This window comes from Streptomyces sp. 1222.5, from assembly GCF_900105245.1.
GTDB lineage: Bacteria > Actinomycetota > Actinomycetes > Streptomycetales > Streptomycetaceae > Streptomyces > Streptomyces albidocamelliae.
On sequence record NZ_FNSZ01000001.1, the window covers coordinates 2392432 to 2506329 of the forward strand.

Annotated in this window: 100 protein-coding genes, 4 pseudogenes and 1 riboswitch (1 of these 105 only partly in view); of the genes and pseudogenes, 43 read left to right on the forward strand and 61 right to left on the reverse strand. The window is 71.5% G+C overall.

Annotated features, from left to right (window positions below; genetic code table 11):
- The 9 genes from BLW57_RS10665 to BLW57_RS10705 all read right to left on the reverse strand — a co-directional run.
- A protein-coding gene (locus BLW57_RS10665; protein ID WP_093473978.1) for a 3' terminal RNA ribose 2'-O-methyltransferase Hen1 crosses the window boundary here: on the reverse strand, positions 1–1021 show its 5' portion. The gene continues 461 nt to the left of window position 1, outside the view; the window shows 1021 of its 1482 coding nt (coding positions 1–1021); the start codon lies at positions 1019–1021; the stop codon falls past the left edge of the window.
- A gap of 85 nt (positions 1022–1106) precedes the next feature.
- Complete coding sequence (locus tag BLW57_RS42245; protein WP_256339459.1) at positions 1107–2216, reverse strand: DUF4232 domain-containing protein; 1110 nt, start codon at positions 2214–2216, stop codon at positions 1107–1109.
- On the reverse strand, positions 2213–3142 hold the full coding sequence (locus BLW57_RS10675; RefSeq protein ID WP_256339460.1) for a hypothetical protein: 930 nt from the start codon (positions 3140–3142) through the stop codon (positions 2213–2215). The genes BLW57_RS42245 and BLW57_RS10675 overlap by 4 nt, the downstream gene beginning before the upstream one ends.
- A gap of 164 nt (positions 3143–3306) precedes the next feature.
- Positions 3307–4248 carry a CbrC family protein gene (locus BLW57_RS40880; RefSeq protein WP_093473980.1) on the reverse strand — a complete coding sequence of 314 codons (942 nt, stop codon included), beginning with the start codon at positions 4246–4248 and terminating at the stop codon, positions 3307–3309.
- A gap of 123 nt (positions 4249–4371) precedes the next feature.
- The gene (locus tag BLW57_RS10685; protein ID WP_093473981.1) at positions 4372–5295 is read right to left on the reverse strand and encodes an LLM class F420-dependent oxidoreductase; all 924 of its coding nucleotides are present in this window, start codon (positions 5293–5295) and stop codon (positions 4372–4374) included.
- A 403-nt stretch (positions 5296–5698) separates the two neighbouring features.
- Entirely contained in the window at positions 5699–6190 is a 492-nt protein-coding gene (locus BLW57_RS10690) for a DUF6099 family protein (protein ID WP_176985922.1), read from the reverse strand.
- Between the two features lie 208 nt (positions 6191–6398).
- Positions 6399–6788, reverse strand: coding sequence for a nucleotide pyrophosphohydrolase (locus BLW57_RS10695; protein WP_093473983.1), 390 nt, complete (start codon positions 6786–6788; stop codon positions 6399–6401).
- Positions 6789–6991: 203 nt separating this feature from the next.
- A complete protein-coding gene (locus tag BLW57_RS10700) occupies positions 6992–8188 on the reverse strand; it encodes an AAA family ATPase (RefSeq protein ID WP_093480644.1) in 1197 nt (398 codons plus the stop codon).
- Positions 8189–8664: 476 nt separating this feature from the next.
- Entirely contained in the window at positions 8665–9054 is a 390-nt protein-coding gene (locus BLW57_RS10705) for a cell division protein SepF (protein ID WP_093473984.1), read from the reverse strand.
- Between the two features lie 279 nt (positions 9055–9333).
- On the opposite strand from BLW57_RS10705, the gene BLW57_RS10710 reads away from it, so the two are divergent.
- Positions 9334–11043 (forward strand): hypothetical protein, encoded by a 1710-nt coding sequence (locus BLW57_RS10710; protein ID WP_093473986.1) that lies wholly within the window; start codon positions 9334–9336, stop codon positions 11041–11043.
- Positions 11044–11170: 127 nt separating this feature from the next.
- On the opposite strand, the pseudogene BLW57_RS10715 reads toward BLW57_RS10710, so the two are convergent.
- Positions 11171–11608, reverse strand: a pseudogene (locus tag BLW57_RS10715) (YceI family protein); the annotation flags it as partial.
- A gap of 67 nt (positions 11609–11675) precedes the next feature.
- On the opposite strand from BLW57_RS10715, the gene BLW57_RS10720 reads away from it, so the two are divergent.
- The 4 genes from BLW57_RS10720 to meaB all read left to right on the forward strand — a co-directional run bounded on the left by BLW57_RS10720 (position 11676) and on the right by meaB (position 17035).
- Entirely contained in the window at positions 11676–11939 is a 264-nt protein-coding gene (locus BLW57_RS10720) for a hypothetical protein (protein WP_306822954.1), read from the forward strand.
- Positions 11940–12032: 93 nt separating this feature from the next.
- Entirely contained in the window at positions 12033–13850 is a 1818-nt protein-coding gene (locus BLW57_RS10725) for a methylmalonyl-CoA mutase family protein (protein WP_093473989.1), read from the forward strand.
- Positions 13850–16024: a methylmalonyl-CoA mutase gene (scpA, locus tag BLW57_RS10730; protein WP_093473990.1), complete on the forward strand. Its 2175-nt coding sequence runs from the start codon at positions 13850–13852 to the stop codon at positions 16022–16024. Before BLW57_RS10725 ends, scpA begins: the two co-directional genes overlap by 1 nt.
- A 6-nt stretch (positions 16025–16030) precedes the next feature.
- Positions 16031–17035: a methylmalonyl Co-A mutase-associated GTPase MeaB gene (meaB, locus tag BLW57_RS10735; RefSeq protein ID WP_093473992.1), complete on the forward strand. Its 1005-nt coding sequence runs from the start codon at positions 16031–16033 to the stop codon at positions 17033–17035.
- 42 nt (positions 17036–17077) lie between these two features.
- On the opposite strand, the gene BLW57_RS10740 is transcribed toward meaB, so the two are convergent.
- Both BLW57_RS10740 and BLW57_RS10745 read right to left on the reverse strand, forming a co-directional pair.
- Entirely contained in the window at positions 17078–17791 is a 714-nt protein-coding gene (locus BLW57_RS10740; RefSeq protein WP_256339461.1) for a GAF and ANTAR domain-containing protein, read from the reverse strand.
- 1010 nt (positions 17792–18801) lie between these two features.
- Complete coding sequence (locus BLW57_RS10745) at positions 18802–19194, reverse strand: (2Fe-2S) ferredoxin domain-containing protein (protein WP_176985923.1); 393 nt, start codon at positions 19192–19194, stop codon at positions 18802–18804.
- Between the two features lie 94 nt (positions 19195–19288).
- Here BLW57_RS10745 and BLW57_RS41335 point away from each other — a divergent pair, with 94 nt between their 5' ends.
- Positions 19289–19459, forward strand: coding sequence for a hypothetical protein (locus BLW57_RS41335; protein WP_176985537.1), 171 nt, complete (start codon positions 19289–19291; stop codon positions 19457–19459).
- Here BLW57_RS41335 and BLW57_RS10750 read toward each other — a convergent pair.
- The 8 genes and pseudogenes from BLW57_RS10750 to BLW57_RS10785 form a co-directional block, all read right to left on the reverse strand.
- The gene (locus tag BLW57_RS10750; protein WP_176985538.1) at positions 19423–20409 is read right to left on the reverse strand and encodes a CHAT domain-containing protein; all 987 of its coding nucleotides are present in this window, start codon (positions 20407–20409) and stop codon (positions 19423–19425) included. The two genes, BLW57_RS41335 and BLW57_RS10750, sit on opposite strands and share 37 nt — an antisense overlap.
- A 99-nt stretch (positions 20410–20508) precedes the next feature.
- Positions 20509–22830, reverse strand: a complete 2322-nt coding sequence (locus tag BLW57_RS10755) for an ATP-binding SpoIIE family protein phosphatase (protein ID WP_306822953.1) — start codon at positions 22828–22830, stop codon at positions 20509–20511.
- A 184-nt stretch (positions 22831–23014) separates the two neighbouring features.
- Positions 23015–25477 carry a SpoIIE family protein phosphatase gene (locus BLW57_RS10760; protein ID WP_093473997.1) on the reverse strand — a complete coding sequence of 821 codons (2463 nt, stop codon included), beginning with the start codon at positions 25475–25477 and terminating at the stop codon, positions 23015–23017.
- A 258-nt stretch (positions 25478–25735) separates the two neighbouring features.
- Entirely contained in the window at positions 25736–26116 is a 381-nt protein-coding gene (locus BLW57_RS10765) for a zinc-binding dehydrogenase (RefSeq protein ID WP_093473998.1), read from the reverse strand.
- A 35-nt stretch (positions 26117–26151) separates the two neighbouring features.
- Positions 26152–26615 (reverse strand): annotated as a pseudogene (locus BLW57_RS41340) (alcohol dehydrogenase catalytic domain-containing protein).
- Between the two features lie 24 nt (positions 26616–26639).
- Positions 26640–27908, reverse strand: coding sequence for a cytochrome P450 (locus BLW57_RS10775; RefSeq protein ID WP_093474001.1), 1269 nt, complete (start codon positions 27906–27908; stop codon positions 26640–26642).
- Positions 27909–27969: 61 nt separating this feature from the next.
- Entirely contained in the window at positions 27970–29373 is a 1404-nt protein-coding gene (locus BLW57_RS10780; RefSeq protein ID WP_093474003.1) for an NAD(P)/FAD-dependent oxidoreductase, read from the reverse strand.
- Positions 29370–29588, reverse strand: a complete 219-nt coding sequence (locus BLW57_RS10785) for a ferredoxin (protein WP_093474004.1) — start codon at positions 29586–29588, stop codon at positions 29370–29372. Before BLW57_RS10785 ends, BLW57_RS10780 begins: the two co-directional genes overlap by 4 nt.
- Before the next feature lie 787 nt (positions 29589–30375).
- Here BLW57_RS10785 and BLW57_RS10790 point away from each other — a divergent pair.
- The 3 genes from BLW57_RS10790 (at position 30376) to BLW57_RS10800 (ending at position 31826) form a co-directional block, all read left to right on the forward strand.
- Positions 30376–30789 carry a hypothetical protein gene (locus BLW57_RS10790; protein WP_093474006.1) on the forward strand — a complete coding sequence of 138 codons (414 nt, stop codon included), beginning with the start codon at positions 30376–30378 and terminating at the stop codon, positions 30787–30789.
- A gap of 244 nt (positions 30790–31033) precedes the next feature.
- Positions 31034–31456, forward strand: a complete 423-nt coding sequence (locus BLW57_RS10795) for an SsgA family sporulation/cell division regulator (protein ID WP_093474007.1) — start codon at positions 31034–31036, stop codon at positions 31454–31456.
- A gap of 40 nt (positions 31457–31496) precedes the next feature.
- Positions 31497–31826, forward strand: coding sequence for an NIPSNAP family protein (locus BLW57_RS10800; RefSeq protein WP_176985540.1), 330 nt, complete (start codon positions 31497–31499; stop codon positions 31824–31826).
- Between the two features lie 141 nt (positions 31827–31967).
- Here BLW57_RS10800 and BLW57_RS10805 read toward each other — a convergent pair whose 3' ends face one another.
- Positions 31968–32195, reverse strand: a complete 228-nt coding sequence (locus BLW57_RS10805; protein WP_093474011.1) for a hypothetical protein — start codon at positions 32193–32195, stop codon at positions 31968–31970.
- Positions 32196–32596: 401 nt separating this feature from the next.
- Positions 32597–33250, reverse strand: a complete 654-nt coding sequence (locus BLW57_RS10815; RefSeq protein WP_256339462.1) for a TetR/AcrR family transcriptional regulator — start codon at positions 33248–33250, stop codon at positions 32597–32599.
- A 267-nt stretch (positions 33251–33517) separates the two neighbouring features.
- Here BLW57_RS10815 and BLW57_RS10820 point away from each other — a divergent pair, with 267 nt between their 5' ends.
- Entirely contained in the window at positions 33518–36739 is a 3222-nt protein-coding gene (locus tag BLW57_RS10820) for a bifunctional cytochrome P450/NADPH--P450 reductase (protein WP_093474015.1), read from the forward strand.
- 160 nt (positions 36740–36899) lie between these two features.
- Positions 36900–37946 carry a zinc-binding dehydrogenase gene (locus BLW57_RS10825; protein ID WP_093474017.1) on the forward strand — a complete coding sequence of 349 codons (1047 nt, stop codon included), beginning with the start codon at positions 36900–36902 and terminating at the stop codon, positions 37944–37946.
- Positions 37947–38444: 498 nt separating this feature from the next.
- Here BLW57_RS10825 and BLW57_RS10835 read toward each other — a convergent pair whose 3' ends face one another.
- A complete protein-coding gene (locus BLW57_RS10835; protein ID WP_093474018.1) occupies positions 38445–39080 on the reverse strand; it encodes a TetR/AcrR family transcriptional regulator in 636 nt (211 codons plus the stop codon).
- 138 nt (positions 39081–39218) lie between these two features.
- Between BLW57_RS10835 and BLW57_RS10840 the strand changes: the two genes are divergently transcribed.
- The 10 genes and pseudogenes from BLW57_RS10840 to BLW57_RS42885 all read left to right on the forward strand — a co-directional run.
- Positions 39219–40364 carry a VOC family protein gene (locus BLW57_RS10840; RefSeq protein ID WP_093474020.1) on the forward strand — a complete coding sequence of 382 codons (1146 nt, stop codon included), beginning with the start codon at positions 39219–39221 and terminating at the stop codon, positions 40362–40364.
- On the forward strand, positions 40361–41299 hold the full coding sequence (locus tag BLW57_RS10845; RefSeq protein WP_093474021.1) for a fumarylacetoacetate hydrolase family protein: 939 nt from the start codon (positions 40361–40363) through the stop codon (positions 41297–41299). The genes BLW57_RS10840 and BLW57_RS10845 overlap by 4 nt, the downstream gene beginning before the upstream one ends.
- A complete protein-coding gene (locus BLW57_RS10850) occupies positions 41296–42936 on the forward strand; it encodes a bifunctional 3-(3-hydroxy-phenyl)propionate/3-hydroxycinnamic acid hydroxylase MhpA (RefSeq protein ID WP_093474023.1) in 1641 nt (546 codons plus the stop codon). The genes BLW57_RS10845 and BLW57_RS10850 overlap by 4 nt, the downstream gene beginning before the upstream one ends.
- Entirely contained in the window at positions 42933–44966 is a 2034-nt protein-coding gene (locus tag BLW57_RS10855; protein ID WP_093474024.1) for an acetoacetate--CoA ligase, read from the forward strand. The genes BLW57_RS10850 and BLW57_RS10855 overlap by 4 nt, the downstream gene beginning before the upstream one ends.
- Positions 44963–45316 (forward strand): DoxX family protein, encoded by a 354-nt coding sequence (locus BLW57_RS10860; RefSeq protein WP_093474026.1) that lies wholly within the window; start codon positions 44963–44965, stop codon positions 45314–45316. Before BLW57_RS10855 ends, BLW57_RS10860 begins: the two co-directional genes overlap by 4 nt.
- Before the next feature lie 128 nt (positions 45317–45444).
- The gene (locus BLW57_RS10865; RefSeq protein WP_101377005.1) at positions 45445–46149 is read left to right on the forward strand and encodes a hypothetical protein; all 705 of its coding nucleotides are present in this window, start codon (positions 45445–45447) and stop codon (positions 46147–46149) included.
- A 341-nt stretch (positions 46150–46490) separates the two neighbouring features.
- Positions 46491–47273 (forward strand): MEDS domain-containing protein, encoded by a 783-nt coding sequence (locus BLW57_RS10870; protein WP_093474029.1) that lies wholly within the window; start codon positions 46491–46493, stop codon positions 47271–47273.
- A complete protein-coding gene (locus tag BLW57_RS10875; protein ID WP_093474030.1) occupies positions 47270–48220 on the forward strand; it encodes a sensor histidine kinase in 951 nt (316 codons plus the stop codon). Before BLW57_RS10870 ends, BLW57_RS10875 begins: the two co-directional genes overlap by 4 nt.
- 156 nt (positions 48221–48376) lie before the next feature.
- The gene (locus tag BLW57_RS10880) at positions 48377–48754 is read left to right on the forward strand and encodes an STAS domain-containing protein (RefSeq protein WP_093474032.1); all 378 of its coding nucleotides are present in this window, start codon (positions 48377–48379) and stop codon (positions 48752–48754) included.
- 231 nt (positions 48755–48985) lie between these two features.
- Positions 48986–49210: pseudogene (locus tag BLW57_RS42885) on the forward strand (undecaprenyl diphosphate synthase family protein); the annotation flags it as partial.
- Positions 49211–49376: 166 nt separating this feature from the next.
- Here BLW57_RS42885 and BLW57_RS43075 read toward each other — a convergent pair.
- A pseudogene (locus tag BLW57_RS43075) lies at positions 49377–49793 on the reverse strand (Tn3 family transposase); the annotation flags it as partial.
- A 171-nt stretch (positions 49794–49964) separates the two neighbouring features.
- Here BLW57_RS43075 and BLW57_RS10890 point away from each other — a divergent pair.
- Positions 49965–51704, forward strand: a complete 1740-nt coding sequence (locus tag BLW57_RS10890) for a SpoIIE family protein phosphatase (protein ID WP_093474034.1) — start codon at positions 49965–49967, stop codon at positions 51702–51704.
- A gap of 366 nt (positions 51705–52070) precedes the next feature.
- Here the strand turns inward: BLW57_RS10890 and BLW57_RS10895 are convergent, their stop codons facing one another.
- Together BLW57_RS10895 and BLW57_RS10900 are read right to left on the reverse strand one after the other, a co-directional pair.
- Positions 52071–52862: a hypothetical protein gene (locus BLW57_RS10895; protein WP_093474035.1), complete on the reverse strand. Its 792-nt coding sequence runs from the start codon at positions 52860–52862 to the stop codon at positions 52071–52073.
- Positions 52859–53494, reverse strand: coding sequence for an ABC transporter ATP-binding protein (locus tag BLW57_RS10900; protein ID WP_093474037.1), 636 nt, complete (start codon positions 53492–53494; stop codon positions 52859–52861). Before BLW57_RS10900 ends, BLW57_RS10895 begins: the two co-directional genes overlap by 4 nt.
- 195 nt (positions 53495–53689) lie before the next feature.
- Between BLW57_RS10900 and BLW57_RS10905 the strand changes: the two genes are divergently transcribed.
- Both BLW57_RS10905 and BLW57_RS10910 read left to right on the forward strand, forming a co-directional pair.
- Positions 53690–54919 (forward strand): flavin-containing monooxygenase, encoded by a 1230-nt coding sequence (locus tag BLW57_RS10905; RefSeq protein ID WP_093474038.1) that lies wholly within the window; start codon positions 53690–53692, stop codon positions 54917–54919.
- 403 nt (positions 54920–55322) lie between these two features.
- Positions 55323–55691 carry a hypothetical protein gene (locus BLW57_RS10910; protein WP_093474040.1) on the forward strand — a complete coding sequence of 123 codons (369 nt, stop codon included), beginning with the start codon at positions 55323–55325 and terminating at the stop codon, positions 55689–55691.
- 328 nt (positions 55692–56019) lie between these two features.
- On the opposite strand, the gene BLW57_RS10915 is transcribed toward BLW57_RS10910, so the two are convergent.
- The 4 genes from BLW57_RS10915 to BLW57_RS40515 form a co-directional block, all read right to left on the reverse strand.
- Positions 56020–56868: an RNA polymerase sigma factor SigF gene (locus BLW57_RS10915; protein ID WP_176985541.1), complete on the reverse strand. Its 849-nt coding sequence runs from the start codon at positions 56866–56868 to the stop codon at positions 56020–56022.
- Between the two features lie 126 nt (positions 56869–56994).
- Positions 56995–57927: an anti-sigma factor RsbA family regulatory protein gene (locus tag BLW57_RS10920; protein ID WP_176985542.1), complete on the reverse strand. Its 933-nt coding sequence runs from the start codon at positions 57925–57927 to the stop codon at positions 56995–56997.
- Entirely contained in the window at positions 57927–58283 is a 357-nt protein-coding gene (locus BLW57_RS10925) for an STAS domain-containing protein (protein ID WP_256339463.1), read from the reverse strand. Before BLW57_RS10925 ends, BLW57_RS10920 begins: the two co-directional genes overlap by 1 nt.
- A gap of 227 nt (positions 58284–58510) precedes the next feature.
- Entirely contained in the window at positions 58511–58915 is a 405-nt protein-coding gene (locus tag BLW57_RS40515) for an ATP-binding protein (protein ID WP_176985543.1), read from the reverse strand.
- Positions 58916–59183: 268 nt separating this feature from the next.
- Here BLW57_RS40515 and BLW57_RS10935 point away from each other — a divergent pair, with 268 nt between their 5' ends.
- Positions 59184–59714: a methanogen output domain 1-containing protein gene (locus tag BLW57_RS10935; RefSeq protein WP_093474041.1), complete on the forward strand. Its 531-nt coding sequence runs from the start codon at positions 59184–59186 to the stop codon at positions 59712–59714.
- A complete protein-coding gene (locus tag BLW57_RS10940) occupies positions 59711–61291 on the forward strand; it encodes a SpoIIE family protein phosphatase (protein WP_093474043.1) in 1581 nt (526 codons plus the stop codon). The genes BLW57_RS10935 and BLW57_RS10940 overlap by 4 nt, the downstream gene beginning before the upstream one ends.
- 559 nt (positions 61292–61850) lie before the next feature.
- Here BLW57_RS10940 and BLW57_RS10945 read toward each other — a convergent pair.
- Both BLW57_RS10945 and BLW57_RS10950 read right to left on the reverse strand, forming a co-directional pair.
- Complete coding sequence (locus BLW57_RS10945) at positions 61851–63179, reverse strand: class I SAM-dependent RNA methyltransferase (protein ID WP_093474044.1); 1329 nt, start codon at positions 63177–63179, stop codon at positions 61851–61853.
- A 468-nt stretch (positions 63180–63647) separates the two neighbouring features.
- On the reverse strand, positions 63648–65699 hold the full coding sequence (locus BLW57_RS10950; protein ID WP_093474046.1) for an APC family permease: 2052 nt from the start codon (positions 65697–65699) through the stop codon (positions 63648–63650).
- Positions 65700–65860: 161 nt separating this feature from the next.
- On the opposite strand from BLW57_RS10950, the gene BLW57_RS42255 reads away from it, so the two are divergent.
- The 3 genes from BLW57_RS42255 to BLW57_RS10960 all read left to right on the forward strand — a co-directional run bounded on the left by BLW57_RS42255 (position 65861) and on the right by BLW57_RS10960 (position 67451).
- The gene (locus BLW57_RS42255) at positions 65861–65995 is read left to right on the forward strand and encodes a hypothetical protein (RefSeq protein WP_256339880.1); all 135 of its coding nucleotides are present in this window, start codon (positions 65861–65863) and stop codon (positions 65993–65995) included.
- Between the two features lie 113 nt (positions 65996–66108).
- Positions 66109–66780: a potassium channel family protein gene (locus tag BLW57_RS10955; protein WP_093474047.1), complete on the forward strand. Its 672-nt coding sequence runs from the start codon at positions 66109–66111 to the stop codon at positions 66778–66780.
- Complete coding sequence (locus BLW57_RS10960; protein ID WP_073897624.1) at positions 66780–67451, forward strand: potassium channel family protein; 672 nt, start codon at positions 66780–66782, stop codon at positions 67449–67451. Before BLW57_RS10955 ends, BLW57_RS10960 begins: the two co-directional genes overlap by 1 nt.
- Before the next feature lie 93 nt (positions 67452–67544).
- On the opposite strand, the gene BLW57_RS10965 is transcribed toward BLW57_RS10960, so the two are convergent.
- The 8 genes from BLW57_RS10965 to BLW57_RS11000 form a co-directional block, all read right to left on the reverse strand.
- Complete coding sequence (locus BLW57_RS10965; protein WP_093474049.1) at positions 67545–68312, reverse strand: DUF3159 domain-containing protein; 768 nt, start codon at positions 68310–68312, stop codon at positions 67545–67547.
- Between the two features lie 3 nt (positions 68313–68315).
- Positions 68316–68714 carry an OB-fold nucleic acid binding domain-containing protein gene (locus BLW57_RS10970; protein ID WP_093474051.1) on the reverse strand — a complete coding sequence of 133 codons (399 nt, stop codon included), beginning with the start codon at positions 68712–68714 and terminating at the stop codon, positions 68316–68318.
- Positions 68715–68757: 43 nt separating this feature from the next.
- A complete protein-coding gene (locus tag BLW57_RS10975; RefSeq protein ID WP_073897627.1) occupies positions 68758–69444 on the reverse strand; it encodes a response regulator in 687 nt (228 codons plus the stop codon).
- A complete protein-coding gene (locus tag BLW57_RS10980; RefSeq protein WP_093474052.1) occupies positions 69441–71996 on the reverse strand; it encodes a sensor histidine kinase in 2556 nt (851 codons plus the stop codon). The genes BLW57_RS10975 and BLW57_RS10980 overlap by 4 nt, the downstream gene beginning before the upstream one ends.
- A gap of 135 nt (positions 71997–72131) precedes the next feature.
- On the reverse strand, positions 72132–72824 hold the full coding sequence (locus BLW57_RS10985; RefSeq protein WP_093474054.1) for an ABC transporter ATP-binding protein: 693 nt from the start codon (positions 72822–72824) through the stop codon (positions 72132–72134).
- Between the two features lie 184 nt (positions 72825–73008).
- Positions 73009–73770 (reverse strand): DUF3710 domain-containing protein, encoded by a 762-nt coding sequence (locus tag BLW57_RS10990; protein ID WP_093474055.1) that lies wholly within the window; start codon positions 73768–73770, stop codon positions 73009–73011.
- A 1-nt stretch (position 73771) separates the two neighbouring features.
- Positions 73772–74332 (reverse strand): dUTP diphosphatase, encoded by a 561-nt coding sequence (dut, locus tag BLW57_RS10995; RefSeq protein ID WP_073897631.1) that lies wholly within the window; start codon positions 74330–74332, stop codon positions 73772–73774.
- Positions 74329–74913: a PaaI family thioesterase gene (locus tag BLW57_RS11000; protein WP_093474057.1), complete on the reverse strand. Its 585-nt coding sequence runs from the start codon at positions 74911–74913 to the stop codon at positions 74329–74331. Before BLW57_RS11000 ends, dut begins: the two co-directional genes overlap by 4 nt.
- Positions 74914–75027: 114 nt before the next feature.
- Here BLW57_RS11000 and BLW57_RS11005 point away from each other — a divergent pair, with 114 nt between their 5' ends.
- Positions 75028–75492 carry a DUF3093 domain-containing protein gene (locus BLW57_RS11005; RefSeq protein ID WP_093474058.1) on the forward strand — a complete coding sequence of 155 codons (465 nt, stop codon included), beginning with the start codon at positions 75028–75030 and terminating at the stop codon, positions 75490–75492.
- Here BLW57_RS11005 and BLW57_RS11010 read toward each other — a convergent pair.
- The 4 genes from BLW57_RS11010 to BLW57_RS11025 all read right to left on the reverse strand — a co-directional run bounded on the left by BLW57_RS11010 (position 75489) and on the right by BLW57_RS11025 (position 79014).
- Complete coding sequence (locus tag BLW57_RS11010; protein ID WP_176985544.1) at positions 75489–76403, reverse strand: hypothetical protein; 915 nt, start codon at positions 76401–76403, stop codon at positions 75489–75491. The genes BLW57_RS11005 and BLW57_RS11010 overlap by 4 nt on opposite strands.
- A gap of 13 nt (positions 76404–76416) precedes the next feature.
- Entirely contained in the window at positions 76417–76713 is a 297-nt protein-coding gene (locus tag BLW57_RS11015; protein WP_005481602.1) for a DUF4193 domain-containing protein, read from the reverse strand.
- A gap of 393 nt (positions 76714–77106) precedes the next feature.
- Positions 77107–78354, reverse strand: coding sequence for a sensor histidine kinase (locus BLW57_RS11020; protein WP_093474060.1), 1248 nt, complete (start codon positions 78352–78354; stop codon positions 77107–77109).
- 6 nt (positions 78355–78360) lie between these two features.
- Complete coding sequence (locus BLW57_RS11025; RefSeq protein WP_003993508.1) at positions 78361–79014, reverse strand: response regulator transcription factor; 654 nt, start codon at positions 79012–79014, stop codon at positions 78361–78363.
- A 414-nt stretch (positions 79015–79428) separates the two neighbouring features.
- On the opposite strand from BLW57_RS11025, the gene BLW57_RS41350 reads away from it, so the two are divergent.
- A complete protein-coding gene (locus BLW57_RS41350) occupies positions 79429–79602 on the forward strand; it encodes a hypothetical protein (protein ID WP_176985545.1) in 174 nt (57 codons plus the stop codon).
- Between the two features lie 70 nt (positions 79603–79672).
- On the opposite strand, the gene BLW57_RS11030 is transcribed toward BLW57_RS41350, so the two are convergent.
- Both BLW57_RS11030 and BLW57_RS11035 read right to left on the reverse strand, forming a co-directional pair.
- Positions 79673–80488, reverse strand: coding sequence for an inositol monophosphatase family protein (locus tag BLW57_RS11030; protein WP_093474061.1), 816 nt, complete (start codon positions 80486–80488; stop codon positions 79673–79675).
- 8 nt (positions 80489–80496) lie between these two features.
- Positions 80497–81624, reverse strand: coding sequence for a ferrochelatase (locus BLW57_RS11035; RefSeq protein WP_093474063.1), 1128 nt, complete (start codon positions 81622–81624; stop codon positions 80497–80499).
- Between the two features lie 172 nt (positions 81625–81796).
- Between BLW57_RS11035 and BLW57_RS11040 the strand changes: the two genes are divergently transcribed.
- Both BLW57_RS11040 and BLW57_RS11045 read left to right on the forward strand, forming a co-directional pair.
- A complete protein-coding gene (locus BLW57_RS11040) occupies positions 81797–83035 on the forward strand; it encodes an MFS transporter (protein ID WP_093474064.1) in 1239 nt (412 codons plus the stop codon).
- Positions 82995–84314, forward strand: coding sequence for a D-arabinono-1,4-lactone oxidase (locus BLW57_RS11045; RefSeq protein ID WP_093474066.1), 1320 nt, complete (start codon positions 82995–82997; stop codon positions 84312–84314). Before BLW57_RS11040 ends, BLW57_RS11045 begins: the two co-directional genes overlap by 41 nt.
- A gap of 321 nt (positions 84315–84635) precedes the next feature.
- Here BLW57_RS11045 and BLW57_RS43080 read toward each other — a convergent pair whose 3' ends face one another.
- On the reverse strand, positions 84636–84986 hold the full coding sequence (locus tag BLW57_RS43080; protein WP_306822952.1) for a hypothetical protein: 351 nt from the start codon (positions 84984–84986) through the stop codon (positions 84636–84638).
- A gap of 520 nt (positions 84987–85506) precedes the next feature.
- Between BLW57_RS43080 and sepH the strand changes: the two genes are divergently transcribed.
- A complete protein-coding gene (gene sepH / locus BLW57_RS11055) occupies positions 85507–86547 on the forward strand; it encodes a septation protein SepH (protein WP_093474067.1) in 1041 nt (346 codons plus the stop codon).
- Positions 86548–86614: 67 nt separating this feature from the next.
- On the opposite strand, the gene BLW57_RS11060 is transcribed toward sepH, so the two are convergent.
- The gene (locus tag BLW57_RS11060; RefSeq protein WP_093474069.1) at positions 86615–87469 is read right to left on the reverse strand and encodes a sulfurtransferase; all 855 of its coding nucleotides are present in this window, start codon (positions 87467–87469) and stop codon (positions 86615–86617) included.
- 320 nt (positions 87470–87789) lie between these two features.
- Between BLW57_RS11060 and BLW57_RS11070 the strand changes: the two genes are divergently transcribed.
- Complete coding sequence (locus BLW57_RS11070) at positions 87790–88578, forward strand: VOC family protein (RefSeq protein WP_093474072.1); 789 nt, start codon at positions 87790–87792, stop codon at positions 88576–88578.
- A gap of 43 nt (positions 88579–88621) precedes the next feature.
- Here the strand turns inward: BLW57_RS11070 and BLW57_RS11075 are convergent, their stop codons facing one another.
- From BLW57_RS11075 to BLW57_RS11090, 4 genes are all read right to left on the reverse strand, one after another.
- Positions 88622–89272 carry a thymidine kinase gene (locus BLW57_RS11075; RefSeq protein ID WP_093474073.1) on the reverse strand — a complete coding sequence of 217 codons (651 nt, stop codon included), beginning with the start codon at positions 89270–89272 and terminating at the stop codon, positions 88622–88624.
- 46 nt (positions 89273–89318) lie between these two features.
- On the reverse strand, positions 89319–90509 hold the full coding sequence (locus BLW57_RS11080; RefSeq protein WP_093474075.1) for an alkaline phosphatase family protein: 1191 nt from the start codon (positions 90507–90509) through the stop codon (positions 89319–89321).
- Positions 90509–91096, reverse strand: coding sequence for a DUF5998 family protein (locus BLW57_RS11085; protein ID WP_073897907.1), 588 nt, complete (start codon positions 91094–91096; stop codon positions 90509–90511). The genes BLW57_RS11080 and BLW57_RS11085 overlap by 1 nt, the downstream gene beginning before the upstream one ends.
- A gap of 164 nt (positions 91097–91260) precedes the next feature.
- On the reverse strand, positions 91261–94128 hold the full coding sequence (locus BLW57_RS11090) for a bifunctional acetate--CoA ligase family protein/GNAT family N-acetyltransferase (protein WP_176985546.1): 2868 nt from the start codon (positions 94126–94128) through the stop codon (positions 91261–91263).
- Positions 94129–94305: 177 nt separating this feature from the next.
- On the opposite strand from BLW57_RS11090, the gene BLW57_RS11100 reads away from it, so the two are divergent.
- The gene (locus tag BLW57_RS11100) at positions 94306–94587 is read left to right on the forward strand and encodes an HPr family phosphocarrier protein (protein WP_020942692.1); all 282 of its coding nucleotides are present in this window, start codon (positions 94306–94308) and stop codon (positions 94585–94587) included.
- A 175-nt stretch (positions 94588–94762) separates the two neighbouring features.
- Here BLW57_RS11100 and BLW57_RS11105 read toward each other — a convergent pair whose 3' ends face one another.
- The 4 genes from BLW57_RS11105 to BLW57_RS11120 all read right to left on the reverse strand — a co-directional run bounded on the left by BLW57_RS11105 (position 94763) and on the right by BLW57_RS11120 (position 99585).
- Positions 94763–95449, reverse strand: coding sequence for a GntR family transcriptional regulator (locus tag BLW57_RS11105; RefSeq protein WP_093474076.1), 687 nt, complete (start codon positions 95447–95449; stop codon positions 94763–94765).
- Positions 95450–95647: 198 nt separating this feature from the next.
- Positions 95648–96403: a M23 family metallopeptidase gene (locus tag BLW57_RS11110; protein ID WP_073897649.1), complete on the reverse strand. Its 756-nt coding sequence runs from the start codon at positions 96401–96403 to the stop codon at positions 95648–95650.
- Positions 96404–96416: 13 nt separating this feature from the next.
- A riboswitch (cyclic di-AMP (ydaO/yuaA leader) is annotated at positions 96417–96576 on the reverse strand.
- Between the two features lie 229 nt (positions 96577–96805).
- On the reverse strand, positions 96806–98194 hold the full coding sequence (locus BLW57_RS11115) for a M16 family metallopeptidase (RefSeq protein WP_093474078.1): 1389 nt from the start codon (positions 98192–98194) through the stop codon (positions 96806–96808).
- Positions 98191–99585 (reverse strand): M16 family metallopeptidase, encoded by a 1395-nt coding sequence (locus tag BLW57_RS11120; RefSeq protein ID WP_093474080.1) that lies wholly within the window; start codon positions 99583–99585, stop codon positions 98191–98193. The genes BLW57_RS11115 and BLW57_RS11120 overlap by 4 nt, the downstream gene beginning before the upstream one ends.
- A 316-nt stretch (positions 99586–99901) precedes the next feature.
- On the opposite strand from BLW57_RS11120, the gene BLW57_RS11125 reads away from it, so the two are divergent.
- On the forward strand, positions 99902–102361 hold the full coding sequence (locus BLW57_RS11125) for a DNA gyrase/topoisomerase IV subunit A (protein ID WP_093474081.1): 2460 nt from the start codon (positions 99902–99904) through the stop codon (positions 102359–102361).
- Here the strand turns inward: BLW57_RS11125 and BLW57_RS11130 are convergent.
- Positions 102358–103458 carry a CobW family GTP-binding protein gene (locus BLW57_RS11130; RefSeq protein WP_093474083.1) on the reverse strand — a complete coding sequence of 367 codons (1101 nt, stop codon included), beginning with the start codon at positions 103456–103458 and terminating at the stop codon, positions 102358–102360. The genes BLW57_RS11125 and BLW57_RS11130 overlap by 4 nt on opposite strands.
- A 319-nt stretch (positions 103459–103777) precedes the next feature.
- Between BLW57_RS11130 and BLW57_RS11135 the strand changes: the two genes are divergently transcribed.
- Both BLW57_RS11135 and BLW57_RS11140 read left to right on the forward strand, forming a co-directional pair.
- A complete protein-coding gene (locus BLW57_RS11135) occupies positions 103778–104404 on the forward strand; it encodes a DUF6082 family protein (RefSeq protein ID WP_256339464.1) in 627 nt (208 codons plus the stop codon).
- A 322-nt stretch (positions 104405–104726) separates the two neighbouring features.
- Positions 104727–104963 (forward strand): hypothetical protein, encoded by a 237-nt coding sequence (locus tag BLW57_RS11140; RefSeq protein WP_093474086.1) that lies wholly within the window; start codon positions 104727–104729, stop codon positions 104961–104963.
- Positions 104964–105025: 62 nt separating this feature from the next.
- Here BLW57_RS11140 and BLW57_RS11145 read toward each other — a convergent pair whose 3' ends face one another.
- A complete protein-coding gene (locus BLW57_RS11145; protein ID WP_093474087.1) occupies positions 105026–106192 on the reverse strand; it encodes a citrate synthase/methylcitrate synthase in 1167 nt (388 codons plus the stop codon).
- 112 nt (positions 106193–106304) lie between these two features.
- Here BLW57_RS11145 and BLW57_RS11150 point away from each other — a divergent pair, with 112 nt between their 5' ends.
- The 4 genes from BLW57_RS11150 (at position 106305) to BLW57_RS11165 (ending at position 111046) form a co-directional block, all read left to right on the forward strand.
- The gene (locus BLW57_RS11150) at positions 106305–107573 is read left to right on the forward strand and encodes a citrate synthase (protein WP_093474089.1); all 1269 of its coding nucleotides are present in this window, start codon (positions 106305–106307) and stop codon (positions 107571–107573) included.
- A gap of 54 nt (positions 107574–107627) precedes the next feature.
- Positions 107628–108569, forward strand: coding sequence for a sucrase ferredoxin (locus BLW57_RS11155; RefSeq protein ID WP_093474090.1), 942 nt, complete (start codon positions 107628–107630; stop codon positions 108567–108569).
- Between the two features lie 105 nt (positions 108570–108674).
- Positions 108675–110369, forward strand: a complete 1695-nt coding sequence (locus BLW57_RS11160; protein WP_093474092.1) for an ATP-binding protein — start codon at positions 108675–108677, stop codon at positions 110367–110369.
- A complete protein-coding gene (locus BLW57_RS11165) occupies positions 110366–111046 on the forward strand; it encodes a response regulator (RefSeq protein ID WP_093474093.1) in 681 nt (226 codons plus the stop codon). The genes BLW57_RS11160 and BLW57_RS11165 overlap by 4 nt, the downstream gene beginning before the upstream one ends.
- A 26-nt stretch (positions 111047–111072) precedes the next feature.
- Here BLW57_RS11165 and BLW57_RS11170 read toward each other — a convergent pair whose 3' ends face one another.
- The 3 genes from BLW57_RS11170 to BLW57_RS11180 all read right to left on the reverse strand — a co-directional run bounded on the left by BLW57_RS11170 (position 111073) and on the right by BLW57_RS11180 (position 113863).
- Positions 111073–112131 carry an ABC transporter substrate-binding protein gene (locus BLW57_RS11170; protein ID WP_093474095.1) on the reverse strand — a complete coding sequence of 353 codons (1059 nt, stop codon included), beginning with the start codon at positions 112129–112131 and terminating at the stop codon, positions 111073–111075.
- Positions 112132–112194: 63 nt separating this feature from the next.
- Positions 112195–113058, reverse strand: coding sequence for an ABC transporter permease (locus tag BLW57_RS11175; protein WP_093480652.1), 864 nt, complete (start codon positions 113056–113058; stop codon positions 112195–112197).
- Positions 113048–113863, reverse strand: coding sequence for an ABC transporter ATP-binding protein (locus BLW57_RS11180; RefSeq protein ID WP_093474096.1), 816 nt, complete (start codon positions 113861–113863; stop codon positions 113048–113050). Before BLW57_RS11180 ends, BLW57_RS11175 begins: the two co-directional genes overlap by 11 nt.
- Positions 113864–113898 lie beyond the last annotated feature (35 nt).

The following is a 113898-nucleotide window of genomic DNA, read 5'->3' on the forward strand; positions in this document are numbered from 1 at the left end:
GCCGGGAGGCGATGGTCAGGGCCCGCATCGACACGTCGACGCCGACGATCTCGGTGAACCGGACGTCCCTGAGCAGCGCCTGCACCAGCTGGCCCTGTCCACAGCCGAGGTCGAGGACCCGGGCCGCGCCGGCCGTGTGCAGTGCCGCGATGATCGCGTCCCGCCGCTGCACGGCGAGCGGGGTCGGCTTGTCCTCCGCCATGGTCTCCGCCTCGACGGCGTTGTCGATGTCCTCGACCTCGCTGTCGTCCGCCTCCGCGAGCCGCACCAGTTCCAGCCGCTCCATCGCCTCCCGGGTCAGCGACCAGCGGCGCGAGAGGTAGCGGCTGGTGATCAGCTTCTGTTCGGGGTGCTCGGGCAGCCAGCCCTCACCGGCGCGCAGCAGCTTGTCGACCTCGTCGGAGGCGACCCAGTAGTGCTTGGCGTCGTCGAGGACGGGGAGCAGCACGTAGAGGTGGCGCAGCGCCTCGGCGACGGTCAGCGTCCCGGACTCCAGGACGAGGCGCACGTACCGAGAGTCGCCCCACTCGGGGAACCGCGTGTCCAGCGGGACCGGTTCGGCGCCCACCTTCCAGCCCAGCGGCTCGAAGAGGTTCCGTACGAGCTCCGGTCCGCCGCGGGCGGGCAGTGCGGGCACCTCGACGCGCAGCGGCCGGGGCCGCCCCGGCAGTTCGGGCCTGGCGTGGCAGGTGCCCTTCATGGCGCTGGAGAACACGCTGCTCAGCGCGACCGCGAGCAGCGAGGAGGCCGCGTAGGGACGGTCGTTGACGTACTGGGCGAGCGCCGCGTCGGGCGCGCCCCCGCGGCCCTTGCCCTTCCCCCGCCGGACCAGCGTCACGGGGTCGGTCTCCAGCAGCAGCGCGGCCGTGCAGTGCCGTTCGTCCGCCTCGGGGTAGAACACGTGGGCGGTGCCGTAGGAGGTGGAGAACTGCTGGACCTTGTCCGGGTGCTTGTGCAGCAGGAACCCGAGGTCGGTGGCCGGCTGGGCGGCGTCGCCGCGCATGGAGATCGTCAGGAACACATGACCGAGTCTCCCGGCCTCCGAACCCGTTGACCACCGGTTTTCGCGTGCGGCCCACTGATTTCTTCCCGGGGTGCGGTGTCGGTCAGCGGCCGGTGTCCTCCTCCTCCTCCTTCTTCCACGGGCCGACGCCGAGTTTCCCCGTGGTGCCGAGGTCGAGCTCCGGGGTCACCAGCACCGGCCGGGCGCCCGGCTCGGCCCACACACGTACGTAGGGCGCGTCGACGGCGGTGCCGGCCTGGGTCGTGTTGCGCCAGGTGAGGACGGCGTGGGCGCGCTCGCCGGGGCGGAGGGCGAGTGGCCGGGGGGTGCCGTCGGCGCCGGTGCCGGTCGCGATGTCCTCGCCGCGGACGATGCGCACGCCGGTGACCGGTTCTCGGTCCGCGTCGAGGATCTGGAGCCTGGGGCGGCCGTCGAGGCGGTAAGTACCGGTGCCGCAGTTCTCCAGGTGGAGGCCCACCACGCGCAGCCCCATGGCGGCGTCACCCTGGTCGGCGTACAGGCGCACTCCGGAGGCGGGGCACGGTCCGGCTCCGTTCGCGGGGGCCTCCGCGGCGGGGACACCCCTGACCTTCATGATCGACACGCCGGCCACGGCCGGGGGGTTGCCGGGCATGGCCCCGAGTTCGGCGGTGCTCCGCACCGTCCGCCCCGGCCGGACGCCGGCGACGGTCTGCTCCGCGGTGCCGACGGCGCCTCCGGAGGCGGACAGGAAGCCGAGGGTGACCGTGTAGGTCATCGCCGAGGGGTGGTGGTTGGTGACGGTGAAGTCGGCGGAGAAGCGGGCGGGTGTACAGCCCCGGCGGTCGCCGGAGCGGGAGCGTTCGTCGTCGCCGGACCGGCGGTCGTGGCCTGAGCCGTCGGTGAGGGCGGTGAGGGCGGTGATGCGCACGCCGTCCCTGGCGGCCGCGGTGCCGGTCGGGAGCGGAAGCGACTTCCGTGACGTCGGAGAGGCCGGGGTGGTCCGGGGCGGGCGGGGGGCGGTGCTCGCGGAGGGGCCGTCCGTCGGGGCGGCGGCGTACCGGGGTGCGCCGGACGGGCAGAGCGGGTCGGCGGTGACGGACCGCGGGCCGCCGCCGGTGCGGGTTCCACCGGCGGCGGGGCCGGCCTGCTTCGAGCCGCAGCCGGTGAGGAGGAGAACCGCCGTCACGGCGACGGCGGCCGCGGCTCCCCAGGCGGGCACCGCCCCGCTCACGCCTGCTTGCCGATGATGGTGCGGGCGTTGCCGACGGCCCGCTCGTCCGCCGCGCGCATGGCGTCCAGGTCCTTCTTGTGCCGACGGATGACGGTCTTCTGCGCGCCGGACTCGATGGCGTGCACGGTGGCGATGTAGTCGGTGTCGAGCTTGCACCGCGCGTCGGCGGCCGCGGTCTTCTTCTCCTTGCCCGACGGCCCTCCGCCGCGGAACCAGGCCGAGTCGAGAGAGGCCTTGTCCGGGTCGGGGTAGTGGAACCCCTCCTTCTTCATGCACGCCGACCAGTCGCGGTCGGCCTTCTTCCAGTCAGGATCCTTCCGCGCCTTCTTGTGAGACTCGTACCAGAGTTCGAGGGCGAGCGAGTAGTAGCCGCTGAGCTTCACGCCGTTGACCTTCGTCGGCTTCGGCGGGGCGCCGTAGATCCTGCGGGTGGCCTGCCCCAGGCAGCCGCCCTCGGGGATGGCGTGCCCGTGGACGGAGCGGCTGTCGCCGGAGCCGAAGGAGCCGGTCAGCGCGACGTACTGGTCGGCCGGCCACTCCATCGGCTGGGAGGAGTCGTCCGTCCGCCGGTTGTGGTAGCCGTGCTCGGCGGCCAGCTCGGGATCGTCGACCCCGTAGGGGCTGTCGTCACCGGCCCGGTCGCCGCCCGCGAGCGTTCCCTGGCGGACCGGGTACGTCGACTCCACGGTCCTGGTCTGGAGTGTCCTGAAGCCGGAGAAGTCGAGCCGGACCATGCACTGCTTCGCGAGGATCCACTGCGCCTTGCCGATGGACTTCCCGCCGTCCGACGCGGGGTCCGGGATGTAGGCGTGCAGCGGGAACGACTGCATGGCGTTGAGGCGGTGGGCCTCGCCCGCCGAATCGTCCTGGCCGGCCAACTGGCAGGCCGACAGGGCCAGCAGGCCGGTGAGGGTGAGAGGGAGCACTTTGCGCACCTGATCATCCGACCAGGCCCGGACCAGGTGCGCTGTGATGGAGCCCACAGTTCCGGCACAACGGGAACACAAGTACGACACATGGGCCGGTGTTCCGGCAGGGGAGTTCGCGGGAGAGCCGTGCTGCCGGGGTGCGCCGCCCACCGGGCGACGGGTCAGGTGAAGTCGGCGTGCGCGAAGTGGGTGTCGCAGACACGGCATCGGAAGAGGTAGGCGGTCTGCCCCCCGTCCTTGTCGAGGGCGCCGACGAACCCCTCGGTGGTTTCCGGCCCCCAGCCCCACTCGGCGCACTGGCGGCGCAGGTGGTCGAGTGCCTGCGGGTGGGACCGCAGTTCCTCCGCGCCGACCGCGCCGAGGAACACCCCGCCGTCGCCGCAGTGCGCAGGCCAGTCCCAGTCCTGCCAAGTGGCGAAGTTCGGGGTGCGTTCGCGGATCCGCCGGGCCACGTCGTCGGGCATCCGGCGCGCCTCGACCTCGTTGAAGAACGCGCCGTACCGCTCGGCGGCGGTGCCGAACGCGACGCAGTACGGGCAGACGCGGCCGTCGGGTACGTCCGCGCCGTACACCGGTCCGGTGCAGATCCAGCCCTGGTCGTAGCCGCAGCACACGCAGGTCTCGGCGGCGGCGGTCACCGAGCCGGTGGCGACCGGATCCGGATGGTAGGGGAACGGCGGCAGCGCGGGTCTCGGGCGAGGCTCCGGCCGCGGCCTGATGACCTGTTGGATCGTCGCGCCGGTCAGGACGGAGGACGGGGCGACGACGGCGACCTCACGGAGATCCTCCGGCAGGTGCGCCCGGTCCTCCTCGCAGGTCACGATCGCCGCGGCCGGGTCCCCGAACAGCAGCACGGCGGCACGGGTCCGGCGGGCCACCTCGGCGATCGGGTCCAGCACGCCGGGGCCCGGCCGGTCGAACGCCACCCCGTGGTCCAGGTGCACATCGGCCTCACTGCCGTCGGCCGCCCGCACCCATTCGACGGACTGCCCGTCCGGCACGTCGTAGGGCGCGTACGGCTCCAGCACCTCCCGCACCACCGAGGCGTCGACGGGGACGACCTCCCCCTCGCGGAACTTGTAGACGCGGATCGCGAATCCCATGGGGACCACTGCACCACGAGGCACTGACAACCGGGGCTCGCCGGCCCTGGACCAGGGGGTGGAGCCGGTCGGGGAAGGCGGGGGCGGGTTCGTCACGGCACCCCGTGCGAACCCGCCCGCCGGCTACGACAGCTGCGACTGGACCTCGGTGGAGATCAGTTCCAGGTGGTCGAGGTCGTGCAGGTCCAGGATCTGGAGGTAGATCCGCCGGGAGCCGATCTCGGCGTACCGGCCGATCCGGTCGACGACCTCGGCCGGGGAACCGGCCAGCCCGTTGGCCTTCAGCTCGTCGACCTCGCGGCCGATCGCTGCGGCGCGGCGGGCGACCTCCTGGTCGTCCTTGCCGACACAGACCACGAGCGCGTTGGAGTACGTCAGGTCGTCCCCTGCACGGCCCGCCTCCTGCGCGGCGGAACGGACCCGGCCGAACTGCCGCTCGCTGTCCTCGACGGAGGCGAAGGGGATGTTGAACTCGTCGGCGTACCGGGCGGCGAGCCGTGGGGTACGGGTCGCGCCGTGACCGCCGATGAGCACCGGCACCTTCCGCTGGGCCGGCTTGGGCAGCGCGGGCGAGTCGGTGAGGTCGTAGTACGTGCCGTGGAAGTCGAAGGTCTTGCCGACCTCCGTGGCCCACAGCCCGGTGACGATCGCCAGCTGCTCCTCCAGCCGCGCGAACTTCTCCTTGGGGAAGGGGATGCCGTACGCCTTGTGCTCCTCCTCGAACCAGCCCGCGCCGAGGCCCAGCTCCACCCGGCCGCCGGACATCCGGTCGACCTGGGCGACCTGGATGGCGAGCACGCCGGGCAGGCGGAAGGTGCCGGCCGTCATCAGGGTGCCGAGGCGGATCCGCTTGGTCTCGCGGGCCAGGCCGGCCAGCGTGATCCAGGCGTCCGTGGGGCCGGGCAGGCCGTCCGCGCCGCCCATGCGCAGATAGTGGTCGGAGCGGAAGAAGGCGTCGAAACCGAGGTCCTCGGTGGCCTTGGCGACGGTGAGCAAGGTGTCGTACGTGGCCCCCTGCTGGGGCTCGGTGAAGATTCGAAGGTCCATACATCTATCCTGCACGCCGGCCCCCGTCGACATCGCCGGCACCGTCCGGCACGGCCGTTCACGGTCGGGTGAAAACCGGCCACCTCGCGCGGGGGCGGCCTCGCGGGCCGGTGACCGGACCCGCAGGTGATCGTCGGCCGGGCCGGGGCCGAGGAGGCCGTCGTGTCCGAAGAGTCGGTCCCCCCGGCAGGTGGGCCGCGCCGGTCGGCCGAAGGGGCTGCGGGAGCGGACGGAGGAGCTGACGGCCACGCTGAACGCGGACCTGTCGGCGCCGGCGGAGCATGCCGGTCAGGGGATTCCCGGGGAAGGCGAGCTGGACCGACCGCCGCTTCCGGGGCCGTCGCCCGGGCGCCTCACCCCGTCTTCACCGGCCGGCCCCGCCGACTGCCGCGATCGCCTCGTCTCACAGCGCGCCGGAAGGACTGCTCTCGCTTCCGTTTTCCGGGAGCATCTCCTCCCGGGCCGCCAGCTTGCGCAGCATCTCCAGGACGCGGTCGCGGGACTCGTCGGCCGCGTCGATGGCCTCCATGCACTGCCAGTACGTCGTCTCGTCGGCCGCCGCGCTCGCCATGCCGACCAGGGCCATGCCGACCTCGCCGAGCAGGCTGCCGAGGCAGAGAAGGGTCTCGCGGGCGTCGTCCAGTGCCGTGAGCTGGGCGGCGCGCAGATCCTTCGGGTCGATTTCGGGCGGATCCAGGACTCCGCAGCCCCGGCCCGCCAACTCGGTCAGCCCCAGCGCCTCGCCGCGCAGCTCGGGCGGGCCGGAGACCGCGAGGCGGCTGCCGATCGCCTGGGCCAGCGCCTGCGCCTGCCACACCTCGGCCAGCATCTCGGCCGCGTCGGCGCCGCCCAGGAGGGCACGCCTGCTCGTGAGGATGAGCCGTACCGCTTCCATCCGTTGCCCCCGTCCGTCCGCGTGCGCGCTCACACGTCTGCGTGAACTCCCTTGTTCACTACCCAGCGTGAGGGCCCCTGAGGCGAAAAGCCAGAGGAAGGCCGAAATCTGTGGACAACAATTCGGATTCGACAGGCATTTCGACTACGCAGGGTGATAACGGAGTTTCAGGGTCCGCCCGTCGGCCGAGCGGTTCCGGGGGGCGCCTTCAGGTGCGTTCGTCCGGGCCGAGGGCGTTCTGGCCGGGGGCGTCCGGCCCGGGGCCGTCCTGGCCCGGTACCGGGAACCGGTGTTCATTGCGGTCGATCTTGGCGTCCAGGGCGGTCAGCGGGTCGATGCCGAGGACCTCGCAGAACTGGAGCAGGTAGGCGAGCACGTCGGCGACCTCGTCGGTGACCCGGGGGGCGCGCTCGGGGTCGTCCATCACGCGGGCGGACTCCTCAGGGGTCAGCCACTGGAAGATCTCGACCAGTTCGGAGGCTTCCACCGACAGGGCGGAGACGAGGTTCTTCGGCGTGTGGTAGCGCTGCCAGTTCCGCGCGGCGGCGAACTCGGCGAGCCGGCGCTGCAGTCGGGCGAGGTCGAGGGGTTCGGTCACGGCTCCAGGTGTACCACTGCGACACCGCCGGTCCGGACCGCCCGATCGGCCCAGGCCGCCGGTGAACGGCGCCGCGCCGGGACCGCACGGCGTTCGTGCTGCCCGGTCGCGTGCCGGTTGAACTCACCCCGCCCGTCCGGGCCCTCGGCACCGGCGGTCCCGGACGAGCCCCCGCCGCCGGGGCGAGGTTCAGGGGAGTTCGGTCAGGGCTCCAGGTCTACGACCGTGACGCCCTCGACCCCCGCGGTCCACGAGGTGTCGTTCACCGCGGCGACGCAGCGGATGTGCCCGCGCTCGCCCATCCGGGCCGCCGTCGCGAGCAATTGGCGGCGCTGGACCGGGTCGAGGGCGCGGTCGAAACCGTCGGCGAGGACGGTGAGGCTGCGCAGGGCGTCGGGAACCTCGCCGGGGGCGTCCACGTCGAGGACGCCGGGCCCGGTCAGCAGGACCAGGGTCAGCGCGAGGTAGCGCAGTTCGCCGTCGCCGAGCCGGGCGAGTTCGGTGCGGTAGCCGTCGCCGCGGTCGAGCAGCGCCCGTACCGTCCCGTCGCTCAGTGGCTGGGCGAGCAGGTCGGTCACCGGAGCGGCGCAGCCCGCCCGCACCGCCTCGACCAGCAGACCGTGCCGGCGCGAGCACTCCGCGCGGGTGCGCCACAGGACGTCGGCCAGGTTGTCGCAGCCGGCCAGCAGCCGGCCGGAACCCGTGGGGACGGGGGTCCGCATGCAGTCCGGACGGGGGTCGCAGGAGAAGACGGAGCGCAGGGCGACGACCATCTGCTCGGCCGCGGCGAGGACCCGGCGCTGCCCGTCGGTCTTGCCGGCCACGCGCAGCGGCAGCAGGGCGGTGCCGAGGCGGTCGTCGGGGAACGGGGCGCGGGTCACGAGGGCGGAGCCCGCGGTGTGCCAGGCCGCCTGCACGGTCCGGCGCGCCGGATCGCGCAGGGCGGTCTCCAGCAGGACGATGCCGTCCGCGGTCAGCCGCTCGCCGACGACACGCGGCTCCGGTTCGGCCTGTACGGCGAGGTCCAGCCGGACCGGTCCCTCGGCGCCGTCGGCGGTGCACCCGATGCGGAACCCGCGCCGCCCGCCGGCGTCGGGGCGCGCCCGTTCCGGCACGCAGGCGGCCGGGTCGGGGAACGCCTCCCGGAGTGTGGCGCCGCCGCCGAGCCGGGCGAGCGCCTCGAAGGCGGCGAGCGCCGTCGTCTTGCCCGCGCCGCTGGGTCCCGCGAACAGGGTGACGGGGCCCAGCGGGAACCCGGCCCGCCGGTGCCCGGCGAAGGCCGACAGCCGCAACTCGGTGACGCGGGCACGCCCGTCGGGGGGTCTGCGGGACTGCGCGGGGACGGTCGCAGCGGATTCGTCGGCCGCCGGAGGCCCGGCGTACACGGAAGGCACGGCCATGAGCGGACCGTAGGCCTCCGCTCCGGCGGCGAACCGTTTGGCCCTCCGCACCTTCCTACGATCGAGGGACGGGCCGGGGCCGCAACGGGACACCGGTATGACGAACACCGGCCGAAGAGCCACGGTGAACAGCCGCGATGGGGATCGGGCCCGACAGCACTCGCGGCCCGAGGCCGGCCGCCGGGAACGGCCACAGCCCGAGGCCAGATGCCGGGTACGCGGCCCGAGGCCGACCGCCGGGAACGGCCACAGCCCGAGGCCAGATGCCGGGTCCGCAGCCCGAGGCCGACCGCCGGGAACAGTGCAGCTGGGGACCAGTTACCGGATGCAGCCGCGGCCCGAGATCGGCCCCGGGAACGACATCGGCCGCAGGCCGGATACCGGGTGCAGCCGCGACCGAGGGCCGGCCGGCAAGATCCGCACCGGCCGGAGGCCGGTCGCCGGGGACACCCCCCAGGAGCACCCGCGGCCCGGCCTCAGCCCCCGGAGACCCCCGCCCCCTCCATCAGCCCGCTGACCTCCGTGCCGGGTGGGGTGAGGAGGAACACGTTGCGGTCGACACGGTGCATCCCGCTGCCGAGGCCGAACACCACGCCCGTACTGAAGTCGAGGACGCGCTTGGCGACATCGCCCTCCGCGCCGGACAGGTCGAGCAGCACGGGCACCCCGGCCATCAGCGTCTCGGCGACCTCCCGCGCGTCGCCGAAGACGTTGACGCGCAGCACCACGAAACGGCGCCGGGTCTCGGTCTCGGAGTCGGGCAGCGAGCGGTGGTCGACCGCGGACGGCCAGGCGTCCCGGCCCCGCAGCGGCACGACCTGGGCGAGCCCTTCCCACTGTTCATCGGTGACGTCGTAACGGCTCACCGGCTCCCCCCGACCTGACTCGCACTCATTGACTGCACCGGTCAATTCTTACTCCAAGTCACCCGTTCGGCCCAACAATGACACGGTGCGCGACCGACACGGAGGCACCGACCCGGGCGCGACGCGGGTCACTTGTACGCTTACGCCCGCTTCTTACCGCCCTCCTACCGGACTCTTCACGTGCCGCGACACTCCGCTCACCGGCCGCCACTAGCGTCCGGCTCCGTGCACTTGGCAGAAACACAGCAGGTGACACCCGGCCGGCGGACACTGTCGGCGGTGTCCGCCGCCCCGGGGGACCTCACGGAGGACACGCGGGGACCGGCGCAATTGCATCGCGTGCTGACGCTGCTCGCCGACGTGAGTCTCTTCATCGGCACGCGCTCGGTGTGGACCCAGGCGGCCACGAACCGGCCGGTCCTCGCGGGCGTCATCTCCGTCTGCTACGCCGCGATCCTGGCGACCGGCGTACTCGCGCTGACGGTCCGCCGGACGCGCTCGCTCGCCCGTCTGGACCTGCTGGTGCTGGCGACCGCGGTCACCCTCGCCCTGTGCGCCTGGGCACTGAACCACGCCGGTGGCGACGAGGCGGTCCTCACCACCCAGGCAGCGCGCGAACTCGTCGCCGGACACGCCGTGTACGGGCAGCCGTGGCCGTGGCTGTTCCACATGAAGGGCGTCGCGCTGACGGCGACCATAGACGGCGGGTACGACTTCACCTACGGCTATCCCCCGCTCGCCCCGCTGCTCACCGCGCCGTTCCTGTGGCTGGGTCACGGCGGCGCCCCGGCGACGGCGGCGGCCACAGCCGTACTCCTCGTGGGCACGGTCGTGCTGTGGCGGCTGCTGCCGGTACCGTGGCGCCCCGCGGCCACGATGGTGTGCCTGGGCTTCGGTTTCCTGCCGATGTACGCCCGGCAGGGGTACCCGGCGATCGTCGGCATGGTGCTGCTGGTGCCGGTGGTGGTGCGCTGGCCGCGGCTCGGCGCCCGGGGCCGGCTGGGCGCCGCGGGGGTCGCGCGGGCCGCGTGCCTCGGCGCCGCGTGCGCCGCACAGCAACTCCCCTGGTTCGTCGCGCCGTTCCTGCTGGCCGGGTGGTACGCGGTGCGCCGCGGCGAGCTGGGCGCGCGGGCGGCCGTATGCGTGGTGCTGCGGATCGCCGGGATCGCGGCCCTGACCTGGCTGCTGCTCGACACGTACTTCGTGGTGAGCGAGCCCGGCCCCTGGCTCCGGGGCATCTTCCTGCCGCTGACGCAGGGCGCGGTGCTGCACGGCCAGGGCCTGGTGGACGTCTCGCTGTACTTCACCCACGGCAGCGACCGGCTGGACTGGTACGGCAGGGCGAGCGTGCTGCTGGTGGCGGCGTTGCTGGCGGTGTTCGTGCTGTTCGTCCGGCGGCTCGGCCCGGCCGCGACGGTGCTGCCCTGGTGCGCCTTCTACCTGGCGACCCGCTCGCAGGACGGCTACTACCTGATGATGACGCCGTTGTGGCTCGCGGCGGCGGTCACCGTGCCGCCGCCGGAGTTCTCGCGCGCGTGGCGGCCGCGGCCCCGGTGGGCGACCGGCCCGCGCCGCCGGGCCGCCCTGGCCGCGGCCGCCGCGCTGCTGGTGGCGCCCGCGCTGGTGAGCGCCGCCCTGGCGGCGTCGGGGCGGCCGCCGCTGCGGATGGACGTCGCGGCGGTACGGCGCGGCCCGGCGCGGTCGCTGTCCGCGCTGACCCTGAGGGTCGCCAACACCGGTGATGTCTCTCTGACCCCGCACTACATGCTGACCACCGGCCAGGGCATGAGCCGTTACTGGTCGCTCGTGCGCGGCCCGGCGACGATTCCCGCGCACGGCACGGCGACGGTGGAACTGTGGGCGCCCGGAGGCCGGTTCGCGGTGCCCGCCAAGCCGAGCACCCGACTGCGGCTGCGCGCCTTCACGGGGACCCCGCAGACGCTCTCCACGCGGGACGTGCGGCGAGCCGAGCTGGGCGTCCGGGGCTGAGCCCGGGCGGTCGCCCCTCGTGTGAAGGACCGAGCGGTCAGGCCCGCACGCGTGAAGGACCGAGCGGTCAGGCCCGCACGCGAAGAACCGAGCGGAGTCAGGCCCGCGCGCGTGGATGCCCGTACCGTCAGCCCCCCGCGCGCGTGAAGCGGAGGCTCGCCGTCACCGTGGTCAGGCCGCGCATCATGCCGAGCTGGTTCCGGCCCCTGCCGACCCGGGCGCGGTCCACGTCGAACTCGGTCTCCAGGGTGAGCGCGTCGGCGTCGGCCGGGAGCAGGCGCGCAGTGAGGGTCTCCGGCTCGGTGACGCCGCGTACGGTCAGGCTGCCGGTGACGCGGACGCCGCCAGCGTCGAGGCGGTCGGCGGCCTGCACGGCGAAGGTGATCTCCGGGTGGTCGCCGGCGTCGGAGAAGTCCGCCGAGCGCAGGTGGGTGTCTTGCTTGGTGTTCCCGGTGTCCAGGGAGGCGGTGCCCAGGGTCACGGTGCCGGTGGCCGAGCCGTCGGGCCGCACCTCGCCCCTGCCGCCGATCTCCGTGAACGCGCCCTTCACGATGACGAGACCCCACGCTCATGGGGTGCTCCTCAGCAGTGGTCCAATTGTGGATGACTTCACGCGAGCCGCTGATCCAAGAGTGGACGACACGGCTCGCCTACAGATCGCCTGCCTCCAGCACGCGGGCCTCGTCAGCCGCACGTCCGTGTGCGGCGACAAGCAGGGCGTGCAGGTCGCCCTCAGCGAGAGGGCGCGCGACCGCCCGCGCGAGACGTCGTCGCTGCTGGCCGGCACCGTGCGGCAGGCCCTCTCCGACTCCGTCGGCCCCGACCAGCGCGCGGCCATGTGCGCGCTCGTACCCGACCTGGAGCAGGGGGCGGACCGGCCCGCGAGCCGACCGTGACGGCCCGGGGAGGCGCAGGTCACAACCGCAAGGGGAGAAAGCTCACAGCCCCCGCGCTGCACTCGGTTGAGCGGCCTGCCCTAGCATCCGAGCATGACGGTCCTGCCTGACGACGGGCTCCCACTGGCCGCCGAGTTCCCTGACGCGACACACGAGCAGTGGCAACGCCTGGTCGAGGGTGTGCTGCGCAAGTCGGGCAAGGAAGTCTCGGGCGCGGCAGCTGAGGACGCCCTGTCCACGACGCTGGAGGACGGGCTGCGCACCCGGCCCCTCTACACCGCGCGCGACGCCGCGCCCGACCCCGGCCTGCCGGGCTTCGCCCCCTTCGTACGGGGCGGCCGCGCCGAGGGCGGTGTCACGGGCGGCTGGGACGTGCGCCAGCGGCACGCCGTGCTCACCGACCGCTCGGCGAGCGCCGTGCTGGCCGATCTGGAGAACGGCGTCTCCTCGCTGTGGCTGGTGCTGGGCGAGGGCGGTATCCCGGTCCCGGAGCTGGGCCGTGCGCTCGACGGTGTCTATCTCGACCTGGCGCCCGTCGCGCTGGACGCGGGCCGTGACACCGCGGCCGCCGCCGCGGCGCTGCTGAGGCTGTACGAGGAGCAGGGCGTCGACCCCAAGGCCGTCCGCGGCACCCTGGGCGCCGACCCGCTCGGCCACGAGGCACGGACCGGCGAGGCCCTGGAGTTCGCGCCGTTCGCCGCCCTGGCCGCACGCTGCGCCGAGACGTACCCGGGGCTGCGCGCGCTGACCGTGGACGCGCTGCCGTACCACGAGGCGGGCGGCTCGGCCGCGCAGGAGCTGGGCGCCTCGCTCGCCACCGCTGTCGCCTACCTGCGGGAGCTGACCGAGGCCGGACTCGGCGTCGAACAGGCCGCTGCCCAGCTGGAGTTCCGCTACGCGGCCACCGCCGACCAGTTCCTGACCATCGCCAAGCTGCGCGCGGCCCGCCGGCTGTGGGCGCGTGTCGCCGAGGTGTCCGGGGCACCGGGCGCCGGCGCGCAGGTGCAGCACGCGGTGACCTCGCCGGTGATGATGTCCCGTCGCGACCCGTGGGTGAACATGCTGCGCACGACGGTGGCGACACTGGCCGCCGGGGTCGGCGGCGCGGACTCGGTGACCGTGCTGCCGTTCGACCACGCGCTGGGCCTGCCGGACGCCTTCGCCCGCCGCATCGCCCGCAACACCTCCACCATCCTGATCGAGGAGTCCCACCTGGCCCGGGTCGTCGACCCGGCGGGCGGCTCCTGGTACGTCGAGCGGCTGACGGACGAGCTCGCGGGCGCAGCCTGGGAGTTCTTCCGGTCGATCGAGCGCGACGCGGGACAGGCCGCCGTACTGCGCTCCGGCCGGCTGCGCACGGACCTGGCGACGACATGGGCGGAGCGGTCCAAGAAGCTCGCCAAGCGGCGCGAACCCATCACCGGTGTCAGTGAGTTCCCGTTCCTCGCCGAGAAGCCGGTGGAGCGCGCGCCCGCGCCCGAGCAGCCGTCCGGCGGTCTGCCGCGGGTCCGCCGGGACGAGGCGTACGAGGAGCTGCGCGCCCGCTCGGACGCGCACCTCGCGGCGACCGGCGCCCGCCCGCGCGTCTTCCTCGCCGCGCTGGGCTCGGCCGCCGAGTACACCGCGCGCTCGACCTTCGCGGCCAACCTCTTCCAGGCGGGCGGCATCGAGCCGGTCACCGAGGGCCGCTTCGAGGACAGCGGCGCCACCGAGGCCGTGCTGTGCTCCAGCGACGCGCTCTACGCCGAACAGGCCGAGCAGACCGCGCGGTCCCTGCGCGCGGCGGGTGCCCGGCACGTGTTCCTCGCGGGCCGCCCGGCCGAGTACACGGGCGTCGACTCGTACGTCTTCGCGGGCTGCGACGCCATCGACGTCCTGTCCGCGACCCTGGACCGCATGGGAGTGTCCTGATGGGAATCCCCGACTTCTCCGGCATCGAGCTGGGGACCCCGGTCGCCGACGGCAGTGCCGAGGAGTGGCGTGCCGCCGTGAAGCGGGCGACCGGCGGTGAGGAACCGCTGTGGGAGACCCCGGAGGGCATCGGGGTCAAGCCGCTGTACACCGGGCGCGACCTGGAGGGCCTGGACTTCCTGGACACGTTCCCCGGCATGGCGCCGTACCTGCGCGGGCCGTACCCGACGATGTACGTCAACCAGCCCTGGACGATCCGCCAGTACGCGGGCTTCTCCACCGCCGAGGAGTCCAACGCCTTCTACCGGCGCAACCTGGCGGCGGGCCAGAAGGGCCTGTCGGTCGCCTTCGACCTGCCCACGCACCGGGGCTACGACAGCGACCACCCGCGCGTCACCGGCGACGTCGGCATGGCGGGCGTGGCGATCGACTCGATCTACGACATGCGGCAGCTGTTCGACGGCATCCCGTTGGACAGGATGACCGTGTCGATGACGATGAACGGCGCCGTGCTGCCGGTGCTGGCGCTGTACATCGTGGCGGCGGAGGAGCAGGGCGTACCGCCCGAGAAGCTGGCCGGAACCATTCAGAACGACATTCTGAAGGAGTTCATGGTCCGCAACACCTACATCTATCCGCCGAAGCCGTCGATGCGGATCATCTCCGACATCTTCGCGTACACCTCGCAGCGGATGCCCCGCTACAACTCCATCTCCATCTCGGGCTACCACATCCAGGAGGCCGGGGCCACGGCCGACCTGGAGCTGGCGTACACCCTCGCCGACGGCGTCGAGTACATCCGCGCCGGACGCGAGGCCGGTCTCGACGTGGACGCGTTCGCGCCCCGGCTGTCGTTCTTCTGGGCGATCGGCATGAACTTCTTCATGGAGGTCGCCAAGCTGCGCGCGGCGCGGCTGCTGTGGGCCAAGCTGGTCTCGCAGTTCGAGCCGAAGAACACCAAGTCCCTCTCTCTGCGCACCCATTCGCAGACCTCGGGCTGGTCGCTGACCGCCCAGGACGTGTTCAACAACGTCACGCGCACCTGCGTGGAGGCGATGGCCGCGACCCAGGGCCACACCCAGTCGCTGCACACCAACGCGCTCGACGAGGCCCTGGCCCTGCCCACGGACTTCTCCGCGCGCATCGCCCGCAACACCCAGCTGCTCATCCAGCAGGAGTCGGGCACCACCCGGGTCATCGACCCCTGGGGCGGCAGCGCCTACGTGGAGCGGCTGACGTACGACCTCGCGCGCAAGGCCTGGGCGCACATCCAGGAGGTCGAGGGGGCGGGCGGCATGGCGCAGGCCATCGACGCCGGCATCCCCAAGCTGCGCGTGGAGGAGGCGGCGGCCCGCACCCAGGCCCGCATCGACTCCGGGCGCCAGCCGGTGATCGGCGTCAACAAGTACCGCGTGGACAGCGACGAGCAGATCGAGGTCCTCAAGGTCGACAACTCCTCGGTGCGGGCCCAGCAGATCGAGAAGCTGCGGCGGCTGCGTGCGGAGCGGGACGAGCAGGCCTGCCGGGACGCGCTGGACGCGCTGACCCGGGCCGCCGACGGCGAGGGCAATCTGCTGGAGCTGGCCGTCCACGCGGCCCGCGCCAAGGCGACCGTGGGCGAGATCTCCGACGCCCTGGAGAAGGTGTACGGCCGTCACCAGAGCCAGATTCGTACGATCTCCGGCGTGTACCGCAACGAAACAGGGGAGTCCCCGTCCGTGGACCGCACCCGTGCCCTGGTGGACGCCTTCGACGAGGCCGAGGGACGCCGGCCACGCATCCTGGTCGCCAAGATGGGCCAGGACGGCCACGACCGCGGCCAGAAGGTGATCGCCACCGGCTTCGCCGACCTCGGCTTCGACGTGGACGTCGGCCCGCTGTTCCAGACCCCGGAGGAGGTCGCCCGGCAGGCCGTCGAGGCGGACGTCCACGTGGTGGGCGTGTCCTCGCTGGCCGCCGGTCACCTCACCCTCGTCCCGGCGCTGCGCGAGGCGCTCGCCGAGGAGGGCCGGGAGGACATCATGATCGTGGTCGGTGGGGTGATCCCGCCGCAGGACGTGCCGACCCTCCTGGAGATGGGTGCCACGGCCGTGTTCCCGCCCGGGACGGTGATCCCGGACGCAGCGTACGACCTGGTGAAGCGGCTGTCGGCCGACCTCGGCCACGATCTGTAGAGCCCGATGGCAGCGATCGAGCTCGACACGTATGTGAAGGGTGTGCTCGACGGGAAGCGGGCCCTGGTGGCCCGCGCCATCACCCTCGTCGAGTCCACCCGGCCCGCGCACCGGGCGCTGGCGCAGCGGCTCCTCACCGAGCTGCTGCCGCACAGCGGCCGGGCGCGGCGGATCGGCGTGAGCGGCGTCCCGGGTGTCGGCAAATCGACTTTCATCGACGCGTTCGGCACCATGCTGACCTCAATGGGCCACCGGGTCGCGGTGCTCGCCGTGGATCCGTCGTCCACCCGCACCGGCGGCTCCATCCTGGGCGACAAGACCCGGATGGAACGGCTCGCGGTGGACCCGGACGCCTTCGTGCGGCCCTCCCCCAGCGCGGGCACGCTGGGCGGGGTCGCGAAGGCCACCCGGGAGTCGATGGTGGTCATGGAGGCGGCCGGCTACGACGTGATCCTCGTGGAGACCGTCGGCGTCGGGCAGTCCGAGACCGCGGTCGCCGACATGGTCGACTCCTTCCTGCTGCTGACGCTCGCGCGCACCGGTGACCAGCTCCAGGGCATCAAGAAGGGCGTCCTGGAACTGGCCGACGTGATCACCGTCAACAAGGCCGACGGCCCGCACGAGCGCGACGCCCGCGCGGCCGCACGGGAGTTGGCGGGCGCGCTGCGCCTGATGCACGGCAAGGACGCCTTCTGGGCTCCCCCGGTGCTGCACTGCAGCGCGCGGGAGTCGGCCGGCCTCGACACCGTCTGGGAGCGCCTCGAACAGCACCGCACCCTGCTGGACTCCACCGGGCGGCTCGCCGCCAAACGGCGGGAGCAGCAGGTCGGCTGGACCTGGTCGATGGTCCGCGACGAGGTGCTGGGCCGGCTGCACGCCGACCCGGCGGTGCGCGAGGCGGCGCCGGAGCTGGAACGGCAGGTCAGGGAGGGCCGGTTGACCGCCACCCTGGCGGCGGAACGCATTCTGGAGGCGTTCGAGGGGCGTACGGCTCCCCCGGCGGACGCCTGATCCCGGGGCGCCCGGTCCGAGGGGCCCGGTCCGAGGGGCCCCTCAGCCCGGGGCGCCGTGCTCGCAGACCCGGCGGGCCACCTCCCGGAGCTTGACGTTGTTCTCCTGGGAGTAGCGGCGCAGCACGTCGAAGGCCTGGTCCTCGGTGAGGTCGTGGGAGCCCATGAGGATGCCCATGGCCTCCCCGATGAGGTGCCGGGTCTCGACGGCCTGCTCAAGCTGGGCGTGCGTGCGGGCACTGGAGAAGGCCACGGCGGCGTGCGAGGCGAGCAGCCAGCCGGCCGTCTCGCCGGCCTTGTCGAACACCCCCGGGCTGCGGGAGTACAGGTTCAGCGCGCCCAGGTCCTCGTCCTTGGTGAAGAGCAGGAAGCCCATCATGCTGCGCACGCCCAGTTCGCGGGCCTGAGAGACGTAGGCGGGCCAGCGGGGGTGCTCCTCGCGGAAGTCCTCGATGCGGAAGACCCGCTCCGGGTTCTCCCGGCTCGCCACGTCGTAGCAGGGGCCTTCCCGCAGGTCCGTCTGGATCCGGTCGCTGTCGACGACGAGTTGCTCGGTCGGGGCGAGGGTCTTCGCGCCCTTGCTGTGCAGAATGAGGATGCCGGACGCGTCACAGCCGGGGACGAGTTCGACGGCGGAAGCGGTGATCCGGTCCAGGGTCCGGGTCACCGAATCCTGCGCCAGCAGGTCACGCGCCATGGTCGCCATCTGCTCGGCGAACTCGCGCCAGTCGACCTGGTCCGTTCCGTCGTTCCGCATGAGGTACCTCCCTCGCGTTCGTCACCCGTCGGACCGCCTGCCCACTTCCCACGATCGCATCCCGGAGGGGCATCGGGGGGCGTCCGCGCCGGTGGCGGCCGGAGGGCCTGTTCCGTCGGGGCTGCGCAGGGCGTGGCCGGCGGGTCCCGGGCGGGCATGGGGGACCTCGTCGCGTCCCGCGCCGCTCCGTGTGCCGGTGCCTCCTCGGGCGGGCGTGGGGCACCTCGTCGGCGGACGAGGCGGTGGACGGGCCGACTGCTCGGGGCCGCTCGACGGTCGTGGCCACCGTCGGCGGCATCACGACACCCACGGCCACGGGTGGCCACAACGGGTGCCCCACGGGGAACCTTCGGGCATGGGGGCCGCCCCAGAAAGCCGAGTCAGGGGCCGGATCGGTGCCGGATCGGGTGGCGGTACGGGGTGAGGACCGCCGGTGCGGCGGGGGCCGGTGCGGCTCGGCTGCCTGCGCGACCGGGGGCCTACGCAAGCTCCGGTGCCGATGCGGGCCGGGGGCGGTGCGGCTCTGCTGTACGCGCGGCTCACGTGCCTGCGCGGCTGCCTCTGCAGCCAGGCGCCTACGCGGGCTCCTGTGCCCGTGCGGCTCAGGGACCGGTGCGGGCGGGGACGGTATGGCTCGCATGCCTCCGCGGCTCGCGGCCTGCACACGTTCCGGTGCCCGTGCGGCTCGGCGACTGGCGCGGCTCGGGTGTTTCCGCTCCTCAGAACCGGCGCGGCTCGGGGACCGGCGCGGGCCCGACCGTCCGTGCCGCTCGGGTTCGGGTAAGACGCGCACGCCGACGCCTCTCAGGGGGGCGCGGCTCGACCACCCGGCGCCCGGGGACGTACACGGCTCGACCGCCCATGCCCCTCAGGGCCGCCGCGGCCCGACCGCCTCTGCCCCTCAGGAACCGGAGCGGCCGTCCACCCCTACGGCCCGGGGACCGGCGTCCCCACACCGCCCACAGGCCGACGCCGACCCGACCCCCCGTGCCGTGCAGCCCCGCGCGAGGTCACGGACCGACGCGGCGACCGTCCCGGGATGCCGTGCCGGCCAGGCGGGGTGGGGTGAAGGTGTAGAGGTCGAGGATGTCCGGCATGGGGGCGGCGCCCGGGCCGCCGGCGTGCACCCAGCCGATGACGTCCTCGATCGCGTCGGGATCGTTGACGAGCCCCAGCCACACCGGCCGCGCACCGGCGGCCCGCCCCGCGGCGGAGGGCTGTACGACGACGACGTTGGCCTGTTCGCACACGTCGAGGCAGGCCGAGATGCGCAGGGGCACCTCCGCTTCCAGGCGCGCGGTCTGCCCCGCGTGATCGACGCCGGCCACCTTGGCGGTGCCGCAGCAGCAGTCCCGGCACACGACGACACGGCAGGGCGCCAGGCCCGCGCCCCGCACCGCCACACCGCCGGGTACCTCTTCGGCCGGCTTCTCGGGCACGCTGCCTCACCCCTCCCACCGGTTTCCCCCGGAACGCGGTCGCTTCCTCCTTGATCATATGGCTCACCGGAAGCCCAGATCGGTCTACCCCTTCCCCCACGTCGCTCAGCACACCGACGCCGGCTACACCCCGGTGCTGTCCCGCGCGGAGTGCACCCTGACCCTGAACTGGCTGGGCTCCTTCCGCTCCGGCTACGAGACGGCGGGCGACCGGGTCCACGGCAAGTGAGTTCTCCCGGTCCCGCACGGCCCGGCGGTGCCGGGCCGGGGCCTTCCGGGACGGCGTCCGGAAGCCGTCACCGGCCCATGTGAACCACGCCCGCCCTGTGCGCAGGTGACGTCATGGTGTCGCCCCCGCCCGCGCAGGGACGCCTCGAAACGGGCGACCCGGTCCTCGAAGGCGCGGGCCACCGGTCCCGGGAAGCCGGCCGGGGCGCGGCGCTCGGGGTCCCGCATCCAGCGCTGGGCGCGGCGGAGCGCCTCGGCGGGTTCACGGCCGGCGGCGAGGTGGTAGTGGAAGACCGCCATCAGGAAGCCGGTGGTGGCGTTGGTCAGCGGCCACAGCGAGGCGATGACCGCGCCGGCCCGGGCGGCCAGGAACGCCGAGGCGATGGTGAATCCCTCGTCGGGGTGGCTGAGGCTGAGGTTGCTGGCGCAGCAGGCCGGCGAGACGCAGACCCCGCGCGGGGAGGCGCCGCCGGCACGGACGGGTGCGGCGAGGTCGAGGGCATTGATCTGGTCGATGCGCAGACCTCCGCCCGGGAGCTCGATGCGGGCGCGCCAGGACTCGGTCACGTCCGCCGTGAGATGGGCGGCGATGTCCACGACGCTGAACCCGGTGCCGTCGGAGAGTTCGCGCAGGAGCCCGGGTCCGGTCGCGTCGCCCTGGGCGGCCACGGTCGCCTCCGGGTAGACGGCGTCGCGCAGGGTTTTCGTCGCGGCCCAGTCCGCCTGCTCGGTGGTGAGACCGTTGACGAGGAGGGCGTCCCGGCGGGCCGCGCCCCGGGGAAGGGCCGACGCGGCGATGAGCTGGCGGGCTCCGCACACCGTGGTCATCACGAGCCGGTCGATCGCCGGCGTGCCGTGGTCCAGCACGGCCGCCGCCCACGGAACGCACGCGGTGGCACAGCCGCCGGATCCGGTCGACGCCCCCTTGTCGACCGGCTCCGGACTCGCCACGCACCCCGGCTCGCGCCTCGGTCTCTCCGAGGAACGCGCCTGGGGCTTCCTCGAGGTTTTCGAGATAGACGACCCGAGTGTGGTGGCCACAGGGCGTGATCAGTGAGCGCGCGCGATGGGTTGTTCGGACCAGATGGTCTTGTGGTTCTGGCCATGGCGGCAGCCCCAGCGCTCGGCGAGTCGGGCGACAAGGAACAGGCCGCGTCCGCCCTCGTCGGTGGTGCGAGCGCGGCGCAGACGAGGTTGGGCGCTGTTGGAGTCCGTGACCTCGCAGACCAGAACACCGTGGCGGAGCAGTCGCAGCTCCGCCGGCGGACGGCCGTAGCGGATCGCGTTGGTGACCAGTTCACTGACGATGAGTTCGGTGGTGAAGAGGAGGTCGTGCAACCCCCATGCGGTGAGTTGGCGGGTCGCCCATTCCCTGGCCTGGGAGACGGCAGCGGGATCGGCCGGTATCTGCCAGCGAGCGGTGTCCTCGGCCGGTACGGCGCGGGTGCGAGCCAGCAGCAGGGTCGCGTCGTCACGCGGGGCTTGGTCCACCAGGTCGTCGAGGAGAGCCCTGCCGGTGTCGTCCAGAGCGCGGTCCGGGCGGCAGGAGATGGCGAGCGCATCGGTCAGCCGCCGGAGCCCGTCGCCGACGTCGTGCGCGCCTCGATGGATCAGGCCGTCGGTGTAGAGCGCGAGGACGCTGCCGGGCTCGATGTCGATGGTGGTTGTTTCGTAGGGCAGGCCGCAGACGGCGAGGGGTGGCCCCGGGAGAAGGTCGACGGTTTCGGCACTTCCGTCGGGCCGTACGAGCACGGGCGGCGGGTGCCCGGCGCTGGCCATGGCGCAGCGTCGGGTGACCGGGTCGTAGACGGCGTACAGGCAGGTGGCGCCCATGGCGTCGTGGTCGCCGGGTGGTGCTTCCGCCGCGAGGCGCTGGACCAGGTCGGCGATCCGGGTGAGCAGCTCGTCCGGTTCGAGTTCGAGGTCGGCGAGGGTCTGGATGGCGGCGCGCAGACGGCCCATGGTGGCGCTGGCGGGCATGCCGTGGCCGATCACGTCTCCGGCGACGAGGGCCAGCCGGAGAGAGGGCAGGGGGATGGCGTCGTACCAGTCGCCGCTGGTGCCTGCCCCACGGCCTGTGGGCAGATAGACGCCCGCGGTCTCAGCTGCTGGAGTGTCGGTCGTGGCCGGGGGAAGCAGTCTTTGCTGCAGGGCCATGGCCGCTCTGTGTTCACGTGTGTAGCGGCGCGCGTTGTCGATGGCGAGTGCTCCCCGTGAGGCGATCTGCCTCATCAGATCTACCTCGTCCGCGGTGAACGGTTCGGATGGGCCGGTGCGCCAGACGACGATCGCGCCGAGGGTGAGGCCGCGGGCGTGCAGCGGTGCCACCATCACCGCGTGGGTGTCGTGCGGGAGGAACTGCTCGGCCAATTGTGGGCCGCCGATCAGAGCGACGTAGTCGTCCCGGCCGTAGACGACCGTTTCGCCGTGCTGGAAGCGGAGCAGGAGGGGGTGGTCGGACAGGGGTGGGACGAGATTGCCGCGCTGGATGCCGGATGGCCAGACCGCGGTGGTCGGCGCCAGGGCCGCGTTGCGCAGATGCAGATCTCCTCCCCCCTTCCGCTCGGCGGGTTCGTCACCGTCGAAGACGGCTTCCGCAAGGTCGACTGCGGCGAGATCACCGAAGGCGGGTACAAGGACGTCCGCGAGGCCCTGTACGGTCCGCGCGACATCCAGGGAGCCTCCCACGCGCTCGGCAACCTCATGGGCGAGATCCAGCTGTCGGCGGGCTCGTAGTTGGTCGGTGTCGTCTATGTACAGGGCTGCGACCCCCGCGGGGCGTCCTCGCGCGTCCTCCAGGCGGAAGGCGGACAGCGACAGCGCCAGCCGCCGCGCCGGATGGTGCCGCCAGCTCACCCGCTGATTCCTGTGGATCACCGGAACGCCCGTCTCGAGCACCTGCCGCAGTACCGCCTCGATGCTGCCGGCGTCCTCGGCGCACAGCACGTCGCCCAGTCGCGCGCCAGGCTGTAGGGGACCGCCGTCCGGACTGTCCGGCATGGCGTTCGTCTGTGCTGTGGTGAGATCCGTGTCGTGGAGAGCGATCGTGATCCGGTTCTGTGCGGACAGTGCGCGCAGGAACGCTGCGCCGTGCTGGTGGTCGGCGACGTGATGGGTGGGGGCCGCGAGCACGAGGACGCCCGCTGAGCCGCTCACCCTCGTGGTCCGGAAGGTGACGTCGATCGTGTTGCCGCACCGGTGTCGCAGTCGTACCCGGCCGGTCGTCGGCCATTGCGTGACGCTGCGCGGGTCGTGCGAGAGGTCGGTCACCAGTTCCTGCACGGGGCGGCCGTGGACCTCGTCGGCGCAGAACCCTGTCAGGTCCTGTGCTGTGCCGCTCCACCCCACCACCGTGCCCTGATCGTCGAGCACGGCTGCGGCCAGAGCCTCGAAGGCAGGCGGCCTGCCGCCGGGGCCGGCACCCGAGAGGCTCGTCGGCCCTCGTGAAGAGCCTGCCGAGTCGGCGCTCTCAACATCCGATGTGTTCATGTCTTTGTCTTCCATGACGACGGTCCGCGGGTACGGGGGAAGGGGTTCCTGTGGTGGCTGTCGGCGCTCAGAGGGCGGCCGCTGGGGAGGGCAGGTCCTGTTCGGCCCAGACGACCTTGCCGTCTGCTGCGGAGCGGGAACCCCACCTGCGGGCCAACCGCGCGACCAGGTAAAGGCCGCGACCGTGCTCGTCGAGAGGACGCGCATGACGGGGACGCGGCTGGCCGGTGCTGGTGTCGGAGACCTCACACGTCAGCACTCGGTGCTGGATCAGCCGCAGGCGGCTCGGGCCGTCACCATGGCGGATCGCATTGGTGATCAGTTCACTGACGATCGACTCCACGGGTGTCACCAGCGCTTCCAGGCCCCACTGCCTGAGCTGGCGGGCGACCAGGTGCCGGGTTGCCGGGACGGTGGCCAGTTCGTTCGGCAGTTCCCACGAGGCGACCTGGGCGGGTTGCAGCGTGCGCGTCCTCGCAAGAAGCAAGGTGACGTCGTCGGCCGGCGCCTGAGCGGGCAAGGTCTCCATCGCCCGCGAGCACAGGTCCTCCAGGGAGGCACCCGGCTGCACCAGGGTGGCGCCCAGGCGCTGCAGGCCGACGTCGATGTCCTCGTCGCGGGACTCCACCAGGCCGTCGGAGTAGAAGGCGAGCACGCTCCCTACGGGTAGCTCCAGTTCCACGGACTCGAAGGGCACCAGGCCAAGACCCAGGCCGAGCGGTGCTCCGGCGGGCAGGTCGGGGATGGTGACACCGCCCTGCGCGTCGACGATCAGGGGCGGTGGATGCCCGGCCCGCGCCATCGCGCACCGTCGGGTGACCGGGTCGTAGACGGCGTACACGCAGGTGGCACCCACCACCGCGGGGATCTCGTCGGAGTCGTCGGCGTCTTCGTCGTTCAGCCGCCGGACCGTGTCGTCGAGGTGCGCCAGCAGCTCGTCCGGGGGCAGGTCGAGGTCCGCGAGGGTGCGCACGGCGGTGCGCAGCCTGCCCATGGTCGCCGCGGCGTTGATGCCGTGGCCCACCACGTCGCCGACGACCAGGGCCACCCGGGCGCCGGACAGCTCGATCACGTCGAACCAGTCGCCCCCCACACCGTGGTCCAGGTCGGCCGGCACATAGCGCGAGGCGACCTCGACGGCGGCACCGCCCTGTACACGGTGCGGGAGCAGGTCGCGTTGCAGTGTGAGGGCGGCGGTGCGCTCGCGCGCGTACTGGAGCGCGTTGTCCAGGCAGAGCGCGGCCCGGGTGACCAGTTCCTCGGCGAGGAGGAGGTCGTCCTCCTGGAACGGTGTCTGTTCCAGGGAGCGGCCGAACAGCGCCAGTCCCAGCACGCGGCGCCGCGCACGGATGGGGACGACCATCAAGGAGTGGACGCCGCTGTCGCGTACCTTCCGCGCCCGCACCGGGTCGTGGTCGACCCACGGGCCGGTACGGGTGTCCAGCACCGGCTCCAGGTACGAGCGGCCCGTGCGCATGGCGGCGGAGAACAGCGAGTCCGGGTGGGCGTGGACCACTTCTTCACGCACCCACGGCAACTCCAGAACACCCAGGTCGACGGAGGCCACACCGACTCGGCGCATCAGCGGCGGGCGGCCACCAGTCATGCCTTTCCGTGCCGTCGGCTCGACGCCGAACGGAACGGACTCCACGAGATCGACGAGGGCGTGGTCGGCCAGCAGGGGCACGGCGAGCTCGGCCAGCTCCTGCCCGGTCCGCATCACGTCGAGAGTGCTCCCGATGTGCGTGCCGGCCTCACTGAGGATGGCGAGGCGCTCGCGCGCCCGCCGGTTCCCGGTGACGTCAACGGTCATGGAGCACACGCCCAGTGGCGTGCCGTCAGCGCCCTGGAGGCAGAAGAACGAGGCAGAGAATGCGTGCTCACGGGGCCGGTCCGCGGGTGGCCACGCACGGTACTCGTGCACCGTGGTCGTGCCGCTCTCCAGCACCTGCCGCATCACGATCTTGAGTGCTTCGGCCTCGACGGCGGGCAGTGAGTCCTTCAGACCGCGCCCGAAGCGCTGGTGACGAGGAACGCCGTCGTGACGCTCCATGTCGTCGTTCACCCAGACACAGCGCAGCTGCGGGTCATAGACAACGATGCCTATCGGGGCTCGGGCAAGGAGCGACTCCCGCACCGGCCCCCCGGTCACCCCCGAGGACAGGGACCCTATGTCCGTCACGGACACCAGCCACCGGGTGCCGGAGTCCTCCCCCCGCAGCAGCGAGACCCTCAGCGTCATCCTGAGCGTGTGGCCGTCGCGGTGGCGTATCGCCGCGGTGCCGGACCAGCCACCCCGTGCACGGCACTGCTCGGAGAACGCCGAAGCCCGCCGGGCGTCCTCGGACGGCGGCAGCACGTGTACGGCGGACCGGCCCACCACCTCCCCGGCCGCATAGCCGACGAGCTGCTGGGCGGCCTGCGTCCACCCCACGACGATGCCCTCGTCATCGATCATCGCTATCGCGGCATCGGGCACCTCAGGGAGGCGCACCGGCTCGGTGAGGAGGGTGTGGTCAATGTTGGTCATCGCAGTCCGTCCCATCGGTGCGGAAGTAAGAACGTCGGCATGTGGCCCGGCGGTCCTGTGTGCAGCCGTGGCGAACGGCGACGTCCCGGTGAGCGGCACACGATGCGGAATATGTCGTATCTGAGCGATTCGCCCATTTCTGATGAAATAGTCAGGTGTCGGCGTCTGGACGTCAAGTGCCTCAACCCTGATCGAACAATCAGATCGCAGAATTACGGCTGCCGACGCCGAGGTGCTGATTCTCAGCGTCCGGAAGTATCAGGGCCCCGGCGAGCACCCGCTCGGCGCGGGTCGCTCCACCCGTAACCGGTGGCGTGCTGCGCCAGTTCCACTTTCCGCCGCAGGGACGCCGCAGGGACGCCGCAGGGCTCCACCGCCGAGGCCGACGATGGTCAGGTGGCCGAGCACCCTGGCCACCTGAGCAGCCATCCGCAGCGTCGGGTCCACGCCGCCCATGTCCAGCACGAGCTGAGCGCCCTGCTGCGCCGTGATGTCCTTGATGCGGGCGACCGCCTCGTCGCCCGAGAGCAGCGCCACGTCGGCGCCCGTGCGCCTGGCGGTCTCCAGCCTGCCGGCGTCGGTGTCTACGGCGACGACGGTGGTCGCCGCGCTGAGCGCACGCAGGATCTGGATGGTCATCTGGCCCAGGCCGCCGACCCCGGTCAGGACCGCGGTCAGCCCGGCCCCAGCAGGTGCAGCGACCGCTTCACAGCGTGGTAGCTGGTCGGTCCGGCGTCGCTGAGCGGGGCGGCTTGACGGGGATCGAGGGAGCCGAGCGGAATCAGTTGGCGCGCCGCCCGTACCAGCAGGTACTCGGCCATGCCGCCGTCGTGTCCACCGCCCAGGCCCGGACCCTGGCCACCGAGGTGCTGGCAGTAGTTCTCCCAGCCGTGACGGCAGTTGGCGCAGATGCCGCAGCCCCAGGATCCCTGGACGATCACAGGGTCTCCGGGCCGAGCGTGAAGGGCAGCTTCGTGAGGCCGGGTGGCGGTGCGGGTCCCTGCATGATGTGCAGATCGGAGTGACAGGCACCGGCACCCGCGACCTTCACCAGGACCTGCCCCGCGCCGGGCTCGGGCACCGGCACCTCGCGCAGCCCGGGCGGTTGCTGCCATGCGACGAGTTGAAAAGCCCGCATGGCACTCCCCCGCGCCCACACTGGTCAGTCGCGGATGCCGTCGATGTCGAGCAGGACGTGTCGCGGGCCGCGGAAGATCTGGTTGTGCCGGTACGGCGGCGGGTCCTGGACGAGCCGGGGGTTCTGCACCCGGCGGACGAACTCGGCGACCGCCACTTGGACTTCGAGCCGGGCGAGCGGGGCGCCGAAGCAGAAGTGGATGCCCTGGCTGTAGCCGAGATGTTCGTTGTTGCGGCGTTCGAGGTCGAGTTTGTCGGGGTCGGTGAACCGTTGCGGGTCGCGGTTCGCCGAGCCGTACGCCAGGAAGATCGGCGCGCCCTTCGGGATGGTGATGCCGGCGATGTCGATGTCTTCCACGGCGGAGCGGGTGTGCCAGAACTGCACCGACGACTCGAAGCGCAGCAGCTCCTCCACGCCGGGGACGATCAGCTCGGGCCGGCGGCGCAACTTCTCGAGTGCGTCGGGGTGGCGCAGCAGGGTGAGCACACTGTGGGCGATGAGGTTGACCGTGGTTTCGTGTCCCGCGAAGATCAGGAGCAGGGCGTTGCTCATGAGCACGCCCTTGGACATGCGTCCCTCCGGGCCGTCCTCGTTCACCAGGGCTGAGAGCATGCCCGGTCCTGGCTCTTGGGCGTACCTGTCGAGGAGCTCGGCTGCGAACTGCCCGAACTCCTGCACAGCCTGCCGGCCTCCGGCCTGCCGGCTCTGGATCTCTTCGGAGGCGGCCTCGGGGCCGAAGTCCAGAGCGTCCAGTGCGGTCTCGATCCAGTGGTGGAAGCGCGGCTCGTCCTCCAGGGGCACGCCCAGGACCTTGCAGATCACCGTCACCGGCAGGGGGTAGGCGAAGTCGTGGACGGCATCGATCCGGGCCTTGCCCTTCATGTCGTCCAGTAGGCCGTCCACAATTCGGCGGATGTCGGGCTCCAGGTCGGAGATCAGATGAGGCGCATGGGGCGGGCCGGCAAAGTGCGGCATCATCGTCCGGCGGTCCCGATCGTGCTCGGGCGGATCGCATGTGATGATGTTCGGCTCGGTCAACGCTTCCCTGATCGGTTCGGCCGCCGGCGCCGCCGAGCCCGCCGCCTGGGCCCCCGCCGGGACGGGACACTTCCGTGGATCCGAACTGACCCGGGGGTCGTGCAGCAGGGCGACGATCTCCCGGTAGGTGCTGACGACATAGGTGCCGTCCGGCTGCCGCGCCACCGGTTGCTTGCGCAGTTCTTCGTAGAAGGGGTACGGATTCGCGCGGTTGGCGTAGCGGAGGGCCTGCTGCCAGGGGGTTTCCTCGACCACGAAGCTCCCCTCCTTCTTCCTGTCGATGCTGTCCGACTACGGGCTCGGCCCGACGAGTGCGTCAGTGCGCGCGCGGCCTGAACTCAGCCGTCCGCTCGCTGGGCGCGTGTCCGGTCAGGACGACGTCGGGGACCGCCGTCGGGACCCGTGGGTCCGGAAATTCGGCCGGCATCGGCTTCGCGTCGGGCGGCTGGTCCCAGCCCGGCGGCGGAGGCGGGAACGGACCGGATTGCTGGATCAGCTTCCCGTAGTACTCCAGCCACTTGCCGTGGTCGAAGGTGACGGCCGCGACGATGCGGCCCCGGTGACCGTAGGCGGCGGCGAAGTGGCGCTCCTCGATCGATCCCTGGGCGAAGACGATCTCGTCGCCGAAAGGCGGCACACCGACGGACTTGATGTTCACACCGAACTGACCGGACCAGAAGCCGGGAAGCAACAGATGCGGACGATAGTGGGGCTCGAGGTTCACCATGTTGTGCGCCGCGACCTCGGCGCCGAAGACCGCGTTGTCCCAGTGCTCCATCGCCAGGAACTGATACTCGTACAGCACATGCGGCGCACGCGCCACGTCCCCGGCCACGTAGATGCTGTCGGTGACCACGCCGTTGATGTCGAAGGCACGGCCACCGGCGTCGCACCCGACGCCCCAGAAGCCGGCCGCCAGCCCGGAGCCCTCCAGCCACTCCACGTTGCGGATCGACCCCAGCGAGGCCACCACCACGTCGGCGTCGACGGTGGATCCGTCCGACAGACGCGCACGCCGCACGTGACCTTCGGAATCGCCCTCCAGTGACGACACGCCCAGCCCACAGCGCAGGTCCACGCCGTGATCGCGTTGCATCTGCGCGGCGACCTCGCCGATCACCCCGCCTAGCGCGCCGACCAATGGCGCCGAACCCCGCTCGACGACGGTCACCGGGATGTCCAGTTCCCGGCAGACGGAGGCCACTTCCGAGCCGATGAATCCGGCGCCGATGACCAAGACCCGCGACGGCGGCTCGGCCAGCTCCTTCTGCAACTGCTCCGCATCATCACGCGAGCGGATCGTGTGCACCCCGTACAGGGCGGCCTCGGCCGGGTTGGGCCACTGGCGCGCGCGGGTGCCCGTGGCGATCAGCAACCGGTCGTACGGGACCTGCTCACCGTCGGCCAGACGCACCTGCTTGGCAACCCGGTCCAGCCCGGTGGCGGCCACCCCGAGCCGCCAGTCCGCATGCACGTCCCGCATGCGGGGCAGCTTCGTATGGTCGGCCGGCACCCAGCCCTTGAGTACCTGCTTGGACAGCGGCGGACGGTCGTAGGGCTCGTACGGCTCGTCCCCGATGATGGTCAGAGAACCCGTAAAGCCCTCCTCGCGCAGGGCTTCCGCGGCCCGCAGACCGGCCAGGGAGGCACCCACGACGACGATCCGGCCACTGGCCCGGAACTCGCGCACCAGCTCTGCGACCGTTGCCGGAAGCGTCATGACGCCTCGCTCCCCTCCGCGCCGTCCACGCGGTCGATCGCGATCGCCTGCACCGGGCATGCCGCAGCCGCTCGCTCGACCTGCAGGCGCCGCTCGTCATCAGGGTTCGGCTCATAGGTGAGCGCCTCCTGACCGTTCAACCTGAAGACCTCATGCGCCAGATACACGCACTGTGCGTATCCCTGGCACCGATTCAGGTCCACGACGATCCGCATGGTCAGCCTCCTTCCGCTCCGCCTCCCACCCCACCGCGGCCCGGTCACGAAGCCTTGGTCATGAAGCCCTGGGTCGGTTCTCGAGCCTCCAGTCAGCCGACCGGGCCGGATGTCCCACCCGTCGCCCCGGCCGGGCCACTGAATGAGCAGGTTCGGTCCCGTTCGCTGCGCCGCTTCCTTCACGGCGACGCATGTCGGCTGTGGCGTGAGCGCAACTGGCAGGGTGCGCTGCGACGACGGCGTCGGCATCAGGGTGTGCCCCGGTCATCACGCCCTAGAAAAATAGTCGTCCCGCCTTCCGGCGATCGCAAACCCGCCACTGCGGCGAACAGGCTGCCTCAGGGCCGATGCAGTGGGGCAGCGGACCGAGCGCAGCCGGACGTTCGGTCAGCTGCCGACGGTGCAGTTACGTGGCAGTCGGCGAGCAAGCCTGGACAGCTCCAGGACTTCGCCCTGGGCTGAGTCGATCTCCGAGCCGGTGAAGCCACCGATCACCGAGGCCCGCTCCGGCCGTCGTCGTCCGGCCAACCCGACCCCGTGCTCACGCGTACGCATGCCGAGGGGCCAGCGACGGGCAGCTCGTGTTCAAGAGCGACGTCCGTTGGCGCTCGGGCCGGCCGGTCAGCCCGGTTACCTTCGCCACTTCGCCATTTCCATACGACGTATGTTAATAATGGAAGCACGGTTCCATACGGCGTATGGAACTGCCCGCTCGGACCAGCCAGGCGCACACATCGCCTGACAGAACCGCCGTTGGCGCAGATCACGCCACCGGGAAGGAAAGATCATGAAGAAGCTCACGAAGCGCATCGCCCTCACTGTCTCCTCCGTCGCGGTCGCCGGTATCACCGTCCTCGGTGCCGGTGGCACCGCTTCGGCCGCGCCCCTTGCCTCCGCGCATGCCCAGCGCCCGGCCGGCAGGGCCGTGGCCGCTGACTACAGCTGGGACCACGGTGCCGGCTACCTGCTCGAGCAGGGCTACTCCTGCGACGAGATCCGCGGCTGGCACCAGGACCACCACGGCACCGATTCGGCCCGGCACGACTGCGACGGTCTCTACTACCGCGACGGGCACTTCTACCGCTGGGAGAGCGAGGGACACGGCCGGACGTCCGACAGGTCCTACCGGCACGAGGGGTACCGCTGGGCGCACGACGGCTGGGGCGGCCACCACCACGGCCTGAGCCACGACGACCGGTGAGACGGACACCCAGGGCGTGAGCCATTTGTTCCCCTCAGCCCCGCCCCTGCCGGCGGCGGGGACCTCTCCGGCGGTCGGGGGCGGCGTCCCCGACCGCCGGCCGCGTGAGTGCAGCGCCACTCGTCATGCGGAGCGCCGGTGCCGCCCAGCGCCCGCGCCCCTGCTGTACCGCCACCGCCCGCACTGTCTCTTTGTCACACCGGGTGTGAGGCACCGCCGAGCCATGCCCAGGAGCGGAAAGCCGATGAAGAAGTCCTCGAAGGCCGTAGAACGGCACGTGGCCGTGCAGCTGGTCGTCTCGCATGCCTACTCATTGCCCCTCTGCGTCCGTCTGCGGTACGCGCCCGCTGATCCCTATGTCGTCCGTGCCGCCTTCTTCGTCGACTGCGACGAGCCGGTCGAATGGATCCTGGGGCGGGACCTTCTGGCTGACGGTCTCGAGGGTTCCGCAGGCCACGCGGACGTCCGGATCTGGTCAGCCGCGGGGCGGGGTGACGAATCGATCTACATCGCCCTCGGGTCTTCCGCAGGCACCGCCTTGCTCGAGGTCCCCGTGCAGGACATCTCGTCCTTCCTTCAGGACACCCAGGCTCTGGTGCCACGGGGTACCGAGTCCGAACTCATCGACTGGGATGCCGAACTGGCACACCTCCTCCCCCAAGGCTGACCGCCGACCATCCATGCTCACAAGTAAAGGAACCAGCGTCATGTCGCAGTACCAGCTTCGCGTCTACACCCTGCGCAGCCCCGACGCGCTCGCCGCCTACGAGAAGATCTGGGCCCAGCACATTCCCGGTATGGCCAAGCACCGGATCACCACACACGGCGTCTGGACGGTGCCCGCGGCGCCCGGAAACGAGACCCCCCGGCTGTACGCCCTCGTTTCCTACAGGGACGCCGACGACGTGCGGGAGCGGTTGGAGGCATATCTGTCGAGTCCCGAATTCCTTGCGGACATGGAGGGTTTCGACATCGGCCAGATCGTCGGCCTCGACGAAATCCTGCTGACGCCCACCGCGGACTCGCCCTTGCGCTGACGGCCGTCCTGCGACGGGTGACGCGGCCGGAAGGGCCGGTATCCGGCGCGCGCCAGTCGGCAGCGGCCGTGGACGAAGCCGGTCGGGCCGGCGGTGGCGGTCGGCCCGACAGCCGAGCGGCGGCCGCGAGGGATGGGGTCACTACAGCCAGAGCGCCCTCGGGCGCGGCCGACGGCTCGACGGACGCCCAGCCGCAACGCGCTGGGCGGACGGCAGGGCGATGTTCACGATGGTGCCGTCGAGGACACCCAGCAGCATGGACAGCGAAACGACCAGCAGAATCCACCAGCGTCGCTGGTGCGACAGGTCGGGCACGTTCTCAGGTGCGGTCTCGGCGCCGCGAGCAGCGGCGGTGGCGTTCAGGGACATGGGGGGCAGCCCTCCGGACAGCCGATGCGGGGGATGGCGGAAGCCAGAAAAGAACGGATCGAGATCAGGTACGACTCATCCGGCACGGGCCACCTCGCGCTCACGGCGGCAGAACTCGGCGGCACGGCCGCCTCGGTGAACGGATGGCGCGGGTGATGCAGCTCGACGAGACCGGCGGTCTTCCGCTTCGGGAGGGAGATCGGGAACAAGCCGACGACCACGGTCATTTCACGGTTCGGTGTCGGCATAGGGCTGCCGTGCAGAGACTGTGGAGCCACCCCGCCGGGCGGTGTTCCCCGATGTGACGGGGGTGGCTCCCGCATGTCGCAGCCTGAGATCGCCCGACTGCGGACGCGGCTCAGGGGCCGGTGCCTGGGGCGCAGCGCCTCAGGAGGGTTGGCTCAGAGGCCGGCGCCCCGGCCGTCACGATCGACGGTGAGCCTGCTTTCCAGGCCCGTGATCAGCGTGTCCATCACGAGGCGGAACATGTGGTCCTGGTCAGGGCCTTCTGGGACTACGTCCGCAGAGTCACGGTCTGCATCCCCGTCCCCGTCTTCACCGTCGTCCAAGCCGGGGGACTTGAGGGTCGACCACTGGTGGAGCGAGCCGTTGAGTTCGGCGGCGAGGACACCGATGACGACGGCGACCATCAGCGCGGCGATCTCCGAGACCTCCGACCGCGGAACCCCGGCAGCCGCCACGATCGCGGTGAGCGCGGTCCAGAACGGGTCGTCGGGCTGGATGAAGTCCGGCTGGTGGCTGAACGAGTAGGCCATCAGTTCGGGGTGGCGGTGGGCCAGCGTCCGGAAGTCCATGGCGAGCAGGCGGATCCGCTCAGGCCAGGGCGCGTCCTCGAGCGTCACGGTGCGGAACTGGGCGCCGACCATTCTGGTCACGCCGCGCAGCACGGCTTCCTTGTTCGGGACGTGGTGGTACAGCGACATCGGGTTCGCGTCGAGCTCGGTGGCGAGTTTGCGCATGGTGAGCGCCTCGACGCCGTCCTCGTCGATGAGCCGCAGGGCGGCGTCGTAGATCCCGGCCTCGGTCAGAGGCACGTCCCTCTTTCTCGTGCCCCGCGGGGGGCGCCTCGCCTTCTTTTCCATACCACGTACGGTATCACTTTCATACGCCGTATGGAAATGGCCTGACTCACAGTGCCCACCGATGCGACCGGGCTTGCCTCGCGTTTCCATACGGCGTACGGTACTAATTCCATACGGCGTATGTTTCCGTATGGCGCCACGGCATCGACCTGCGCAGCGCGCCCTTGCCCATCCCCCTTCACCCCCTCCACGCACCCCCTCCACGCAGAGGAGCAAGCCATGACCACGCACTCCGCGAACGACCTTCGCCCCATCCGGTCCCCGCGTGGGATCCCCCTCCTCGGGAACACGCCGCAGATCCCCGACACCAATCCGGTGGAGTACTTCGGTGAGCTGTCCAAGCAGTTCCCCGAGGGCATCTATGGCATGGACATCGCCGGCATCGAGCAGGTCTTCGTCTACGACCCTGACCTGGTGGCCGAGGTCTGCGACGAGAGGCGGTTCTTCAAGCAGATCGACAAGACGCCGCTGCACCACGTCCGGGACTTCGCGGGGGCGGGTCTGTTCACCGCCCACCAGTACGAAGAGGAATGGGGTATGGCACACCGTGTCCTGCTGCCGGCGTTCAGCCAGCGGGCCATGAAGGCGTACTTCGGGCAGATGCTGGAGATCGCCCAGAACCTTGCGGGCAAGTGGGGGCGCAGGGAAGGGCAGGCGGTCAACATCACCGACGACTACACCCGTCTGACGCTGGACACGATTGCTCTGTCGGGGTTCGGCTACCGGTTCCAGTCCTTCGACAAGGAGGAGCTGCACCCCTTCCTCAACGCGCTGCTGGGCGCGTTGGTGGAGTCGCTGCGGCGCTCGCAGGAGCTGCCGATGATGACCAAGCTCCGTAAGGCGGACGACCGTAAGTACCGCGACAACATCCGGCTGATGCAGGACCTGGTCGAGAGCGTGATCAAGGAGCGCCGCGAGGGAAAGGGCACCGGTGAGGACGACCTGCTGGGTCTGATGCTTCAGGCCACCGACCCGGAGACCGGCAAGCTGCTGGCAGACGACAATGTCCGCGACCAGGTGCTGACGTTCCTGATCGCCGGTCACGAGACCACCAGTGGTCTGCTGTCGTTCGCCACGTACTCGCTGATGCGCAACCCGCACGTCCTGGCCCAGGCGTACGCCGAGGTGGACCGGCTGATGCCCGGCGACACGGTCCCGGACTACGACACGATCATGCAGCTGGACGTCATTCCGCGAATCCTGGACGAGACCCTGCGTCTGTGGGCGCCGATCCCGGCGTTCGGCAAGGCCCCGCTGGAGGACACCGTCATCGGTGGCCGCTACCTTCTCAAGAAGGGCACGCGGGTCAACATCCTTGAGGGCCCGCTGCACACCCACCCCAAGGCGTGGGACCGACCGGATGAGTTCGACATCGACCGGTGGCTTCCGGAGAACCGCGCCGCGCAGCACCCGCACGCCTACAAGCCGTTCGGCAACGGTGTGCGCGCCTGCATCGGCCGGCAGTTCGCGCTCACCGAGGCCCGCCTGGCCCTGGCGCTGGTGCTGCAGAAGTTCAAGCTCTCGGACACCAGCGACTACAAGATGGACGTCCGCGAGGCGCTGACGCGCAAGCCCGGCAACTTCGAGCTGATCGTCCGTCGCCGTCAGGAGCACGAGCGGACCGTCTTCGGCGCCACCGATCTGCAGACCGGCGACACGCAGGCACAGGCAGCGGTCAGCGGCGTCGGTGTGAACCTGACCGTCGCCTACGGCTCCAGCCTCGGCTCCTGCGAGGACCTCGCCCGCACCATCGCCGACCGCGGCGAGCGCTCCGGCTTCGGCACCACCCTGATGAGCCTGGACGAGCTGGGCGACAACCTGCCCACCGACGGCCTGCTCGCCGTCGTCGCCGCCAGCTACAACGGCAAGGCCCCCGACAACGCCCAGCGCTTCGACGACCTGCTCGCCGCCGGCCTGCCGGAGGGGGCGCTCTCGAACGTGCGGTTCGCGCTGCTGGGCGCCGGCAACACCCAGTGGGTGGCCACCTACCAGGCATTCCCCAAGCGGATCGAGGAAGGTCTGCTGGCCGCCGGCGCCACCCCGGTCGTCGAGCGCGGCATCGCGGACGCCGCCGGTGACTTCGACGGCATGGCCACTCGCTGGATGGACACCCTGTGGGCCACCCTGGCCGAGGAGTACGCCGCCGACACCTCCGAGGCGAGCGGCCCGCGCTACCAGGTCCAGCTGCTCACCGAGTCCGACGTGCGCCCGGCGATCGTCTCCGAACAGGCGTACCCGCTCACGGTGATGGCCAACGAGGAACTGGTAGCGGACGCGACCGGCCTGTGGGACTTCAGCCTCGAGCCGCCGCGCCCGGCCGCGAAGTCCATCACCTTCGAGCTGCCCGACGACGTCACCTACGACACCGGCAACCACCTGGCCGTCTTCGCCAAGAACGAACTCGCCCTGGTGGAGCGCGCCCTGAGGCGGCTCGGCGTCGAGTACGACCAGGTGCTCCGGCTCGACATGCCGACCGGTGGCCGCACCCACCTGCCGGTAGGCACCCCGGTAACCGCCGGCATCCTGCTCACCGAGTTCCTGGAACTGCAGGACGTCGCCACCCGCTCCCAGATCCAGACCCTGGCCGAGCACACCGAGTGCCCCTGGACCCGGCCGCAGCTCCAGGCGTACACCGCCGACACCGAAGAGGCGGAGGAGCGCTACCAGAAGGAGATCCTCGGCAAGCGCGTCTCGGTGCTGGGCCTGCTGGAGCGCTTCCCCGCGGTCGAACTGCCGCTGGCGGTCTTCCTGGAGATGACGGGCCCGATCCGTCCCCGCTTCTACTCCATCTCCTCCGCGCCGTCGGCCAACCCGCGTCACGTGCGCCTGACCGTCGGCCTGCTGGAGGGCCCGGCCCTGTCCGGCGACGGCCAGTACCGCGGCACCTGCTCCTCCTACGTCGCCGGCCTCGAACCCGGGGACGTCGTCTACGGCTACGTCCGCGTGCCCTCCCCCACGTTCGCCCCGCCCGCCGACCCCGCCATGCCGCTGGTCCTGATCGGCCCCGGCACCGGCATCGCACCGCTGCGCGGCTTCCTCGAGGAGCGTGCGCACCAGCACGCGAACGGCACCCAGGTCGGCCTGTCCCAGGTCTTCGTCGGCTGCCGCCACCCGGAGCACGACTACTTCTACCGCCAGGAGATGCAGGACTGGGAGCAGACGGGGATCGCACAGATCCACACCGCCTTCTCCGCGGTGACCGGCCACCCGGCCCGGTTCGTGCAGAACGCCATCGCCCATGCCGCCGACACCGTCTGGCAGGCCATCCAGGACGGCGCGTACATCTACGTCTGCGGTGACGGACGCCGTATGGCGCCGGCCGTCCGCGAGGCCCTCGCCGCCATACACCGCCAGAAGACCGGCAGCGACGACGAGACCGCCCAGCAGTGGCTCGCCCAGCTGGAGGCGGACGAGCGCTACCAGCAGGACGTCTTCGCCTGACCGTCGCACGCCGTCAAGGCGCGCTGACCCCCAGCCGCCGGGAGGCGTGCGGACGTCCTGCCTCCCCCGCACGCCTCCCGGCCCCACCAGCCCACCAGACACCCCATGGCACCCATGGCCCGAACCACCGGGCCGTGCCGCTCACCGAAAGCAGATCACCATGGACACCATGCTCGCCGGACGCTTCCACCTCGACAGCGGGAAGTTCGCCGTGGAAGAGGTCCCGATCCCCGTGCCAGGCCCGGGCGAGGTCCTCATCGAGGTCAAGGCCGCCGGCGTCTGCCTCTCCGACGTCCACCTGCTCGACGGCTCCCTCGTCCCGCTGTTCGCCACCTCCGACACGATCACCGTCGGCCACGAGGTCTCCGGCGTGATCCACACGCTCGGCCCCGACCTCAAGCGCGGCCTGCCCGTCGGCACCCGCGTCACCCTGGAGGCCGGCAAGACCTGCGGCAAGTGCGCCGGCTGCGTGCGCCGCCGGCCCTGCACCCAGATGCTGACCGCCGGCATCGACTACGACGGCGGCTGGGCCGAGTACGTGGTCGTCCGCGAGGACACCCTCATCCCCATCCCCGACAGCCTCCCCTTCGACCAGGCCGCGATCATCCCGGACGCGGTCTCCACTCCCTACGCCGCCGTCGTCGCCACCGCGGGCGTCCGTGCCGCCCAGTCCGTCGGCGTCTGGGGCGTGGGCGGAGTCGGCGCGCACAACGTACGCCTCGCCCGCCTGGTCGGCGCCGCCCCGATCATCGCCGTCGACCCGCTGCCCAGCGCCCGCGAGCGCGCCCTCGCCTTCGGCGCGGACTACGCCCTGGACCCGGCGGCCCCCGACTTCGCCGACCAGGTCCGCGCGGCAACCGGCGGACGCGGCCTGGACTTCGCCTTCGACTGCGCCGGCGTCCCCGCCGTCCGCGACCAGGCCGCCTCCGTGCTCGGCCTGGGCGGCTCCCTGATCCTGGTGGGCATCACGCCCAGGCCGCTCACCATCACCGAGGGCCTGACCTTCAACTACCTGCAGAAGCAGGTGCGCGGCCACTACGGCGGCTTCCCCGAGTCCGTCTCCGAGCTGGTGCAGCTGACCGCGGCCGGCCGCCTCGACCTGGCCCCCTCCATCACCGACCACATCCCGCTCATCGACGCGGCCAACGCGGTCAGCCGTCTGGAGAACAAGATCGGCGACCCGATCCGCCTCATTCTCGTCCCCTGACGCCTGTCAGCAGGACATCAAGCCACCCTGGGCAGGGGTGAGTGGGCGCCGGTGCGTGAGGGAGCACCGGCGCCCACGGCTTTCGGCAACCGTGAAGAGACAGAACCATGCAGACGACCGACACCCCGGGCCGTACTCCGCGGCGCAAGGATGCTCACTCCAACCGCAGACGCATCCTCGCGACCGTCCGGCTGAAGCTGCGGGAGGACCCGGACGCAAGTCTCGACAGCATCTCCGAGGCGGCCGGCGTCGCCCGGCGCACGCTCTGCTGGCGGCATGGACGATGGGCGACCACTGCCGCATGCTCACCGCCTTGGGACGCCGCCATCCGGGAGAGGCCGAGATCCGCACCACCCCGGCACCGGCCCGCGCAGATGCCGGCCCTCGCCGAGGTGAACGCCGCATGCCCGTGGACCGACCCCACGGGGGAGGCCGCGGCCACCGCGTTCCTCGTGGCCGCCGGCGTAGCACCGGCCGCGCTTCAGGTGCGGGAGGTTGTCAGGCGAGATCGGGCAGCGGACGCCGGGTGACCTCATGGGCGTCGTCCGCAGCGAGACCGAGCATGCGCAGGACCATCTCGGCCAGGTCGGAGGCGGCCTCGTCGCCGTCGAGGTCCGGGCGGTCCAGCCTGAGAGCCACGAGGGACAGCAGGGTGCCGCCCAGGGCGGACAGGGCGGTGGTCGCGTTGCCGCAGGTGAAGCGGCCTGAGGCGATGCCGGTCTCCAGGTCGCGCAGGGCACGTGGGGCGAGGCCGCTGTCGGAGTGGATGTGGGCCAGGCCGCGGTCACGCAGGATCCGCATGAGTTCCGGGTGGGAGTCGGCCATCCGGGCGGTGAGCCGGAAACCGGCCGAGAGCAGCTCGGCCGGGTCGTCGATGCCTTCCACGCGCGCGTCGATGACCTGCCCGAACTCCTCCAGGGCGTCCGTCACCGCTGAGTCGAACAGCTCCGTCTTCGACTCGAAGTGGTTGTAGAAGGACCCGAAGCCGACGTCGGCGCGCTCGGCGATGGCCTGGATGCTTGCGCTGGTGTCCCCGGTCTCCGCGAGGATCTGCCGGGCCGCACGGACGAGCGCCTGGCGGGTCTCGGCACGGCGTCGCTCGAAGCGGTTCCTGGGCGGGGCTGACGTCGGCATACGGCCCAGTGTAACCGCCGCCACGATGACACCGGCATTACTGATGAGATCCTCAATTATTTGGGCTGCACCTATTGACGACGAGAAACAGCAGAGTTGATGATTTCCTCATTACGGCAGTGTTGCTTGGAGGACACCATGTCCCACATCTCCGTTGACAAGGGCGGTCCTCTGACGCCCCACCAAGACCTCCACAGTGAGCAGGGCGCCCTGCGCGGTGAACATCCCGGCCGGTCCCGGAACCCCGTGATCAAGGTGGCGGACCTGGCCTGGCTGGAGTTCGAGAAGCCCGACCTGGACCGGGCCGAGGTGTTCGCCCGTGACTTCGGCTTCGCGATCGCCGCCCGCACCGATCACGCGTTGTGGCTGCGCGGCACGTTCGCGGGCTCGCCCTGCATGGTCATCCGGCGCGGGAGCTCCTCCCGCTTCCTCGGGCCGGCGTTCCGCGCGGCCGAGCGGGCCGATGTGGACCGGCTGGCCGCCGCCGTCGGACACACCGTCCGGGACATCGACGTCCCCGGCGGCGGCCGGTCCGTCGCCCTGTTCGACCCCTCGGGCCTTCCGGTCCGGGTCGTGCACTGCGCCGAAGCGCTGCCCGCGCTCCCCGAGCAGGAGCCGCTGATCCTGAACTTCGGCACGGACCAGCGTCGTACGAACACCACCCAGCGAGCCCCGCGCGAGCCGTCGCGCATTCAGCGCCTGGGCCATGTGGTGCTGGAGACAAGGTCGTTCGCCCGTACGCTGAACTGGTACCTGGACACCCTCGGCATGATCGTGTCCGACTTCCTGTTCCTCGACGGGCAGCGTCAGCGCGGGCCGACCATGGCGTTCATCCGCTGCGACCAGGGCAGCCTGCCCGTGGACCACCACACCCTCGCCCTGCACCTCGGGCCCGGCACCGGCTACGTCCACTCCGCCTACCAGGTCACGGACCTCGACTCGATCGCCGCCGGCGGTGAGTACCTCGCCGAGCGCGGCTACCAGCGCAGCTGGGGAATCGGCCGGCACATCCAGGGCAGTCAGCTGTTCGACTACTGGCGCGACCCCGACCGCTTCATGCTGGAGCACTTCGCCGACGGCGACCTGTTCTCCTGCGACCTCGAACCCGGATGGGCGCCGATGTCGGCGAGCGGACTGGCCCAGTGGGGCCCGCCGGTCACCCGCGACTTCCTGGGCGCGAGCCCGTCCCCCGCCAAGCTGCGCGAGGTCATGACGGCCCTGCGCGACGACAACGAACTCGACCCCGCACGCCTGCTGGGCCTGATGAAAGCGATGAGCTCATGAGCACCAACGTGCTGCGCACCCCCGACGGCTGGTGGGCCGTCCGAAACGAGCGCGCCCTCCGCATCGAGACCAAGGCGGTCACCACCGCCGAACTGCTCGCCGACCGGGCCGCCGTGCAGGAGGCCGCCGCCTCCGGCGAGAGCGGCACGCCGGTCGCCGACCTGGTGGCGCTGCCTCCGGTCACCACTCCCTGCCGGGTGGTGGCCCAGATGGTCAACTACCGCAGCCACGCCAAGGACTCCGGGTTCAGCGGCGACATACCGCCCACCTTCTTCCGCAAGGCGTCCGGCTCGGTCAGCGGCCCGCACGACGCGATCGTCCGCCCCGCGCACGTGAACTTCCTCGACTACGAGGTGGAACTCGGCCTCGTCATGGGCGCGACCCTGCCCGTGGGCACCGTGGTGGAGGAGCACGACCTGCCGTCGTATGTCGCCGGGCTCGTCCTGACCAACGACGTCAGCGCCCGCGACGTCCAGCTCACCAAGACCCAGTTCTACGAGAGCAAGTCCTACCCGACCTTCACGCCCACCGGGCCCTACCTGGCCCTGCTGGAGCCCGAGGACTTCGCCCATCTGCTGAACCTGCGGCTGCGGCTGAACGTCAACGGCGTGCCGCGCCAGGACCGCACGCTCGCCGACATGATCGTACGGCCCGCGCAGGCGCTCACCCTCCTCGCCCGCTTCCAGACCCTCGACCCGGGCGACCTGCTGCTCACCGGCACGCCCGGCGGCACCGCGCTGAAGGCCCCGCCCAAGCCGGTCGAGAAGATCGCCGCCCTGCTGCCGCCCGCGCTGAAATGGAAGGCGTTCTTCAACGGCCAGGCAAAGAACCCGCTGTACCTGCGCGACGGTGACCTCATCACCGCCACCATCGCCACCCCGGACGGGCGGATCGACCTCGGCGAGCAGCGCAACGCCGTGGCGGACGCGACGTGAGCGCCACAGCCCACAGGCCCGTGGTGATCATCGGCGCGGGGCCCGTAGGCGTCACGGCCGCGCTCCTGCTGGCCCGTTACGGAGTGCGCAGCCTGCTCCTCGAACGCCACCCGGACGTCTACCCCCTGCCGCGCGCCGTCGTCGTGGACGACGAGATCCGCAGGGTCCTGCAGAGCGTCGGCGTCCACGAGGAGTTCGCCGCCATCGCCCGGCCGGCCCCCGGGCTACGGCTGCTGGACGCCCGGCGCCGCGTGATCGGCGAGTTCCCGCGGTCTATGCACGGACTCCACGGCTTCCCGCAGCTGAGCATGTTCAACCAGCCCGATCTGGAACGCCTGCTGCGGGACGCCTTGGCGCGCCGCCCGGAGTGCGAGTTGTGGAGCGGGGTGGAGGTCGTGTCCGTCACCCAGTCCGACACGCCGGACACCGGCGCACCCGACGATCCGACGGGTCCCGTACGGGTCACCTTCCGGCGCGGTGGCAGCGACGAGGAGGAGCACCTGTGGGCCGATGCCGTACTCGGCTGCGACGGCGCCGGCAGCCTCACCCGTGACGCCACCGGCACCGCCTGGGAGGACCTGCACTTCCAGGAGAGCTGGCGGGTCATCGACGTGCGCACCAGCCGCCCGGTGCGGACCTGGGAAGGCGCCGAGCAGATCTGCTGCCCCACCCGGCCGGCCACCTTCATGCGCATCAGCGAGGACCGCTACCGCTGGGAGTTCCGGCTGGCCGACGACCAGAACCTGGAGGGCCCGGACGGATGGGAGCGCCTGCGCGAGCTGGTCGCCCCCTGGGTGGACCTGCCGGCCTCTCCGAGCGACGACTTCGAGGTGATACGGCAGGCGCAGTACACCTTCCAGGCCCGTCTCGCCGACCGGTGGCGCAAGGGGCGTGTCTTCCTGCTGGGCGACGCCGCCCACCTGACCCCGCCCTTCGTCGGGCAGGGCCTGTGCTCCGGCCTGCGCGACGCCAACAACCTCGCCTGGAAACTCGCCCGGGTCCTCCGACAGGGCGCGCCCGAGGAACTGCTGGACACCTACGAACGCGAGCGCAAACCGCACGCCCGCCACGTGATCCGCGTGGCGGTCGCCGTCGGCTGGGCCATGACCGGCGGCCAGCACCGCGGTGCGGCGTTCCGCCGGGCCGTAGTGGGCACGATCTGCCGCATCCCCGGCGTGACCGAGGCGGTGAGCCGTGACCTCAGCCCCGCTCTGGCGGCCGGCCCACTGGTACGGCGCCGGCCCAGGCCGGCCGGCCGCGTGCTGGCCGGCACCTTCTGCCCGCAGCCCTGGATACGGCACGACGGCAGGCGAGTGCGCCTCGATGACGCCGTCCGGGACGCCTTCGTCGTCCTGACCGCCGTACCGCCCACGGCGCAGATGACGGCAGTGGCCACGGCACTGGGCGCCCCGACGATCCACGTCGGCGACCTGGACGACGACGGCACCCTGGCCGCCTGGCTGGCCCGCGGCCGTGTCGACGCCGCACTGCTGCGCCCCGACCGCGTCGTGATGGACACCGTCCCCGCAGGCACCGGCCACTTCCCGGACCCCACCGTCTGGGCCTCCCTGCTCCACACGGCCCGCCCTACTGCCGATGCCCGACCCGTCCCCCTGCCGAGGAGCACCGCACCGTGACGACCCCGCACTCCGCGCCGCACCCGGAACCATTCCTTCCGCCCGACCCCGAGACGGCCGCCGGCAGCCGCATCGCGGACTTCGCCCGCTGGGCCGCCCGGCACCAGGGCGTCGAAGGGATCCAGGACCCCGGCGACTACGAGGCCCTGCACCGCTGGTCGGTCACCGACCTGGAGGGATTCTGGGCGGCGGTGTGGGAGTACTTCGACATCGACGCGGACACTCCCTACGAGCGGGTGCTGGCCGAGGAGACCATGCCCGGCGCCCGCTGGTTCGCCGGCGCCGCCCTCAACTACGCCCACCACGCGCTGCGCAACCTGCACCCGGACGCACCCGCGATCACCGCGCTGGACGAGACAGGAGCCGCCTACGAGATCACGGGCCGACAGCTGCGCGCCAAGGTCGCCTCCGTCGCAGCCACCCTGCGCGACCTGGGCGTCGGACAGGGCGACCGGGTAGTGGGCTACCTGCCCAATACCCCGCACGCCGTCATCGCCTTCCTCGCCACCGCCGTCCTGGGCGCGGTGTGGTCCGTGTGCGGCCAGGACTACGCCCCCAAGGCCGCAGCCGAACGCTTCGCCCAGCTGGAACCGACCGTGCTCATCACCGCGGACGGCTATGTCTTCAACGGCACGCGGCACGACCGTCGCGCAGCCTCGCTCGACCTCGTTGGAGCCCTTCCCACCCTGAAGGCCACGGTGCTCGTGGATCACCTGGGCCTGATGTGGCCCGAGACCCAGCACGGCAGCCTGACAGTGCCCTGGGATGACGCCGCAACCCGCACCGAATACCTCACCATCACACCGGTGCCGTTCGACCACCCCCTGTGGGTCGTCTTCTCCTCCGGCACCACCGGCCTGCCCAAGGGCATCGTCCACGGCCACGGCGGCGTCCTGCTGGAGCACCTCAAGATCCTGGGCCTGCACTGCGACCTGGGCGTCGGGGACCGTCTGCTGTGGTACACCACCACCCACTGGATGATGTGGAACCTGGTCGTCTCCACCCTGCTGACCGGCGCCACCACCTGCACCTACGACGGCAGCCCCGCGCCGGTGGCACGCCCGGACGTCCTGTGGGAGCTGGCGGCCCGCCACAAGGTCACCGTCTTCGGCACCAGCCCGCAGTACCTGCTGGCCATGGCCAAGCTGGGCATCGAACCCGGCGTGCACGACCTGACGGCCATCCGGGCCATCGGCAGCACCGGCTCCGCCCTGCCCGCCTCCGCCTACCCCTGGGTCCGCGACCACGTGGGCGCAGGCATCCAGCTGGCCTCCACCAGCGGCGGCACCGACGTCGTCTCCGCCTTCGCCGGCAGCGCCCCCACCACCCCTGTCTGGGCGGGCGAGGTGTCGGCCCCCAACCTCGGCGTCGCGCTCGCCGCGTACGACGAGGCGGGACGGCCGGTCGTCGACCAGGTCGGCGAACTGGTCGTCACCCGCCCCATGCCCTCGATGCCGCTGTCCTTCTGGAACGACCCCGACGGCAGCCGCTACCGCGACGCCTACTTCACCGCCTACCCGGGTGTGTGGAGGCACGGCGACTGGATCACCCTGACCTCCCACGGCTCGGTGATCGTCCACGGCCGCTCCGACGCCACCCTCAACCGCAACGGCGTACGCCTGGGCAGCGCCGACATCCACGACCTCGTCGAACGCCTCCCCGAGATCACCGAGGCCCTCGTCATCGGCGCGGAGGAACCCGACGGCGGCTACTGGATGCCCCTGTTCGTCGTCCTCGCGCCCGGGGCCACGCTGGACGACGCCCTGCGCGAGAAGATCCGCGGCACCCTCCGCACCGGCGCCTCACCCCGCCACGTCCCCGACGAGATCCTCGCCGTGCCGGCCATCCCGCACACCAGGACCGGCAAGAAACTCGAGGTCCCGGTCAAGCGCCTCCTCCAGGGCGCGCCCGCCGAGCAGGTCCTCAACCCCTCGGCGGTCGACGACCCGGACCTCGTCGCCTACTTCGCCGGCCTGGGAGCCGAACGCCGTCGGACCCGTCATCCGCACAGCGTCAAGGACGCCTCATGAGCCTCTCCGCAGCCCTGACCTGCCTGATCGTGCTGATCTTCACCTTGCTGGGCGTAGCCAAGATCATGGCGCTCGGTCCGATGCCCGATCTGGCCGCCCACGCCGGCTTCACCACCGCCTCCTACCGGGTGATCGGTGCGCTGGAGCTGGCAGGCGCCATCGGCGTGGCCTTCGGCCCGGTCTCGTCGCTGCTCGGAGAGCTGGCCGGGCTCGGCCTGCTGATGCTGCTCGCCGGTGCCGTGACCACGCACGTGCGCAAGGGAGACGGGCTGCCCAGACTCGCCCCCGCGATGGTGTGCGCCGCAATGGTCAGCTGGTATCTCGTGCTCCTTGCCGACGTCGGCTCGTGACGTCGGCTGAGGACTGCACCGGCCGCCTGCGGCACGCGGACCGTCCCGCTTGCCGGCTGCCGTGCGCCGGCGGCTCAGGCTCCTGAGCCCTGTCAGCGAGCCCACGCCGAGGCTGGCAGACTGAATCTGTGGCTCCGCTGGTGACCGCGACCGACCAGGCCGCGCCCTCATCACTCACAGGCGCCGGTGTCGTGTCGGTCTGCGCATTGCTCTTCACCGTCGCGTCGTTCTGGTGGCTCAACGCCAGACAGGGGCGCTTGAAGACGTGGGAGCCTCATTCCTTCGCAGCGATCGTCCACTCGTCCACCGCCCGCCTTCGGCTCCCGCTCGTCCTTCACAACACCGGTGCCAAGCCGATCGTCGTACAGGACCTCATCCTGACCTTCCCTGACGAGCCCGCCTCTCACCTGCCACTGCTGTGGGTGTCCTCACCGTCCCGCCTCCAGCCCGGGCCGGACGAGGATGCAAAACTGCCGGCCGGCTTCGTCGTGCCCGGCAGAGAAGCGCAACAACTCTTCATCGAGTTCGAGGCACCGTTTTCCGGGTTCGTGCCGGAAGCCCGTGACTTCAAGGTCCAACTGCAAGCAAGGGTCGGCCACCGCAAGGGATGGCGCCGCCTGCTGACGTTCACCCTGCGGGCCGCCAACATCACCGACCCGGATCGCTACACCGTCTACAACAACGCACCGGTCGAACTGACGAAGGAAGACCGGAAAAGGGCGGATGCCGCACTCCTCGAGCTGTTGGAGGAGCAAGGGGACGACTCCGCTCCAGGCGGCAGGAGACCACCGCGTTCTTCCGATGACGACGGCGACGCCGGCCCGAGCAGCTGACGCAGCACCGGCGAGCGGAAAATCAGGGCTACTTCAGATCCGCCCGGCCTGATGGGCACCGGAGGACCCCCAGCGCCACCTCCTCATCCACCCTCACCACCGTCCGGCCGACCATGGCAGCCGTGAAGACTTGGCCGACGGCCGATCCCGGCACCGACTGGCCCACAAGCTCGCGTACCCCGCTACCCCTCGGCCCGCTGCGGGAGACATTCCGAGGCCGGCGTCTGATCGCCAGGGCGGTGGCAGCCAGGATGACGTGGCGAGCACGGTCCCACGCCTCGGGGAGTACGCGGGAGGAAAGTACAGGAGCAGTAGAGTGAGGGAGGAGCGAGGGAGGAGTAGTGAGGGCGCCGCGCGTACTGCCAACCCTGGACGAGGTCGACATCGGCGATCACGTCTGCCACCTGTTGGATCGTACCGATGACGTCATCGGCCGCAGCCGGGCTTTCGTTGCGGACGGTGCGTTGCACGGCGACAAGGTCGTGATCGTCGGCCCCGCCCCGCGGGCGGAGAGCGAGTTCGCACCTCATGTACTGGACCCTGCCCGGTTGCAGGGTTCTCTTCTCTCCGCGGTGCGTCGGGAGGCGGCCGCCGCCGACCGGGAAGGGTTCCGCTCCCTTCGCGTGCTCCACCATGTCGTGCGCGGCCCTCGCGCGGACCGGAACGGGGAGTGGCTGCGCAGCGAGCTCGATCTCGAGGAGTTCGCCGCCGACACTGGAGCCATGGTGGTCTGCGCCTACAGCGGTGCCGACTGGGACCTGCCGGCTCTGCAGCAGATCAGATGTGTGCATCCGCACCATCTGGGCAGCCGTCCGCTCTCCCCCGCGTTCCGGATGTACCGAACCGAGCAGGATGGCTGGACGGTGACCGGGACCGTCGACAGCGACGGCGCGGTGGCCTTCGGCACCATCCTGTGCACCCTCCTCGCTCACACGCCGACGGTGCGTCTGCTCTGCCAGACACTGGAGTTCTTCGATGCCGCCGGGATGAGCGCGCTGGCCGATGCCGCCAGGCACCTTCCGGATCGCAAGATCATCCTGGAAGGCACCAACGAGACCCTGCGGCTCGCCTGGAAGCTCTCCGGCTTCGCGATCCCCGACATTCCGGTGGTGATGGCGCCATGACCTCCTCTTCGCCCACTCACCTCGAAGGCACTGGATACCGGCACGAACTGTATCCGTACTCGGGCAGCGATGAGTTCGTCGCAGGCGCTTTGGGCTTCATCCAGGAAGCGCTCGAAGGTGACGAGGCCGTCGTCGTGGCCGTGCCGCAGGAAAAGGCGTCATTGCTGCGTGCGGAGATCCGTGAGAACGACACCCTGCGCTATGTCGACACCAGCCGGGTGGCGCGTCATCCGGGGCGGCTCGTCGCTGCCTGGCAAGAATGGATCAAGGAACACGTCTCGGAGGGGCGGCCCGTCCGCGGCATCGGCGAATCCCCCTGGGACCAGGTCCGCAGTACTGCCGAGGCCGAGGAACTGCGTTACCACGAGTGGCTGCTCAACAGGGCGTTCGCCCGGGGCCCCGCCTGGTGGCTGCTGTGCCCCTACGACGTCGCACGCGACCAGGCCGCCCTGACTCAGATGGCACGCTGCCACCCCCGGATCCGCAGGGACGGCCGGACGGTGCTGAGCGAGGACTACGACGCGCACGCAGCGTATGCCTTCGCTGCCCTCACCGACCCCTGCGACCCGTACGACGAGTTCCTCTACACCAGCGGCGACCTGCCGGCACTCCGGGAGAAGATCGCTGCCTGCGCCGAACAGCACGGCCTGACCGGTCGGCGCCTGCGCGAACTGCACCTGGCAGCGACAGAGGTGGCCACCAACAGCATCCGCCACGGCGGCGGACAGGGCGTGCTGCGCACCTGGAGCGAGGAACGGCGCCTCGTCTGCGAGTTCCGTGACGCCGGATACCTGGAGGACCCACTGGCCGGCCGTACCATGCCGACCGCGAGGCAGGTGGGTGGACGCGGGCTGTGGCTCGTCCACCAGCTCTGCGATCTTGTCGAGATCCGGTCCACACCGGACGAAGGGACCACGATCCGCCTGCACACCGAACTGCCCGGCTAGACCCGCTGGTGCCAACGGTCTGCTCACCGGCCCAGCGCTCGACGGCACGCGTGACCGACGTCGCCCCAGGGTAGGCGCGGCGGTGTCGCCGGGGGGCGACAGACAGAAAGGCGCCGGTGGCACGGGCACGGACGATGGGGACGGGAGCGGTTCTCGATGCTGAGGGTTCGGGTACGGCACGCGGACACGACGGTTGTGCGGCTGCCGACCGAGGTGGACTACGGCAACGCTTCCGGCATCGGCGGCCGGTGCGAAGACCTGGTCGAGGAAGGCTGCGGCACCCTCGTGCTCGACGCCTCCGAAGTGCAGTACCTCGACTCCTCGGGCGTCAGCATGATCATCACGCTGTCCCGTGCGCTCGAAAACCATGGCGGCACCCTGCGCCTCGCCGCCCTCAGCGACCACTACCAGCAGGTGTGGCGCCTCCTCGGCCTCGACACGCTGTTCCCCGTGTTCCCCACAGTGCACGCCGCGCTCGACGGGCGCATCACAGGCGCCTGTGCTGATACCTCGGAGTCACTCGACCACGCCTGAAAGCAAGACTCGCATGTGGACGAGCCGCCACCCTCGCCCATCTCGTCTGCGAGCCGCTCAGATCCCGGTGGGCGGCGGTGGGGAAGCTGGTGCCGTCGCCGACGGTGACCAGCAGCGTGGCGCCGAGACAGCGCCCCTCAGCCCCGGCCAACCGGCACTTCCCGCCCGCCGCTCCCACTCATTTCCCCACGAACGCGCAGGTCAGGCGGGCATTCCCGACGTCGCAAGCTCCGCACCACCGCCGCGCTCGCTCGCCACGTACACGACGGACAACTCGACCCCGACCACATCAGCGAAAGGGACTTCGCCCGCCACCTGCCCCACCCCGACATGCCGGATGTCGACCTGCTGTGGCGTACCGGGGGCGAACAGCGCACCTCCAACTTCCTGCCCTGGCACACCGCCTACGCCGAGCTGCACTTCACCCCCGACTTCTGGCCCGACATCGACCGTCGCCCTCGCCGAGTTCTTCTACGGCAACGACCCGGATGCTCCTGCCAACCACCTCTTCGGCAGGGTCACCGCCCGACAGCCCGGGATCCGACCGCCCACACCACTGCTGTGCGGGCGGTCGGCTTCGAGGCCCCAGGCCACGCAGCCCCTGGCGCGCCCCGTCGGTCGGCGGCCGACTCGTCGTTCCGCCGTACCGGGCCAGCGCCGCCGTTGCGGTCAGGTGGGAACTGAGACAGCTTCAGCCGGCCGAGCCGATACGCACTGATCTCATCCGCGCGCTCCAACGCGCGGGCAAACGCGGTGCCCGTCATCGGCGTCGGCGGCCGGTGCGACGCTCCAGCTCCGAGAACCGCGAGCCCCCGGCGTCTTGAGCGTCGCCACCAAGTCGCCGGGCAAGGCCGGGGCCGCCCGCCGCGCGGCCCCGCGACCGTGGCGTCCAGCCGCTTCTCCACGACCTTCCGCGCCTCCGGGCAAGCACCGATACCCCGGGCAGCAGCACCCCGTGGCGGCGCAACTAGACCATCGACTGGTTGAACAACGTCACCGGCCCCTCGTCGTGCGTCCACACCCGCCCCTGCAGGAACGTACCCCCCGTCTTCCTCATCACTCGCGACCGGCACTCGGGACTTCAAGGACGGCCTCCTCCTGCGCCACCAGGATGTGCTCAAGCAGTCGCAGCAGGGGAGACGAGCCTTCGGTGCATGGCGGAGTCCGGTTGGGGTACTCGACTCGATTCGGGCTTGAACAGAGGAGGGACATGGACGACGTCGCCGCTCCCGGCCGGGGAAGTGTTCCCCTGCCCGGCCATCAGGCGCGTTCTGGCGCCCTGCTCAACGGAACGCTGGAAGACCTGCGGGCGTCCGCCCTCGCGGTCGATGACGATGGCCTCATCGTCGCGGTCAACAGCGCGGCCCAAAGCCTGCTGGGCAGGGAAGCCTCAGAACTCGTCGGCCAGGACTTCCACGACCTGCTGCACAGGGACAGATACGGACACTCGGTGCCGCGCACGCGCTGCCGGATGAGGAAGGCGCTCCTCACGGGGGACACCAGGCATGGCGAGGCCGAGTGGTTCGCCCGCGGGGACGGCGCTCTCGTCCAGTTGTCCTGGCTGGTCACGCCCTACTCACCCGGTCCGGGCGGGACAGGTGCACTGACAATGCTGTACGCGCCGGAGCAGCCGGACGTTCGCCACAGCGACGGCGGGCACTCCGCGCCGCTGACGGAGCTGGACCGCCTGGCCCTGCTGGCGGAGACGACCACGCGGCTCACATCCACCCTGGACGCGGACGAGGCGCTGCACCGACTGGCGGCCCTTACCGTGCCCCGGCTCGCGGACTGGGCCGTGTTCGACCTGCTCACCGAACGTGATGAAGTGCGACGCGTTCTCGTGATGGAGCACAAGGACGGCATTCTCGTCGAACGGGACGACTTGCAGGGCCCGATGCCTCCGGTGCCGGCGGAGTCGCCGATGCCCCTGTCACGGGCCCTGCGTGGCGCCGCCTCTTCCCTCGCCGGCCCCGCCACCTACCAAGGTCCGCCCGACTCCGGCATCGCGGTCGAGCAGCAGCGCCTGTTCACCGCGACAGGTATGCACTCCGCCGCCATCGCGCCCATTCGCGGACTGCGCGACGTACTCGGCGCCCTGACCCTGGGCCGCGCCCAGCGTCATGACGCCTTCACCCCTGCCGACCTGCCGCTGCTGGAGGACCTCACCCGCCGGGCGGGCCTGGCGCTGGACAACGCGCGCCTGTACCAGCGCCAGCGCAAAGTCGCCGAGACCATGCAACGGCACCTGCTGCCCCAGCTTCCCGTCCTGCCCGGACTGGAGATGACCGCGCGCTACGTACCCGCTCCGGACGCCTCATCCGTGGGCGGTGACTGGTACGACGCCTTCGCTCTGGCCGCCCACGCCCACGCACTGGCCATCGGCGACGTCGTCGGGCACGATCTCGACGCCGCAGCCGGCATGGCGCAGGTCCGCAACATGCTGCGCGCCTTCGCCTGGTCCCACCCCGAGGCCACACCCAGCGCCGTCGTCACTCGGCTCGACGAGGCAGTGATGCACATAGCCGAGGTGCCCATGGCCACTATGATCCTCGCCAGGCTCACACTCGGCGACGACACACTGTGGCGCCTACGCTGGACGAACGCCGGCCACCCGCCGCCCCTGCTCATCGACCACGACGGTCAGACCCGCTACCTCGACGAGGCTCACGGCATACTCCTCGGCACCGGAGTCACCAGACCTCGCCCCGACGCCGTCACCGTCCTGCCACCCCAGGCCACACTCCTGCTCTACACCGACGGACTGGTCGAATCCCCGCACCACTCCATCGATCATGGGCTGGACCGGCTGCGCCGACACGCGGCCTCCCTCGCCCACCGCCCCCTCGACTCATTCTGCGACTTGCTGCTGGACCAGGTCCGCCCCAGCGACAACGATGACGACGTTGCCATGATCGCGTTGCGTACCCCCACTTCCGTATGCCCCGCCTGACCCGCGCGGGAGGCAGATCGAGTGGGGTTGAGGGGGGCCGTCGAAGTTCCTCAGCCGGTGGGCTGAGGCTTCGAACGCCCCTCCCGCCGCGCGAAAGCTTCGCGCGGTGCAGGCCCTGCACTGCCCCGCCGGTGAGCGGGGCCAGAACGCAGTGTCCGCATGCCGGTTCGCCTAGGAGGACGGGCGCCGTGTAGGTCAAGGGCGGTCAGGAGGAGCTGGTTGGTGAGGGGGTACGGCAGGTCCTTGCGCTGCTCGCGGGTATCGGGCGCCCTGGTGTCCAGGTCTGCTCCGGCGTATGGCCCCATCAGTTTCGACGGCGACTCGGCGCAGCAGGACACTGATCGAGGAAGACCGTCCTCACCGTGATCACCCTGCCTGGACTCTCGTCCTGCGGGACCACGGGGCGCGGGAAGGGCGGTGGGTGTGGAGGACGAGCAGCGCCAGGGCGCCGGTCGCTGCGGACCAGGCGAGGGAGAGCAAGCCAGGGGACCAGGCGCTCTGGGGAGTGAGGGCTGAGCTCAGCGCCAGCTGGTTCACGCCGTACAGAGGGAGGGTGGATACGCCCGCCACATCCATGAGGGCGTTGAAGACGGGATTCTGCAGGCCGGTGTCGACCAGGCTGAGCATGATGATGAGGAAGAAGCCCTCCAGCTCGCCGCGGACCAGAGAGCCGAGCAGAAGGCCGATCCCGCCGTAGACGAGGCCGGCGCCCGCGAGGGCCAGCGCCAGGGGTGCTGTGTGGCGTACGGGCAGAGAGACCCACAGCACGATCGTGGTGTAGAGGGCCAACAGGGCGGCGGTGAGGGCGACGGCGGCAAGCTTCGCCAACAGCATCGGCAGCCGGGGGTAACCGGCCAGCAGCAGACGCCGGTCCATCCGCCGCGACTGGAAGGTCTCGGTGAAGGTGATGAAGCCGGCGACCATGGTGACGGCGCCCAGCGCGCTGGCCACCTGCCCCACCTGGCTCGCCGGAGCGGAGAGGGGGGTGCCGATGGCGTCCAGCCGGATGCGCACCACTTGGTCGGAGGTGCACAGGCGTGCCACAGCAATCCAGACGGGGATGAACGCGACCGCCAGAACCAGGGCCAGCCGGTTGCGCAGGTGGCCCAGCAGAGTAGAGCGCAGCAGTTCGGTGAATGCCGTCCAGGAGAGCCTCAACGGTCGGTCTCCTCGAAGTGCAGACGGCCCTGGCGTAGGTGAGCGATCGCGTCGAAGTGGTGCAGGTCGTGCAGCAGGTGAGAGACCACGATGATCGACCGGCCCTGATCACGCAGGTCGGCGGCCAGGGTCCAGAACCGCTGGTGGGTGTCCCAGTCGAAGCCCTGGTAGGGCTCGTCCAGGACCAGCAACTGCGGATCGTGCATGAGGGCGATCAGCAGGTTCAGCTTCTGCCGCGTGCCACCACTGAGTTCGCCGACCTGCTGTCGCCGGCAGCCGGTCAACGCCAGCAGTTCCATCAGCTCGCCGGCGCGCTCCAGTGTCGGCAGCCGGTAGGCCATCTGGAACAACCGCAGATGCTGTCCGACGGTGAACGCGTCGTTCAGTACAGCCCGTTGCGGGCAGTACCCCACCGCCCCGGCCCGTGTCGCGGTTCCGCGGTCGGGTGCGAGGTGTCCCACGGCGATCTGCAGCAGAGTGCTCTTTCCCGCCCCGTTCTCGCCGACGACTCCCACCAGCGTCCCGGCATACACGTCAAGATCTACATCGCGCAGGACCTGCCTGCCGCCGAACGCCTTGCAGACTCCGCTGATCCGCAGCCGTGGCCGGTGGCGCGTGGTTACTGCCTGCACATGAGCCCCTCGAAAGATCGGACAGATGTAACGAGCCGACCCGGACGGTCCGGCCCTGGGCGGACCGATCCTCCGCGCGACGTCTGCCGCCCGGTGTCCAACGAGTCCGTACCTCCGGTGTAACGGCGGTCACCCGGTCTTCTGTACCTGCCAGTTGGGCGTGACGTACGCCGCGGTCTGCCGTTGTAGGAGGCGATGCCCCCGACACCACAACGAGACCTCAGCGCTCCCACGATCGTGATCGGAGCCGGCCCCCACGGCCTGGCGGCAGCCGCGCTACTGAACCGCTCCGGAGAACCGACCGTGATCCTGGAACGGTCGCATGGCGTGGGAGCGAGCTGGGCGCAGCGCTATGACCACCTACGCCTGCACACCACTCCCGGCACGTCGAAGCTCCCCGGCCTGCGGGTGCCGCGCCAGGCGGGGCCGTGGGTGAGCCGGGACGACTATGTGCGATACCTGGAGTGCTACGTAGCCCATCACCGACTCGACGTCCGGGTGACCACCCCGGTGCAGCGCGTCGAACGGGCCGAGCCCGGTTCGGGAGCACAGTGGATGGTCCACACCCCCGTCGGTCCCGTGCCCACTGGCGCGGTCGTGGTGGCCACCGGTCGCTGCCATACCCCTGACCTCCCCCGCTGGCCCGGGCGTTCGACGTTCACCGGCACCCTGCTGCACTCGGCCCACTACCGCTCTCCGGCCCCTTACCGCGGGCAGGACGTCCTGGTGGTCGGCGCCGGTAACAGCGGTACCGAGATCGCGAGTGTCCTGGCCGGGGGCGGAGCCGGGCGGGTACGGATCGCAGTCCGTACCCCACCCAACATCCTGCCCCGCTCCAGCGCACGATGGCATGCTGCCGGCCGACTTACGGAGGCCCTCCCACTCGCGTGGCGCGATCGCACCTCCCTGCTCACCCAGCGTCTCGCGGTGCCCGACCTGACCTCACGGGGGCTGCCCCGGCCCGGCATCGGCCTGTACACCCGCAATGCCCGTGAAGGGGTCAACCCCGTGCTCGACCACGGCTTCGTGGACGCCGTCCGGTCCGGTCGGGTCGAGCCGGTCGCGGCCGTCCAGGCGTTCGAGGGCCCCGAGGTAGTGCTGGCCGACGGCACACGCCTGCGACCCGAAACTGTCATCGCCGCCACCGGCTACCGGCCCGACCTGCACGACCTGGTCGGGTCCCTGGGCGTGCTCGACGAGGCCGGGCATCCCCTCGCCGCAGGGGCACGGACCCATCCTGAAGCCCCGCACCTGTACTTCGCCGGATACACCAATCCCCTCACGGGTGTCCTTCGCCAGGCGGGCATCGAGGCGCGCGCCATCGCCCGCGCGTTCCGCCACGAGAAGGCGCGGGCCACCCTCCCCGCCCCCCGGCTTGGCGACCGCCCGGCCGACGCACTCAGCAAAGGGCGCGCGTCGAGCTGACGGCGGTTCGCAAGCCTGGCCCTTCTGCGGCGTTCCCCGCAGGGCGATTGGACGCCGAGGTGACGGTGGAGACAGGGCTGCGCGCTTCGGCGGAGAGCAGCTTCACCGTGCCCACGATGCGTGATCATCCACAACCAAGATCCGCTTCCGCAGCAGACCCTGGGCCCCGTCCGACGGCCGAAGGGGCCAGCCGCTCCCTGGGGTGCAGCAGGGGGCATCCGGGAGCGCAGGAGCGGAGCGGATGATCTGGGCATGCTTGCACTACCCCTCAACTGGTGGTTTGGCCGCGGGAGTTGAGGAGGGACCTGAATGCGTCCCTAGCGTGGTTCGTGCCGTGGTCTGCGGGCTGCGGTGCGGCGTCGCTTCCCGCGGCACCGGAGCAGCGACAAGCAAGGGGCGCTGAATGGCGAACTTCCAGACCGGCGAGATTCCCCCCGGCTTCGCGTTCACTGAGAGCGGCGGGCTCATCCACTACAAGTACGGCATCGTCCTGGCAGTCCCGGCGGCCAACCAGGCCGGCTGGTCGGGCGACATGTGGATCAGCTTCGGCTCCGCCTGGGGAGATGCAAAGATCAAGGTGAACTGGCACGACGGCTCCAACTGGAGCGCCGCCGTGGACCTGAACGTCACGCAGGCAGGCGGCCGGGTCCACAACGGCGCGAAGCTCCCGACGAGCACGCAGAAGATCGCCATCGGCCGCGTCAGGAAGTGCGCGAGCGACACCGAGGACGACATCCCGGTCAGCTGGCTGCTCCAAGTGGCCGAGGCGTGACCCGGGCAGCCCCTATGACCCGATGCCCGGTCCGGCCTGCTGGGCCGGACCGGGCATCGGCAGTGGTGGCCGTAGCGGCCGAGTTGAACTGGACCGGCTCGGACACGTACAACAAGGACACCAGGGCCTCCCCCCACTGCTCGGTCGGATTTGCATGGCCGAGCTACCGTGAGGCCCTGTCTCCGCGCGCGTGATCATCCACATTTCGTCCGGCGTCTTCATCGGCCGACTTCGGCAACCGCCCACCTCGACGGCAGCGCAGTCGCCCGGTTCTGGCCGACGTCCATCGGCGGCCTTTGCGGACCTGGCGTCGCTTTTGCCGGTGGCCTCAGCGCTGGGTGAGCATGCCTTCACGCAGGCGGCCCAGGGTCCGTGACAGGAGTCGGGAGACGTGCATCTGGGACACGCCCAGGTGTTCGCCGATCTGGGCCTGGGTGAGTTCCTCCACGAAGCGCATGTGGATGATCTGCCGGTCTCGCTCGTCGAGTTCGGCGAGGAGCGGGGCGAGGGTGTGGAAGTCCTCCACCAGTCCCAGCGCCTGGTCTTCCGCGCCGATGAAGTCCTGCAGAGCGCTCTCGCCGTCTTCGCTGCCGCCGATCGCGGCGTCCAGGGAGGAGGAGTTGTAACCGTTGGCGGCAAGTCGGGCTTCCCGTACCTCGTCCTCGGGCAGGCTCATCAGCTCCGACAGTTCCTTGACCGTGGGGGTGCGGCCGAGCCGACTGCGCAATTCCTCGGTGGCGCGGGCGAGCTGGACGCGGGCTTCCTGCAGTCGGCGCGGCACGTGTACGGCCCAGGTGGTGTCGCGGAAGAACCGCTTGATCTCGCCCACGATGTAGGGGATCGCGAAGGAGGTGAACTCCACTTCGCGCGTCAGCTCGAACCGGTCGATGGCCTTGATCAGGCCGATCATGCCGACCTGGACGATGTCCTCCATCTCCTCTGCGCCGCGGCTGCGGAAACGGCCGGCCGCGTACCGGACCAGGGACATGTTCATCTCGATCAGTGTGCTGCGGGCGTAGCTGTACTCGGGCGTGCCCTCTTCCAGGACCGTCAGCTGTTCGAAGAACAGCTTGGAGAGCTGGCGAGCGTCTTTTGGCGCAACCCGGGAGGGGTCGGCGACCTCCGGCAGCTCGCTCGTTCGTGCGTCCAGTGCCGCCGGAATGCTCATGAGCGCCATGCTGTGCCCCTCCCAAAGTTCGAGCCGACCGCTACCGCCTGCAAAACGGCCGACGGCGCAGCGCCTACCCCGCCTTCCCGCACCTATACCTGTGCTGTGTTGAGCAGGCTCGCTACCTGGTCGTGGTCAGCCGGGCAGGTAGCAGCGAATGGTGGTGCCGTCGGGGCCGGTGTGGACACGGACGAGGTCGGCAAGTTGGTGGACCAGCAGGAGTCCGCGGCCGCCGGGCTGCGTGGGATTCGGCGGGCGACGGCCGGCCAGCGGATCGGTCAGCTGTCCGCCGTCGTGGACCTCGCATACGATGCGGTCGCTCTCGGCCCAGATCCGCAGCGTCCCCGAGCCGGCGCCGTGGACGACGCTGTTGGTGGTCAGCTCCGCCACCGCGAGTTCCAGGTCGCCCAGGCTCACGCCGGACACGCCCAGGGCCCGCGCCCGGGACACGGCGAAGTCGCGAGTCTCGGGCAGTGTCGGTGCGGCGAAGGTACAGGCCGCAGCATCGAGTGGAGCGAGCAGGGGCTCGTTGTAGCGAGCAATGATCTCTTCGGGGCTGTAGGCGGTGGATTGCCTCTCCCCGTCGGCGTCGATGACGACCGGGTGGGTCGCCAGGGCGTCACAGAGCGCCTGCTGCCTTAGTTGCCCAGCGTCGTAGGGACAGAGGATGGTCACCGCGCGCCCGGTGAAAGCGGCATTGATCAGCGCTTCGTGCTGGACGCACGCCGGGTACTCGTCGGCGGAACGGCCCTGCCAGATCGGCTCGCCGATGATACGGACCCGGCGGGCGCCGGGTTGGGCGTCGGCGAACTTGCGCAGCACGTTGGCGATGATGCGGCCCGGGTTGCGGCCGGCCTGGGTCATGTCGATGAAACGGACCTGTGCCGCTCGCTCACCGAGCCCCTCGCGGATCAGCTTCAAACGATCCGGCGGAGCTGCGACGGCTGCGGGCTCACCGGCGTCCAGCCCTTCCCGCAGGAAGGGAACCGTTCCCGCGACGTACTGGTCGGTCCCCTCGTAGAAGAGCGCCGGGTGCACGAACGGCTCGTGCGAGGGCACTGTGGTCATCACGCAGCCACCTCGATCACGGTAAGCCCGGGCCAGAAGAGTTCGAGGATGCGCGGCAGCTGCGCCGGAGGTCGGTGAAGTACGATCCGCTGTCCCTCGGGGAGACGCTGGGCGGTGACCGCAAGGTCCGTCACGCCGGCCACATCCACGAAGCGCACCCGGGACAGATCCACGTGATGCACGTCCGTGCCACGCTCGACCAGTTGCTGCAGCGCCTGCTGCCAGACCGTCCGTGTGTTCATGCTGATCTCCCCGATCGCCCCCAGCCCCGAACTGTCGGGCAACGGATTGATCTGCAGTACCGCCTCACGTGGCGGCGCGGCGGAGGGCCCGCCCACGCCAGGTGCGACATCCACGCTTTTGCCCCCAGTTCCCCGGGCTCGGCCGCACGGCGGCTCATATCGATCGCCTTGCACGATACCCGGTCAGGCACGGCGGACGCCCAGTCCGGCCACGCGAGAGAATCGGGCCGGGCCTGACCTGCGCGGGTCCCGATGACGTGAGCTGGTGGAGCTCATGCGACCGAGTACGGGTCCGCCTGTAGTGGCGTCCATGCCAGCTCAGGCTTGGCGGGAGGGCGAGCTCAGGGAGCGAGGCTGAGTTCCGCCCAGACCGTTTTGCCGGGGTGGCGCGGGGTGACGCCCCAGCGGTGCGCGAGCCGTTCGAGGAGCTGCATGCCGAAGCCGCCGGGCTCGGTGTTCTTGGTGGCACGCATGCGCGGCCAGCGGTCGCTGTCATCGCTGACCGCGATGCGCAGCAGCCGGCCGTTCAGGGTGAGCCGGATCAGGGGTGCGCCGACGCCGTGGCGGATGGCATTGGTGATCAGTTCCGAGACGAGCAGTTCGGCGGTCTGGATCATCCGGTGCTGGTGCAGCGGACCGCCGAAACCTTCCACGCAGTCGCGGACCCAGTGCCGGGCGGCCGCGATGCTCGCCGTAACAGCGGGGAAACGCGACTCGCAGGATGGGATGGTCGGTTCGCCGTTCACGAGGTTCCTCCAGCCTTGGTGGCGGCCCTGCTCTGCCGCCGGCTGGCGCTGCGTACAGCCGGTCGCAGTCGTCTGTCGGGTTACCCCTGCCTGCCTGGTGAACCATCTGTGTCCGTCGGGTGACGGGCTGATCCTGTGAAGGGTTGATCGCCGCTGTCGACGGGACTGGTGGTGGCGGGCTGGAGTGCGCTGGCAGAATCATTCCCGCACACGACATGAGGCCACGCCGGTCGCGCTGCCACCGGGGCCCGAGGACGAGGGAGCCGGCATGGAACGGATTTCGGATGTGGAGATTCCGCTGGACCGTGATGTGTTCCTGCGCACTCTGGTGCGTGAGTTGGCGACGTCGCTGGAGTCGGTGATCGGTCTGGAGGAGGCGTCCGGCTACGTCAGCCTGGTGGGGCAGGCCGTCGGCACGCAGATCGACGAGATGTACCTCAAGGCACTGGGAACCGACCGGCTCACGGGTGAGCAGGTCGCCGAGGCGCTGGTGGACCTCAAGCGCCGTATCAAAGGTGACTTCTACGTCATCGAGCACGACGAGACGAAGATCGTGCTGGGCAACCGGGTGTGTCCGTTCGCGGAGAAGGTGGTGGGCCGGGAGTCGATGTGCATGATGACGTCCAACGTCTTCGGCACCGTCGCCGCCCGCAATCTGGGCTACGCGCGCGTGGAGTTGGAGGAGACCATCGCGCGCGGCGACGCGGGCTGCCGGGTGGTGGTGCACCTGGTGCCCGACGTGGATGTCGAGACGGTGAGTGGCCGTGAGTACTTCGGCGACCGGGCTGTGGCTCCATGACCCTTGGCCTCTTCCGGGCCATCACCAGACCGCTGCCCCATCCGGTGCTGTTGTGCGGGGCCGACGGCCGCGTGCTGGCCGCCAACCCGGCTGCCCGCAGCTGTGACGACCGGCTGCGCCCGGGCGCCAGCGTGTTCGATCTACGGCCGGACGACACCCCGCAGCTGCGTCAGCAGTTGGCTGTGTGGCTGCGCAGCGGCAGTCCCGTGCCCGGCGCGCTGGTCCTCAAGGACGCCGACGGCCGCACGCGGCGCTTCCGCTGTCACGGGGCGCGGGCCACGTGGTGGGACGGCCCGCAGCCGGCCGTGCAGCTGCATCTCATCGAGGCCGGGGCGTCGGACCAGTTCGTCGTGCTCAGCCAGCAGGTGGAGGCGCTGAACCGGGAGGTGGCCTTCCGCCGGGCCACAGAAGTGGACCGGGCGCGGCTGCTGGCCGCCGAACAGGCCGCCCGTGCCCGGTTGCAGCACCTGTACGACCTGACCGCCGCCTTGGCCGGAGCGATCACTCTCGCGGAGGTCTCCCGCGCTGTCAGCGAGGTGGCGCCGGCAGCCCTGGGGGCCACCGCGGCGGAGCTCTATCTGCACTCGTCACGGCTGGTACCGCCCCTACAGCCGGGGGACAACGGCCTTCCGGTCGGCGCGGGCGGCTGGACCGACCTGGACCGCCCCTCTTCCTCGGACGGCCCGCTCACTCGTGAAGCCGCGGACGCGGTTCCCGTGGCCCTGTCCCTGGAGGCGGACGGCGTCCACCTGGGCATGCTGATCGTCTACGGCTCGCTCAGCGCCACCGCTCCCGAGCATGTGACAGCGGTCGCCCAGCAGATCGCCCAGGCTCTGCGCCGGGCCGGGCTGCATGAGCACGAGCACCGGGTCGCCGAACGCCTGCAGCTCAGTCTGCTGCCCCAGCTGCCACAGCTGCCCGGTCTGGAGTCGGCCACCTGCTACGCCCCGGGCAGTGACCTGCTCTCGGTCGGCGGCGACTGGTACGACGTCTACGACGTGGACTCCGATCACATCGGCCTGAGCATCGGCGACGTCGCCGGTCACGGACTGCACGAAGCGACCGTCATGGCACAGATCACCGCCGCCCTGCGCAACATCGTGCCGCGCTGCGGCACCGACCCCGCCGCCGTCCTGGACGAGCTCAACGCCTTCCTGGGCCGCTACCATCCGAACCGCATGGTCACCGCCTGCTACCTGGTCTTCGATCGCCGGACACGCACCCTGACCTACGCCAGGGCAGGCCATCTGCCGCCGCTGCTCATCCACTCCGACGGCACCAGCGCCTACCTCGACCACGCCACCTCCCCGCCTCTCGGCCCCGTCCGGAACGTCCGCTACCGGCAGGCCGACACCACCGTGACCGAGACCGACACCCTGCTGCTGTACACCGACGGCCTGATCGAGCGCCGTAGCGAGGACCTCGCCATAGGAATGGAACGGCTGACCGAGTTCGCCCCTACCACCAGCGGCCTGAGCATCACCGAGCTGTGCGACCGGTTCCTGCACCACCAGCCCGAAGCGGCGTTCCCCGACGACCGCGCCCTGCTCGCCGCCCGCTTCCCCTCACCCTCCTGAGCGCGCCTCCGCTCAGCGACAGCAGGGCAGGGGGCGTCGAGGACGGCGTGAGCCCTTGCCCCCGGCAGGAGGCCGGTGTCTGGCAGAACGAGAACGCCCAGCGCCGTCGACACACTCCCTGGCCTCCTGAGCCGCCATGCCGACCAGTGTCTTCCGGCGCCTTCCCTCGTCAGCCGACGGCGACGAGCCGCTCCTCGACGAGGCGGCCGGTAGACCTCGCCCCTGTCCTGTGGCGGGCGGAGGCCGTCCCGACGGGGAGCGGGCCGGCTCCCCCGACGGGACAGAGCAGTCGCAGACGAGTGGGTGGGGGCCAGTTATGACCAGGCAGCCCGCGTGCCACCCACCTGATGGTCCGTCGGAAGCAGCGTCAAAAGAGCGTCGGGACGGTTTCCCCTACGCCTCCATGGACCGAGGAAAACGCGTCCATCACCTCGCGAGACGTCCCACGAAGCCGCAGGTCAAACCCACCCCCGGCACCAGGACACGTTCCACATCGTGCATTTCGGGGAACACGTCGAGCGCACCCGAACGCACCTGAGCAACCTGCGAAATCTGCAGGTCAGAGCCCCTTTGTAGCAGGCTCGAGAATTGCCACGCACTCCACGTGATGCGTCATCGGGAACAGGTCGAACGCCCGGAGCGTCCGCACCCGGTACCCCCCGTCCCGGAAGTACCCCAGGTCCCGGGCCAGCGCGGCCGGATCGCAGGCGACGTACGCGATGCGCCGGGCGCCCAGGGAGGCGAGGTGGGCGACCGTGTTGCGGCCGGCGCCTGCGCGGGGCGGGTCCAGGACGATCAGGTCGACCTCCGTGATGCCGGTGCGCGGCAGCACGGACTCGACCTTGCCCTGCTCGATGCGGACGCGGGGGAAGTCGGCCAGGTTGTGCCGCGCGTCCTCCACCGCCCGCTTGCCGGACTCGATGCCGAGGACCGCGCCCTTCTCGCCGAGACGGTCGGCGAGGGCGCCGGCGAAGAGGCCGACGCCGCAGTAGAGGTCCAGGGCCATCTCGCCCTTGCGCGGCAGCAGGCCCTGCATGACGGCCTTGACCAGGGTGTCGGCCGCCTTCGGGTGGACCTGCCAGAAGCCGCCGCTGCCGACGCGGTAGGTGTGGTCGTCGGCGCGCTCGCGGACGAACGCGCGGCCGTGGACGCGGTGGATACCGCCGTCCTTCTCGTCGACGCGCATCACGGAGACGGGCCTGTCGAGCTCGACGAGCGGCAGCCGTGCGCCGGGCTTCGGCTCCAGGATCACCATGCGGTCCTGGGAGCCCGTCGCGGCGATCGCCTCGACGGAGGCCATTCCGGCCCAGTCCCGGTCCTCGATGCCGAGCTCGCTGACGCCGGCCGCGGCGATCATGCAGTGGTCGATCGGCTCGACCTCGTGCGAGCGGTGGCGGCGCAGTCCGGCGTTGCCGTCGGCGTCGACCGCGTACTGCACGCGCGTGCGCCACTGCGGGACCTGTCCGGCGGGCAGCTTGTCGCCCTCGGCGGGCACCACCGTGCCGTCCCAGCCGGCCTCCTCGGGCGTGAGGCCCGCGAGCCGCTTGAGCTGCTCGGCGATCACCTCGCCCTTGAGGCGGCGCTGCGCTCCCGGCTTGGCGTGCTGCCAGTCGCAGCCGCCGCAGCGGCCGGGGCCGGCGAAGGGGCAGGGCGCCTCCACGCGGTCCTTGGAGGCCTCCAGGATCTCCACCGCGTCGGCGCGCAGGAAGCGCGCGCCCTCCTCGCCCTCGGTCACCCGGGCCACCACCCGCTCGCCGGGCAGCGTGTGCCGGACGAACAGCACCTGGCCCTCGGAGGTACGGGCGATGCAGTGGCCGCCGTGGGCGACGGGGCCGATCTCGACCTCGTACTCCTCGCCCACCAGAGACTTCGTAGGTTCTGCCTGCATGGCGGGGTGACTCCAGACGGAAGAGAGATCGAGGACAGCGACGGTACGGCCACACACAGCTGGGCCGGACACAGCCCACCAGTCTACGGCCTCCCCCGCCCTCTCCGCCCCCACCGCCCGACGGCTCCCCCGCCCCCCACGGAAGCCTTCAGCGCCCCGGTACTCCAGGCCCGGGCCCCGTCCGCGAAGAACCGACCGGAACCCGGCCAGGCGAATCCCGGCCGCCGCCACGCACCGACCGTCGGCCCCCCTGGGCCCGGCCGCCGGGGCCTACCGCCACCACGAGCGGACCCGGCGCCCGAGCGCCCCGGCTGTCGAGCACGTCTCAGCGCACCCCGGCCCGCCGGACGCTTCCGCGACCGGATCCCGGCCCCGCCGGACCGTTCCCACGACGTGAGCCCGGCGCCGCCGAACGCCTGCACGACCGGAGCCCCGCAAGCGAGTCCCGGCCGCCAGGCGAGCCGTGTGTCACTCCTTCGCCGCGGAGGAGTCCTTCGGGCGTTCGGTCGCGGGGCCTCGCCGGACCGCGCCCGGGGCGTTCCATTCCTGGCGCTTGCGGGCCCGCTGCTTGGCCGCCTCGGAGGACTGCAGCTGGTAGGGCACCGAGGTCACCATGACGCCCGGAGTGAACAGCAGGCGGCCCTTCAGACGCAGGGCGCTCTGGTTGTGCAGCAGGTGCTCGTACCAGTGACCGACCACGTACTCCGGGATGATCACCGAGACGGCGTCGCGCGGGGACTCCTTGCGCAGCCCCTTGACGTACTCGATCACCGGGCGGGTGACTTCGCGGTACGGCGAGTCGAGGACCTTCAGCGGTACGTCGATGCCGCGCCGCTCCCACTCCTCGCGCAGGGCCTTGGTCTCGGCCGCGTCGACGTTGACCGTCAGCGCCTCCAGGGTGTCCGAGCGCATCAGCTTGGCGTAGGCCAGGGCGCGGAGCGTCGGGCGGTGGATCTTGGAGATCAGGACGACGGAGTGGACCCGGGACGGGCGGACCATGTCGTCGGAGGGGCCCTCGGGGGCCGCGATCTCCTCGGCGACGCGGTCGTAGTGCTTCCGGATCGCGGTCATGGTCGCGTAGAAGATGCACATGCCCAGCAGGGCGACCCAGGCGCCGTGCGTGAACTTCGTGACCAGGACCACGACCAGGACCAGGCCGGTGAAGAAGGCGCCGAAGGCGTTGATCGCGCGGGAGCGGATCATGTGGCTGCGCTTGGACGGGTCCTTCTCGACCGCGAGGTGGCGGTTCCAGTGCCGGACCATGCCGGTCTGGCTGAGCGTGAAGGAAACGAACACGCCGACGATGTAGAGCTGGATCAGCCGCGTGGAGTCCGCGCCGTAGATGACCACGAGGAGGGCCGCCGCGCCGGCGAGCAGCACGATGCCGTTGGAGAAGGCGAGGCGGTCGCCGCGGGTGTGCAGCTGGCGCGGCAGGTAGCGGTCCTGGGCGAGGATCGAGCCGAGCAGCGGGAAGCCGTTGTAGGCCGTGTTCGCCGCGAGGAACAGCACCAGGGCCGTGGCTGCGGCCAGCAGGACGAAAAGGAAGCTGCCCTTGCCGAAGACCGCCTCGGCGACCTGGGAGATCACCGGGTTCTGGACGTAGCCGGAGCCGACCGGGCTGCCGTTGTGGATCAGGTCGGTGGCCGGGTGCTCGGCCATGCGGACGTTCGTCGCCATGGCGAGGGCGATGATGCCGCAGAACATGGTGACGGCCAGCAGGCCCATCATCGCGAGCGTGGTCGCCGCGTTCTTCGACTTGGGCTTGCGGAAGGCCGGGACGCCGTTGGAGATGGCCTCCACGCCGGTCAGGGCGGCACAGCCGGAGGAGAAGGCGCGCAGGAGCAGGAAGACGAGCGCGAAGCCCGCGAGGCCCTGGTGCTCGGCCTTGATGTGGTAGTCGGCGGTCGGCGCGGACATGGTGTCGCCGAGGACCAGGCCGCGGAACGCACCCCACGCGATCATGATGAAGACGCCGCCGACGAACACGAACGTCGGGATCGCGAAGAGCTTGCCGGACTCCTTCACGCCGCGCAGGTTCATCAGCGTCAGCAGCACGATCACGGCGGTCGCGCAGAGCACCTTGTGCTCGACCACGAACGGGACCGCGGAGCCGAGGTTCTCGATGCCGGAGGCGATGGAGACGGCGACGGTGAGGACGTAGTCCACGAGCAGGGCGCTGGCTACGGTCAGGCCGGCCTTGGGCCCCAGGTTGGTGGTGGCGACCTCGTAGTCGCCGCCGCCGCTCGGGTACGCGTGGACGTTCTGCCGGTAGGAGGCGACGACCGTGAACATCAGCACGACGACCGCGACGGCGATCCAGGGGCTGAAGTGGTACGCCGACACGCCCGCGATGGACAGGACCAGCAGGACCTCCCCCGGCGCGTAGGCGACGGAGGACAGCGGGTCGGAGGCGAAGACGGGCAGTGCGATGCGCTTCGGCAGGAGCGTCTCGCCCAGCCGGTCACTGCGCAGAGCGCGCCCGATCAGAATCCGTTTGGGCACGTCGGTCAGTTTGGACACGAGAGAGGATCGTAAGCCTTCGAACAGGCTGCCGCCCAGTCGCCGTCCCGTATCTGCCCCACGAGTGAACTCAAGCCTCACAGGAACTGCGGATTCCGCGGTCGGGCCGCCTTCCGTGCCTAGATGGCAAACCCCGCCTGTCACCGCACTTCGGAGGTTCCATGCCCGCGACGGCTGAGCTGATCGGCGCCACGGTCGCCCTGGTCGGCCTCGGAATCCTCACCCTGTGCAGCGTGCGCAGCATCACTCGCCGGAAGATCCAGCCGCTGGTCACCGAGGGTGACCGGCGCCGGTGACCGAGGATTCCCGAGCGGCGGGGTGCCCGGCCGCAGCCGCCCGTGTACAGCTTTGGGCGCCGGTCTGAGACCCTGATGGCGAGCAGCAACTTTTGGACACCGGAAGGACGGTCGTGCACATCGTCATCATGGGCTGCGGAAGAGTGGGTTCCGCCCTTGCCCAGACCCTGGAGCAAAAGGGACACACGGTCGCAGTGATCGACCAGGACCCCACCGCCTTCCGCCGGCTCGGCCCCGGTTTCGGGGGCCGCCGGGTCACCGGGGTCGGCTTCGACCAGGACACCCTGCGCGAGGCGGGCATCGAGGAGGCCGGCGCCTTCGCCGCCGTCTCCAGCGGTGACAACTCCAACATCATCTCCGCCCGCGTGGCCCGCGAGATGTTCGGTGTGGAGAACGTGGCCGCCCGCATCTACGACCCGCGCCGTGCCGAGGTCTACCAGCGCCTGGGCATCCCGACCGTGGCCACGGTCCGCTGGACCGCCGACCAGATGCTCCGCCGGCTGCTCCCCTCGGGTGCCGAGCCGCTGTGGCGCGACCCCACCGGCGGGGTGCAGCTCGCCGAGGTGCACGCCTCCGCGAAGTGGGTCGGTCACAAGATCAGCAAGATGCAGGACGAGACCGGTGTCCGGGTGGCGTTCCTGACCCGCCTCGGTGAGGCGATCCTGCCGACCTCGCAGACGGTGCTGCAGGAGGGCGACCTCGTGCACGTGATGATGCGTTCGGACGACGTCGAGAAGGTCGAGGCGGCGTTCGCCGAGGGCCCGGAAGAGGAGGGCGGTCACTGATGAGGGTCGCCATTGCCGGAGCCGGCGCCGTCGGCCGCTCGATCGCGGGCGAGCTGCTGGAGAACGGCCACGAGGTCCTGCTGATCGACAAGGCTCCGACCGCCATCTCGGTGGAGCGGGTGCCGCAGGCGGAGTGGCTGCTGGCCGACGCCTGTGAGATCACCTCCCTGGACGAGGCGGCGCTGCAGCGCTGCAACGTCGTCATCGCCGCGACCGGCGACGACAAGGTCAACCTGGTCGTCTCGCTGCTCGCGAAGACGGAGTACGGCGTCCCGCGCGTCGTGGCCCGCGTGAACAACCCCAAGAACGAGTGGCTGTTCAACGAGGCCTGGGGCGTCGACGTGGCCGTCTCCACCCCGCGTCTGATGTCCGCCCTGGTCGAGGAGGCGGTGAGCGTCGGCGACCTGGTCCGGCTGCTGCGCTTCAGCCACGGCGACGCCAACCTGGTCGAGCTGACGCTGCCCGAGGAGTCGGCCCTGGCCGGCACCCAGGTCGGCGATGTCGAGTGGCCGCAGGACACCTCCCTGGTCACGATCATCCGCGGCACCCGCGTCCTGACCCCGTCCAAGGAGGACTCCCTGGAGCCGGGCGACGAGCTTCTCTTCGTGGCCGCGCAGGCCCGGGAGGAGCAGCTGGAGGAGCTGCTGTCGGTGCGCCGGGAAGGCGCCTGACGCCGCGGCGGCGGTACGACGCCGAAAGGGCGCCCCGGAGGACCCGGGGCGCCCTTTCGGCGTTGTGGACGTGCTTCGGCGTCGTGGACGTGCCTAGCCGTCCCGGCGGTGCCGTCCGGCGGTGGTCTCGCCGCCCTCGGCGGCCAGCGCGGCCTTGCGCTCCTCCTCGGCCTTCTCCTCCGCCTCCATCTCCGCGAACACGTCGATGGGCGCGGGCGCCTTGGCGAGGAAGACCCAGGTGAGCCAGACCGCCAGCAGGAACGGCGGGATCTTCAGGGCGACCAGGACCCAGCCGAGCTTGGTGGTGTCGGACCACCAGTACAGCGGGAAGAGGATCGCGCACTTGGCCAGCAGGATCAGGCCCCAGGCCCAACTGGCCTTCGCGTAGGCCTTCTTGCGGCCCGGATTGCGAGTGCGCCAGGAGAGGTTCTCCTTGAAGACCGGGCCGAGGATCAGGCCGATCAGGGGCACCCCGGCGAGGGTCGTGACGATGTACGCCAGCGCCAGGCCCAGCGTGTAGAGCATGCCGGGGAGGTAGAAGTCCTTGGCGTTGCCCGTGAACATCGCGAACACGACGCCGAAGGCCACGCCGAACACACCGCTGAAGGCGTGCTTGACGGTGTCCTTCATGGCCAGCCGGACCACGACCAGGATCAGGGAGACGGCCAGGGCGGCGATCGCCGCGAGGTGCAGGTTCTTGTCGACGGTGAAGATCGCGACGAAGAGCAGGCCCGGCAGGACCGTCTCGACCATGCCGCGAACCCCGCCGAACGCCTCGAACAGCGCGGCCTCGGTCACCGCGCGGGCATCGGCCGGCGGGCTCTGGCCGGTGTCTTCGGTCGGCTTGTCGAGGGACGTCACCGGCTACTCCCGTCCGAGGGGTCGCAGTTCGTATTTCGGGTTGAAGAGCACCCGGCGGCCGCGGCTCATGGAGATCCGGCCCGATGCGATCAGCTTGCGCCCCGGCTCGATACCGACGATGGAGCGCCTGCCGAGCCACACCACGTCCAGCGCGGCGGAGCCGTCGAACAGTTCCGCCTCCAGGGCCGGGACTCCGGCGCGTGGCCGCAGGGTGACCGTGCGCAAGGTACCAGTTACCGTGACGATCTGCCGGTCACGGCAGTCACCGATCTTGGTGCAGCCGGCGGTCTCGGCGTCCTCGCGCAGTTCCTCGGACTCCAGGTCCTCCTGCGACGAGGAGAGCCGGTCGAGCATGCGCCGGAACCGGCCCGCCGGCTTTTCGGATCGAGGAACAGCACTCATACCTGAAGCGTACCGGGGCACACCGAGACCGCCGTAGCCCAGCTCACTTCTCGAACCGGTACCCCATCCCGGGTTCCGTGATGAAGTGCTCGGGGTGGGAGGGGTCCGTCTCGAGTTTGCGTCGCAGCTGGGCCATGTAGACGCGCAGGTAGTTGGTCTCCGTCCCGTAGGAGGGGCCCCACACCTCCTGGAGCAGCTGCTTCTGGCTGACCAGTCGGCCGGTGTTGCGGACCAGCACCTCCAGCAGGTGCCACTCGGTCGGGGTGAGGCGGACGTCCTTGCCGCCGCGGTTGACCTTCTTCGCGGCCAGGTCGACGGTGAACTCCGCGGTCTCCACGGCCGTCAGGTCCTCCTCGCCGGGTCCGACCGGCTCGGCCCGTCGGACGGCGGCCCGCAGCCGGGCCAGCAGTTCGTCCATGCCGAAGGGCTTGGTGACGTAGTCGTCTGCGCCCGCGTCCAGCGCCTGCACCTTCTCGTCGGAGGAGTGCCGGGCGGACAGCACGAGGATCGGCACGCGGGTCCAGCCGCGCAGGCCCCTGATCACCTCGACACCGTCCATGTCGGGCAGTCCGAGGTCGAGGACGACCACGTCGGGGTGGCGGGAGGCGGCGAGTTCGAGGGCGGTCCTGCCGTCGGGGGCCGCGTCGACCTCGTACTTGCGCGCCTTCAGGTTGATCACGAGGGCGCGCACGATCTGCGGCTCGTCGTCGACCACGAGCACCCGGGTCATCGAATCTGCCTTTCCGGTTCGGTGAGGTGCCCCCCGGTGGGGAGTCGCTCGGGACGCGATCCTGCCGCGCGCAGGCTCAGCACCATGGTGAGCCCGCCGCCCGGCGTGTCCTCGGCGTTCAGGGTGCCGCCCATGGCCTCCGCGAAACCGCGGGCCACGGCGAGTCCGAGTCCGACCCCGGCGCCGCGCGGAGCGTCACCGTACCGCTGGAAGGGTTCGAAGATGCGGTCCTTGGCCTCGTCCGGGACGCCGGGGCCGCGGTCGACCACGCGCACCTCCACCCGGTCGGCCATGGCGCTGGCGGACACCAGGACGCGGCGCCCGCGCGGGCTGTACTTGACGGCGTTCTCCACGAGGTTGGCCACCGACCGCTCCAGCAGCCCCGGATCGACGGCGACCATGGGCAGCGTCTCGGGCACCTCCAGGCCGACGCTGTCCTCGGGGACGCCGCCGAGCGCCATCGGGACCACCTCGTCGACGTCGATCTCGCGGATGAGCGGGGTGACGGTGCCGGTCTGGAGGCGGGACATGTCGAGGAGGTTGCCGACGAGGTGGTCGAGGCGGTCGGCGCCCTCCTCGATGCCCTCCAGCAGCACCGCCTGGTCCTCCTCGGACCAGGCCACGTCGTCGGAGCGCAGGGAGGAGACGGCGGCCTTGATGCCGGCCAGGGGCGTGCGCAGGTCGTGGCTGACGGCGGCCAGCAGGGCGGTGCGGATGCGGTTGCCCTCGGCGAGCGTACGGGCCTGGTCGGCCTCCTCCCGCAGGCGCCTGCGGTCGAGGGCGACGGCGGCCTGGGCGGCGAAGGCGGCGAGCACCCGCCGGTCCTCCGCGGGCAGCACCCGGCCGGTGAGCGCGAGGGCCAGGTGGTCGCCGACGGGCATGTCCACGTCGGCGTCCTCGGGGCGCTCCAGCACCGGGCCGAATCCGGCGCGTCCGGCGCAGGTCCACGGCTCGACGTCGCCCGCCCGTTCCAGCAGGGCGGCCGACTCCATGCCGAAGGTCTCCCGGACCCGCTCCAGCAGTTCCTCCAGGCTGGTCTCGCCGCGCAGCACGTTGCCGGCGAGGAAGGAGAGGATCTCGGACTCGGCGCGCAGCCGGGCGGCCTGGTGGGTGCGGCGGGCCGCGACGTCCACCACCGAGGCGACGGACATGCCGACGCCGAAGAAGATCGCGATGGCGACGATGTTCTTGGGGTCGGCGATGGTCAGCCGGTGCAGGGGCGGGGTGTAGAAGTAGTTCAGCAGCAGCGAGCCGAACGCGGCGGAGACGAGGGCCGGCAGCAGGCCGCCGAGGAGGGCCGCGGCGACCGTGACGGCCAGGAACAGCAGCATGTCGTTGGCGAGGCCGAGGTCGACGGTGTTCAGCAGCACCGCGAGGACGGCCGGTCCGGCGAGGCCCACCGCCCAGCCCCAGACGATGCGGGCCCGGCCCAGGCGTGCGCCCCGGGCGACGGGCAGCCCGCGGCCCTTGGCGACCTCCTCGTGGGTGACGATGTGGACGTCGAGGTCGGGTCCGGACTCGCGGGCGACCGTGGCGCCGACGCCGGGCCCGAAGACGTACTGCCAGGCCTTGCGGCGCGAGGAGCCCAGCACGACCTGCGTGGCGTTGACGCCCCGGGCGAAGTCCAGCAGGGCGGCCGGTATGTCGTCGCCGACCACATGGTGGAAGGTGCCGCCGAGGTCCTCCACGAGGGTGCGCTGGACGGCCAGCTCCTTCGGGGAGGCCGAGGTGAGGCCGTCGCTGCGGGCTATGTAGACGGCGAGGACCTCGCCGCCGGCGCCCTTCTCGGCGAGCCGGGCGGCGCGGCGGATGAGCGTACGCCCCTCGGGTCCGCCGGTGAGCCCGACGACGATCCGTTCGCGGGAGCCCCAGATCTTGGAGACCCGGTGCTCGCTGCGGTACTCGTTCAGGTACTCGTCGACCCGGTCGGCGACCCACAGCAGCGCCAGCTCCCGCAGGGCGGTGAGGTTGCCGGGCCGGAAGTAGTTGGACAGGGCCGCGTCGACCTTGTCGGGCTGGTAGATGTTGCCGTGCGCCATACGACGGCGCAGGGCCTGCGGGGACATGTCGACCAGCTCGATCTGGTCGGCCCGCCGCACCACCTCGTCGGGTACGGTCTCGCGCTGCCGCACCCCGGTGATGGACTCGACGACGTCACCGAGTGACTCCAGGTGCTGGATGTTGACGGTGGAGACGACGTCGATGCCGGCGGCGAGCAGTTCCTGCACGTCCTGCCAGCGCTTGGCGTTGCGGGAGCCGGGGACGTTGGTGTGGGCGAGTTCGTCCACCAGGGCCACGGCGGGTGCCCGGCGCAGTACGGCGTCGACGTCCATCTCGCCGAAGGTGCCGCCCCGGTACTCCAGCTGTGCGCGCGGCACCTGCTCCAGGCCGTGCAGCATCACCTCGGTGCGCGGCCGGCCGTGGTGCTCGACGAACGCGACGACGCAGTCGGTGCCCCGCTCGGTACGGCGGTGCGCCTCGGAGAGCATGGCGTAGGTCTTGCCGACGCCGGGTGCCGCCCCGAGGTAGATCCGTAGCTTGCCGCGTGCCATGGCCCCATTGTCTTCCGCCGACTCCTGCGTGCGCAGCGTCGACCCTACGGCCAGCAATGACGACAAAAAGGGCAGGTGCGCGGGCCGCGGGCAACATTGACGCATCCCTGATGAGTCCCGGGCGGCCGCCGGGGTTCAGTGCCCGGCGATCTCGCCGTCGTGCAGCTCCAGCACCCGGTCGGCGAGGTCCAGGAGGGTCGCGTCGTGGGTGGCCACCAGGGCGGTGACCCGCTCGCTGTGGACGACGGCCCGCAGCAGCTCCATCACCGCGTGCCCGGTCTCGGCGTCGAGCTGCCCGGTCGGTTCGTCGGCGATCAGCAGGGCCGGGCGGTTGGCGAGGGCGCGGGCGATGGCGACCCGCTGCTGCTGGCCGCCGGACAGCTCGCCGGGCCGCTGGGCCGCGTGGCCGGCGAGACCGACGAGGGAGAGCAGCAGTTCGACGCGCTCCTCGCGCTCGCGCGGCTCGGCCCGGCGCAGCCGCAGCGGTACGCCGACGTTCTCGGCCGCGGTGAGGATCGGGATGAGTCCGAAGGACTGGAAGACGAACCCGATCCGGTCCCGGCGCAGCCGCAGCAGCTCGTCCTCGCCCAGCTCGCCCAGCTGCCGCCCGTCGACCTCGACCCGCCCCCGGTCGGGTGCGTCGAGTCCGCCGACGATGTTGAGGAGGGTGGTCTTGCCGGAGCCGGAGCGGCCCTTGAGGGCGACCAGCTCGCCGCGGGGCACCTCGAAGGAGACCCCGCGCAGGGCGTGGACGGCGGCGGCGCCCCGCCCGTACGACCGGTGGACGTCCTCGACGCGCACCATGGTCTCGGTGAGCACCCGGCTCATGTGGCCTCCCCCGCCGCCCCTCGTGGACCGGGCGCCAGTATCGCTGCGGGCGACCGGCCGATCAACGGTTCGGACAGCGGGGGCGGTTGGGGTTGTCTGACCGGGCCGAGCCCGAGCTTCGGCGGTCACCCATGGGAAAGGGCCGCACCCGCCTCGGGGTACGGCCCTTCGATCGTCGTGCCTGTCAGCGGACCTCGGTGATCTCCGGTCCCCGCTGCAGCTGGCCCATGCCGCCGGAGAAGCGGGAGCCCTCCTCCTGCTGGACACCCTCCGGAACCATCTGGGCGTCGTTCGGCAGCTTCAGGACGATCGGGTCGCGGGGCGCCATCGGGCCCTCGCCGCGGACCACGACCGTGTCCCGGAAGATCTGCTCCAGCAGCCCGGCGGCCTGCGGCTGCACCGCGCCCTGCCCGGAGATCACGCCGCGCAGGAACCAGCGCGGGCCGTCCACGCCGACGAAGCGCACGACCTGGAAGCCGCCCGTGCCGTCCGGCAGCTGTACCGGCACCTGGGCGCGCAGCTCCCAGCCCAGCGGACCCTCGACCTCGTCGATGATGCCACCCTGCTGGGTGATCCCGGAGCCGATCTCCTCGCGGACCTCGCCCCAGATGCCCTCGCGCTTGGGCGCGGCGAACGCCTGGAGCTGGACGGCGCTGTCGCGCAGGACCACGGTCGCGGCGACGATCGCGTCCCCGGCGACCTCCACCCGGAGTTCCATGCCGTCGACGCCCGGGATGAACAGCCCGCCGAGGTCCACACGGCCCTCGCTCGGGTCGCGCACCTCGCTGCTGTCCCACGGCCCGTCGGGCCGGGGCTCCGGCTCCAGCCGGACGCGCTCGCGCTCGGCCTCTCCCTCGTCCGCCTCGGTGTCGACGCTGTCGACGACCTGCTCGGCCTCGCCGGCCGCGTCCTCGGCGGCACCCTTCTTGTTGCGACGTCCGAACACGTCACTGTCCTTCCCGGTCGGATACGACCGAAGCGTATCGATTCCCACCCGTCGAACCGCCTTCGGCGGCCCGACCGCTTGTGCCGCTGTCGTCGCCCACCGCGGCATGGCCACCGGTGGACCCGAAGCCCCCTTCGGCCCGCGCGGAGCCGGGAAGTTCCGCCACCTCCTGGAAGCGGACCCTCTCGACCTGCTGGACGACCAGTTGGGCGATCCGGTCGAAGCGCTCGAACCGCACGGACTCGCGCGGGTCGAGATTCACCACGATCACCTTGATCTCCCCACGGTACCCGGCGTCAACCGTCCCCGGGGCATTCACGAGGGCGACACCGCAGCGGGCGGCGAGACCGGAACGCGGGTGCACGAACGCCGCGTACCCCTCGGGGAGGGCGATCGACACACCTGTGGGCAGCACGGCCCGCTCACCGGGCGCGAGCTCGCGGGCCTCGGTGGTCCGCAGATCGGCGCCGGCGTCCCCGGGGTGCTCGTACGCCGGCAGCGGTACGTCCGGATCGACGCGCCGGATCTGCACGGGGAGTTCCCGGCGGGGCTCACGGCTCACGGGTTCACCTCGAAGGCCCGGGCGCGCCGGACCTGGTCCGGGTCGCTCATGGCCGCCTGGATCTCCTCCTTGCGGCCGTGGTCGATGAAGTGGTCCACCTTGACCTCGATGAAGAGGGCGTCGGCGCGGACCGCGACCGGCCCGTCGGGGCCGCCGATGCGCCCGGTGGCGGTGGAGTAGATCTTCCGCCCCGCGACGGCGGTGACCTCGGCCTCCAGGTGCAGCGTGGTGCCGACCGGCACGGGCCGTACGAAGTCGGTCTCCAGCCGTCCCGTCACGGCGATCGTCCGCAGCAGCCAGTTCAGCGAACCGAGGGTCTCGTCCAGCGCCGTGGCCAGCACTCCGCCGTGGGCGAGGCCGGGGGCGCCCTGGTGGGCGGACTGGACGACGAACTCGGCGGTCAGCGAGACACCGGCGCCGGCGCGGGCCTCCAGGAGCAGCCCGTGCGGCTGCCCGGGACCACAACCGAAACAGTGTTCGTAGTGGGCGCCGAGGAGTTCCCCGGGCGCGGGCGCGTCGGGGTGCCGTACCGGTTTCACCGCGTCGGCGGGGGGCTGAAGAGCTGCGGAACTACCACTCACAGGCGCAGACCTTACCCGTCCGTCCGGCGCCCGCCACCGCGGTGTCCGGCGGGGCTGCGCGGCAGCCCCGCCCTGGTTCGGGCCCGCACCGCGCCCCGTGCCAAGCTTGGCTCCATGCAGCTCTCCGCCACCCCCTACGAAGAACGCCTCACCGCCCCCCGCTCGTGGTGGCTGATCAGCTTTCTCGTGGGTGTCTCGTTCGCGCTCATCCTGCTGCCCTTCGGCACGCTGCCGCTGCTCGGCGGCCTGGTGGGCGGTACGGCGGCCGCGGCGGTGGTGGCCAGCGCCTACGGCTCCCCGCGCATCCGCGTCGTGGGTGACTCCCTGATCGCGGGCGAGGCGAGGATCCCGGTGTCGGCGCTCGGTTCCTCGGAGGTCCTGGACGCGGAGGAGGCCCGTGCCTGGCGGACGTACAAGGCCGACACCCGCGCCTTCCTGCTGCTGCGGGCCTACATCCCGGGGGCGCTGAAGGTGGAGGTCACCGATCCGGAGGACCCCACGCCGTACCTGTACCTGTCGACGCGGGAGCCGGAGAGGCTGGCCGCCGCGATCGAGGCGGCCCGGACCGCGAACGCCTAGAGCTCCTTCGGGAGCTCGCCGATCCCGAACGGTTCCGCCGGTTCCTCCAGGGGCGGCAGCTCGGTCAGCTCGTCCCACGGGACCTGGATCCTGCGCAGGTCCTTGCGGATCCGTCCCGCGAGTCTTCGGGTGTCCCGCCGGTTCATGACGGCCCCTACCGCGGCTCCGACGAGGAACGGCATCAGGTTGGGCAGATCGCGGAGCATGCGCTTCATGATCTGCTGGCGCAGTTCGCGTTTCATGCGGCCGCCCAGGGCCGTGTCGTACGTCGACGGCTTCATCACGTCGATCCCGCGCTCCCCCGACCAGGAGGACAGATACGCGGTGCTGCGGACCTTGAGGTTCCCCGGCGGGCGTACGCCGTAGACCTCGTGGAGTTCCGCGATGAGCTTCAGCTCGATCGCGGCGACCCCGGTGATCTCCGCGGCCAGTTCGGTCGGCATGGCGGGCGGCACCGGCAGCATGGCGGCGGCCCCGATCCCGGCGCCGACCGTCGAGGTCCCGGCCGCGGCACCCGCCACCAGCTTGTCGGCGATCTCCTCGGGTCCGAGACCCGGGAACTGCCTGCGCAGGGTCGCGAGGTCGCGTACGGGGATCCGCGGGGCGATCTCGATGATCCGGTCCGCGAGGTACCCGAGCCCCGCGCGAGCGCGGCTGCCGCCCTTACGGGCCCCTTCCCGGGCCATGCCCCGGGCTCTGTCGCGCACCGCCGCGGCCCGCCGCCGGGCGACGGGCGCGGCCTGCCGAGCCGGCGCCGACAGGTCTTCCCGGTCGGCCGCCGGTTCGAGCGAGGCTCTCGTATCCCATGAGCCCCGCTCGTCGTCACGCGCGCCCTGCGGGCCGTCGGACGGCCCTTGGTCCGCTTTCCGCAAGGAGAAGCGGCGCTTCCGCGGAGGGGTCGAGCCAGTCACGGCCGACCCGTCCTCAGTCGCAGTCGCGGCAGATCGGCTGGCCGTTCTTCTCGCGGGCCAGCTGGCTGCGGTGGTGCACCAGGAAGCAGCTCATGCAGGTGAACTCGTCCTGCTGCTTGGGCAGCACCCGGACGGCCAGCTCCTCGTTCGAGAGGTCGGCGCCGGGCAGCTCCAGGCCCTCTGCGGCCTCGAACTCGTCGACGTCCACGGCCGAGGTGGACTTGTCGTTCCGCCGGGCCTTCAGCTCTTCCAGGCTGTCCGAGTCGACGTCGTCGTCGGTCTTGCGTGGAGTGTCGTAGTCGGTTGCCATATCGCTCTCCCCCTCTGGGTGTTTGCGGTGTCTCCAGCGCACGTAACGCGTGAGAGGCCGGACTTGTGCCCGACCTGAGGCGGAGATTTTGCCTCACATCAAGGTCTGTTACTCAATCGACATCCAACCCGACCTCCCGAGAGTGATCGGCTTGGTTGGCGGTGAGGACCGTACACGGTTTGAATGTCGCACCTCAAAGGCGCCTCACCGTGTACTTCCCGTGATCAAGAGCCCTGAAAACCAGGACTTTCCCGGCTTTCCACCTTGTGTCATGATCACGGAGAGTACCTGGCTTGAAATCCGCCCATGTGATTGATCACACAAGAGCAACCGCAAACGGCCCCCAGAAAATTCCGCGCAAAGCGAACATCCTCCGCGTGTGTCGGTCGTCGATCACAGCGGCAGGGTGACGCGCATCACCAGGCCTCCGCCCTCCCGGGGTCGGGCGACGACGTGACCGCCGTGCGCGCGGGCCACGGACCGGACGATGGACAGTCCGAGTCCGACCCCCTTGTCGCTGCCCGTGCGCTCCGTACGGAGCCGCCGGAAGGGCTCGAAGAGGTTGTCGACCTCGTACGCCGGCACGACCGGGCCGGTGTTCGAGACGGTGAGCACCGCCTGCCCGTGCTCGACCTCGGTGGTGACCTCGACCCAGCCGTCCTCCGCCACGTTGTAGCGCACCGCGTTCTGCACGAGGTTCAGCGCGATCCGCTCCAGCAGCACGCCGTTGCCCCGCACGACGGCGGGCCTGCGCTCGCCGCGGATCTTCACGCCCTTGCTCTCCGCCTCGCCGTGCACCTGATCGACGGCCTGCGTGGCGACCTCGGCCAGGTCGACCGGCTTGCGCTCCACGATCTGGTTGTCGCTGCGGGCGAGCAGCAGCAGGCCCTCGACCAGCTGCTCGCTGCGCTCGTTGGTGGCCAGCAGCGTCTTGCCGAGCTGCTGGAGCTCCACCGGCGCGTTCGGGTCCGACAGGTGCACCTCGAGGAGCGTGCGGTTGATCGCGAGCGGGGTGCGCAGCTCGTGGGAGGCGTTGCCGACGAAGCGCTGCTGGGCGGTGAAGGCCCGCTGGAGGCGCTCCAGCATGTCGTCGAAGGTGTCCGCCAGCTCCTTCAGCTCGTCGTCGGGGCCGTCCAGCTCGATACGGCGGGACAGGTCCGAGCCGGCGACCTGGCGGGCGGTGCGGGTGATGCGGCCGAGCGGGGACAGCACCCGGCCCGCCATCGCGTAACCGAACGCGAAGGCGATGACCGCGAGGCCCAGGAGGGCCAGCAGCGAGCGGCTGAGCAGGTCGTCCAGGGCCGTCTGGCGCTGCTGGTCCATGCAGTGGGCGATGGCGTCCTTGAAGTCCGACAGCGGCAGCTTGGTGGTGTTGATCGCGGGGCAGCTGTCGGACGAGATCTTCAGTTCCTGGAAGCTGACGATCTTGAACAGCGGCTGGTTGCCGGTGTTGATCGCCTGTGCGGCGAGCAGGTAGATGATCGACAGCAGCAGGATGCCGGCGATCAGGAACATGCCGCCGTACAGCAGCGTGAGCCGTATGCGGATGGTCGGGCGCAGCCAGGGGAAGGGAGGCTGCGGCCTCCTGGGGTCCCAGGTGGGCTTCGGCGGCGCCTGCGGGGGCGCGGGGGTGGCGGCCACGGCCGGTCAGATCCGGTAGCCGGAGCCGGGGACCGTGACGATCACGGGCGGCTCACCGAGCTTGCGACGCAGGGTCATGACCGTCACGCGCACCACGTTGGTGAAGGGGTCGGTGTTCTCGTCCCACGCCTTCTCCAGCAGCTGCTCGGCGGAGACGACCGCGCCCTCGCTGCGCATCAGCACCTCCAGGACCGCGAACTCCTTGGGTGCGAGCTGGACCTCCTTGCCGTCGCGGAAGACCTCGCGGCGGTTGGGGTCGAGCTTGATGCCGGCCCGCTCCAGGACGGGCGGCAGCGGGACGCTCGTACGGCGGCCGAGAGCGCGCACGCGCGCGATCAGCTCGCTGAACGCGAAGGGCTTGGGCAGGTAGTCGTCGGCGCCGATCTCCAGGCCCTCGACGCGGTCGCTGACGTCGCCGGAGGCGGTGAGCATGAGCACGCGCGTGGGCATGCCCAGCTCGACGATCTTGCGGCAGACGTCGTCGCCGTGCACGAGCGGGAGGTCGCGGTCGAGGACGACCACGTCGTAGTCGTTGACGCCGATGCGCTCCAGGGCGGCCGCACCGTCGTACACGACGTCGACGGCCATGGCCTCCCGGCGCAGCCCGGTGGCCACGGCATCGGCGAGCAGCTGCTCGTCCTCGACGACGAGTACGCGCACGTCGCTTGTCCTTCCTGTGTCCGCCCGCGCGACGCGATGTGGGCGCGTGCGGGCAGGGGTGTTCGTGGGATGTGACCTCCATCCTGCCCTTTTCGGCCATAAGTCGGCTGTAAGGCGGGGTCCGGGCCGGAGGGATCCGGGCGGTGGCCCGGGAATACGAGATTTTCTCCTCCGGTTCAGGTTTCCAGGGAAGGGAGCGGGGGGAGGACGGCTTTACACCCCGCGATCACGCTCTGCATGTGCCGCAGCACCATGCGGTACCCCCCGATCCGCTTGCGCGCAGAGTGGGCGTGGGTGTCCGGCACCGTAGCCGCCCGGCAGGGCTGCGCCGGGCACCTGCGGGAACGTGATCGCCCCTTCTTGACGGCACACCCCCGTGCCACCTACCCACGACCCTGGACGAGGGGGCGCAGCATGGACGCTTTCACCGCAGGACTTCTGCAGCGCATAAGGGCGACCGAGACCGACCTGACGCGGGCTCGTGACGAGGGCGACGACTTCCTCGTCGAGGTGGAGCAGGCAGAGCTCGACGACCTGCGCCGCCTCGCCGCCGAGCACGGTGTGGAGGTCGGCGCGACACGCGTCTGATCGGCACGAGAGCGCGAGAGGGGACCCCGGCGAATCCAGCGCCGGGGTCCCTTCGCGTGCGCGGAGCCGGTCAGTCGTGCCAGGCCCCGAAGTCCTCCAGCAGCCGCTGCAGGGGCTCGAAGACGCCGGGCGCACCCGCGACGGTGAGGTCCCGCGAGGGGCGCTCTCCGGGCCGTCCGCCGGTCAGCGCGCCCGCCTCCCGGGCGATCAGGTCGCCCGCCGCGTGGTCCCACGCGTTGAGTCCCCGCTCGTAGTACCCGTCGAGCCGGCCGCAGGCCACGTCGCACAGGTCGACCGCGGCCGAGCCGCTGCGCCGGATGTCCCGCAGCAACGGGATCAGCCGGCCGGCCACCTCGGCCTGGTGGGCGCGGACCTCGGTGACGTAGTTGAAGCCGGTGGAGACCAGGGCCTGCTCCAGCGGGGGCGCGGGCCGGCAGGCGAGCGCCCGCTCGCCCTCCCACGCACCCGTGGCCCACGCGCCGCCACCGCGCACGGCGTGGTACGTCTCGCCGCGCATCGGCGCCGCGACGACGCCGGCCACGGTCTCGCCGTCGTGCTCGGCCGCCACCGACACCGCCCAGGTGGGCAGGCCGTAGAGGTAGTTCACGGTGCCGTCGAGCGGGTCGATCACCCAGCGGACGCCGCTCGTGCCCTCGACGGAGGCACCCTCCTCGCCGAGGAAGCCGTCGTCGGGGCGGTGGCCCGAGATGAGATCGGTGATCAGCTTCTCGGCCGCGATGTCCATCTCGGTGACCACGTCGATCGGGCTGGACTTGGTCCGCGCCACGGCCAGGTCGGCCGGGCGGCCGTCCCGCAGCAGCTCGCCGGCGCGGCGGGCGGCCTCCTGGGCCAGGTCGAGCAGTTCCCGGTGCAGGGCGTCGGTCACGGGGCTCCTCACGCGTAGGGGCTGTCGGCGCCCGCGGCGGCCGGGCGGGGGGCGCGGGCCGGGCAGCAGCCGACCGGGCAGACGTCGTGGCTCGGGCCGAGGGCGCCGAGGGCGCAGGGGGTGACCCGCTGCCCGCGCTCCACGGTGGCGCGCTCCACGACGAGCTCGCGGACCGCGGCGGCGAACCGCGGGTCGGCGCCCACGGTGGCCGAGCGGCGCACCGGCAGCCCCAGCTCCCCGGCCCTGGCCGTGGCCTCGGTGTCGAGGTCGTAGAGGACCTCCATGTGGTCGGAGACGAAGCCGATGGGGGCCATGACGACGGCCGGGACGCCGGCGCCGTGCAGCTCCTCCAGGTGGTCGACGATGTCCGGCTCCAGCCACGGGATGTGCGGGGCGCCCGAGCGGGACTGGTAGACGAGCCGCCAGGGGTGGTCGGCACCGGTGCGCTCGCGGACGGCGTCGGCGATCAGCTGGGCCACGTCCAGGTGCTGCTCGACGTACGCCCCGCCCTCGCCGTGCGCCTCGACCGGGCCGGAGGTGTCGGCGGCGGCGGTCGGGATGGAGTGGGTGGTGAAGGCGATGTGGGCGCCGGCCCGGACGTCCTCGGGGAGGTCGGCGAGGGAGCGCAGCACCCCGTCGGTCATCGGCTCGACGAAGCCCGGGTGGTTGAAGTAGTGCCGGAGCTTGTCGACCCTCGGCGGCTCCACTCCCTCGGCCTCCAGGGCGGCCAGGGCGTCGGCGAGGTTCTCGCGGTACTGGCGGCAGCCCGAGTAGGAGGCGTAGGCGCTGGTGGCGAGGACCAGGACGCGCCGGCGGCCGTCGGCCGCCATCTCGCGCAGGGTGTCCGTCAGGTACGGCGCCCAGTTGCGGTTGCCCCAGTAGACCGGCAGGTCCAGGCCGTGCTCGGCGAAGTCCTTGCGCAGGGCGTCCAGCAGGGCGCGGTTCTGGTCGTTGATGGGGCTGACCCCGCCGAACAGGAAGTAGTGCCGGCCGACTTCCTTCAGGCGTTCCTTCGGGATGCCGCGCCCGCGCGTGACGTTCTCCAGGAACGGGACCACGTCGTCCGGGCCTTCGGGACCGCCGAAGGAGAGCAGGAGCAGGGCGTCGTACGGAGAGGCATCGAGCACGTCTGGCATGCCTTGATCCTCCCACCCCGCGCTTGACGGGCGGGCAACAGCAGGGTGAAGAGTCGAGTTCCATACGGTTTAGTCCGGTTTTTCCGGCCGTATTTCCGGGTGCGCTTAGGGTGTCCTTACTCGTAAGCTGTATCAGCCGCATTCGCGCCTTACGACCCGTTCCGGAGACCTCGTGCCCAGCCCCTACAGAGCCCTGTTCGACGCGCCGGGCACCAAGGCCTTCTCCGCCGCGGGCTTCCTCGGCCGGATGCCGCTGTCGATGATGGGCATCGGCGTGGTCACGATGGTCTCCCGGCTCACCGGGCGGTACGGCCTCGCCGGGGCGCTGTCGGCCACCATCGCGCTGTCCGCGGCGGCGATCGGACCGCAGATAAGCCGGCTGGTGGACCGGCACGGGCAGCGCCGGGTGCTGCGTCCCGCGACCCTGGTGGCCCTCGCCGCGGCGGCCGGCCTGCTGCTCGCGGCCCACTACCGGTGGCCCGACTGGGTGCTGTTCGTCTGCGCCGCCGGGATCGGCTCGGTGCCGAGCCTGGGCGCGATGATCCGGGCGCGCTGGGCGGCGCTGTACCGGGGCACGCCGAAGCTGCACACCGCGTACTCCTTCGAGTCGGTCGTCGACGAGGTCTGCTTCATCTTCGGCCCGATCATCTCCATCGGACTGTCCACGGCGTGGTTCCCGGAGGCGGGCCCCCTGCTGGCCGGGTGCTTCCTGGCGGCCGGCGTCCTCTGGCTCACCTCCCAGCGGGCGACCGAACCGGAGCCGCATCCGCGCGAGCACCACGGCGGCGGCAGCGCCCTGCGCGCGCCGGGACTTCAGGTCCTGGTGGCCACGTTCGTGGCGACGGGCGCGATCTTCGGATCGGTGGACGTGGTCACCGTCGCCTTCGCCGACGAGCGCGGCCACCAGGGCGCCGCGAGCCTGGTCCTCGCGCTGTACGCGGCCGGTTCCTGCCTGGCGGGAGTCGTCTTCGGGCTGCTGCGCTTCGCCGGGGCGCCGGAACGTCGCTGGCTGCTGGGCGTGGCGGCGACGTCCGTGAGTATGATCCCCCTCCTACTGGTCGGAAACCTGCCGCTTCTGGCCGTGGCGCTGTTCGTTTCGGGGCTGTCCATCGCACCGACGATGATCACGACGATGTCCCTCATCGAAGAGCACGTACCTCGCGCGAAGCTCACCGAGGGCATGACCTGGGTGAGCACCGGCCTCGCGGTCGGCGTCGCGCTCGGCTCCTCCGCGGCCGGCTGGGTGATCGACGCAGCCGGGGCGCGCGCCGGGTACGGGGTTCCGGTCGCGTCCGGGGCCGCCGCGATCGCGGTCGGTTTCCTCGGGTACCGCCGGCTGCGCAGGCCGGCCGCGGGTCGGGGAGGCACCGTTGAGCAGCACAGCGAGCGGGAAGAAGGGCACCTGGCGTAACTGGGGCGGGAACGTCTCCGCCCGGCCCGCCCGGCAGGTCGCGCCGGCCTCCGTGGAGGAACTGGCCGCCGCGGTGCGCCGGGCCGCCGAGGACGGCCTGAAGGTGAAGGCCGTCGGCACCGGGCACTCCTTCACCTCCATCGCCGCGACCGACGGCGTGCTGATCCGCCCTCAACTGCTGACCGGCATCCGCGGCATCGACCGCGCGTCGATGACGGTCACGGTGGAGGCGGGCACCCCGCTCAAGAGGCTCAACACGGCCCTCGCGCGCGAGGGCCTGTCGCTCACCAACATGGGCGACATCATGGAGCAGACCGTCTCCGGCGCCACCAGCACCGGCACCCACGGCACGGGCCGCGAGTCCGCCTCCATCGCCGCCCAGATCAAGGGGCTCGAACTCGTCACGGCGGACGGTTCGGTGCTCACCTGCTCCGAGAAGGAGAACCCGGAGGTGTTCGCCGCCGCCCGAATAGGCCTCGGCGCGCTCGGCGTCGTCACCGCGATCACCTTCGCCGTCGAGCCCCTGTTCCTGCTCACCGCGCGCGAGGAACCGATGCCCTTCGAGCGGGTCCTCGCCGAGTTCGATCAACTGTGGGCCGAGAACGAGCACTTCGAGTTCTACTGGTTCCCGCACACCGGCAGCACCAACACCAAGCGCAACAACCGCAGCGCCGGGCCCGAGCAGCCCGTGGGCCCGCTCGCCGGCTGGTTCGAGGACGAGTTCCTCTCCAACGGCGTCTTCCAGGTGGCCCAGTGGGCGGGGCGGGCCGTCCCCGTCGGCATCCCGGCCATCGCGCGCGTCTCCAGCAGGGCCCTGTCCGCGCGGACGTACACCGACATCCCGTACAAGGTGTTCACCTCGCCGCGCCGGGTGCGTTTCGTGGAGATGGAGTACGCCGTCCCGCGTGAGGCCCTGACGGAGACCCTGCGCGAGCTGAGGAGCATGGTCGACCGCTCGGGGCTGCGCGTCAGCTTCCCGGTCGAGGTGCGCACCGCCCCGGCCGACGACATCGCCCTGTCCACCGCCTCCGGCAGGGACAGCGCCTACATCGCCGTGCACATGTTCCGTGGCACGCCGTACCAGGCCTACTTCACCGCCGCGGAGCGCATCTTCACCGCGCACGAGGGCCGGCCGCACTGGGGCAAGGTCCACACGCGGGACGCCGAGTACTTCTCCCGGGTGTACCCGCGTTTCGGTGAATTCACGGAGCTGCGGAACCGGCTGGACCCGGAACGGCTGTTCCAGAACGCCTACGTGCGGAGGGTGCTGGGGGCGTAGGCGTCGCGGCGGATCCACTGGGCGCGGGGGACGGCGCGGAGGTGGAGGCATCCCCGCCGGACGGCCCGGCCGTGGAGGCGCTGGGCGCCGGGGCCGGACTCCCGCCGGTGTCCGTGCCGGTGCCGGCGGAGGGCGTGTGAACGGAGGACGGCGTACCCGAAGGGGCCCCCACCTCACCGGACTTCGCGGGGGACGACGGTCCGGGCCCCCTCGGGGCCGGGCTCGGGCTCCGTCCGGTGACGGCGTCGCTGACCGTCGTGCCCCCGCCACCGCCGAAACGGTTGCCCGACACCGGTTCGTAGCTGCTGATGCCCGCCATCGTCACCCCGAACACCACGGCGGCGGCGACCACCGGCCGGCGCCACCCGCGCACCCGGGCGCGATAGACGGTGCCGTCGGTGAACCCGCCCGGGGCCGACGGCAGTTGTCCGCTCGGGCGGGGGGGGCCGTCTTCGCCTCGCGCAGCTGCTCCCCGGTCCGCTTGAAGAAGTGCTGGAAGACGGTGCCGCCGCAGGTGGCGACGACACTGACGACCCCGGCGCCGAGGATCGTGCCGTACACCCCGAAGTACGAGGCCGGCTTGGCCGCCACAACCGCCACCAGGGCGCTGCCCGCGACCTGGGGGACGCTCAGGTCCATCCGCTTCCGCCTCGCGTCGGGCGTCTCACGCATACCCGGAACTTGCCTTCCCTTCCCGTACATCACCGCTCATGCACGCACAGGACGGTGCACTCCCGGCGCTTGCCGACATCGGTCGGCGACTGCATCAGAAAGGGACGTACGAACGAAACCATTAGTTCCGTTTCCGGGGGTTCCGTGAAGTTCGCCACGTTCATGATCGACAAAACCGGTTGCGGACGGCCAAGTCGCACTCCTTGCCAGAAGTTGGGCGGCGCGCCAATCCACGCACGTGGTCCGAATGGAGTACTGTTGCGAGCCCTGGGTCCGGCCTCCCACCAGGGTGCCCGTGGCCTTGCAGGACCGCCGGGAGGGGGGCTGGTTGCACAGGGTGACGGAGTTGGTCACTTAGCGTTGCGAACAGGTAACCGTGCCATAACGGCGGTCCCGGGCCCGTGCCCGACACGCCGGGCAACTCGGCAAGGTTGTGGCAGGCTGCACCCGGGCAGGCCACACTCGACTAGCGGAAGCAGCGACGCACGTGACGTCGGCAGGCACCACCCGGGAGGTCCCCATGCCCGAACTGCGTGTCGTGGCCGTCTCGAATGACGGCACACGACTGGTGCTGAAGGCTGCCGACTCCACGGAGTACACGCTTCCGATCGACGAGCGGCTGCGTGCCGCCGTCCGTGGCGACCGGCCCCGCCTCGGCCAGATCGAGATCGAGGTCGAGAGCCATCTCCGGCCCCGTGACATCCAGGCGCGTATACGCGCCGGTGCCACCGCGGAAGAGGTGGCCCAGCTCGCCGGCATCCCCGTCGACCGGGTACGGCGCTTCGAGGGTCCCGTGCTGGCCGAACGTGCCTTCATGGCCGAGCGCGCCCGTAAGACCCCCGTCCGCCGCCCCGGTGAGAACTCCGGCCCGCTGCTCGGCGAGACCGTCCAGGAGCGGCTGCTGCTGCGCGGTGCCGACAAGGACACCGTGCAGTGGGACTCCTGGCGCCGCGACGACGGCACCTGGGAAGTCCTCCTCGTGTACCTGGTCGCGGACGAACCGCACTCGGCGAGCTGGACGTACGACCCGCCCCGGCGGCTCGTACAGGCCGTGGACGACGAGGCGCGCTCACTGATCGGCGAGTCCGACGACCTCGCCGTGCCCGAGCCGAGCTTCCCGTTCGTCCCGCGCATCGCCCGGCTGCCGCGTGAGCGCACCATGGACCGCGCGCTCGACCGTGGCGACCGGGAGCGGCCCAGCCTGCCCGCGCCGCCGTCCGAGCCCGCCGAGGAGACCTCGGGCGAACGCGACTCGCTGACCAGCCTGTTGGAGGCCGTGCCGAGCTTCCGCGGCGACCTGGTCGTCCCGGAACGCCCGGCCGACACCGAGGACGAACCCGTCGAGGAACCCGCGGCGGAAGAGCCCCCGGCACCCGCCGCCTCGGCCGGTTCGGCCTACGCGGACGTGCTCATGCCGCGCTCCGTCGGCGGCCACCGCGACCGGCTCATCGGGTCGACCGACCGTCAGGCCGAGGCCGACGGCGTACGCCCCGGCCGCCGCGCGGCCGTCCCGAGCTGGGACGAGATCGTGTTCGGCACACGCCGCAAGAAGCAGGAGTAACCGGCCGCGGGACAACGCGAGGAGGGGGCACGCGCGCGTGCCCCCTCTCGTGCGTGCCTGCCGCCTCCTACTGCGGGTCGGCGCCCACCGCCACGGGCCTCGACGGGTCGGAGGACCACTCGGACCACGAGCCGACGTACAGGTCCGCGGGAACGCCGGCCACGGCCAGCGCGAGCACCTCGTGGGCGCCCGAGACGCCCGAACCGCAGTACACGCCGACCTGGGTGTCCCCGGAGACGCCCAGAGCCTTGAAGCGGTCCCTGAGCTCCGCCGCGGGCAGGAATCGGCCGTCGGGGCCCACGTTCTCCGTCGTCGGGGCCGACACCGCGCCCGGGATGTGGCCGCCGACCCGGTCGATCGGCTCCACCTCACCGCGATACCGCTCCCCCGCGCGGGCGTCGAGCAGCACACCCGTGCGGGCCAGGGCCGCGGCCCCGTCCGCGTCCAGCAGCCCCGCGGCGGCGGGGGCCGGCACGAAGTCGCCCTCGGCCGGTGCGGGCGTCCTTGTGGACAGTTCGCCCTGCCAGGACGGCAACCCGCCGTCGAGGACCCGCACGTCCGGGTGACCCGTCGAACGCAGCATCCACCACGCGCGCGCGGCCGCCCAGCCCTGCCCGCCGTCGTAGACGACGACCGGCCGGTCCGCCGACACGCCCGCACGGCGCATCGCGGCGCCGAACTCCGCGAGATCGGGCAGCGGATGGCGGCCGTGCGCCCCTGCCGCGGCGGCGAGCTCCCGGTCCAGGTCGACGAAGACCGCGCCGGGCAGGTGCCCGGCCGCGTACTCGGCCCGTCCGTCGAAGGCCGGCGCACCCGCCGCCTTGGCCACGCTCAGCTGCCAGCGGACGTCCAGCAGCACGGGCGGGGTGACCCCGGGGCGGAGCTCGTGGGCGAGTTCGGTCGCGGTGATGATGGCTCTCATGACGTCCATCCATACGCCAGGGGTGGCCGCGGCGTCCAGGTCCGGCTACTCTGCTCGGCCGGACAGCCTCGATCACCAGGTGTATGGGATCGAGCACGGGCTGTACAGCCGACGGACATCCGCCGGCCATCGTCAGGAAGCGGCGAACGACGGCAGTAGAGGCATCCTCCCGGGGACACCGCCGGGTCCCGGCGCGGCCGGCAGGCGGCGAGGCGGAGGATGCGGGCACCGGCACGGGCGCACACGCGGTCGGCGTGGACACCCAGCCGGGGAGCGGAAGCGACACGGCCACCGAGAGGGGGCCGGGGAGAGAGTGATCGATGACCGAGGCACGGGAGTCCGCCGGTCCGCACGCGCCGCGCGCGCCCGGCACGCCCTGCTGGGTGAGCCTGATGGTGCACGAGCTGGCCGCCACCGAGGACTTCTACGGTGAGCTGTTCGGCTGGGAGTTCCGGCCGGGCCCGCAGCAGCTCGGCCCGTACGTGCGGGCGCTGCTCGACGGGCGCGAGGTGGCGGGGATGGGCCACCTTCCGGACCGTCGGCTGCCCGTCGCCTGGACCCCGTACCTCGCCTCCGACGACGTCGACCGGACCGCCGACACGGTACGGCTGTGCGGCGGCACGGTCGCGGTGGGCCCGCTGGACGCGGCCGAGGCCGGGCGGATGGCCATCGCCTCCGACCCGTCCGGGGCGGTGTTCGGGATCTGGCAGGGTTCCGCGCACCTCGGCACGGCGATCACCGGGGTGCCCGGCACCCCCGCCTGGAACGAACTGGTCACCTTCGAGACCGAGAGCGTCGCCAAGTTCTACTCGACCGTGTTCGGCTACGAGGAGGAACCGGTGCTGTCCGCCGACCTCGACTACGTCACGCTGCACCTCGGCGGCCGTCCGGTGGCGGGCCTGCACGGCATGGGCCACGCGCTGCCCCGGGACCGTGGCTCGTACTGGCGGACGTACTTCGAGGTCGCCGACGTCGACGTGACGCTGGGGCAGGTCGTCCGGCTAGGCGGCCGGGTGCTCCGGCCGGCCCACGACAGCCCGCACGGCCGGGTGGCGACGGTGACGGACCCGGAGGGCGCCGAGTTCGACGTGCTCCAGGACCCGCACTGACCCTTGGGCGGGGGCGTCCTCGAACCGGCCGGAGGGGACGCCCTCAGGCCGGTGGGACGGGCAGGACGTCCGGGGACAGGGCCGCCGCACGGGCCGACGCGGCGGTCATCCGGCGCCGGTGGTGGCGCCGGCACAGCACCTCGTAGCCGACCTCGCCCGCGGACTGGTTCACGTCGCCCACGACCACCTGGGCGCCCTCGACCACCATCTCGCCGCCTATCGTGCGGGCGTTGTGCGTGGCCCGGGCGCCGCACCAGCACAGCGCCTCCACCTGGAGCACCTCGATCCGGTCGGCCAGCTCCACCAGCCGCTGCGAACCGGGGAAGAGCTTGGAGCGGAAGTCGGTGGTGATCCCGAAGGCGAACACGTCGATCCCGAGGTCGTCCACCACGCGCGCGAGCTGGTCGATCTGCCCGGGGGCGAGGAACTGGGCCTCATCGGCGATCACGTAGTCGGCCCGGCGGCCACGCGAGAGGTGGTCCACGAGGTAGCCGTACAGGTCCTGGCCCTCGGCGACCTCCACCGCGTCGGTGACCAGGCCGAGCCGGGAGGACAGCTTGCCCTCGCCCGCGCGGTCGTTGCGGGTGAAGATCATGCCGACCAGGCCGCGCGCGGACCGGTTGTGCTCGATCTGCAGAGCCAGCGTCGACTTCCCGCAGTCCATCGTTCCGGAGAAGAACACCAGCTCGGGCATGAGGAGTTGAGCACCTTTCGGCGAGTCGTCGGGACGGGTGGGAGGTTCAGGAGCGTACTTCGAGCAGCGGGACCAGCTGCTCGGCGGGGGTCATCGAACCGTGGTTGCCGACCAGCGCCGACTCCTTGGGCTCCCGTTCGGAGGCGATGATCAGGACGTCGTCGTGCGCCGCCGCGATCACGTCGCCGAGCCGCGGGTACACCCGCTCGTCGATGTGCGGCCCGAACCAGCCGGCCGCGATCGCCTCGTCCCGCGAGGCCACCCAGAACTGCTCGCCGAGCACCTCGCGCCAGCAGGTCAGCACGTCGTTCTCGGCGCCCCGTACCGCGTACACGTGCCGGGCCCGCCCCTCGCCGCCCAGCAGGGCGACCCCGGCGCGCAGCTCCCAGTCCGCGTCGAAGTCGATGCGGTGCTCGTCGTCGAACGGGACGTCGACCATGCCGTGGTCGGCGGTGACGTACAGCGCGCTGCGCGGCGGCAGTTGCTCGGCGAGCCGCTGGACGAGCCGGTCGACGTACATGAGCTGGCCGCGCCAGGTGTCGGAGGCGACGCCGTAGCGGTGCCCGGCGCCGTCCAGTTCGGCGTAGTACGTGTACACCAGCGAGCGGTCGCCGGCGGCGAGCTGCTCGGCCGCGAGGTCCATGCGCTCCTCACCGGTCAGCCGGCCGAGGAACGTGCCACCGCTGAGCGCCACCTTGGTGAGCGGGGTCTGCGCGAAGGTGGGCGAGGACACCTGCGCGGCGTGCACCCCGGCGTCGTGGGCCAGCTGGAAGACGGTCGGGTACGGCTGCCAGGGGCGCGGGTTCGTGTACGGCTGCCAGCGGAGCTGGTTCATCAGCTCGCCGGTGGCCGGGTTGCGCACGCTGTATCCGGGCAGGCCGTGGGCGCCCGGCGGCAGGCCGGTGCCGACGGAGGCGAGGGAGGTCGCGGTGGTCGCCGGGTAGCCGGCGGTGAGCGGGCGGCCCGTGCCGCCGCGGGAGCTGCCGAGCAGGGAGGCGAGGAACGGCGCCTCGTCGGGGTGTGCCCGCAGCTGCTCCCAGCCGAGCCCGTCGATCAGGAAGACGCAGGCCCGGTCGGCCGCGGTCAGCTCCTCGATCGTGGCGGTGAGGCCGGGGACGCCCATTCCGGCGGCCAGGGTGGGCAGCAGGTCGGCGAGGGAGCCGCTGCCGTACTCGGGCAGCGGCGCGGACTCCAGGGCGAGCGGTTCCGGGTGGTCCCAGGCGGAGAGCTGGGACATCAGCGGCTGACGTCCGCGGTCGCCTCCGAGATGGCCTGCGCGAAGGCGAGCGCCTGGCGCACCGTCTCCGGGCCGTCGCCGGCCTCGCTGACGCGCAGGCTGAGGTCGTCCGCGGTGGAGCTGCCCGTGTAGCCGTGGTCGGCGTCGCAGTTGGGGTCGCCGCAGGCGGCGGGCTCCAGGTCGATGCGGCTGACCGCGCCCCAGCCGATGGTCAGCACGACCTCGCGGGGCAGCGTGCCCGGCGCGTACTGCTCGGGGTTGGCGACCACGCGGCTCACCACGACGGAGGAGATCCGGCCGAGCTTCACGGACTCGGTGGAGGTGGTGGCGTACGGGGTCGGGGACGTGGTGTCGGCGGCCTGCTCGTCGGTGTGGCTGACGATGAAGCGGTTGCCGGTCAGCACCAGCACCGTCACGTGCCGGCGCACCTCGTTCTGGTCGAACGTCGTCTCCTGGTGGACCAGGTACGACCGGATGGGCTCGCCGCCCACGGCGGCCTCCACCGCCTCGGCCACGAGGGCCGGGTAGTAGCCGCTGCGCTCGATCGCCGCACGCAGCCCCTGGGTCGTCGTACTGGTCTTGGCCATGGCGTCCATCCTAATCCGTGGGCAAGGGCACTCCGGGCCAGTCACCCGGACCGGGCGGGACGGGCACGGGGCCGCCCGGACGGCCGGGGCGAGCAGGCGGTCACCGGGAGCCGGCGGGAGGGCGGCCGACCCGAGGGACGCGGGGAACCGCGCGAGAACGCAGTTCAGTACGTAGGCATCGTGCGGGGGCCGAGGTCGTCGCGGGCCGGTGGGGGTGCGAGGCGCACCGTGGCGCCGAGGACGCTCACGCCGTGCGGGGCGACGACGACCGGCTCCAGCGTGACGGCGACCACCTCGGGATGGTCGTCCACGAGCCGGGAGACGCGCAGCAGCAGTTCCTCCAGCGCGGGGGTGTCGACGGGTGTGGAGCCGCGCCAGCCGAACAGCAGCGGTGCCGTGCGGATGGACCGCACCAGCGAGGTCGCCTCCCGGTCGGTGACCGGAACCAGCCGGTGCGCCGTGTCCTCCAGCAGCTGCGAGGCGGCTCCGGCGAGCCCGAAGGACAGCAGGGCCCCGGCCGCCGGATCGATCACGGCGCGGACGACCGTGTCGACCCCGCGCGGCGCCATCCCCTGCACCACCGGCCGCAGCTCCTCCGGTTTCCCGAACAGCTCGGTCAACTCGGCGTACGCCCGCCGCAGTTGCTCCTCGTCCGCGAGGTCCAGGCGGACGCCGCCGAGGTCGGCGCGGTGCCTGAGGTGCGGGGCGGTCGCCTTCAGGGCCACCGGGTAGCCGAGGCTGCGGGCGGCCTCGGCGGCGTCGTCGGGGGTGGGGGCGGGCAGCGCGCGCCGCACGGGAATGCCGTACTCGCCGAGCAGCTCGCAGGTCTGCGCGTCGGAGATGGTGAGCCCCTCCCCGCGCGCGAGGAGCTCGCCGATCAGCCGGGCGGCGCCCTTCTCGTCGATGTCGTCGTACTCGGGCACCTTCCCGGGGTCGGCCGCCTCGCGCCGCCACTGCCCGTACCGCACGGCCTCGGCGAGGGCGCGGACCGCGCGCTCCGCGGCGGGGTAGGCCGGGATGAGGCGGGTGCCCTCCGCCGGGGGCGTCATGGCCACGGACGGTCCCGCGGCGGTGGCCGGCAGCCCTTCCGCCGCCGGGAGCAGGCGTACCGCGGGGTGGGCGCGGTCCGTGGCGCCGGATGCCTTCCCGGCGGCCTGCGGTGCGGTGCTCGCGGCGGCGGACAGTGCCTCCGCCAGCCCTCCGAGTTCCACGTGCACCACCAGCACCGGCTTCCCCGGGACGTCCGCCGCAGCGGACCGCAGCGCCTCCGCCAGCTCGGCGTCGCCCGGCGACGTCTCCCCGATGGCCGGGATCGCCGTCACCACGACCGCGTCGTTCGTGTCGTCGGCCAGGGCGGCGCTCAGCGCCCGGTGGAACTCCTCCGCCGTCGCCCCGGTCGTCAGGTCCAGCGGACGCGACGGCCGCAGCCCCTCCGCGACGCAGCGGTCGTACGTCAGCACGCCCAGCGACTCGGAGTTGCCGAGGATCGCCACCCGCGGTCCGGCGGGCAGCGGCTGCCGGGCGAGCAGGAGGCCCGCGTCGACCAGCTCGGTGATGGTGTCGACCCGGATCACCCCGGCCTGCCGGAGCAGCGCGGAGACGGTCGCGTGCGGGAGCCGTGTGGCCCGCACGGCGTGGCCCTGCGGCGCGGCCCCGGTCCCCTGCACCACGACCAGCGGCTTCGCGGCCGCCGTCCGCCGGGCGAGCCGGGTGAACTTGCGGGGGTTGCCGATGGACTCCAGGTACATGAGGACGACGTCGGTATCGGGGTCGTCGTACCAGTACTGGAGGACGTCGTTGCCGGAGACGTCCGCGCGGTTGCCGGCGGAGACGAAGGTGGACACGCCGGTGACGCCGGTGACGCCACCGCCGCGCCGGTGCAGCCGGGACAGCAGGGCGATGCCGATGGCGCCGGACTGGGCGAACAGTCCGATGCGGCCGGGGCGGGGCATCTCGGGGGCGAGGGACGCGTTCAGCCGGACGTCCGGTGCGGTGTTGATGACCCCGAAGGCGTTCGGGCCGATGATCCGCATGCCGTACGCGCGCGCGGCCCGGACGAGGGCGCGCTGCCGTTCGCGGCCCTCGGGGCCGCTCTCGGCGTATCCGGCGGAGAGCACGACGAGACCCTGGACGCCGTGTTCCCCGCACTCGGCGACCACCGAGGGCACGTGCTCGGCCGGTACGGCGACGACGGCGAGGTCCACGTGCCCCTCGATGTCCCGCACCGAGCGGTACGCCGGCACCCCGTCGACCTCGTCGAGGTCCTCGGGGAAGGCCTTGTTCACAGCGTGCAGCCGGCCTGTGTAGCCGGCGTCCCGGAGGTTGCCGAGGGTACTGCGGCCGACGCCGCCGGGGCTGCGGCCGACGCCGACGACCGCCACGGAGCCGGGCACGAGGAGCCGGCGTACCGAGTGGGCCTCGGCGCGCTGCTCCCGGGCGCGCTGCACGGCGACGGAGCGGTCGGTGGGTTCGAGGTCGAACTCCAGGCGTACGACCCCGTCCTCGAAGCTGCGCTTCTGGGTGTAGCCGGCGTCCGTGAACACCTTGATCATCTTGGTGTTGGCGGGGAGCACCTCGGCGGCGAACCGGCGGATGCCGCGCTCGCGCGCGACGGCCGCGACGTGCTCCAGCAGGGTGGAGGCGACACCGCGGCCCTGGTGGGCGTCCTGCACCAGGAAGGCCACCTCGGCCTCGTCGGCGGGGGCGGAGGCGGGCATCCCGTCGGCGCCGATGCGGTCGTAGCGTACGGTGGCGATGAACTCGCCGCCGACGGTGGCCGCGAGTCCCACCCGGTCCACGAAGTCGTGGTGCGTGAAGCGGTGGACGTCCTTGGCGGAGAGACGTGGGTACGGCGCGAAGAAGCGGTAGTACTTCGACTCGTCGGAGACCTGCTCGTAGAAGCTCACCAGGCGGTCGGCGTCGTCGGCGGTGATGGGCCGGATGCGCGCGGTGCCTCCGTCGCGCAGCACCACGTCGGCCTCCCAGTGAGTGGGGTACTCGTGCCGCTCCTGCCGATCCGCCGAGGTCTGCATGGGCCCCAGAGTACGGCTCGCGTACGGCAACGGCGCGAGGCAGTCTGTGGAGGACGACACGCCGGACCGAGGCCGCGGTCCGGTGCCGTACCGGAGGGGACGGAGGTCCGCTCCGGGCACGCTTCACGGTATGGGAAACTGGTCTAGACAACCCTGAAGACTGAAGGGCAGCAACACATGGCTGAGCGCCGCGTCAACGTCGGCTGGGCCGAGGGCCTCCACGCCCGCCCCGCTTCCATCTTCGTCCGAGCCGCCACGGCCACAGGCGTCCCGGTGACGATCGCCAAGGCCGGGGGCAACCCCGTCAACGCGGCCTCCATGCTGGCCGTCCTGGGTCTGGGCGCCCAGGGTGGCGAGGAGATCGTCCTCGCCTCGGAGGCCGAGGGCGCGGACGCCGCCCTGGACCGCCTGGCCAAGCTGGTCGCCGAGGGCCTGGAAGAGCTGCCCGAGACGGTCTGAGCACCTCGCGTCCGAACGCCGAAGCCGCGTCGCCTTTCCGGGCGGCGCGGCTTCGGCTTTTCGAGCGGCTTCGATCGCTCGGCGAAATCAACGCGCGGAAATCACCGCGAGAATGAATTCGGGCAGCGAGAAACAACCCCCACCGAATTCCCCCTCTTTGTATACGACACCCGTGTTAATACCGTCGGCCCGTCGTGTTTACGGCATGTTGCGAAGTCCTCACACGCTCGGCGCCGCCGGAAAAGCGCAGACGGTGCGCGCCCGTCGCGCGCTCGGCGTGCAGCGCCGTGACCGCCCGCGCGCGCTCGCCGTCGCCGCGTGCCACCGCGTCCACGATCGCGCCGTGCTCCGCCCAGGAGTCCAGCGGGCTCTGCGGGGCCTCCACCGCGTACATCCAGGTGATCTTGTGGCGCAGCTGGGTGAGCATCGAGGCCAGCGAGGGGCTGCCGGAGGCCTGCGCCAGCGTCTCGTGGAACCAGCCGCTCAGTGCGCGCAGCTCCTCGCTGCCGCCCCTCCTGGCCCGCTCCTGGCCCAGCCGTACCAGGCCGCGCAGCACCTTGAGATGGGCCTCCGTACGCCGCTGTGCCGCCCGTGCCGCGCCGAGCGGCTCCAGGAGCAGGCGCATCTCCAGCAGGTCTGCGGCCTCCTGCGCGGTCGGTTCGGCCACGCACGCGCCCGCGTGCCGGCGGGTCACCACGAACCCCTCCGCCTCCAGGGTGCGCAGGGCCTCACGGACGGGGACGCGCGAGACGCCGTAGCGGCGGGCCAGCACTTCCTCGGTGAGCCGGCCGCCGCGCTCGTGGACACCGGCGACGATGTCGTCCCGGATCGCCGTGCACACCGAATGCGCCGGAACACGCATGACCGACCTCCGCCTTAATCCCCGTGAAACGCCCGCAGGGGACGCCCTTTCCGTGACTCTATTCCAAAGAGGCCGAATTTCCGACGGCAGGCCGGAATCCATGGATATTTTTTGGACAGCGGTCCGACGGGGATCACCCGGAAACGGCGAAAGCCCCGGCTCGGTGAGCCGGGGCTTTCGCATGTCCGCGGGGTGGCGTCAGACGTTCACGCCGTGGTTGCGGAGATAGGCGATGGGGTCGACGTCCGAGCCGTAGTCGGGGCTCGTACGGGCCTCGAAGTGGAGGTGCGGGCCCGTGACGTTGCCGGTCGCGCCGGACAGACCGATCTGCTGGCCGGGGACGACCTTCTGGCCCACCGTGACGCCGATGGACGACAGGTGGCCGTACTGGGTGTACATGCCGTCGGCCATCCGGATCACGATCTGGTTGCCGTACGCGCCGCCCCAGCCGGTGGAGACGACGGTGCCGGAACCGACCGCGTGGACGGACGTGCCGCTGGCCGCGTGGAAGTCGATACCGGTGTGGGAGCCGGAGGACCACAGCGAGCTGCTGGCCTTGTAGGCGGTGGACACGTAGGAGTGCACGATCGGGGCGACGAACGCGTTCAGGCGCTTGCGCTCGGCCTCACGGGCGGCGCGGGCCCTGGCCTCGCGCTCCTCCTTGACCTTGGCGGCGGCGGCCTTGGCGGCGGCCTCCTCGGCCGCCTGCTGCTCGGCGGCCTGCTTCTGGGCGTCCGCCTGCGCGCTGATCTGCTCCGCGACGTCGTCGCTGACGGTCACGACGGGCGTGAGGCCGGTCTGCTCCGCGGCGTTCTCGGCGGCGAGCGCCGGCGACGCGGCGAGGGTGCCGATGACACCCGTGGTGGTGAGGGCGGCGACACCGGCCGCCTGCGCGGTGGTGCGCTTGACCCGGCCGGGCTTGCGATGCTTCCCGGTGGCGCACATGAACGCCATGAAGTGGCTGGTCCTTTCCTTCCTTCTCGCCTACCGGGTTAGCTGACGGGTTCGGAGCAGGAAGGTCTCCTACGGGCCCCCTCGCTCACGCGCGGGCGCCCGATTCACCCCAGGGACGATGGGTCCCCGGCTCCCCTGGCTCGCGCCGTACGGGGACTCGGCGATGACTGTCCGGTGCCGCGGGCGCGGCGTGGTGCGTGACGAACAGCCTGGACGAACCTACGGAAGCCCGCTTTCAATCCTCAAACGGATCCGGGCTTTTGTAGCGCATCCCACAGGGCAGACAGGCAACCTCCGCCCCAAATCGGGCATCTGGTGAAGCGAGTGGAACGGCGGGGGCCCTGACGACCCGTAGGTCGGCAGGGCCCCACGCACGCGTGCCGTGCTCCGCGGCAGCGGCCGCTATTCGGCCGTGACGACGGTGACTTCGCCGATGCCGAGCGCCTCGACCGGCGCCTTGATCCGGGAGGCGTCGCCGACGAGGACGGTCACCAGCCGGTCCACCGGGAAGGCGTTGACGACGGCCGCGGTCGCCTCGACCGTGCCCGTCGCGGCCAGCTGCCGGTACAGCGTCGCCTGGAAGTCGTCGGGCAGGTGCTGCTCGACCTGGTCGGCCAGGGTGCTCGCGACGGCCGCCGCGGTCTCGTACTTCAGCGGCGCCACCCCGACGAGGTTCTGCACGGCGACGTCCCGCTCGGCGTCGGTCAGGCCCTCCGCCGCGAGGGTGCGCAGCACCTTCCACAGGTCGTCCAGCGCGGGACCGGTGTTCGGCGTGTCCACGGAGCCGCTGATGGCGAGCATCGAGGCACCGGTGCCGTCCGGGGCCGACCGCATGACCTGCCCGAACGCCCGTACCCCGTAGGTGTAGCCCTTCTCCTCGCGCAGCACGCGGTCCAGGCGGGAGGTGAGGGTGCCGCCGAGGCAGTAGGTGCCGAGGACCTGGGCGGGCCAGACCCGGTCGTGCCGGTCCGGGCCGACGCGCCCGATGAGCAGCTGCGTCTGCACGGCGCCCGGCCGGTCCACGATGACCACGCGGCCGGTGTCGTCGGCGGTCACCGGCGGCACCGGCCGCGGCTCGCCCGGCGTGCCGGTCCACGCGCCGAGGGTGTCGCCGAGCAGCTCCTCCAGGTCGGTGCCGGTGAGGTCGCCGACGACGACCACGGTGGCCGTGGCGGGGCGGACGTGCCGGTCGTAGAAGGCGCGTACGGACGCCGCGTCGATCTTCTCGACCGTCTCCTCGGTGCCCTGGCGCGGCCGGGACATGCGCGAGGTCACCGGGAACAGCTCCTTGGAGAGCTCCTTGGCGGCCCGGCGGGAGGGGTTGGCCAGCTCGTGCGGGATCTCGTCCAGGCGGTTGCGGACCAGCCGCTCGACCTCGCTCTCCGCGAAGGCGGGGGCGCGCAGGGCGTCGGCGAGCAGGCCGAGGCCCTTGGCCAGGCGGGAGGCCGGGACCTCCAGGCTGAGCCGGACCCCGGGGTGGTCGGCGTGCGCGTCGAGCGTGGCGCCCGCGCGCTCCAGCTCGGCGGCGTAGTCCTCGGCCGAGTGCTTGTCCGTGCCCTCGGAGAAGGCCCGCGCCATGATCGTGGCGACGCCGTCCAGGCCGGCGGGCTCGGCGTCCAGGGGTGCGTCCAGCATCACCTCGACGGCGACGACCTGCTGGCCGGGGCGGTGGCAGCGCAGCACGGTCAGGCCGTTGTCCAGCGTGCCGCGCTCGGGGGCCGGGAACGCCCACGGCTTGGCGTCGCCCGGCTGCGGCCGGGGGTGGAACTCCATGGTGGCGAGCTCGGTCACTTGGCCGTCTCCTCGTTCTCGTTGCCGGCCTCTACGGTCGCTTCCTGTTCCGGGTCCTCGGGGACCTGGGCGTCCTCGACGGTCTCCGGGGACTTCGGCTCGTAGACGAGCACCGCGCGGTTGTCGGGCCGCAGCCGGGCCTTGGCGACCTCCTGGACCTCCTCGGGGGTGACCTCCAGTACGCGCTTGACGGCGGTGAGCGCGAGCTGCGGGTCGCCGAACAGGACGGCGTACCGGCACAGTTCGTCGGCGCGGCCGACGACCGTGCCGAGCCGGTCCAGCCACTCGCGCTCCAACTGGGCCTGGGCGCGCTCCATCTCCTCGGGCGTCGGGCCCTCCGCGGCGAACCGGGCCAGCTCCTCGTCGATGGCGGCCTCGATGACCGGCACCTCGACGTCACCGGAGGTCTTCACGTCAAGCCAGCCCATGGAGGGCGCCCCGGACAGCCGCAGGAGGCCGAAGCCGGCCGCGACGGCCGTACGGTCGCGGCGCACCAGCCGGTTGTACAGGCGGGAGGACTCGCCTCCGCCGAGGACGGTCAGGGCGAGGTCGGCCGCGTCGCACGCGCGCGTGCCGTCGTGGGGCAGCCGGTAGGCGGCCATCAGCGCACGCGCCGGGACCTCCTCCACGAGGACCTCGCGCTTCTGCCCGCCGATGATCTCCGGCAGCGAGCCGTCGCGGGGCTCGGGCTTGCCGTCGTGGGACGCGATGGAGCCGAAGTACCGCTCGATCCAGGCGAGGGTCTGCTGCGGGTCGATGTCGCCGACCACCGAGAGCACCGCGTTGTTCGGCGCGTAGTAGGTGCGGAAGAACTGGCGCGCGTCCTCCAGAGTGGCGGCGTCCAGGTCCGCCATCGAGCCGATCGGCGTGTGGTGGTACGGGTGGCCCTCGGGGTACGACAGCGCGGTCAGCTTCTCGAAGGCGGTGCCGTAGGGAACGTTGTCGTAGCGCTGGCGGCGCTCGTTCTTCACGACGTCCCGCTGGTTCTCCATCGAGTCGTCGTCCAGCGCGGCGAGCAGCGAGCCCATGCGGTCGGCCTCCAGCCAGAGGGCGAGCTCCAGCTGGTGGGCGGGCATGGTCTCGAAGTAGTTGGTGCGCTCGAAGCTGGTGGTGCCGTTGAGCGAGCCGCCGGCGCCCTGCACCAGCTCGAAGTGGCCGTTGCCCTTGACCTGCGCCGAGCCCTGGAACATCAGGTGCTCGAAGAGGTGAGCCAGGCCGGTACGCCCCTTGACCTCGTGGCGGGACCCGACGTCGTACCAGAGGCAGACCGCCGCCACCGGGGTCAGGTGGTCCTCGGAGAGCACCACGCGCAGACCGTTGGCCAGCCGGTGCTCGGTCGCTGTCAGGCCCCCGGAGCCTGCCTCGGCCGTGGTCGTGTGACCCATGGGCATGTACGTCCCTTCGCGAGCGGAGGCGGTCGTCGAAACCGCGGTTTTCCTGCCGTTCCTGCCACTGTATGCAAAGCGTGCGGGGCCTCGGCGAAGTTCCCGCGGGACGTACGCCCACAGCGGATCGCGTAGCCTGCGTCCGGCCCCCTCCGGGCGTCTTCCGGCGCGGGGCGGGTGCGCGGAGACCGGGTCGCGGCCCGGGTTGTCAGTACCGCGGTCCACAATGGTCCGCGACAGATCCGTCAATCGCTTCAGCAAGAGCGAGCCGGAGGGTGCGCGCCCCTTCGGTGAGCGACCAGATCAGGAGGAGCCGGCAGCGATGGCCCGCCGCAGCACGAAGACCCCGCCGCCCGACGATTCGTTCGAGGAGAGGATCCTCGACATCGACGTCGTGGACGAGATGCGTGGCTCCTACCTCGAGTACGCGTACTCGGTCATCTACTCGCGCGCCCTGCCGGACGCCCGTGACGGACTCAAGCCGGTGCACCGCCGGATCGTCTACCAGATGAACGAGATGGGCCTGCGCCCCGACCGCTCGTACGTGAAGTGCGCGCGTGTCGTCGGCGAGGTCATGGGCAAGCTGCACCCGCACGGCGACGCGTCGATCTACGACGCCCTGGTCCGCATGGCGCAGCCCTTCTCCATGCGCGTGCCGCTGGTCGACGGCCACGGCAACTTCGGCTCGCTGGGCAACGACGACCCGCCGGCCGCCATGCGGTACACCGAGTGCCGCCAGGCCGAGGCGACGAGCCTGATGACCGAGTCGATCGACGAGGACACGGTCGACTTCGCGCCCAACTACGACGGCCAGGAGCAGGAGCCGGTGGCGCTGCCGGCCGCCTTCCCGAACCTGCTGGTCAACGGCTCGTCGGGCATCGCGGTCGGCATGGCGACGAACATGGCGCCGCACAACCTGCGCGAGGTCATCGCCGCCGCCCGCCATCTGATCCGGTTCCCGAACGCGGACCTGGACGCGCTGATGAAGCACGTCCCGGGCCCCGACCTGCCCACCGGCGGCCGGATCGTGGGCCTGGACGGCATCCGGGACGCGTACGCGACCGGCCGCGGCACCTTCAAGATGCGCGCGACGGTGGCGATCGAGACCGTCACCGCCCGCCGCAAGGGCCTGATCGTCACCGAGCTGCCGTTCACGGTCGGTCCCGAGAAGGTCATCGCGAAGATCAAGGACCTGGTCAACTCGAAGAAGGTCCAGGGCATCGCCGACGTCAAGGACCTCACCGACCGCGCGCACGGCCTGCGCCTGGTCATCGAGATCAAGAACGGCTTCGTGCCCGAGGCGATCCTGGAGCAGCTGTACAAGCTGACGCCGATGGAGGAGTCCTTCGGCATCAACAACGTCGCCCTGGTCGACGGCCAGCCGCTCACCCTCGGGCTGAAGGAGCTGCTGGAGGTCTACCTCGACCACCGCTTCGACGTGGTCCGGCGCCGCAGCGAATTCCGCCGCACCAAGCGGCGCGACCGGCTCCACCTGGTCGAGGGCCTGCTGACCGCGCTGGTAGACATCGACGAGGTCATCCGGCTCATCCGGTCCAGTGAGAACTCCGCGCAGGCCAAGGAGCGCCTGATGCGGCGCTTCTCGCTGAGCGAGATCCAGACGCAGTACATCCTCGACACGCCGCTGCGCCGGCTCACCAAGTTCGACCGCATCGAGCTGGAGGCGGAGAAGGACAGGCTCATCTCGGAGATCGAGGAGCTGACCCGGATCCTGGAGTCCGACGCGGAACTGCGCAAGCTGGTCTCGGCCGAACTGGCCGCGGTGGCGAAGAAGTTCGGCACCGACCGGCGTACGGTCCTGCTGGAGGCGGGAGGCGCCCCGGCGGCGACCGTGCCGCTGCAGGTCGCCGACGACCCGTGCCGGGTACTGCTGTCCTCGACGGGTCTGCTGGCCCGTACGGCGACCGACGAGCCGTTCCCGGCGACGGCCGACGCGAAGCGCGTCAAGCACGACGTGATCGTCTCGGCGGTCCCGGCCACCGCGCGGGGCGAGATCGGCGCGGTGACCTCGACCGGCCGTCTGCTGCGGATCAACGTGGTCGACCTCCCGCAGCTGCCCGAGCAGGGGGCCGCGCCCAACCTCTCCGGAGGCGCGCCGCTGGCGGAGTTCGTCTCCCTGGAGGACGACGAGACGGTGGTCTGCCTGACCACGCTCGACGAGTCGTCCCCGGGTCTGGCGCTCGGCACCGAGCAGGGTGTCGTCAAGCGTGTGGTGCCCGACTACCCGTCCAACAAGGACGAGTTGGAGGTCATCACGCTCAAGGACGGTGACCGGATCGTCGGCGCGGTGGAGCTGCGCACCGGCGAGGAGGACCTGGTGTTCATCACGGACGACGCGCAGCTGCTGCGGTTCCAGGCCTCCATCGTGCGCCCGCAGGGCCGTCCGGCGGGCGGTATGGCGGGCATCAAACTCACCGAGGGCGCCAAGGTCATCTCGTTCACGGCGGTCGACCCGGCGGCCGACGCGGTCGTCTTCACGGTGGCGGGCTCGCGCGGCACGCTGGACGACTCGGTGCAGACGACGGCCAAGCTGACGCCGTTCGACCAGTACCCGCGCAAGGGCCGGGCCACCGGCGGTGTGCGCTGCCAGCGGTTCCTGAAGGGCGAGGACTGCCTGTCGTTCGGCTGGGCGGGCCCGTCCCCGGCGCACGCGGCGCAGAAGAACGGCACCCCGGTCACGCTGCCGGAGACCGACCCGCGCCGGGACGGCTCGGGCACCTCGCTGCCGAAGACGGTCGCGGTGGCCGCTGGGCCGGTGCTCTAGGCCTCGTCCGGCTCGTCCCTCCCGGCCGCGTACGGCTCGTCGCCGGGCTCCTCCTCGGAGCCCGGCACATAGCGCAGGACGCCCCACATGCCCTGCTCGTCGGCGTGCGGGGCGTCGTTCACGCACGCCTCCAGCTCCTTGTCCAGGGCTCCGGTGTCGATGCCTGAGCCGATCAGCACGAGCCGGGTGAGGCGGTCGTCGGCGGACGGCCAGGGCTCCGGACGGAAGCGCAGGAACCGGCCGACGGCGTGGACGGCGTACCGGTTGCGGGTGTCGTAGGGCCCGAAGTCGACGTACCCCTTGATGCGGTACAGCCCCTGCGGACGGCTGTCCAGGAACCGCATCAGCCGGCGGGGGTCCATGGGCGGGACGGAGACGAAGGACAGGCTGTCGTAGCCCGTGTGCAGATGGTCCTCGTGGCCGTCGGCGCCGTGGTCGTGCAGGTCGTCGAAGGACAGCTGCCCGATGCGCTCCTCGCCGGGACGGCGGTCGAAGAGGAACTCGGGGTCGATACGGCCGTAGGTGGCGGGGACGACGGCGGCGCGGTCGGTGAGGGAGCGGACGAGGCCGAGGATCCGGCCGGCGTCGGGCGCCCGGTCGAGCTTGTTGACCACGACGAGGTCGGCGAGGGCGAGGTGCCGGTCGATCTCGGGGTGCGCGGCGCGGGTGCCGTCGAACTCGGCCGCGTCGACGACCTCGACGAGACCGCCGTAGACGATCCCGGGGTGTTCGCTGGCGAGCACCATCCGGACCAGTTCCTGCGGCTCGGCGAGCCCGCTGGCCTCGATGACGATGACGTCGATGCCGGCGCCGGGCGCGGCGAGCCGGTCCAGGTAGACGTCGAGTTCACCGGCGTCGACGGCGCAGCACAGACAGCCGTTGCCGAGTGAGACGGTGGAGTCGCCGAGGGCTCCGGCGACGGCCATGGCGTCGATCTCGATGGCACCGAAGTCGTTGACGATCGCCCCGATACGGCTGCCTCCGCTGCGGTGCAGCAGATGGTTGAGGAGCGTGGTCTTCCCGGATCCGAGAAAGCCGGCGAGTACGACGACCGGAATCTGCTGCGGGCGGCGGGCGTTGCCCTGACTGTTCCCCAACGGGCGACCTCTTTCCAACGGTTCCACACGGATCCCACCCGGCCGCGCACACCGGCGCACGGTCCGGCGCACGGCTGAGGATCGACTGCGCGACCAGGATACGAGCGGGAAGAAACGCGGCGAAGTGAACGATTGTTAGCACGCTTTGCGGGGCAGACGTTGGACAGGGCACCGAGGTGTGCGACCCTGCTTCCCTCTGTGCGCCTCCTGGCCGCCTTCCCGCCGATCAGAGCCGCTCGGCACTCTGGGAGACGGCAAGCGCCGCCCTCCGCTCGCCGGTCCCCTGCTGTCGACCCACTGCGCACACCTGTCGACCCGCGTGCCGACGACCGACGGACGGCTGCCCGAATCGGGGGTTGACATGGTCACACAGAGGACGGGGAACCGGGGGCTGAGCGCCGTCACGGCGGCTCTCGTCCTGTCGGTCACCGGCACCACGGCGTCGCTCCTCGCGTATCGCCGCACCGTGGAGACGCTTCTGCGGGCCAATGCCGAACTTCTGCGGCGACTGGATCTCGCCGAGGAGCAGCGCCGTGAAGCCGACCGGCGCGCGGCCCGGGTGGAGTACCAGCGCGATCACCGCAATCTGCTGCTGACCGCCGTGGCAGACCCGGACCTCCTGCCAGTGCTGGACGCCTTCGAACGCAGCCTGCCGGCGCAGGAGCAGAAGCAGTACCTGTTCGCCAACACCCTGTACGTCCATGCGCTGCACGGCTACCGAGTAGGCCTGCTGAACCGCAGCGAGCTCCTCGGTCATGTGCGTGTGCTTTTCCAGAGTGCGACCGTGCGGGCCTACTGGGAGGCCACACGGCACCACAGGGCGAGTCTTCCCTACGACTCCGAGGAGGCGGAGCTCGGCCGCATGACGGATGACCTGCTCGCCGAATTGGACGACGCGGACACGGACGAGTGGTGGGTAGTGGGCGACGGAGGGCCCGAGGACTGACGGGCCGTCGAAGGGGCGACGGCGGGACCCGAGCAGTGCCCCGAACGTTGTCGCACCATGGGGACCACGTCCGCGCGCGATACGCCACGGGACGACACGCGCGGTGCGCGTGGGAGCCGTGTGCAACGGATTCACTCACTCGGACACCGTGCTCCGCGCCCCATCGACGATCATCGCGGGTAGGTTGGCCCCCGCCTGCCGTGGCGCGTACCCCGACGACCCGGCGGGCTACACGTCGTTGCCACCCCCGGAACCCACCCCTGTCGCCGGCGGCCGGCACGCAGACCGCCACTGACCGACCCAAGCAAGGACCGGGATCCGCGTGAAGATCGTGCGCCGTATCGGTGCGTCACCTCGTGAAAGAGGGAGCGTGTCCGGGCAGACCTGCCCGGACATCTTCGAACTGCAGAACGGAGACTTCGCCGTGATCGGCACGGACCGCACGGCGGAGCTCGACGCCGAGCTCCCCTCCGACGCGGCCCGCGCCGACTACGAGCGCATCGTGGTGATCACCCGCGACACGCTCCTGCGCGCGAAGGCGGACATCCCGGACGCCTAGCACGGCCGTCGGCCCGGTGCCGGGGCGGCACCGGGCCCGCCCACGGGGCGCCCGAACCGGACTCAGACGGGCGCGGGGGCCGAGAGCTGCGGCTCCGGGCCCACGTAGCGGGCCAGTGGGCGGATGATCTTGGGGTCGGTCGCCTGTTCCAGGATGTTGGCGCTCCAGCCGACCACGCGGGCAGCGGCGAAGGTGGGGGTGAACATCTCGCGGGGCAGCCCGCACAGTTCCATGACCACGCCGGCGTAGAACTCGACGTTCGTGTGCAGTTCGCGGCCCGGTTTGAGTTCGGCCAGGATCGCCTCCACCCGGCGTTCCACCTCGACCGCGAAGTCCACCCGCGGGCCGCCGAAGGAGAGCGCCGTCTCCCTGAGCATCCGCGAGCGGGGGTCCTCCGTGCGGTAGACGGCGTGCCCGAAGCCCATGATCCGGTCACCCGCGAGCACCCGCTCCCGGATCCAGGAGTCGATGCGCTCCGGTGTGCCGATGGCGTCCAGGGTGTCCAGGGCCCTGCTCGGCGCCCCTCCGTGCAACGGTCCCGACAGCGCGCCCACCGCACCGGTCAGGCAGGCCGCCACATCGGCTCCGGTGGACGCGATGACCCGCGCGGTGAACGTCGACGCGTTGAATCCGTGGTCAATGGTGGAGATCAGGTACTGCTCGACCGCGCGCACCCGGCGCGGGTCGGGTTCCGAACCCGTCAACATGTACAGGTAGTTGGCCGCGTACGGGAGGTCCTCGCGCGGTTCGACCGGGTCGAGTCCCTGGCCGAGCCGGTGGAGCGCGGTCAGCAGGGTGGGTACGACCGCGCAGACGGCCAGGGTGTCCGACCGGCGCCGGTCGGGGTCGATGTCGTAGACCGGCCGGAGCCCCCGCGCCGCTCCCAGCAGCGACAGGGCCGTGCGCAGCCCCGCCAGCGGACCGGAGACACGGCCGGCCGCGGCGATCGCGGGAAGCGCAGCGCGGACTTCCGCGGGCACCCGGCGCAGTCGCGCGGTCTCGGCGAGAAAGGCGGCGCGGCGCTCGGCGTCCGGGAGCGTCCCGTGGACCAGGAGATGCCAGACGTCCTCGAAGCCGCGGGTCCGCGCGAGGTCGACGGCCGAGTACTGGCGGTAGTGGTAGAAGCCCTCCCGCCCCCGTACGCCACCGACCTCGGTCTCCGTGACGACGACGCCCGCGAGACCGCGCGGTGCGTCGACCAGCGGGATTGCGGTTTTGTTGATGGTCATGATTCTCCTCCCTGGACTTGATTCGACTGTCTACGCTTGACTCAACTCTGTCAACGTTGATTCACTCAATGCATGGCCGTCAATGTGTCCAGAGGCGACTACGGTGGCCCCCATGCGCGACCAGGAACCCGCTCCCCACCTCCCCGCCGGCAGGCCGGCCGGACGCCTGACCACCAAGGAGACCGCCGAACTGCTCGGCGTGAAGCCCGAGACGGTGTACGCGTACGTGAGCCGCGGCCTGCTCAGCAGCCGCCGCGAACCCGGCGGCCGCGCCAGCACCTTCGAGGCCAAGGAGGTCGAGGCCCTCGCCCGGCGCAACCGGCGCGAGGCGGCCGGGACGCCGGGCACGGGCGGCGACCTGTCGGTCCGTACCCGCATCACCCTGATCGAGCGGGACCGGTACTACTTCCGCGGTGTCGACGCCACGGAGCTGGCCGCCCGCCACTCCTACGAAGAGGTCGCGGAATGGCTCTGGACGGGCCGGCCCGCCCCGGGCGTGACCTTCACGGCGCCCGCCGCCACCGTCGACGTCGCCCGCCGGGCCGTGGACGCCCTGTCCGAACACGCCTCCCCCGTCGACCGGCTGCGGGTGGCGGCGATCGCCGCGGCCGCGGAGGACCCGCTGCGCTTCGACCTCTCCGAGGAGTCCGTGCTGAACACGGCCCGGGTCCTCATCCCCACGCTCGTCGACGCACTGCCGTCGGCCCGGCACGATCACCGGGACGAGGGCCCGCTGGCGCGGCGCCTGTGGGCCCGGCTGACCGGCCGGCCCGCCGACGAGGCGTCCCTGCGCGTCCTGGACACCGCGCTCGCCCTGCTGGCCGACCACGACCTGGCCGCGTCCACGCTCGCCGTCCGGGTCGCCGCCTCGGCCCGCGCGCACGCCTACGCGGCCGTCTCGGCCGGGCTCGGCGTCCTGGAGGGCCCCCTGCACGGCGCCGCCAGCGGCCTGGCCCACCGGCTGCTGCTCGACGTCCTCGACCAGGGCACCGCGGTCCCGGTCATCGCGGACGAGCTGCGCGCCGGCCGCCGGATCCCCGGGCTCGGCCACCGGCTGTACACGGGCGAGGACCCGCGCGCGCGCGTGCTCTTCGGCCTCCTGGAGCGGGTCCCGCACGCGGAGCCCGCCCTGCTCGCGGCCCGCGACGTCGTCGCCACGACCGCCCGCCACACACCTCTGCACGCCAACGTCGACCTGGCCCTCGCGGTGTTCACGGCCTCGCACGGCATGCCCGCCACCGCCGGTGAGACGATCTTCGCCGTCGCCCGGACCGCGGGCTGGATCGCCCACGCCCTGGAGGAGTACGGCGAGCGCCCGCTTCGCATGCGCCCGAGTGGTCACTACGTCGGTCCGCGACCGCCGCAGCCCCCGCCGGAGTAGGACACGGGCCCGGCCGGAAGTCGCCCTGCGCGAAGTCAGGTTAGGCTCACCTCTGTGAGTAGGTGCGCGACCGTCTCCCGAAGCCTCGAAGAGCCCGTTCCCGGCACGGCGGCCACGGCGAGGACGTGGCTGCTGCTGGAGCAGTCCGGGCCGTGGGGTGCCAAGGCGCTCACTTCGAGCCACCTGGACCCCGCTGTCGGCCGCGCCCTGGAGGCCGCCGCCGAGGGCACCGGCGTCCGCGTCGCCCTCATCCGGCGCCCCGGACGGCACGCGGACCCAGGCACCCCGCAGATCCGGCAGGTCTACGCCGCCCACACCGTCCCGGGCCGCGTGTGGCTGCACGCCGCCACCACCCGCGATCCGCGGCGGCTGCTCGACCTCGACCTCGCCGCCCTCGGGGCGGGCGACCCCCGCTCCTTCGGCACGGCGCTCGGCGGACGCCCGCACCGCGGCGGCCCGCTCGCCCTCGTGTGCACCAACGGCAAGCGCGACCGCTGCTGCGCCCTCCTGGGCCGTCCCCTCGCCGCCGAACTGGACGCGTCCGGAGTGCACGGCGTCTGGGAGGTCACCCATCTGGGTGGGCATCGCTTCTCGCCGACGGTGCTGGTGCTGCCGTACGGCTACGCCTACGGCCGGGCCGAGGCCCACACCGTCAAGGAGGCCCTGCACGGGGCCCAGGAGGGGCGTGTGGTGGTCGAGGGGTGCCGTGGCTGCTCCGCCTGGGAGCGGCCCGGTCAGGCGGCCGAGCTGGCCGTCCGGTCGGCCGCACGGGAGTACCGGGCCGGCGTGCTGAGCGTCGTACGGACCGACGGCGCGGCCCCGCGCTGGGAGATCACCGTCGCGCACGCCGACGGGCGCCGCTGGCGGGTCACCGTGGCGCAGGGGGCGTCCCTGCCGCCGCGCCCGGAGAGCTGCGACGCTTCCGTGCTCGGGACGCCCGCCCGGATGGACGTGGTGGCCCTGCGCGAAGTACGCCCGACGGCCCTGGCGAGCTGACCGGACGTCCTCCGGACCCGGCCGGCGCCTCGTTCGACGACCGGTCGGGAGATCCCGGCCACACCCCCTGGGGACCGCCGGACCCCGCCACGTACCGTCGTGGGTATGAGCCCCACTCCCCCCGTACGCCGTCTGCGCCTCGGTCTGCCCCGGCGGGTGTTCTCGCAGGTGCTGCTGATGCAGGTGGCGATCGCCGCGGGGGTCGCGGTGCTCGCGACCGGCCTGTTCCTGGCGCCCCTGAGCAAACAGCTGGACCAGGAGGCGATGCGGCGCGCGCTGGCCATCGCCGAGACCACCGCCCAGGACCCGCAGATCGCCGAGGGGATCCGCACCACCCCGCCCACCCGGGACGGCCCCGTGCAACGGGAGGCCGAACGCATCCGGAAGGCCACGCACGCGGAGTACATCGTGGTGCTGGACCGCACCCAGGTCCGCTGGTCGCACCCCACGCCCTCCGAGATCGGCCGGCTCGTCTCCACCAGTCCCAAGGCGGCCCTGTCCGGCCACGAGGTCATGGAGATCGACAAGGGCACGCTCGGACGCTCCGCGCGCGGCAAGGTGCCGCTGTACGACGACCGGCACCACATCGTCGGGGCGGTCTCCGTGGGCATCGCCTACGACAGCGTGCGGGCACGGCTGATCAACGCGATCCCGGGGCTCTTCGCGTACGCCGGCGGCGCCCTCGCGGTGGGCGCGCTGGCCGCCTGGCTGATCTCCCGCAGGGTGCAGCGGCAGACCCGGGACCTCGCCTTCTCGGACATCTCCGCGCTGCTCGCGGAGCGCGAGGCGATGCTGCACGGCATCCGGGAGGGCGTGGTCGCCATCGACCGCGGCGGCCGTATCCGCCTGCTCAACGACGAGGCACGACGGCTGCTCGGCATCGGCGACGAGGCGGTCGGGCGGATGCCCGACGAGGCGCTGGGCGCGGGCCGCACGACGGACGTCCTGGCCGGCCGCGTGAGCGGCACCGATCTGCTCACCGTGCGCGGGCAGCGCGTCCTGGTCGCCAACCGGATGCCCACCGACGACGGCGGTGCGGTGGCCACCCTGCGCGACCGTACGGAACTCGAGCAGCTGGGTCGGGAACTGGACTCCACGCGCGGGCTGATCGACGCGCTGCGCGCCCAGGACCACGAACACGCCAACCGCATGCACACCCTGCTCGGGCTGCTGGAACTGGAGATGTACGACGACGCGGTGGAGTTCGTCGGCGAGGTGGTCGGCGACCACCGGGTCACCGCCGAGCAGGTCACCGAGAAGATCCAAGACCCCTTGCTCGCCGCCCTGCTGGTCGGCAAGGCCACCGTGGCGGCCGAACGCGGGGTCGCCCTCTGGGTGTCGGAGCACACCCGGGTACCGGACCGGCTGATCGACCCGCGCGGGCTGGTCACGGTCGTCGGCAACCTCGTGGACAACGCCCTCGACGCGGTCGCGGGCACCCCGCACGCGCGCGTGGAGGTCGAATTGCGCACGCAGAGCCGTACGGTCGTCCTCAGGGTGCGCGACACCGGCCCCGGCGTCCCGGCGGACCAGCGGGAGCTGGTCTTCACGGACGGGTGGACCACCAAGAAGCCGCCCGCGCACGGCAAACGGGGCATCGGGCTGCCCCTGGTCCGCCGGCTCGCCGAACGGCAGGGCGGGAGCGCGACCGTGGGCGCGGCGGACGGCGGCGGCGCGGAGTTCACCGTGGTGCTCCCCGAGGCGCTGACCGAGCCCGGGCTGGAACCGGCCCTCACCGGATCCAACGATGCGGGTGCGGTCCCCGCGGACGTTCCGGCAGGCCCGGAGGAGGCGCGATGATCGAGGTCCTGGTCGTGGACGACGACACCCGGGTGGCGCGGGTCAACGCCGCCTACGTCGAGAAGGTTCCGGGGTTCCACGTGGCCGGCGAGGCGCACAACGCGGCCGAGGCGCTGCGCCAGGTGGAGTCCCTGCCGCGGCTCGACCTGGTCCTGATGGACCACTATCTGCCCGACGACACGGGGCTCGCGGTCGTACGGGAGATGCGCCGGCGCGGCCATCAGACCGACGTGATCATGGTGACCGCGGCGCGGGACGTCTCGACCGTGCAGGCGGCCATGCGGCACGGGGCGCTGCAATACCTGGTGAAGCCGTTCGCCTTCGCCGGTCTGCGGGCCAAGCTGGAGGCGTACGCCGAGCTGCGGCGGACCCTGGACGGCGGGGGCGAGGCCGAACAGGCCCAGGTGGACCGGATCTTCGGGGCCCTGTCCGCGCCGTCGGAGCCGGAACTGCCCAAGGGGCACTCGCCGACGACCGCCGAACTGGTGCGCCAGGCACTGATGAACGCCGAAGGTCCGCTGTCCGCCCAGGAGATCGCCGAGCGGACGGGGGTGAGCCGGCAGACCGCCCAGCGTTATCTGAAGCTCCTGGAGCGCACGGGGCGGACCCGGCTGACCCTCAAGTACGGCGACGCGGGCCGCCCGGAACACCGTTACGTGTGGGCGACCCGCGGCTGAGCGGACCTGTTCTCGCGCGACCGGCCCTACTTGGCGGCCTCGACGAACTCGGTGGTGTACGTCTTGCTCAGGTCGACCTTGGCGTTCTTGATGTTGGGGTTGAACGACTTGAGGACCTTCTCCACGGTCTCCGGGCCGCCCTCGGGCATCACGCCGTCGTCGGTGAACATCGGCAGGGTGCTCTTGATCGCCTGTGCGTAGAGCGCCTTGTCGCCCTGGGAGTAGTCCGCGGGCATCTTGGCGGCGATCTCGTCGGCGCTGTGGGTGGACATCCACTTGAGCGCCTTGACGAATGCATTGGCCAACTTCTGGACGGTGTCCTTGTGTCCGTTCACCCAGTCCGTCTGCATGTACAGGCTTGACGACGGGTACGGCCCGCCCAGCGCCTGCTGCGAACCCTCGGGGGTACGCATGTCGAGCAGGATCTTGCCCGCCTTCTTGTCGAGGATCGTCGCGACGGTCGGGTCGGTGGTCATGCCGCCGTCGATCGCGCCCTTCTGCAGCGCGGCGATGAACGTCGGGCCGGCCCCCACCGCGACCGGCGTGAACTCGCTGACGTCCACACCGTTCTTGACCGCGAGGTACTTGGTCAGGAAGTCGGTCGAGGAGCCGAGCCCGGTCACGCCCAGCTTGCGGCCCTTGAAGTCCTTCGGAGAGGTGATGTCGCCCGCCGCCTCCTGGGACACGACCTCCACCTCGCCCGGCGCGTGCGAGAACTGCACCACCGACTCCACGGACTTGCCCTTCACCTGGAGGTCGAGGGTGTGGTCGTAAAAGCCGACCGCCCCCTGCACCTGGCCGGAGACGAGCGCGGTCTCGGCCTGGACCCCGGCGGGCTCGCTGAGGAGCTGGACGTTCAGGCCCTCGGCCTGGAAGTAGCCGAGACGCTGGGTGAGGATGGCCGGCATGTAGATGACCTTGTCCAGGCCACCGACCATGATCTTGACGCTCTCCCCCTTGCCGCCGCCTCCGCCGCTGCCGGTGTCGGCGGTGGAACTGGCCGCGTCGTTGGCGCAGGCGGTGAGCGACGAGAGGGCGAGCAGTCCGGCGGCGGCCAGCGAGGCGTACCTGGCGGTCTTGCGCATGGCGGTTCACGTCCTTGTGAGAGGGCGGTGCGGGGAACGGAGAAGGGGAACGGAGGGCCGGCTTCAGCTGTCGGAGCCGGTCGGCTTCCAGCGGAAGATGCGGCGCTCGGCGAAGGTCAGCAGCCCTTCGGCGACGAGGGCGACGACCGCGAGGATGACCATCGCGGCATAGACACCGGCGGCGTTGAAGGTGTTCTGCGACTGCGCGACGAGCAGGCCGATGCCCTTGGTCGCGCCGATGTACTCGCCGACGATGGCTCCGATGAGTGCGAAGCCGAAGCTGACGTGGAGGCTGGTGAAGATCCAGGAGGTGGCGGACGGGACGACCACCTGAAGCGTCACCCGGCGGTCGCTCGCGCCCAGGATGCGGGCGTTGGCGACCAGGTTCCGGTCCACCTCGCGGGCCCCCTGGAAGGCGTTGAAGAAGACGGGGAAGAACACGAGCACCACGGCCGAGGCGACCTTGGAGGACGGCCCGAGCCCGAACCAGATCAGGAAGATGGGCGCGAGGACGATCCTGGGGATCGAGTTGAGCACCTTGATGTACGGACCAAGCACTTCGGCGAGCAACCTGATCCGCCCGAGCGCGATACCGAGGAGCACACCCGCGACCACGCCGATGCCCCAGCCGAGCAGCGCCTCGTAGAGCGTGTACCAGATCTGTTCGCCCAGAGAGCCGAGCGCCGTACCGTGCGTCATCCAGGTCCAGATCTGGTCCCAGATCTTCGAGGGCATCGAGAAGTTGAACGGATCGATGATCTCCGCGCGGGAGAGCACCTCCCACAGACCGAGGACGACCACCAGGAGCAGCACACGCGCGGCGTTCACCAGGACCTTGCGGCGGCGGGCCGCCTGGGCGCGGGTCTGGGCGCGATCGGGGGTCTTGACCGTGTCGACGACCGGGGTGCTGAGAACCTCAGGCGACATGAGCGGCACCCCTCTCACGAGTGATGCGGACCTCTTCGCCCAGGGACTCCCAGATCTCGCGGTAGATCTCGATGAACCGCGGTTCCAGACGCACCGACTCGACCTTGCGCGGCCGGGGCAGATCGATCGTGAAGACATGCTTCACGGTCGCGGGGCCGGCGGTCATCACGACGACCCTGTCGGCCAGCGCGATGGACTCCTCCAGGTCGTGGGTGACGAAGACGACGGAGGCGCCGGTGCCCTCCCACAGCTCCAGCAGCTCGTCCGACATCAGCGCCCGGGTCTGCACGTCGAGCGCGGAGAACGGCTCGTCCATCAGCAGGATCTCGGGGTCGTTGACGAAGGTGGCGGCGAGGGCGACACGCTTGCGCTGACCGCCGGACAGCTGGTGCGGGTAGCGGTCCTCGAAGGCGGCGAGCCCGACCCGGGCCAGCCACTCGCGGGCCTTCTCTTTCGCTTCGGCCTTGGGCACGCCCCGGAACCGGGGGCCCGCCATGACGTTCGACAGCACCGTGCGCCAGGGGAAGGTGGCGTCCTGCTGGAAGACGAAACCGACCTTGTCGCCGACGCCCTCGACCGGCTCACCGGCCACCAGCACCTCGCCCTCGGAGGGCTCCTCCAGGCCGCTGACCAGGGTCAGCGTGGTGGACTTGCCGCAGCCGGTCGGTCCTACGACGGCCACGAACTCGCCGCGCTCCACGGTGAGGTCCAGGCCGCGCACGGCCGTGTGCAGTCCCCCTGACGGGGTCCTGAAGGTCTTGCTCGCGCCCCGCAGCTCGATGGCGGGGCTGGTGTGTGCGCTCATGGCCCGGGACGGTAGGTGTGGCCCCTGCCACAGCA

What these genes read in the sequence shown, in the direction of transcription:
- BLW57_RS10820 (WP_093474015.1), top strand. Translation starts at nt 33,518, where the DNA reads ATGACCACGCACTCCGCGAACGACCTTCGCCCCATCCGGTCCCCGCGT.
- BLW57_RS11075 (WP_093474073.1), bottom strand. Translation starts at nt 89,272, where the DNA reads ATGCCCGAGCTGGTGTTCTTCTCCGGAACGATGGACTGCGGGAAGTCG.
- BLW57_RS41350 (WP_176985545.1), top strand. Translation starts at nt 79,429, where the DNA reads ATGGACGCTTTCACCGCAGGACTTCTGCAGCGCATAAGGGCGACCGAG.
- BLW57_RS10835 (WP_093474018.1), bottom strand. Translation starts at nt 39,080, where the DNA reads ATGCCGACGTCAGCCCCGCCCAGGAACCGCTTCGAGCGACGCCGTGCC.
- BLW57_RS11180 (WP_093474096.1), bottom strand. Translation starts at nt 113,863, where the DNA reads ATGAGCGCACACACCAGCCCCGCCATCGAGCTGCGGGGCGCGAGCAAG.
- sepH (WP_093474067.1), top strand. Translation starts at nt 85,507, where the DNA reads ATGCCCGAACTGCGTGTCGTGGCCGTCTCGAATGACGGCACACGACTG.
- BLW57_RS11005 (WP_093474058.1), top strand. Translation starts at nt 75,028, where the DNA reads ATGCAGCTCTCCGCCACCCCCTACGAAGAACGCCTCACCGCCCCCCGC.
- BLW57_RS10790 (WP_093474006.1), top strand. Translation starts at nt 30,376, where the DNA reads ATGAAGAAGCTCACGAAGCGCATCGCCCTCACTGTCTCCTCCGTCGCG.
- BLW57_RS11165 (WP_093474093.1), top strand. Translation starts at nt 110,366, where the DNA reads ATGATCGAGGTCCTGGTCGTGGACGACGACACCCGGGTGGCGCGGGTC.
- BLW57_RS10970 (WP_093474051.1), bottom strand. Translation starts at nt 68,714, where the DNA reads ATGAGTGCTGTTCCTCGATCCGAAAAGCCGGCGGGCCGGTTCCGGCGC.
- BLW57_RS11160 (WP_093474092.1), top strand. Translation starts at nt 108,675, where the DNA reads ATGAGCCCCACTCCCCCCGTACGCCGTCTGCGCCTCGGTCTGCCCCGG.
- BLW57_RS42255 (WP_256339880.1), top strand. Translation starts at nt 65,861, where the DNA reads ATGCCCGCGACGGCTGAGCTGATCGGCGCCACGGTCGCCCTGGTCGGC.
- BLW57_RS10800 (WP_176985540.1), top strand. Translation starts at nt 31,497, where the DNA reads ATGTCGCAGTACCAGCTTCGCGTCTACACCCTGCGCAGCCCCGACGCG.
- meaB (WP_093473992.1), top strand. Translation starts at nt 16,031, where the DNA reads ATGGCAGCGATCGAGCTCGACACGTATGTGAAGGGTGTGCTCGACGGG.
- BLW57_RS10805 (WP_093474011.1), bottom strand. Translation starts at nt 32,195, where the DNA reads ATGTCCCTGAACGCCACCGCCGCTGCTCGCGGCGCCGAGACCGCACCT.
- BLW57_RS11145 (WP_093474087.1), bottom strand. Translation starts at nt 106,192, where the DNA reads ATGACCATCAACAAAACCGCAATCCCGCTGGTCGACGCACCGCGCGGT.
- BLW57_RS41335 (WP_176985537.1), top strand. Translation starts at nt 19,289, where the DNA reads ATGGCTCACCGGAAGCCCAGATCGGTCTACCCCTTCCCCCACGTCGCT.
- BLW57_RS11125 (WP_093474081.1), top strand. Translation starts at nt 99,902, where the DNA reads ATGGCCCGCCGCAGCACGAAGACCCCGCCGCCCGACGATTCGTTCGAG.
- BLW57_RS11150 (WP_093474089.1), top strand. Translation starts at nt 106,305, where the DNA reads ATGCGCGACCAGGAACCCGCTCCCCACCTCCCCGCCGGCAGGCCGGCC.
- BLW57_RS11060 (WP_093474069.1), bottom strand. Translation starts at nt 87,469, where the DNA reads ATGAGAGCCATCATCACCGCGACCGAACTCGCCCACGAGCTCCGCCCC.
- BLW57_RS10740 (WP_256339461.1), bottom strand. Translation starts at nt 17,791, where the DNA reads ATGCGGAACGACGGAACGGACCAGGTCGACTGGCGCGAGTTCGCCGAG.
- BLW57_RS10890 (WP_093474034.1), top strand. Translation starts at nt 49,965, where the DNA reads ATGGACGACGTCGCCGCTCCCGGCCGGGGAAGTGTTCCCCTGCCCGGC.
- BLW57_RS11080 (WP_093474075.1), bottom strand. Translation starts at nt 90,509, where the DNA reads ATGTCCCAGCTCTCCGCCTGGGACCACCCGGAACCGCTCGCCCTGGAG.
- BLW57_RS10935 (WP_093474041.1), top strand. Translation starts at nt 59,184, where the DNA reads ATGGAACGGATTTCGGATGTGGAGATTCCGCTGGACCGTGATGTGTTC.
- BLW57_RS10690 (WP_176985922.1), bottom strand. Translation starts at nt 6,190, where the DNA reads ATGGAAGCGGTACGGCTCATCCTCACGAGCAGGCGTGCCCTCCTGGGC.
- BLW57_RS10825 (WP_093474017.1), top strand. Translation starts at nt 36,900, where the DNA reads ATGGACACCATGCTCGCCGGACGCTTCCACCTCGACAGCGGGAAGTTC.
- BLW57_RS10725 (WP_093473989.1), top strand. Translation starts at nt 12,033, where the DNA reads ATGACGGTCCTGCCTGACGACGGGCTCCCACTGGCCGCCGAGTTCCCT.
- BLW57_RS11170 (WP_093474095.1), bottom strand. Translation starts at nt 112,131, where the DNA reads ATGCGCAAGACCGCCAGGTACGCCTCGCTGGCCGCCGCCGGACTGCTC.
- BLW57_RS10840 (WP_093474020.1), top strand. Translation starts at nt 39,219, where the DNA reads ATGTCCCACATCTCCGTTGACAAGGGCGGTCCTCTGACGCCCCACCAA.
- BLW57_RS10860 (WP_093474026.1), top strand. Translation starts at nt 44,963, where the DNA reads ATGAGCCTCTCCGCAGCCCTGACCTGCCTGATCGTGCTGATCTTCACC.
- BLW57_RS10685 (WP_093473981.1), bottom strand. Translation starts at nt 5,295, where the DNA reads ATGGACCTTCGAATCTTCACCGAGCCCCAGCAGGGGGCCACGTACGAC.
- BLW57_RS10845 (WP_093474021.1), top strand. Translation starts at nt 40,361, where the DNA reads ATGAGCACCAACGTGCTGCGCACCCCCGACGGCTGGTGGGCCGTCCGA.
- BLW57_RS11110 (WP_073897649.1), bottom strand. Translation starts at nt 96,403, where the DNA reads ATGGCGTTCATGTGCGCCACCGGGAAGCATCGCAAGCCCGGCCGGGTC.
- BLW57_RS10700 (WP_093480644.1), bottom strand. Translation starts at nt 8,188, where the DNA reads ATGGCCGTGCCTTCCGTGTACGCCGGGCCTCCGGCGGCCGACGAATCC.
- BLW57_RS43080 (WP_306822952.1), bottom strand. Translation starts at nt 84,986, where the DNA reads ATGCGTGAGACGCCCGACGCGAGGCGGAAGCGGATGGACCTGAGCGTC.
- BLW57_RS10760 (WP_093473997.1), bottom strand. Translation starts at nt 25,477, where the DNA reads ATGACCAACATTGACCACACCCTCCTCACCGAGCCGGTGCGCCTCCCT.
- BLW57_RS10875 (WP_093474030.1), top strand. Translation starts at nt 47,270, where the DNA reads ATGACCTCCTCTTCGCCCACTCACCTCGAAGGCACTGGATACCGGCAC.
- BLW57_RS11100 (WP_020942692.1), top strand. Translation starts at nt 94,306, where the DNA reads ATGGCTGAGCGCCGCGTCAACGTCGGCTGGGCCGAGGGCCTCCACGCC.
- BLW57_RS11120 (WP_093474080.1), bottom strand. Translation starts at nt 99,585, where the DNA reads ATGCCCATGGGTCACACGACCACGGCCGAGGCAGGCTCCGGGGGCCTG.
- BLW57_RS10985 (WP_093474054.1), bottom strand. Translation starts at nt 72,824, where the DNA reads ATGAGCCGGGTGCTCACCGAGACCATGGTGCGCGTCGAGGACGTCCAC.
- BLW57_RS10945 (WP_093474044.1), bottom strand. Translation starts at nt 63,179, where the DNA reads ATGCAGGCAGAACCTACGAAGTCTCTGGTGGGCGAGGAGTACGAGGTC.
- BLW57_RS11015 (WP_005481602.1), bottom strand. Translation starts at nt 76,713, where the DNA reads ATGGCAACCGACTACGACACTCCACGCAAGACCGACGACGACGTCGAC.
- BLW57_RS10915 (WP_176985541.1), bottom strand. Translation starts at nt 56,868, where the DNA reads ATGGCGCTCATGAGCATTCCGGCGGCACTGGACGCACGAACGAGCGAG.
- BLW57_RS11105 (WP_093474076.1), bottom strand. Translation starts at nt 95,449, where the DNA reads ATGCGTGTTCCGGCGCATTCGGTGTGCACGGCGATCCGGGACGACATC.
- BLW57_RS10920 (WP_176985542.1), bottom strand. Translation starts at nt 57,927, where the DNA reads ATGACCACAGTGCCCTCGCACGAGCCGTTCGTGCACCCGGCGCTCTTC.
- BLW57_RS10980 (WP_093474052.1), bottom strand. Translation starts at nt 71,996, where the DNA reads ATGGCACGCGGCAAGCTACGGATCTACCTCGGGGCGGCACCCGGCGTC.
- BLW57_RS11035 (WP_093474063.1), bottom strand. Translation starts at nt 81,624, where the DNA reads ATGCCAGACGTGCTCGATGCCTCTCCGTACGACGCCCTGCTCCTGCTC.
- BLW57_RS11175 (WP_093480652.1), bottom strand. Translation starts at nt 113,058, where the DNA reads ATGTCGCCTGAGGTTCTCAGCACCCCGGTCGTCGACACGGTCAAGACC.
- scpA (WP_093473990.1), top strand. Translation starts at nt 13,850, where the DNA reads ATGGGAATCCCCGACTTCTCCGGCATCGAGCTGGGGACCCCGGTCGCC.
- BLW57_RS11090 (WP_176985546.1), bottom strand. Translation starts at nt 94,128, where the DNA reads ATGCAGACCTCGGCGGATCGGCAGGAGCGGCACGAGTACCCCACTCAC.
- BLW57_RS11085 (WP_073897907.1), bottom strand. Translation starts at nt 91,096, where the DNA reads ATGGCCAAGACCAGTACGACGACCCAGGGGCTGCGTGCGGCGATCGAG.
- BLW57_RS10910 (WP_093474040.1), top strand. Translation starts at nt 55,323, where the DNA reads ATGGCGAACTTCCAGACCGGCGAGATTCCCCCCGGCTTCGCGTTCACT.
- BLW57_RS10975 (WP_073897627.1), bottom strand. Translation starts at nt 69,444, where the DNA reads ATGACCCGGGTGCTCGTGGTCGACGACGAGCCGCAGATCGTGCGCGCC.
- BLW57_RS11070 (WP_093474072.1), top strand. Translation starts at nt 87,790, where the DNA reads ATGACCGAGGCACGGGAGTCCGCCGGTCCGCACGCGCCGCGCGCGCCC.
- BLW57_RS10765 (WP_093473998.1), bottom strand. Translation starts at nt 26,116, where the DNA reads ATGACCATCCAGATCCTGCGTGCGCTCAGCGCGGCGACCACCGTCGTC.
- BLW57_RS10795 (WP_093474007.1), top strand. Translation starts at nt 31,034, where the DNA reads ATGAAGAAGTCCTCGAAGGCCGTAGAACGGCACGTGGCCGTGCAGCTG.
- BLW57_RS10880 (WP_093474032.1), top strand. Translation starts at nt 48,377, where the DNA reads ATGCTGAGGGTTCGGGTACGGCACGCGGACACGACGGTTGTGCGGCTG.
- BLW57_RS40880 (WP_093473980.1), bottom strand. Translation starts at nt 4,248, where the DNA reads ATGGGATTCGCGATCCGCGTCTACAAGTTCCGCGAGGGGGAGGTCGTC.
- BLW57_RS10960 (WP_073897624.1), top strand. Translation starts at nt 66,780, where the DNA reads ATGAGGGTCGCCATTGCCGGAGCCGGCGCCGTCGGCCGCTCGATCGCG.
- BLW57_RS10785 (WP_093474004.1), bottom strand. Translation starts at nt 29,588, where the DNA reads ATGCGGATCGTCGTGGACCTGAATCGGTGCCAGGGATACGCACAGTGC.
- BLW57_RS10940 (WP_093474043.1), top strand. Translation starts at nt 59,711, where the DNA reads ATGACCCTTGGCCTCTTCCGGGCCATCACCAGACCGCTGCCCCATCCG.
- BLW57_RS10780 (WP_093474003.1), bottom strand. Translation starts at nt 29,373, where the DNA reads ATGACGCTTCCGGCAACGGTCGCAGAGCTGGTGCGCGAGTTCCGGGCC.
- BLW57_RS10905 (WP_093474038.1), top strand. Translation starts at nt 53,690, where the DNA reads ATGCCCCCGACACCACAACGAGACCTCAGCGCTCCCACGATCGTGATC.